This window comes from Paenibacillus sp. P13VS (assembly GCF_015143645.1).
In the GTDB taxonomy this organism is placed as follows: Bacteria; Bacillota; Bacilli; order Paenibacillales; family Paenibacillaceae; genus Paenibacillus; species Paenibacillus xylanilyticus_A.
Window position 1 is genome coordinate 229,573 of sequence record NZ_WYEV01000007.1, and the last position, 115,343, is coordinate 344,915.

Sequence of the window (115,343 nt, forward strand, 5' to 3'; positions counted from 1 at the left end):
TCCTGTGATCACCGACATCTCCATGACTTGTATTCAGATGGGATGCATGTTTGTCTGTATATTCTGCCATTCGTATTCTCCTTCACTCTCAATCTGCTCGGCCGCTACAAAACCGCTTATCTGTCATTCCTTACGGGGTAGTATGTTCAGAACAGGGCAAACTTAACAACAACATCTCCAGGTTTGTCCCTGAAACTAGAAATCGGTCTCAAAATTCGATACAATAGGGATATCAAACTACCTTTGAACCTGAGGGTATAGAACAGAATAGGAAGGTGAATAATTTGCCTCAACAATCCAAGCCTGTCAGCTACGGGGGGCAAGCTGTCATTGAAGGCGTAATGTTTGGCGGTAAACATGTCAACGTTACAGCTGTTCGAAGAAAAGACGGCGAAATTACGTATCTGGAAGTTCCCAAGCAAGACAAGACCTGGGTCATGAAATTGCGGCGGATTCCGTTACTGCGCGGGATTGTCAGCATTATAGATTCAAGTGTCAAAGGAAGCAAACATCTTAATTATTCTGCTGACGCTTATGCTGATGATGAACTCGAACCTGAAGAGAAGGCGAAACAAAAAGAAAAAGAAGGTTCCGGCTGGAGCCTTAGCATGATTATTGGTGTTACCGCGGTAGCCATTCTATCATTCCTTTTTGGTAAAATCGTGCTCACGCTGCTTCCTGTCGTCATTGAGAATTTTTTGTTTAAAAATGCATTCGACAATCAGTTTTTGCATAATTTACTGGAAGGCGGCATTAAGCTGATTCTGCTACTTGCCTACCTATGGCTGATCTCACAGACACCAATGATTAAACGACTATTCCAATACCACGGGGCGGAGCATAAGGTCATTAGTGCTTATGAAGCCGGTGAGGAACTTACACCTGAGAATGTTCAGAAATACAGTAGACTGCACTACCGCTGTGGAAGCAGCTTTATCATGCTGACGGTGATTATCGGTGTTTTCCTATATTCCCTTTTCACCTACGACAACCTCTGGGAACGGATGGGACAGCGCTTGCTGTTACTGCCTGTTGTCCTCGGGATTTCATTCGAACTATTGAAGCTCACCAACTCGGTGCGTGACATTCCGGTACTGCGTTATCTCGGATATCCTGGACTTTGGCTGCAATTGCTCACCACCAAAGAGCCAACCAACGAACAGGTGGAAGTGTCCATCGCTTCGTTTAACCGCATGCGTGAACTGGATGCCAAGCTTGCCAATGTATCAGCTACGTCCGAAGTACCTGTTGCAACACTCGATCCTGTGAAAGGGTGATTGATATGAACAAGCAGGCGGTCATGACTATCGTTTTTTGGGCGGCCATTGCTCTTGCAGCATTTGGAATAATAAGCACACTGGGAGACAAAGGTATTCTCGGGTTGATTATTCCTGTTGTAGTACTCGGTGGTATATTCCTGCTCTATAAGTTCCCACCGGGGCGTTGGGCACGCAAAACCAAGCCCAAGATCAAACCTTCGGCACGCACCATGGCTAAAATGAAGGCTCAATCCGGGTCCGGAGCAAGAAAAAGCAGCGGTTCCTCCAAAAAACGGAAAGATTATCCCTTTCATGTCATTCAAGGAAATAAGGGAAAAAGCGATGACGATATTCCCAAGTTTCACTAGTTCTTATATGCAAAGTAAAAAGCACTGCTTCGTAACATGAAGCAGTGCTTTTAGTTATACAGGCGTTAAAGGCGGCGTTTGAGTTTTTTTCCGCTCTTCTCTTTTTTGTTTATCCAACTGCTCACCATAGAACTTTGTGTTCCATCGACTGAAAAACTCTGTACCTGCGGCAACACCCGATAAATACAATGCCGTACTTTCCTGTACGGACAGATTAAACTGTGTCGGCTTAACGCCCAGGGTTGGTATTTTAATCGTTCGGAAACGGTTAATCTGCTCAATATATCGCTCATCATGCGCTGTGAGCATTGTCTCAACCAATGCCTGAAGCATGCTTAAAGGACCTTTGATTCTGCTGGGCTCCCCCTCTGTCTTGCCAACCAACTTGAAACCGATCGTGGGAATGATGTCTCCATCGCGTGCTGTACGTTCCCCGTCAAACAGCCATAAGGGAAAATTACTAAGCAATCCTCCGTCCACGACATACACGAACTGATCGGGAAAACGCATGCCTTTGGACATCACAGGTGACCTGCGTATAGCCACAGGATCGAAAAAATAGGGAATACTGCAGCTCATTCTTACAGCCTTGGCTACTTCGAACTTATTAGGATCAATACCGAACCGCCGTATATCATCTGGAAGTATCAGTATAGTCCCATTGGAGATATCCGATGCAGTAATCAGAAGTTTACCTGGTGGCAAGTCTGCGAATGTTCGGATTCCTTTTTGCTTGAGCATGTTCCCAATCCATGATTCAAGTGCCTCACCCGAATATAAACCCTTTTTTAAAAACAGTCTTGCCGCTGGTCCAATCCAGCGTATATCAAATATAGGTGAACGCCGCAGCAATGAGGCAAATGGCGTATTCTCAATGATGGATTTCATCTCTTCCGCTCGATATCCTGCAGCAATCAATGAAGCTACAATCGATCCGGAGGACGTCCCTGCAACACGATTGAACTGGACTCCATAGTCCTGTGCACTCTGCACGGCACCTGCAAGCGAAATCCCCTTTACGCCTCCGCCTTCAAACACCCCATTGATTAACATATTAAAAAACCCCCGTTCTCCAGGCAGTCCATTCCTACTGCCACTCTATGAGAACGAGGGTTGGTCATATTACGCTAAAATGAACTAAAGTCCATAATATGCTTTTAATTTCGCAATCAAGCCCAGCGGATTCTTCGTCAAATACTGCGAGCTAAAGTAAATATCGCCTTTGATTGTATCGTATTTCTCATTGTACACGAGCTGATCAATAATTTCCTGGGAGGTCTGCCAGCCAACTTCAGGCGTGCCCAGCTTATAAGGCGAGTGCCCAATATACAGTTTAACGTCCGTATTAGCGACTTCGTTTGCCCACCAGTCCACCACCTTGTCATAGCGTGCTGCACTTAACGTCATACTCCAGTATACTTGCGGTGCGACATAGTCAATCCACTCCTGTTTGATCCATGTACGCACGTCCGCATTCATGCTGTCGTAGGCAGTTACTCCCGCTTTGGTATCGGAACCTGTGATATCGACAGCTTTATTGCGCCATACACCAAAAGGGCTGATTCCATACTCTACGCCAGCTTTTACTTGGTGGATGCTCTCACCCAGCTCTTTAACAAACTGGTTGATGTTATCCCGTCTCCACTCGGCACGGTCTTTGGTATTCAATGTGTTATAGGCCTTAAAGGCAGCGTCATCGTTAAACGTTACGTTAGAAGGATAAAAGTAATCGTCGAGGTGAACACCATCAATATCATATTGGTTTACCACTTCCATAATGCTGTCGATGATATGCTGTCTGGCTTCCGGAATTCCTGGATTAATATAAAGTTTACCAGATGCATTCACGATCCAGTCCGGATGCAGTTTGGAAACATGATTGGCTGCGAGTCCGGTTGTGCTCGCCGAGTTGGTTGCCCGGAAGGGGTTAAACCAGGCATGGAATTCCAGCCCCCGTTTATGAGCCTCCTCAATCATGAAGGCAAGTGGGTCGTATCCTGGATCCTTGCCCTGAGTCCCTGTTAGCACACTATTCCATGGTACAAGACCTGAAGGATAGATGGCGTCTGCATTGGCCCGAACCTGAACAAATACGGCATTGATTCCCATGTCTTTGAGCGTATCCAGCTGTTGAGTATACTCCAGCTTTTGCTTTTCCACATTGCCTTTGGCACTGGAGGAAGGCCAATCACCGTTCACAGTTGAGATCCATGCACCACGCATATCATCCGTGCTTGGCGTACTGCCTGTTCCTCCTGGATTTGCCGGGGTAGCCGGGTCTGGCGTAGGAGCGTCTCCTGTCGTCAAACGAATCGTCTGTTCTGCCTGATTCCAATTCACTGTAATTCCAAGGTTTTCACTAACGAATCGAATCGGAACCATAACACGGCCCTTCTTCAGTTCAACCGATGCATCCAAAGCGACTGCGATACCATCTACCGTCGCTTGCTGGCGTCCACTGGTCATGGTGATGACCGATTCAGATTTCTTGATCGTTACGGTTCTCGAAGCTTGTGACCAAAGGACGGACGCTCCCAATCCTTCACTAATTACACGCAGCGGAACCATCGTCACATTCACCTTGGGCAAAATGTAGGGCGATACATCGGATTCCAAACGTTGACCATCCAGATAAATATCAATCTCTTTTTGTGAAGCAGCCTGCGCACTCAATCCAGCTGTTTGTAAACCCAGCACGAAAATGAGCAGCAGGATCAAACCATTACGAAACTTCATCAGTACAATCCTCCATCATCATTAAAATTCTCGGCAAATTCTGCTAGTTTAATAGACGCTTGAAAGGATTGGTTAGTTGCGATATTTCACCAAATTATGGACAACAAAAAAAACAGAGGGTGTCTCTCTGCCATTTACAACGACAAAGATACACCCTCTGCTTTTTTGAAAATTTAAGCTCTTAAGAACCCTGTGAATGGCCCTGTGCTGACTCAGGATTCGGTATTGCTCATGAGTTCCTGAATATTTTGCAGATCACGCAATCGGCTCTCGTCCTGACGGAAATATTCTACCAGAGACTCGATGCAGGTAATGGAGTCCCAACTTAGATGATGTTCGATTCCTTCCACATCCTTGTAGATATTCTCTTCCTGAACACCGATCGTCGTTAAAAATTGTTCAAGCAGATGATGGCGTTCCATTAAACGTTTCCCCATCTTTTTCCCTTTTGGAGTAAGCACCAACCCACGGTACTTTTCGTAAATCAGGTACTCGTCTTTGTCCAGCTTTTGGATCATCTTGGTCACCGATGAAGGATGCACTTCCAATCCTTCAGCTATATCTGACACACGAGCATAGCCCTTTTCATCAATCAGTTTGTATATACGCTCCAAATAATCTTCCATACTGGGCGTTGGCATCTGCTTCCCTCTCTTCTCTCTGACCGGCAATATTCTTGCCTGATCCCTATCTTATAATGATACATGTTATCAATACGCATTGGCAAGTCTTGTACGAATCAAACGCTATGTCGTTTGAAACACATGGGCGCTTCTGATTCGGTACGCAAGTATTGGCAAGGGTGACTTCTGCCCATGTGAGGCAAACTAAGCAAGTTCCTATTGAAAGGAGTGATTCCGTGAGTACAAGTGTAGCGCAGCCTCCGGTTCGCAAAGCAAAAGGTACTAAACCCTTTATTCCCGATTTGGTCTATTTTGAACCCGGTGCGCTGGAATATGAGAAAGGCAAACGGATTATGGAATGGGTCACTTCCAAAGAAATTCCATATCAGATGACGACTTCCCATAACCGGATCACCAATCTGCCTGGCGAAACAGAGCAGGAAAAATACCGGATGGCAAAACGAACCCTGGTCGTAGGTGTGCGCAAAACACTCAAATTTGATCAGTCCAAACCTTCCGCTGAATATGCGATCCCCATCTCCACGGGATGTATGGGCCATTGTCATTATTGTTACCTTCAAACCACGCTTGGAGCCAAGCCTTACGTCAGGGTGTATGTAAATACCGAAGAGATCATTCAGGCGGCCAAAGGCTATATCGATGAGCGGGCACCTGAAATTACCCGATTTGAAGCAGCCTGTACTTCAGATCCGGTAGGACTCGAGCACATTACCGAAAATTTGAGTGATCTAATCCGTTTTATGGCGGACGAGGAATACGGACGTTTGCGGTTTGTGACGAAATATCATCACGTGGACCCATTATTAAATATCAAACATAACGGTCATACCCGGATCCGGTTCAGTGTCAATTCGGATTATGTCATCAAGAACTTCGAGCCTGCTACCTCAAGGTTTGAAGAACGTATTGAAGCCGCAGGCAAAATAGCGCACGCGGGGTACCCGTTAGGGTTTATCATCGCCCCCATCATGTGGTATGACGGATGGCAGGAAGGATATGCGGAGCTTTTACAGAAGCTTGCCGATACGCTCCCGGAAGATGCCACGAAGGATCTAACGTTTGAAATGATTCAGCATCGATTCACCAAAACGGCAAAAGCCACCATTGAGAAACGCTACCCCAAAACCAAACTCGAAATGGACATCGAGAAAAGAAAAATGAAATGGGGCCGCTGGGGGCAGTATAAATACGTGTACAAGGATGACCAACAGGACGCACTGCGTGAGTTCATCACAGAGCAAATTTTTGAACACTTCCCGTTAGCAAACATTGATTACTTCACTTAAGTATTGACATCTTATCCACGATAGTGGCGATCAAAAAAGCAGGTTACATGGGACAGAATGTGCTCTGGCCTTCATGTAGCCTGCTTTGCTTATTTTCATACATTAAATAGATCAATGGCCTTAACTGATACTTTGCTCAGATAATCATCCAATCGGGTGTAATCTGCTGCAGCCAAATGGTGATTTTGGTCATTTGATCCGTGAATAGCAGCACACCCAAAAACAGCATCAGCGCTCCACCCGCTTTCATCATCACATTCGAATATCGCAAGATCCAGCGTGTTGAACCGATGAAAAAGGCAAGGATGAAGAAAGGTAATGCGAATCCTGCCGTATAGCCGGTGATCAAGGCCAGCCAGGTTGTCGGTTCACTCGCAGCCATCGCAATGATTGCTGTCAGAATAGGACCGATGCACGGCGACCAGCCTGCCGAGAAACCAATCCCGAAAATAAAAGAGCCCAGGTACCCTGCTGGCTTCCATTTCAAGTCCATCTTACGCTCTCTCATCAGAAATTGCGGTTTGAATACCCCTAGCAGGAATAAACCCATGAGCATGATTAAAATAGCAGATAACTGACGGATCAAATCACGGTTATCATTGAAAAATTGTCCAAACAATCCTGCTCCAAGTCCAAGCGAGTAAAAAACAGCCGAGAATCCTAAAATAAACGCCAGCGTGTGTGTTAACGTTTTAAACCGAACTTCACGCTGATTGCGATCGTCTTTTAACCTTTGTACTGTCATACCCGTGATGTAGGATAAATACGAAGGGTACAGTGGAAGACAGCACGGTGATATAAATGAAGCCAATCCTGCGATAAAAGCCAGCCACACATTAACATCAGGCATGAAGCGGTGGTCTCCCTTCCCTGGGGCTCACTTGCACGCGTATTTCTTCAGGCTCGGAACCCTTTTTTTCCAATCATCGTAAGAATGAGCATCATGATAAGCAATAATACAATCGTTGCTCCTGGAGCCAAATTCCAAATTCCCGCTACCACCAGACCAATGACTACTGCAATCTCCCCGATAACAACCGAGAGAATAATGGCTGACTTGAAACTACGAGCCATAAGCAAACTTACGGCTACAGGAATGGTCAATAGTGCCGACACCAGCAGTGCCCCCACGATCTTAATCGCAGTACTAATCACCAGAGCCGTCATCACAGTTATCAGCATGTTAAGCAATTTTACAGGCAGACCTGTAACTGCCGCAGCGTCTTCCTCAAAACTGAGCAGGAAAAACTCCTTATGTAGCAGCGCAACAACGATAACTACAATCAGCGTTACCACTCCAACCAACTTCAAGTCGGTCGAGTCCAGTGTATAAATGCTGCCGAACAAGTAACTCATTACATCCGTATTGTACCCTTTGCCCAGTGTAAAGAACAACGAAGCAAGCGCGACGCCACCTGACATGATTATAGCAATGGATAACTCGGCATAAGTCTTATATGCCTTGCGCAGCTTCTCTATAGCAAAGGATGCGAGCACAGCAAAGACAAGTCCCACCGCAATCGGATAAACCTCAATCAAAAAGCCGAGGGCAACCCCGGCAATCGTAACGTGAGATAGCGTATCCCCGATCATGGACAAACGCCGCAGCACCAGAAACAGTCCGATCAGTGGAGCTGTAATGCCGATCAGCAATCCCCCTGCCAGTGCACGCTGAAAAAAATCACTCATTAAAATCTCCAAAACACACGACTCCTTCAGCCTTGTCTAATCTAGTTGTACAATATCATTATCGTACCAGGGCAGTAGTATGCTGCAAATTGGTCTCGGCACAATCCTCCACCTCATGCGAATGACGAACATGAAAGTTGATTTTTCCGTTGGTTGCAGCCGCTTCTGAACCAAGATAGTTCTCCATTCGGTCCATATCATGTGAAACCATCAGGAACGTCATCCGGTGGTGTTCATGCATATGGGTAATGAGCTCAAAGAAACTTGCTTGAGACTCGGCGTCAATCCCGACTGTAGGTTCGTCCAAAATCAACAAATCCGGATGATTAATAAGCGCACGTGCCAAAAACACACGCTGCTGCTGTCCTCCGGACAATTGTCCAATCCGTTTGTTTGCCAGATCCTCGATACGCATAACCTCCAGTGCATCCGTGCACTGCTGCTGTGATTTGCGCGTCATCCGGCGGAACATATTCTTATTGTTGTACAAACCAGACATGACCACTTCCCGCACGGTTGCAGGGAACAATGGGTTAAATGCATTTTTTTGCGGGACATAGCCGATCCGTTCCCAATCCTTGAATCTGCGAATCGACTGTCCGAACAATTTGATATCCCCCTGCGCTGGAGGCAGCAGTCCCACCAACATGCGCAGCAGTGTCGTTTTTCCCGCTCCGTTTGAACCGATAATACCGACAAAATCCCGTTCCTTGACCATAAAATCAAGATTTTCGATCACTCGCTGGTCACCGTAAGAGAAAGATAACTTCTCAATCTCAATGATTGGATCATGACATAGTGGCATGATTTGCTGCATGGCAAAGCCACCCTTCATTATATATAAGGATTGCAAAGAATCCTTCAGTCTATCTTATTTTAATGCGATCAGCAGATTTTGCAAATTTTTCTCCATCAGGGTGAAATAATCATCCCCATTGGCTGCCTGTTCCTTGGTAAGTCCTTCAACCGGATTCAACACCATCGTTTCCACACCAGCTTCGCCAGCGAGTGTTTTGGCCAATTTGTCGGAGACCAGCTCTTCGAAGAAAATGTACTTGATGCCCTCTTCCTTCACAAGCTTGGACAGATTCACAATATCCTGACCTGTTGGTTCGGCATCCGGGGATAGCCCCATGATGGCATGCTGTGTCAAACCATAATCACGTGCAAGATATCCAAATGCTTGATGGGACACAACAATTTCTTTATTGGAGACTTTGGATAATTCGTCCGTAAAGCGCTGATCGAGCGCTTCGAGTTTGGTACGAAGTTCCTCATAACGCTGTTCGTACCCATCCTGATGATCAGGATCTACTTCAACCAAACTATTTTTGATATTTTCAGCCATGACGATAGCCGACTTGGGACTTACCCATGTGTGAGGGTCCACGTGATGGTCTGCAACGTCCTCTGTGCCTGCTTCTTCCGCGTGTTCGTCTTCATGCTCTTCTCCATGGTTATGCCCATCATCACCTTCAGCCGTCAGCAAGCTCACTCCATCACTTACAGCCACAGACTTCACTTGGGTATCGCTGTTAAGGGATTTGAGAAAGTTAGGTACCCATCCTTCAAGGCCTGCACCGTTGTATAAGAACAATTGGGCTTTGGAGGTGTTTACAATGTCCTGGCTCTTTGGCGTCCAGTCATGGGGTTCAACACCAGTTGGCAGCAAATTAATAACGTTTGCGTCTTCACCGCCGATAGCTGTTGTAAATGCATATACAGGATAAAAACTCGTGATCACATTCACTTTGCCTTCCTCGATCTTGGCACCTTCCGAATTACTTTGTCCGCACGCTGACAACATGAGCAAACTGAGAATAAGCAAGCTGCTCCATAACCATTTCGTTCTGGTTTGGCCACGTTTGCTTGTATGCTGTATCCGGGTATTCCTGGTTTGTGTTGTTTCATTATACCATTTCACTATTGCTTCACTCCGCATCTCTTAATCGTAAACATTACTGAAAGAATTATAGGTAACCTGAACGTGGTTGTCAAGCGGTCGGGTCCTATTTATTCTCCCCTGGAGCGCAGAGTTCATAACAGTATATGCTTGTTTTCCTACGTTATTAGCGGGGCAATCAAGAGAAAAGAAAAAAAGCGACCCGATAGCATCGGGTCACCTTCATTCTTCATATAATCAAGCATCTGACTACATGTTCAGCAAAATTTATTTTACTTGAGCACCATTAGGCATATTGTCCGGTACCGTAGCCAGTGTTAATTGGTCACCATGAGATGCCGCCAAAATCATCCCTTGGGACAGCTCACCGCGCAATTTTACCGGTTTGAGATTCGTTACACAAATGACCTTGCGTCCAACCATCTCTTCCGGGGAATAGAACTTGGCAATCCCTGATACGACCTGACGCTGCTCATAACCGAGATCCAGCTGCAATTTCAGCAGCTTATCGGCTTTTTTGACTGGTTCACAGGCGATAACCTGTGCTACACGCAGTTCCACTTTGGCAAAATCGTCGATGCCGATTTCTTCCTTGCCCTCAGGTGCAGTCACGGGTTCGGATGCTTGCGCAGAATCGCCAGCATTACCTTGTGTGCCATCCGCTTGCGGTTCCGCTTTTTTGCCTCCAGTCATGGCTTCAGCAATATACGCAACCTCCTGCTCTGAATCGAGACGAGGGAAGATTGGGTCTCCCTTTTGCAGAGCATTACCCGCTGGAATTACACCCCATTGCTTAGACGTATCCCAAGCTGTAAGTTCGCCCTCCTGAATACCGAGCTGTTCCCAAATTTTATGCGGAGCACGAGTCAGGAACGGCTGCAGCAAGATGGAAGCAATACGCAAACTTTCGATCAAGTGAGACATAACGGATGCGAGCTCATCCCGTTTCGCTTCATCGCGTGCCAGAGCCCAAGGCTGTGTCTCGTCAATATATTTATTACTCCGGCTAACAAATTGGCTGATCGCAGTCAGTGCAACGGAAAATTGCAGATTTTCCATCGCCTGCTCCACTTTATCCACCGCTGCAAGGCCAGCTTCTTCCAGTGAAGCATCGAATTCCGTTACGCCTGAAGTAAATGCAGGTGCCTTGCCTTCAAAATATTTATCCACCATCGCAACGGTACGATTGAGCAGGTTCCCCAGATCGTTGGCCAGATCCGAGTTCACGCGCTCTACAAAGCTCTCTGGAGTGAACGTACCATCCGAACCAAATGGAACTTCACGCAGCAGATAATAACGCAGTGCATCCAGGCCGTAACGGTCAATCAGCGTCACTGGATCAACGACATTGCCCTTCGATTTGGACATTTTGCCGTCCTTCATTAATAACCAGCCATGCGCAAATACTTTTTTCGGCAAAGGCAGGTCAAGCGCCATCAGCATGATTGGCCAGTAGATGGTATGGAAACGAACGATTTCCTTACCTACCAGATGAACATCTGCAGGCCAGAATTGGTCATACAGTGATGAATCCGATGATCCGTAACCGAGAGCCGTAATATAGTTGGACAATGCATCAATCCAGACATATACGACGTGCTTTGGATCGCCTTTGACTTTCACGCCCCATTCAAACGTCGTACGGGAAACAGCCAAATCTTCCAGACCGGGCTTGATAAAGTTGTTGATCATCTCGTTCTTGCGGGATTCCGGCTGAATAAAACCAGGATTCTCTTCATAATATTTCAGCAAACGATCTGCATATTTGCTCATGCGGAAGAAATAGGATTCTTCTTTGACAAGTTCTACCGGGTGTCCACTATCCGGACTTTTGGCAGCGACAATTTCACCCTTCTCATTCTTCTCCACATCCACCAGTTGGGTTTCCGTGTAGTAGGTTTCATCTGGAATGCTGTACCAGCCCTCGTACTCACCCTTATAGATATCTCCCTGTTTAAGCAAACGATCAAAAATATCCTGTACAACTGTTTTGTGACGTTCTTCCGTTGTACGAATGAAATCGTCATTGGAGATATCCAGCTTGTTCCACAGCTCTTTGATGCCTACAACGATGTCGTCTACAAATGCCTGTGGTGTCTGCTCCTTCTCCTGAGCCTTGCGTTCAATTTTCTGTCCGTGCTCATCGGTTCCTGTCAGGTAACGCACTGCATAACCGCGCAGACGTTTGTAACGAGCCATTGCATCTCCAGCTACCGTTGTGTACGCATGCCCAATATGCAATTTGTCACTCGGATAATAAATCGGCGTCGTCAGATAAAATGTTTTTTGATCAGTCATGAAAGACTTCTCCTCCTTCATATGTCATGCTTGCTTTTGCGTTCTTAGCTAAAAAAGAACACAAAAAACTCCCGCCCCTATGGGACGAGAGTAGATCTCACGTGTTACCACCCAAATTCCCCGTGCTTTTTGCAAAACACAGGCTCTGCCGGTCCTTCGACCGCCCATTAACGCTGGATCACGCCTCAGCCTTACGACAGCGTCTACATACACGTCTGCACGCTCGAAAGAGGTTCCTCCGGGACCATATTCCATCCTCCTCCCAGACCGGTTCTCAGCTTATCCGGCTCTCTGCACTGGGGGTGTGTCTGTACTTATCCCTTCACTGGAAATCATTATACGAAAAATATACTGAACTGCTGCCCTCTTTGTCAAGTCGGCAGCAGTACAACTACGACCTTGTCATCCGATCAGGCCGTTCATGACTCCACCTTCATCCCTCATCATGTACCATAATCGTTTTTTCTGTCTTTGGCGGAACCAGATCAACACCACCGGGATGAAACGGATGGCATTTTGCGATACGCTTGGCAGCCAGCAGCGAGCCTTTAATTGCGCCATGAACCTCGATCGCTTCCATTGCGTATGCGGAACAAGTCGGATAGAAGCGACATGTAGGTGGTTTCAAGGGAGAAATATAATTTCGATATACCCGAATCGGCGCCTGTGCCACTCTGCGGGATAGCTTCATGGTTAGTGTTTCCCGTGATTGTGTGAATGCCCAGTGGACACTTTCGCCGGAGCGTACTCCGCACAATCTTTGCAGTATCCGAACACTTCGAATTTATGATCCACAACCTGAAACTGTTCTGGAGCATCTGCCAGCTGCATCGGACAAAAAACGATCGGATAGGTCTTCTGACATTTCAGACAGATCATGTGATGGTGATGGTGGTCTTCGCTGCAATGCGCTCTGAATTTTACACCGTCTTCAAAAATGACCTGCTCCAGCACACCCAAATCCTGCATGACGCGCAGGTTTCGGTACACCGTGTCAAAGCTCAGTCCGCTGTAAGTCTTACCCATATATTCATAGACGTCCTTGGGTGTAAGATACCCAGGAGATTCGGCAAATAACCGGGCCAGTGTCTTCCGCTGATCCGTAATGCGAAGTCCCTGTGAGGACATAGTATTAATTATCTGTTCTGTCGACAGCATGACTTCAAGCACCTCCTGTCATACAAGCATTATGCATACATCCTGAGAGCAAATCCAAATTAGCAAAAAGCCAGATTACTAAGGTTTGTTCGTCCAGATGTTACCCATTGACTTCATGGGAATTACAATGATGCAACGCTGATACCATGCTTGTTATTATAATTCTAATAATGCCTCAAATTCGGATTAGAGTCAACGAAACGACTGGCGCACACTGTTCACGTCAGATCATTAAAAAGGACCCCATTCACATGGAGTCCTTCTCTGACGGTTCAGAAGATCATTTCTTCGGGCGACTTTTGGGGTGATCGGGTATATGACATATAAGCTTTCACTCCAAACCGTCCGTTCCTTGTTGCCTGGTCAAGATTACTTCTCAGCCGGAAGCGGGGTGAACAACAGATTTACAGGAAGATTGCTTCCTGGTGCCGCTGAAAACAGAATGGTAACACTCTCACCATATGAGCCTGTGCGATAGAGTACACTTTGCTCGTTAGGAGCACTCAAGGATTTACCCTCGGAAATTTGTACAACCTGTCCGTTAACCAGTGCCACACCTGAATATTTACCACCACGAGGGTTGAACGAGATCAGCGTACGCGGTGCTACGTTATTCAGTGTAATTTTATAAAGCACACCAAAGTTACCGGCGTTGGAAGCATCTGTGTAAGCCATCGGGTCTGTTCCGACCAGGTTTGGATCACTTGCATTGTCACCAAGCGGAAGACGGGAAGGCTTCGAACCTACTTCTTGATCATACGTGATGACACGTGTTGCATTCGGGTAAGTTCCCCGGTTGTGAACACCGTCACGATCCAGTACTGGCAGCGTAGACCATACTTCCAGCGGATCCTTGTTTTCTTCAATCATAATAATGTTGTAATCCAGTCTGTAATCGCTGAATACATCGGAGTACAGGGAGATTACTTGGCCCTTCTTCATCGGCAGAGCACTAAGTTCCGTAAGAACCAGTTTGCTCTCTCCTGGCTGCAGGACAACGTCCTTTTTGCCAGTGCCTTCCTGCATGGATTTGAACCAGCGGTCAATCGATAGCTTCCCAGCTACAGTAGCAAACGGAGATGGACCTGCGAAGCCCATGTTTTGCTGCTCCAATGTTGCCGGATACATATTGTTGTTGGTAGCCACAACGTACATTTTTACGTTTTTGCCTGTATTATTCACGTGGTGAATCATAAAACGTGTTTGTCCAATCGAAGATTCCTTATAGACAATTCCTTCGCTGTTGACCGTTTCCGGACTGTTACTGCGAATCAGAATGCTTTGCTCATCATAGTAAGTGTATGGAACTTTCTCCATGGCAGGGACTTCTCCACCATTGAAGGTAAACTTCCCGCCAACCGGTGTGAACAATTGATTGAAATCAGAGAGAGTATACAGCGTTTCGCCCGTGATATTAATAATTTTGGAATAGCTGTCACTCAGACCGTGTTTGTCTGTAACTGTAATCGTGATGGTCTTCGGTCCTGGAACAAAGAATGCCAGTGCGTTGTTGTCCCACTCTGTTGTCTCAATCGCATTTTCGTCGTCTGTGCTTTGATCAATGTAGGTGATCTTTTCACCCATTTTGTACTCTTCCTTGTCTGTAGTGAACATCGCTACAGGAGGAAGATTCGGTTTTTGGACCTGGATTGTGACCGAGTAAGGATCACTCCATTGACCGCTTGAATCCTGGACAGCATACGTTACCGTATATGTACCTGGTTGGTCGAACGAATCCTGACGGCCAGTCCAGCGCTCATCCACAATGTCCAGTCCTTTCGGAGAACTGTATTTCGTTGTGTATGTTACGTTGTCACCGGCAAAAACTTCTTTGGGTACCGTGAAACTGGCTACCGGTTTGGTACTCAGTTTCAATACCACCGTTTTGGCGGATTGGTTCACTGTATAAGTAATATTGAGTGCCTGTGTAATTGAAGTCAGCGGCACCATAAACGTATTCTTTTGTTGGTAAGCAGCGCCCTTCATCGTTCTTGCTTCACCATTAACGGTATAGATTTTGCTGTTGGTCTTGAAACGCAGCTCATCTTCCCCGCTAATAATAATCGTTTCCTTGGTCGAGTTGTCGTATTTCACATCATAGCCAACTCGGTCAACCAGCGCGCGGATCGCTACATAGGATACACCATTTTTGACAGCCATCGGCTGTCCAGCAAGGTATGTCTTGCCATCTTGCACCATTTTATTGCTGTTCATGTACAGCGTCAGGTCTCCACCGGCAGTGCCGGACTGACTACTAGTGGAAGGCTGCTCAACCTCTACAGGTGTAGGTGCTGGCGCTTCTTCCTCTGTACCTTCTGCATCTTCAGACTCAGCAGGAGCTGCAGGGTCAACTGGAGTAACGTCCGTACCTGATGAATCCGTGGATCCAGGATTCGTCTCCTCCGTTGTATCGTTATCGGATGTCTGTGTACCTGATTGATCTTTTACTTCGGATTCCGCTATGGTTTGTTCTTTCTTAATAACCTCAACGGATTTAACTTTGGCTGTATTCACTGGTGTCGAATCGCTCTGATCAGCTGCCTGTGCATTCGCAGGGATGGCTGCAAACGCCTGAAAAACAGCTAAAGCGGTAAGTATAGACAATTTCCTCTTCAAATTCATTCTTTTTCTTTGGCTCCTTCTGCTCCCATTTTATTAATATCCCCCTCAAAAAGTCATACTATTAGACGCTTGTCACCGGGAAAAGTTGCTAAAAATAATAGATTAGAAATGTAAAGTTTTAATAGAGCGAAAACACTATGAAAATAGTTAGTTATCATTTCATCATCATTCAAAGATTCAATTGGTGATTCAATAAAGAAAACCTTACCATTATATGGATGAATATCACCACATAATAGTAAGGCTGTCTTTATCCCTTTAAAGTTAACTTAATCGGACGGGCAAGCTTCCACTCGGATTCAGTTCACCCGTAATTAACAAGGAAAGTGCACGTACCACGGCAGGTGTATTTTCATAAGTACATACGTATGCTCCTGGCCTTGGTATTTCCAGCAGATCATAGGGATTACGCAAAGCTACGACAATTAATGAATGGTTTACACTCAGCCGTTCAATCAAGTAACGCTGACCTTTGGGAAGAACCCCGGCTGAAGTGTACGTGCATACAATGACTTGTTCACCCTCCATTACACTTTTTGCAATTCGTTCTGCTTCTTCATATGACGGCTGTGTTGTTATCTTATGCTCACGAACATGATTTTTGATTTGCCCAAGCACCATCCCAAGTGAATCCGAATGGGACCAGGGTTCATCTACCTCTGTTCGCTGGACAACCTCAGGCCATACAACCAACACATTTTGTTCCGGCTTTAATGGCAGTACACCGTCATTATGCACTACGGTAATGCTTTTGCATGCAATTTCATCTAACAGCATATTCTCCGGAACGGATGAAAACGAATATGGCACACTTAATTGTTCACTTGATTGATCATTTGATTGTTGACTTGATTGGCTATCGCAGCGTTTTTGCTTCCATTCCACGACACGCTCGAGCGCCAGGTCAATGATCTGCTCTTCGATGTCTCCATGGCGGACCGCATCCACCACTGCATCTATAGCTGCAATTTGCTCCTCCAGGGTATGACTGACCAGAATCAAATCTGCTCCCGCCTTAACTGCACGAACAGCTGCATTCGCAACCCCATATGGTTTGGATATTGCATGCATCTCCAGACAATCTGTAATAATAATCCCTTTAAACCCCATTTGTTCGCGCAGCAATTCATGTAATACGTTACGGGACAACGTTGCAGGAATAGGCTCAGGTTCAATGGCCGGGAAAATCACATGTGCTGTCATGATGGCATCCACACCTGCCTCAATGGCCCGGCGAAAAGGCCGCAGCTCCACCTGCTCCAGCCTTTCCCATTCATGCGGAACCGTTACCATGCCAAGATGTGAATCTACGGCCGTATCGCCATGCCCCGGAAAATGCTTCGCTGTCGCAGCTATGCCGCTGGACTGATATCCAGCAATGGCTGCCGCACCATGGACGGCGACGTTCTCCGCATTTTCTCCATAGGATCGCACGCCTATCACCGGATTAAGAACGTTATTGTTCACGTCAACAACCGGTGCAAGGTTCATATCGATCCCAATCTGCTTAAGCTCGGTCCCAAGAATCCGTGCACATTGATACGTGTAGTCCGGATGACCTGTTGCGCCAAGAGCCATGCTTCCCGGCACTCGGGTAATCCCGTCCTTATCAATTCTCGCAACCATACCGCCTTCCTGATCTACCGAGATCATAAGCGGCAGCTCACTGCTTTTTGCAGCCAAGCTCTGCAGCTCGGCAGACAAACGGGTCAATTGTTCCACACTTTCCACGTTGCGCCTGAAGTAAATAACACCCCCAACATGGTAGTCCTGTATCAACCGCGTAATCTGTTCGTCCACTTGCTGTCCATGAAAGCCGCACATAAACAGCTGACCCACCTTTTGCTCCAATGTGAAATGTCCCCATGAGCTCATGTCTGCATTTCCTCCTCCAATGAAGTCGCTATTCTATGGCTTTGCCTGTATTCGGACGGCTTCATATGAAAATGTTTATGAAATACTTTGGAGAAATAACGCCTCTCTTTATAACCCGTGGCTTCGCCAATCGACGTAATGCTCCATTCCGTTGTACTCAATAACATCGCTGCTGTTTCCATTCGTTTCTGGGTCATATATTCAACAAAGGTAACCCCGACATGGCTTTTGAACAGCTGACAAAAATAACTTGAACTAATTCCCAGCCAATCCGCTACTTCATCTATGCCAAGATCATGATCCAGATGTGTATCCATATACTCACATGCGGACTTGATCCATTCCGAAACCGAAGGACGCGAGGCGCTTTGTTTCTGACAGTGCCGGTATCGCTCAATAATCTGGTGGTCCAGACATACGGGCGTATCGTCAAGAATAATCCTTGCCTTCATTGCTGAGTCAACAGCAAAGATGGCATTAAGCCTCTTTTGAATACGCTGAGCAAGTTGATCTGCTCTGCTCTCCCATCCAAGGGAAGCCTTGAGCAATATCCCCCATTCTCCCTTACGGACGTGAGTTATGATGCTTCCTTCTATTATTTCGGTTAGATCTTTAAGATTGGTATGAACTTCATCATGCCACTGCTGATGCTGGTCAGCAGTCCAGCCGATGGAATGGCGGAAATAACCTTCTGCATCAACAAGAATCAGGACATAGCGATCAGCAGAGGGCAACGTTTCCGAGGATTGCACGGGGAAGCATGCCAGGTTTTCCTTTTCACCCCGCAGCAAGTCTGTCACATGTTTGTGTCTGATCCAGTTTTCCATTTCTATACTTCGATGGCGTTCAGACTCACTTGTTACTCGCTTCTGAATAATTTGTTCAGTTAACTCACGTAATTTGTTCTCCAGATCCGAATAATCAATGGGTTTGCATATGTATTCATGTACATTGTAACGGATGGCCGTTCGGGCATATTCGAACTGCTGATATCCGGTCAGCAAAATAATTTCACATGACTCCCCCCGCTCGCGCAGGATTCGAATAAGTTCCAAACCATCCATGGTAGGCATACGGATATCGCACAGCATAATGTCAGGATGGCAATCAGCCACCTTATCCAGTGCTTCTATTCCACTTCTGGCCGTGCCCGTAATTTCAATCCCCATGTCCTCCCAGGGCAGGATCAGTCTCAAATTTTCCAAAATCGGCAGCTCATCATCAACAATCATTGCCGTCAGATTCATCTAGGCATCCCCCTGCTCATATCGTGGAATTATGCATTGAATCACTGTCCCATGTCCTGGAGCAGAACATATGAATATGCCATATCCCGCCCCGTATCGAATTCGTATCCGATCCGCCACACTTCGTAAGCCGAGTCCCCGGCGTTCAGCCATGGAGGATAGGGAAAGCTCCCCTTCTTTTGCATGTGAATGTTCCGGAGGATCTTCTGCCATATATTCGAATCTCCCCATTATTTCCTGGGGAATGCCAAGTCCGTTATCCTGCACTTGCAGTATCAGATTATGATGCAGCTCAAACGCACTGATTCGAAGTACTCCCTTGTACTCAATACCCTCGAAGCCATGCTGAATACTATTTTCTACTAAAGGCTGCAAGGTCAGTTTAAGTACGGAGGATGCATATAAATGAGTAGGAATATGCACTTCGTACGTAAACAATTCGCTGAATCTGTATTGCTGAATTTCAAGATAACTCTGGAGATGCCTTACTTCCTCGCCCAGTGGAATTTCTTCCTGATCCTGAATACTGATCCGAAGAATATTACCAAGACGGTTTACCATTTCGCTGACTTTCCGTCCCTCTCCTCGCATCGCCAGCCCGTTGATGGATTCCAATGTATTGAACAGGAAGTGTGGCTTGATCTGAGCCTGCAGCACACGTAGTTCAGCCTTGGCCTTTTGCTGCTGCTCTGCCCGCACACGGCGAAACAGACTTCCAATCCTGTCCAGCAGTTCATTGAATCCATGGGCTAGAAGCTGCATCTCATCGAATCCCTTACCCTCAACTCGTGCGTTGAAGTCACCATCTTCGACTCGCCGCATGAAACGGACCAGTACCGCAATATTGCCGGTTATCCGATTCATGAAAAACAGGTTGAAGACCATCGCAGCAAGAAGACAGAGCAGAATAATAATCACCGACCAGCCTGCAAACACATTGGTTTCGGCCGACAACGCTTCCCACGAGGTTACACTGATTAAACTCCAACCGTAGTTTTTCAGATGATAATGGGACAGGATACTCTCCGTGCCATCAAATATGGTTCGGATGCTGCTGAAGCCGGGTCCATAACTGGCCGCGTTTACGCCGAGGTTCTCCATCTTCTCCCCACTGTACCGCCCGGATGGGTCATAGACGACCAAACCTTCTTCATTAATTAATAAAAAGGACGTATTTTGAGCGGAATCACTGATCTGCAAATGCCGGAAGATGCGATCAATCTCCCCCTTTTTGATTTGTACCACCAGAATTCCGATATTTTGAAAATAACTGAGTTCCTTCACTAACCTGATCTGCGTAAAGACAGGATCGTTGCCGGTAAGTTCGGGATATTCAAGCGGGGCAAGCCATTTGGGCACGCCATTAAGCTGATGGATTTCCTGAAATAAAGGGTGTACCTTGAATTGCTGAAAAGGAAGCGTTTCAAAATTTTCCTTGGTAAATATGGAGACAATCTGATTGTTCTGGGACGAACGCAGATCATATAAGAAAGCATAGCTAATAAACGGATAGTTATATAGAAGAGATCGGAAATTGCGCTGGCTGGCATTGAGCGATAATTGATTACCGGTCCCGAGATCCTGCTTGGTCGGGTCTTTGGCGTTGAGTGCCATTTGAAATACCGACGTGGCGATCCCGTTATCCGTGACATTGTTTATCTGCTGAAAAACATTTTCGATATTGTAACTAATGGCCTGGAGGGCATATTCGGCTTGTTGGTTGTATTTCTTCTCAATCGTATGTGAGGTAACCAGGAACATCCCGATACCCAGTGCACACATCGGTACAATAATTAACAGCAGAAATGCCAAGGCCAGCTTCATGCGCAAGTTCATATCCGTTCTCCCCAATAACCGCGTAGGCCATCAACCCTTGACGCCGCCTGCGGTTACACCTTCAATGATTTTCTCCTGTAGTATGGCGTAAATAACAATGACAGGCACAACACTATATACAATTCCTGCGGACATCTGGGCATAGTTCATCTGGTACTGATCACGAAACTGGACCATGCCTACAGGCAGGGTGCGCAGCTTATCTGTAGATAGGAAATAATTGGCGAGCAAAAATTCGTTCCAGTTGCCGAGGAAATTCACGATAAATACCGTAACGATGGCTGGAACTGTAAGAGGTATCACTATTTTAGCAAAGATCCCTGGGGCCCTCAAGCCATCCATTACCGCTGCTTCCTCGATCTCTCCGGGAAGTGATCTCATAAAAGCAGCCAGTATGATAATCGTAAAAGGAATTGCATTCGCTACATAGGGAACAATCAGAGCCAGATGCGTGTCCAATATGCCCAGCTTGCGGACGAGCAAATAAATGGGCAGCATCAGCGCATTGTTCGGAATAAGCATGCCGGCCAGTATAAGACTATAGAGAAACAGGCTCCACCTGCGGTGTCTCATCCGGGTTACAGCAAAAGCAAACATGGCGCCCAGAATAATGGTACCTGCCGAAGAGAGCATGGAAATGTACATGCTGTTCCAGAAATACGTACCAATCTTGGCGTTGACCCAGGCTTCCACGTAATTGCTGAACACCCAGTTCGTTGGCAGACCAAACGGATGAAGAGCAATCTCATTGTTATCCTGTTTGAATGAAGAGAAGATAACGAATAAAAAGGGAAATAAAATAGCCAATAAATATAACATCAACAATACATGAGGAATACTGGCTCGTATATTCTTTACCATCAATACTCCACCCTTTCGTTGTGCCTTGCCACGAGCAGTTGGTACACAGCCGTCAGCACAAGTGTCAGAGCAAAGATCAGAACCGCTACCGTATTGCCGTACCCATATTTAAAATTGGTAATCGCATATTTGATCATATACGTAGCAAGCACCTCGGTGGAGCCGGCCGGTCCGCCTTTGGTCATTACAAGCACAATGTCTGCCGCCTTCATCGCTCCGGCAATGGACAGCATGATGACAACCGAAATAATGGGCCTGATGAGTGGCAGGGTGATTCGAGTGGCCCGCTGCACTGCCGTCGCACCATCGATGGCTGCTGCTTCATCCAGGTCACGGGGAATGGCGAGAATGGCCGCCAGTACCATAACAATGTAAAATCCGGTCCACTGCCAGGCATTGGTCACAAGAATCGACAGCATCGCGAAACGATTATCCGAAAGCCAGTACACCGGCGGAATGCCAAACGTATTGAGCAGTTGATTCAACAGCCCGATGTTGGGCTCATAGATAAATCCCCACAAAATACCGATGACTGCCGTCGACATAATGGAAGGTAAAAAAACAGCCGTTTTGTAGACTCCCTTTAATCGTTTGACATTGGCAATAAGCAATGAGAATAATACAATCAGTGGGACCTGAATCAATACGGAAAATCCGATAAAAAAGCCATTATTGCGTGTGGATATCCAAAACCGTTCATCGGTTAAAGCCTTGGCATAGTTCGACAAACCCACAAATCGTGGGTCTGTCGAAACGCCATTCCAGCTGGTCAAGCTATAGTACAGTGAGCTGCCAATCGGATACAGGAAAAACATGACAAACAAAATCAATGCCGGTAATACAAACAGCGTGTAGATGAGTGGGCTGCGGAGTGAAGTATTCATTTTCAGCCTCCTTCAGTAACTTCAGTTGCAGCTTTGGATAGAGTTGATTCATTATTCCACGGAAGCGTTGGCTTCCTCCTGAACTTGCTGCAGCTCCTCCGCCATCTTCTCTGGTGTGGTCTGTCCGCCAATTAGTTTTTGAATCTGCAGATTGCTGATCTCCGTGGTTACATCCGCCTGTACCAGCGCATCAAAGGCTGGGAATGACGTCTGGGATGCATTCAGGACAGCGACGATTTCCTTCATCAGCTCGTCGGTAATGCTGTCCGTTAATACCTTCTCATCCAGCTTCATGGCAGGAAGGACTCCATCTTCCACAAGGCCACGCACCTGCATATCTTCATTATAGAAATTTTTGATAAACGCTTTAACCGCTTCCAGCTTCTGAGGATCTTCCGCTACAGATGCCGAGAAGCCATATCCATTATTGACATCACGCATGAGGGAAGTCTGATCTCCCACGCCATTCTCTACCGGCGGCATATTGAAGAATCCAACCTTACCGATCAATGATTCCCCGCTCTGTCCTTCCTTAAATACAGATGATTTCCATGTTCCGTCATACATCAATACCGCTTCACCACTTGTGAATTGAGTCGTATACTCTGCGTATTCGAAGCCGAGCTCGCCTTTTTTGAAGTACCCTTTATCGACCCATTCCTTATGTTTCGCAAAACCTTGAATCACACCCGGATCGGTCCACTTGGCTTCACCAGTTGCAAACTTCGCAGTAATCTCGGGACCGGCATAGCGTGACCACAGATGGTTCGTCAACATCAGCGGGACCCAGCCGGCCTTGGAAGCAGAGGCAAGCGGCACTTTCCCATCCGCTTTGATCTCGGCCAGCATGTTATCAAGCTCAGCCATGGTCGTTGGTGCTTGCCAGCCCTTTTTTGCAAAATATTCTTTGTTATAGAAGAAACCTTCGCCTGAACCACCAATCGGCAGTCCATACACTTTGCCTTCATACGTGAATGGTTCAAGGGATGTAAACTGATCCTGAATGCCCAGCTCTTGCAAAATCGGTGTCAGATCCAGCAGCATGCCTTCCTTGGCATACACTTTGGAGTCCGGGCTGCCGAACAGTTCGAAAATATCCGGTGGATTGCCTGCCGCCATTTCCCCGCGAAGCTTCTCCTTCCGGTTCACATCCGATTCAACCCCGTCCAGCGTAAAGGTCAGATTAGGGACCTCACTTTCCACTTTGTCGACGACGTCCTGCAGAATGGCCAGCCTTTTTTGTTTATCCGCCCCTACTTGGGTGTGACGCAGCAGCATTTCCACCGGTTCCTTGCTCGTTTCCGGTTCGGAGCCTGAGGCTCCCTGCGGATTTTCGTTCCCTGAGCCCGAACATGCAGCCAGCGTCCAGGACGTTACCAGCAGCAGTGAGAGCAGCATTATCATTCTTTTTTTCATCGTCGTTGACCCTCCTCGGATATTGCGCATTTGGTTTTACACTCTGATTATAAAAAGCCGGAGCTACCATCGTAAGGATGACAATTCATCAATGAGGGGATAAAATCCTTCACTGAACAAGCCCTTTCGTAATCCTCATGTAAAATGAAACAAAAAACAGCCCTTGCGACGTCTGTCGCAAAGACTGTTTGAAGAGTGGGTCCATTTTATGGAATGTTCATTTTCTATCGGACCCGTGGATATGGATCATTTTGCCCGAGCAAGTGTGTCTGTCGTTTCTTTCCGCCCCTGTTCAATCAAACGATAAGCCCGTTCCACTTCCTCTTCGGTAGGAGATGGAACGCCGTCAAGCGGATATACTTTTCCGAGTGCCTGCCATTTGTATATGCCCATCTGGTGATACGGTAAAATCTCAAACTTCTCCACACCATTCAATGTTCCGATATAACGCCCCAGGTTAAGCAGATCTTGCTCATCATCATGAATGCCTGGCACGTATACGTGCCGAATCCACATTTTCCGTCCATGATCCGATAGCCAGCGAGCCATCCGAAGTGTTCTCTCATTGGATTTCCCGGTAAGCTTGATATGCTTTTCATCATCGATATGTTTCAGATCCAGCATGACCAGATCCGTATGATCCAACAAGTCAAGAATACGATCAGGTTCATTGTAGCCGTTGCTGTCCAGCGTGGTGTGCAGTCCCCAGCGCCGCTTCACTTCTTTGAAGACCTGGCCGACGAAATGAGCCTGCAGCGTCGGTTCGCCTCCCGATACCGTAAGTCCGCCTCTCGAACTGCGATAATAGGTCAAGTATGGCTCGATCTCTGCGAGAACTTCCTCCACGCTCATATCCCGGCCTCCATCAAGCGCCCATGTATCCGGGTTGTGACAATATTGGCATTTCAGGTGACATCCCTGCATAAAAAGCACGAAGCGGATGCCTGGGCCGTCAACCGTCCCGAAAGTTTCGAGTGAATGAATATGTCCGTTAACCATGCTGCCTCTTCCTTTCTGTATCCGCATCCGCTGTGCGTTTATGATGGTGATCTTCTCCTGTTTACCGTGTTATTACATCGAACCGTGGAAGGTCCGGTTAATGACATCCAGCTGCTGCTCACGCGTCAGTTTGATGAAGTTTACGGCATAGCCGGATACCCTTACGGTCAATTGTGGATAGTTTTCCGGATGCTCCATGGCGTCAATCAACTGCTGACGATCGAACACGTTCACGTTCAGATGGTGAGCACCTTGACCGAAATAACCGTCCATCATGGCAACCAGATTGGATTTGCGAGTATCGGACTCTTTACCGAGCGCTTTAGGCACAATCGAGAATGTGTTGGAGATACCGTCCAGGCTGTGTTCGTAAGGCAATTTGGCTACAGAACCCAGGGATGCCAGAGCTCCTTTTTTGTCACGTCCATGCATCGGGTTGGCACCTGGAGCAAACGGTTCGCCTGCTTTACGTCCATCCGGTGTAGTACCGGTTTTTTTGCCGTAGACCACATTGGATGTGATGGTCAGTACGGATTGGGTTGGAATGGCATTGCGGTACGCTTTATGTTTGCGGATCATGCCCATGAAGCTCTCTACCAGTTCAACCGCGATGCTGTCGACGCTGTCTTCATTGTTACCGTAACAAGGGAAATCTCCTTCAATTTCAAAATCAACGGCGATTCCTTGCTCGTTACGAATCGGTTTCACTTTTGCATATTTAATTGCACTCAGGGAGTCGGCTGCAACGGACAGGCCGGCAATACCACAGGCCATGGTACGTACGATATCACGGTCATGCAGAGCCATCTCGATCCGTTCATAACTGTATTTGTCATGCATGTAGTGGATTACGTTAAGGGTATTCATGTACAGTTTAGCCAGCCATTCCATCATCGGTTTGAACCGTTTCATGACCTCATTGTAGTCCAATACTTCGCTTGTAATGGCTGGATATTCCGGTCCGACCTGTGCTCCGGATTTCTCGTCGCGTCCACCATTAATCGCGTACAGCAGTGCTTTCGCCAGGTTGGCACGAGCGCCGAAGAACTGCATTTGTTTACCGATCTTCATGGCCGATACACAGCAGGCAATCCCGTAATCGTCTCCGTAGATTGGACGCATCAGATCATCATTCTCATATTGGATAGAGCTCGTTTCAATGGACACTTTGCTGCAATACTCTTTGAATGCTTCCGGAAGTTTGGTAGACCAGAGTACGGTCAGGTTTGGTTCCGGTGCAGGTCCCAGATTGTGCAGTGTGTGCAGGAAACGGAAGCTGTTTTTCGTTACGCGTGTTTCCCCGTTCACGGACATCCCGCCGATAGACTCGGTTACCCATGTCGGGTCACCGCTGAAAAGCTCGTTGTAATCCGGTGTACGCAGGAATTTGACGATCCGCAATTTCATGACAAAATGGTCAACCAGTTCCTGAGCCTGTTCTTCAGTCAGGAGGCCTTCCTGCAGATCACGTTCAATGTAGATATCCAGGAATGAAGATACACGTCCAAGGGACATCGCAGCACCGTTTTGCTCTTTAATCGCAGCAAGGTAACCGAAGTACAGCCATTGGAACGCTTCTTTTGCCGTGGTAGCCGGCAGGGAAATATCGAAGCCATGCATTTCGCCCAGCTGCTTCAATTCCTGCAGAGCCCGGATTTGTTCGGATAACTCTTCACGCAGACGGATGACATCTTCATCAATGACATCCACTTCAAGAGCGTTCAGTTCTCCTTTTTTGGCGCGGATCAGGAAGTCCACCCCGTACAGAGCAACCCGGCGGTAATCGCCAATGATGCGGCCGCGGCCGTAAGCATCAGGCAGACCCGTAATGATGCCAGCTTTACGCGCTGCGCGCATCTCGGATGTATATGCATCGAATACACCCTGATTATGTGTTTTGCGAATATTAGTAAATATATCAATGACTTCTTGAGGCATTTCGAAGCCGTAAGCCTGACATGCATCAATCATCATGCGGATTCCGCCTGTTGGCTGAATGGAACGTTTGAATGGAGCATCAGTTTGCACACCGACGATCTGTTCTTTCGTTTGATCCAGATACCCTGGTTGGTGAGACACGATCGTTCCCGGAGTGTTTACGTCCACATCCAGTACACCGCCGTTATCGCGTTCTTTTTTGGTCAGATCAGATACGATGTCCCACAGGTCTTTGGTGTTCTGTGTTGCCCCTGCGAGAAATGCTTCATCCCCGTAATACGGAGACAGGTTGTGTGCCAGAAAATCATTCACATCCACGGATTTAGTCCATGTGCCTTTCGTAAAGTTTCTCCAGCCTGTTTGTTGTTTTACGTCTTTTTCGATCACCGACATAGTAATCCCTCCACAAATTTGGATTTCCGGACACATGACAGGGTGCAAGCAAAATCGTCTCATCTGTGCCCAGAGCCGCGATTAATGTGAACTTTTTCACATATCAGCCGGAACACGTTCTCTCTACATGGGAACCGGAACCGCGGGATGGATGTTTTTCTTACATTTTCAGTATACGTCTTGCGCGTTTCACCATCTGTGATTTTTATCACAAAGTTAGTGAACTTCCTCACTCCACCATTGCTGGATCAGGGTGAACCCCATAATTCACACTTAAACACTGCGCAGGCCAGAACAACTTCCGATCGCTGTTATCACTGGATTTTTTTCATTCCTTATTCTAATTGGGAAAATCCATTGATAAAGGCGAGCGCTTCGCTTCTTCAGTTTTTTCTGCCCTCTCCGTTATTGTGTGAATACCAAACCGTTCAACGGATCCACAAAGGATTCCGTCATCGACAAAAAACGGCAATCGGGGCTCCCCTCCCGGGGAACCCTGAACCTATTGCCTAAACCCTGCTGTTGCTATAGTTGTTTATTCAAACCGACCGTAGAAGGCATTGCGGTAAACGTCTGCCAGTTCAGTCACCAGCGGCAGTTTCGGATTGGCGGTTGTACATTGATCTTCGAAAGCACGATCGGCCAAGTAATCCACATGAGCTTCAAAGTCCTTGGCATCAAATCCGATTTCCTGGAACGATTCCTCAATACCGAGTGTTTTGTTCAGTTTGCGAATTGCATTGATGAGGCTGTTCACCCCTTCTTCTGTAGTACGTGCAGGCAATCCCAGAATTCGGGCAATTTCAGCATACCGCTCATCTGCTACAAAGTGCGAATATTTCGGGAAAGATGCAAATTTGGTCGGTTTTTTCGCGTTATAACGAATGACGTGCGGCATCAGAATTGCATTGGTACGTCCATGTGCGGTGTGATACTGTCCGCCCCATTTGTGTGCCAAGCTGTGGTTAATGCCCAGGAACGCGTTAGCAAAAGCCATACCGGCAATCGTCGAAGCATTATGCATTTTCTCACGTGCCAGTTTATCCCCTTGCAGCGCCGATTGCTCCAGGTATTGGAATACCAGCTGGATCGCTTTGATCGCCAGACCATCCGTGTAATCATTGGCCATAACCGATACATACGCTTCGATAGCATGAGTCAGTACGTCCATACCTGTATCTGCAACGGCTGTTTTTGGCAGTGAATAGACGAATTCAGGGTCTACGATGGCTACATCCGGTGTAAGCTCATAGTCTGCCAGTGGATATTTGGTGTTGCCCAGATTTTTATCTGTGATTACGGCAAATGATGTTACTTCCGATCCTGTACCCGATGTTGTCGGAATCGCTACGAATTTTGCTTTTGATCCGAGGCGTGGGTATTTGTAGATCCGTTTACGAATATCCATGAATTTTTGCTTCAGATCGTTGAAGTCCGTGTCTGGATATTCATAGAACAACCACATGGCTTTGGCAGCGTCCATTGGTGATCCACCACCAAGAGCGATAATGCAGTCAGGCTGGAAGCGGCGCATCATTTCTGTACCACGGTCTACCGTTGTGGTTGATGGATCAGGCTCTACATCCGAGAATACTTCGATTGCTACCGGCATTTGGCGTTGACGCAGATAATGCTCCACTTTTTCCACATAGCCCAGTTTGACCATCATGGCATCCGTAACGATGGCTACGCGAGTAATATCAGGCATTTTGGCCAGATACTGCGTTGCTCCTTTTTCGAAGTACACTTTGTTCGGCACTTTGAACCATTGCATATTCACGGTACGGCGAGCCACCCTTTTCACGTTGATTAAGTTGACGGCAGTGACATTCGATGAGGTCGAGTTACGGCCATATGAACCGCATCCCAGGGTCAATGACGGCATGTTGGTGTTGTAGATGTCCCCAATGGCGCCGTGTGTGGATGGCGAATTCACGATAATCCGTCCCGTTTGCAGACGATCCGCAAATTTGTTTATCACTTCTTCGTTATTCGAGTGAATAACGGAGGAGTGACCCATGCCGCCAAAGGCAACCACTTCCGCAGCACGCTCAATCCCTTCAGCTGCCGTTTTTACTTTGTAACAAGCCAGTACCGGACTTAATTTCTCTGCAGACAGCGGGAACTTGGTGCCGACGCCTTCAATCTCTGCTACAAGAATTTTGGTGCCAGCCGGAACCTCGATACCACACATTTGCGCAATGGTTACTGCCGATTGACCGACAATTGCCGGGTTAACCGCACATTTCTCCGCATTGATGGCCCCTGCTGTCAATTTGGCAGCTTCATCCTTGTTGACAAAATAACAACCGTTCGCAATCATTTTCTTTTTCACCTGATCGAAGATCGGTTCTTCGATGATGACCGCTTGCTCGGAGGCGCAGATCATACCGTTGTCGAATGATTTGGACAAGATCAGATCTGTTACAGCCTGATTGATATCTGCCGTTTTCTCGATAAAGCAAGGTACGTTCCCTGGTCCCACGCCGAGTGCCGGTTTACCACAGCTGTACGCTGCGCGTACCATTGCTGATCCACCTGTCGCCAGAATGAGCGCCACATCGTTGTGATCCATCAGTGCATTCGTACGGTCCATGGAAGGATCATCAATCCACTGGATACAGTCGGCCGGAGCACCATGCTTCACCGCGGCTTCAAGCAAAATTTTGGCGGCTTCGCGGCTGCAGTTCTGAGCTGAAGGGTGGAAACCAAAGATGATTGGGTTACGTGTTTTGATGGAAATCAACGCTTTGAACATCGTGGTGGATGTCGGATTGGTCACCGGGGTAATACCCATGATAATGCCGACAGGCTCCGCTATTTTCTGGAAGCTCTCATACTCGTTATCTTCGATCACGCCTACGGTTTTGTCATATTTGATGCTGTGGTACACATATTCTGTTGCAAAGATATTTTTGGTGATTTTATCTTCATACACTCCGCGGCCGGTTTCTTCCACCGCCATTTTGGCAAGCATCATGTGTTTGTCCAGACCTGCCAGTGCCATGGCTTGCACGATGCGGTCAATCTGTTGTTGATCCATGGACATGAATGCTGCGTGTGCTTTATTCGCTTTGTCAATTAACGTTTGAATATACTGACCTGCTGTCGGTTCTTTTACTGGGGCGACTTCGTTCTTTACAGCCATCTCCCTCATCCTCCTAAAGGTTCGTATTGTTTTTTTGGTTTGTCTCTCTTCTTTACGTACACATCGTAACATGTCGAAAAGGGTAATTATGTGATTTTTTTCACAAAGTATAACAAATTTAATTTAAGTTTTTGGAGTTCTTTCTACAGGGCATTTTCACTTCCTATTTAAATTATATAGCTGTCAAATGCAGCCTTCCCTCATCAAAGTGAATTTAATCACAATGTTTGAAATTTCGCCATTTTTGCCCCCTTTCCATGCCCCTCAAACGGTAAGATTAGGTATATACTGAACTTAAAAATTGAACCACCGCAATTTGTACCGTCCTCCCCGGCGGAGATGACCCTAGTCAGGACGGTAACGGTTGCGGCGAACCACGGAGCGCGGAGTGCAGCATGATTGTAATCCCCCTCCGGTGGATACAAAGGGGAGATAGACTTATGAGAGAACAACTGAGTGTCATGGAAAAACGCGGCAATACCAACTGTTTCTCGGAAGTGAACTTCAATCATCTGCTCGTAACCATGAAAGACCGTACCTATCCTGAAGGGACCCACCTGTATTGGGAAGGTGATGTGTCCGACAAGCTTTATTATATGAAAAGGGGTCGTGCCCAGATCACCAAATCAACGGATGAAGGCAAAGAGCTTATCATGTACATGTACCAGTCCGGTGATATGATTGGTCAGGCAGATCCATTCTTCGGTTCCAAGCATACGTTCTCGGCCGAAGTGCTGGAAGACAGTGAAATCGGTGTATTGGAGCACAAAGACCTGGAGATGCTGATCTGTCAGCATTGTGACTTCGCCATTGATTTTATGAAATGGATGGGCATACATCACCGCTTAACTCAAACCAAATTCCGTGACCTGATGTTATACGGCAAACCTGGTGCGCTCTGTTCCACCTTGATCCGGTTGTCCAATTCCTATGGCGAGCCTCACGGCGATCACGTGATTATTCATAAAAAAATTACCCACACGGATCTGTCCAACATGATTGGAGCTACCCGTGAAAGTGTGAACCGCATGCTTAGCGATCTGCGCAAAAAAGATGCTATTGAATATGATAACGGCATGATTGTTATCAAGGACCTGAAAATGCTCCAAGGCATCTGCCATTGTGAATTATGTCCCAATGAGATCTGCCGCATCTAAGCATTAAGTTCTTAAAGTCATCACCTTTCGGTTATGAGCTTAATCTATAAGTGACATGAAAAAAGCCCGTCCTCCTGCAGAGGTCCGGGCTTTTATAATTATGTTTAAGATGCCGTTAACTGTAATTTAACCGCATCCCGTGGATTCAACTTCATATCCAAACCGTTTTCCATCAGTTCCTTGTCATTCACCATGATCACCCAACGCTGATTCATGCGTGGAACAACATTTTCAACCGAAACGACGTATTTGTTATTTTCCGACATTCGGACGATGCCGCTGGACTTAAGTACATCCCGAACCGTGCACTCCTGGATATAGACACCCGCATATTGACGATTAAGGTCTGGCATAATATTGCCGCCGCTGATCTTGAGCAGGGTTGTCTGATATGCAACACCTTCTCCTTTACTGTCGGCGGCTTTTACGTAAATGATCACTTCATCCTTGGCATGAAGCTCCATGCCCCAATTTTCCGGATCAATATCCTTGCCGTTTAGCTTAACTGCCCAGCTTAGCGAGGAATCAAGTGAAACTTCCCCTACGGATTGAATCCGCTTGCCGTCGGCCGTAAAATCAACCAGACCACTGTTCAATAGCGCCTTCTTAAGCGTGAGTCCTTCACTAAAATCCCTCTTGATTGACTTCGTTGCATCAGGCAAAAAAGTGCTTCCATCGACAGCAACGGTAATGGTATTGGAAGTATCGGTCTCCTTGACCACCGGCTGTTCAGAAGGCTGTGTCTCTGTACATCCGGCTAGAATTGCCATGATAAGCAAACATAAACCGATGTAACCGGGGAACTTCTTCATCATGTCGGTAACACCACCCTGCGTAAAATCTTCACCCTGTTGTCCATAACCTCTATTATGGCACAATATTCATCCAAAAAAAGTGTCAATGCCGTTACTTTTCTTCCAGATTCCTTCCTGCAGCACAAAGAGCCCGCATGCGGGCTCCTTCGTTCGGATCGTTCGACCCTTATATTTAACTACCCTCTATTGAACACAAGCCTGCATATAAGTCCGGCCCCCGTCCCCATTTTTCAGGTACGGATTAAGCCCATGGAACTGTTCCTCGGACACATATACACCTGTCAAAAGTCGCCCTTCGAGCAGCTCTCCATCCATCTGTACACAGAATGTAGGAGCTGTTACGTATTCCTGATACAGCGGGATCTGACTGTACGGATGGTGAATCTTGAAGAGCTTGCCCTGTTCATGCAGGGGACGTTCTGAGAAGTATGTCGGTACAATGTAGCGGGCGATGACATCCAGCTCTTCTGTGGTATAAAAAGCTTCATCACCAAGCCAGGGTGCCAGCAGCCTGATTTTTTCATATTGAGACCATACAATGGCTTGAATTAGCATTTCAGGTTTCACATATTTTCGTTTCCCGGCAGCTCCAATAAGCTGACCGCGTTCAAAATCATCATCCAGCTTATCCTGCACAGACCCTGGGTATCTTATTTCACAACCAATGCATTTCCAGCCTGACGATGTCTGAATCCACTTTTGCAGGACGACCGGGGCCAGTTCCTGCCCAGTGCTGTTTCCGAGTGGAACTGCTTCCCCTGGGTCCTGGTGGTTACCCGTGCGGGGATTAACATAATATTTAAACAGTTCCGCAGCTTTTTTGTAAATCAGATGAACCTGAATGGATGCGCTCTCAAGTTCCGCAATATCATGTTTGCCGTAGCGTACTTCACGGGATAAGCTTTCTTCTCTCATGACAAGTGGCCTCCTCGCTCCGGCCGCCTGCGGCCATTTTTCTTAAATTATACTATAACTTCTGTCAATATGTGCAAGGCCTGCAGGAAAAAGGTGGTTTCTTTCTACTTTCCTGTATATTGAACAGACAAGCCATGTTGACTAAGTAAGCCTATAAGACAAAAAACTCCTGATTTCAGCGAAATCAAGAGCTCTCTGTTGTCAGGTCACATCATTGAGCCTGGACATATGAATCGTTTAATCTACCCATTGCTCTGCCCAATCCTGAATTTGGTTCATGACAGGCTGCAAAGCTTTCCCTTTTTCTGTTAGCTCGTATTCAATACGAACCGGCGTCTCGGGATAAACATGACGAATCAGAATACCTTCACTCTCCAGATCCTTCATCCGCTCAGATAACATCTTGTCACTCATTGACGGAATCAGGTTGGAAATATCCTTGAATCGCTTAGACCCACTCATCAACGTTTGAATAATCAGACCGTTCCAGCGTTTGCCCAAAAACGAGAATGCCGTCTCAAAACGCGGACACATCCGTAAATCTTGGCCTTCCACATTAATCACCTCTTTAGAGATCACTGAACTTACATTTAGTTAGTATATTTCATAATAACACATTTACGTCACAAAGAAAACGTCTGCCGTAAAAAAGTTAAAATTAAATAGGCATTTTTGCACTTTGACTATACAACAAGTATACCTCAGGACGATTCGATGAACCATGGCAAATATCGTATAACGCCCATGTACCTATCTTACCCAAAAAGAACCCAACTGCCACAGTCATACTTGACTCGGAGAAGGGTTCTTAGGTATACCGTTTCATTTGCCCATCAGATACTACTTTTTGCGGCCTAGACCAGCACGCCACCAAATGGTCTTACAGGTTCGCTCTTGCCAAATTGCGGCTTGAAGCTGCGGGCAGGATACGCCCATTTTACTGCATTGCTGATCACTCTCAGAATTTCCGGCTTGTAATACGTCGGATAGGTTTCATGACCTGGACGGAAGTAGAAGATTTTGCCTTCGCCCCGACGGAACGTACAGCCGCTTCGGAATACTTCCCCACCCTGGAAGTTGCTTACGAACACGAGCTCATCGGGTACCGGAATATCGAAGAATTCACCGTACATTTCTTCCTTTTCAAGTACAATCTTGCCTTCAATCCCATCCGCAATCGGATGAGAAGGATTGACACACCATACGATCTCCTGTTCGTCAGCTACACGCCATTTCAGATCACAACTGGTGCCCATCAAGGCCTTGAACGGTTTGGAGAAATGCCCGGAATGCAGAACAATCAGTCCCATGCCGTTCAGTACTCGCTGTGCAACTTTCTGTGAGACCTCGTCGCTTACACGATCATGTGCCATATGTCCCCACCATATCAACACATCTGTGGAATTCAGCACCTCATCACTTAAGCCGTGTTCAGGCTGATCCAGTGTAGCTGTCCGAATCGCAAATCCTTCGCCGCCGAGTCCGTCTGCCAGCGCCCGGTGCAATCCGTCTGGATAGACTTCCCTTACTTCATCGTGAATTTTCTCATGGACAAACTCATTCCAAATGGTGACGTTAATCATATTCAATTTCCCCCTAGTATAGCTCTAAACCCACCACATATCGCCCAGCGGTTCCTCAATCAATACTTGCTGGAGATTTTGTACAGCTTTAGAGAATCCTTCTTCAACCGACATCAGACCGTCTTCGTGTTCAATACTTACAACATAATCGTAGCCTACGAGACGCAGGGCACTGATAATATCTGCCCAAGTCTTGTTATCATGACCATAACCTACCGAGCGGAACTGCCAAGCGCGGTCAAGCATGTTTGTGTAATCCTGCATATCTGTCAAACCATATTTGTTTACGTTTACCGGATCGATCGTTGTATCTTTAGCATGGAAGTGATGGATCGCGCCTTCACGTCCCAGAATGTGAATCGCTTGCACCGGATCAATTCCTTGCCACCACATGTGACTTGGATCCAGGTTCGCACCAATAACTTCCCCTGCAGCTTCACGAAGTCTTAACAATGTAGCTGGAGTATGCACTGAGAATCCACCGTGCAGTTCCAATCCTACTTTCACATTGTGATCTGCTGCATACTTGCCCCACTCTGTCCAGTACGGAATCACTTTGTTCTCCCATTGCCATTTCAACACTTCCTGGAAATCATTCGGCCACGGTGCAACAGGCCAGTTCGGATACTTCGCATCTTCATGGTCTCCCGGACATCCGGAGAATGTGTTCACTACAGGAACTTCCAGCTTTTGTGCCAATTGAACTGTTTTCACGAAATCATCGTGGAAACCTTTGGCGATATCCTTTTGCGGATGAAGCGGGTTACCGTGACAGCTCAGTGCGCTGATGGTCAGACCGCGTGATTCCACTGCATTTTTAAAGTTGTTCAGTGCTGCTTCATTGTTCAAAAGCTCCTCCGGGTTGCAATGTGCATTGCCTGGATGACCTCCAGTTCCGATCTCTACTGCTTTCAAACCCTTGGATGCTACGTAATCAAGTGCATCCTCCAATTTACGTCCTCCGAATAGTACCAAAAATACGCCGAGTTTCAAGTGCGATTCCTCCCTGGATTAAATATCGAATAATTGCTGATTAAATGAACCAAGAACTGCATAAATGTACCGTTCAGATCACAAGTTTGTTTTAATAGTGTGGAAAATCTAGAGCATTTCTATCCTGAAATTAAACGTAACAATACTGGTTATTCCAGATGGAAAAACCATCTTCCTGTGGTGCTTGAACTTCAACTTAAATCAGTTGAATAACCTTAATTCGATTGCACAATTTCTGTCTGATCCTCATTTGCTTTGGTCGCTGCATTTGGATCGTAAGTACTCTCAAGCATAACGTGCTTACCCTCCAGAGAAGAGCGCTGGAATGCATGCATCGCTTCTAGCACGTGATATGCGAGCTTGCCGCTGGCTTTGTGTTCCCGTCCGGCACGAATGGATTCGACCATCTCGGTAACACCAATTCCGCGTTCATTCTGACTGCTCTCGAAGACAGGGGTTACCGTCTCCCATGTATCCTGACCGAATCTGCGCAGTTTCACTTCCCCATTGAAATAGTTAGGATCCGGTACACTCAGCGTGCCTTCGGTTCCATAGATCTCAATACGAGGCAAGTCCGAAGCTCCACGAATATCGAAGCTGGTAATCATCGTTGCAATAGCTCCGTCGGTAAAATCGATGGTACCTGCCAGATGCGTCGGAGTTTGTACCCGGAGAGGCGTTCCTTCCTTCGGTCCCGAGCCAATAACACGATCGGTGATCTGAATGCCTGCAGAAGAGCTGATTCTCCGAATAGGTCCCAGCAATGTAACCAGCGCTGTCAGATAGTATGGTCCCATGTCAAACATAGGTCCTCCTCCTGCAATGTAGAAGAACTCGGGATCGGGATGCCATGCTTCAGGTCCACCACCCATGAAGAAAGAAGTCGCCGCAATCGGTTTCCCGATCAGACCGTCTACAATAGCCTGACGTGCCGTCTGAATGCCTGATCCTAGGAAGGTATCCGGTGCGGAACCAACATACAATCCTTTTTCTTCCGCAAGTTCAATGACTTTGCGGCCGTCTTCAAGCGAAATGGCCAGTGGCTTCTCGGCATAGACATGCTTGCCTGATTCGAGCACAGCCAGATCGGTCATGGCATGACTGCCAGGCACCGTCAGGTTCAGCACAAGCTCGATTTCCTTATTTTGCAGCAACTCATCTACATTGTAAACGTTTGCGATATTAAATTCATCTGCCCGTTCCTGAGCACGTTCACGGATCAAGTCCGCTACGGCTACAATTTCAATGAGCGGGCTATTTTTCAGATTCTCCAGATAGATGGCGCTGATGTTACCGCACCCGATGATGCCTGCTTTTAATTTCTCCAATGTGACGTTCATCTCCTTACGCATGGTGAGAAGCTGTGATGAATGTTTAGTGCCTTGAATTTAATACTATGGTATTCCGTTTTGGGTTCAATTAAAATGAATAATATGATCGAAACATGAACTATCTGGTCATAATTTTCAAATTGCAAGGAGTATGCCAATGCCGACCGATTATTCCTGCCAGGTTCTTACAGCAGGCTTCTCATTTCATCGCAAACCTTATGCGGGTATTCATCCCGACGGGGTTAAGAACTACCTTCTGAGGCTGCAGACCGACGGTCGCTGCCGGGCACGAATAGACGGTGAGATGTCACTCGTCGATGCGGGCGATCTGCTTCTTTTCAGTCCGGACGAGCCTTATGAACTCAAAATAGACAATGAACGTAATCCGATGGGAGAACGACTCGTAGAGAGCGGTGACTACCATATCTTTTTTAATGGTTCCTGGGTGGATGAATGGTGGGAACGCCACAAAAGGCCAAACCGGATTAAGGTCGAATTGACCGAAAGCCTGCTGACCCTGTTCCGTCAACTCGTGCTGGAGCAGCGTCGAATTTCCAATCCATATCCAGAGATATCCAGCTACTACATGCGTATCTTATGTCTGGAAGTGGATCGTCTTCTCTCTGAACATCCGACGATCACCAACACCAACTATGTGGCGTATGAAATAAAAAATTATATCGAGGAGAATGCTTCCTCCCTGTTCAAACTTGAAGATGTAGCAACCCATGTGGGCATCAGTGTGTCACGCGGTGTTCATCTGTTCAAAGAAGCGTTTGGCAAAAGTATCATGCAGTATACCCTGGACGTACGGCTGAACATGGCCAGAGAACGGATCATCTTCAGTCCAATGACGCTGGAGCATGTCGCCGAATCGTCGGGGTTTAACAATTACACGTATTTCCACCGCGTATTCCGCTCCCGGTTCGGCATGTCGCCCAAGGAATTCCGGCTCATTCACCGGGAACAGATGTAAGGTATTATACGTACATTCTGCTTATTTGCGCGCGGCGATTGCCTCCGATACCACCATGGCCAAGTCTTCGTTGCCAAACATGGACAACACACCCAGTACCGTATCATCCGGAATCTCTCCGGCTTCTTCCTTCGGCACGACCAGCTGCAGCACTTGCTGCAGCCGTTCATTGCTCTGCTGATCCGGGTAAGCTTGCCGATACATTTCTTCGGGGTCCAGTCCATGATTGGCACACCACTGGGCGAATACCAAAATCATCATTTCTTCTTCCTGTTTATAGGTCTCTACGACCGCTTCCTCGATCTGTTTTCTGCGTTCCTTTTCATATTCGTCCATTGTGCCATTCCTCCATATGAGTTATGTCTTATCCCTTTTGCAACAAAAATCACTTACGAACCAGCTGCTCTGCGAGCTCATGGCTATCCATTACGTGACTGGAGCTAATGATGCAATCGTCCGGCGTGTCCAGGGTAGCCAAGAAATGATCTACGGCTCCGCTAAATCCTCTGCGCGTTAATATAGAGTCCCAGCTGCCGAAAGTTTCCTTGCGTTCAAGCTCTCCGCGCTCGGTATATCTGGCCTCTTCCATATTCACAACTTCTACTGATCTGCCTCCGCCGTGGAGTTCGATCTTCTCCAGGTCAGCCCCCGCCTCGCGCACCATATCGAATCTGCCGATGGCCTTTCTTCCAAGCTTGGCTGATCCGGCAGCATGAAGAAGCTGGTCCAACTCATTCGTGCGGACCCATTGATGAACCAGCTCCACATGATGATCCGAATACCATAACATCAGATCCAGCATATGAATCAGATCATCATAGATCGTTTTTGCTGCAGGAAGATGCTGAACGCCTGTCCGATGCTTCGTTAACATCAGGGATTCAAACCCCTGCCCCCCTTGCATCCACGCTTTCGCTTTCTGGTACATCGGTGCAAATCTTCGGTTAAAACCTACCGCAAGGAGCAGCCCCTGCGCCTCGGCAAAAGCAGTCATTTCTTCGGATTCCCGCAAGGTGTAGGACAGCGGTTTGTCCACATATACAGCCAGTCCCCGTTCCAAACATTGCATGACAATATCAAAATGTGCTTCCGTTGCTGTATGTACAAAAACGGCATCCAGATCCCAGGACAATAGTTCTTTCAGATCCGTCGTTCCGTTATTTAATCTATAAGCATGCTGAGCAGCCGTTACCGGCTCTGGAGAACGGTTCATAATGCCGGCAATTTCCACATCAGGATGCGCGGTTAACAGGGGCAAGTATACTTTGTGAGCAATACCCCCAAGTCCGATGATCCCAGCTCGGGTTCGCTTCGTTGTTTCCATGATAAGCATTCCACCTTCAGATGAGTTCTAAGTTCCACGACCTATAGTGTAACCCTTCAGCCAGCAACATGCCAGTTGATCAGCGCAAGAAGGGTTGAATTATCCGGTTCCCGGTCGAACGTGGTACACTTGGGTAGATAGGCATATAGGATCAGGAGATTAGAGTAGTGCCCTGACCTGAAAGGAGCGTTTGGGGATTTGCGGAAATGGTTATGGCTCCTCTTGTATGTTTTGCTCGCCGGAGTCACGTTTATTTACAGATATGAACTGCTGGCATGGACCGATCAGAATCAGTCCATCCCCCTTCTCATTATCATAGCAATGCTTTTTGCGTTGGTACCTGTGATTCCCTACAAGTTTGTAATCGCAGCTTTGGGGTACAGTTACGGCACCACAACAGCAGCCTGGGTATGCTGGGTGGGGACCACCCTCGCAGCACTGCTCGTTTATGCGGGAGCGAGATATGCTTTTCGTAATCAGGCCAGAGCTTACCTGGATCGCATCCGTGGATTGAGTCGTTTTACCACCTGGATGGAGGCGCATCCCTTTATGGGCATTATGACGCTTCGCCTGCTTCCCGTTGTGCCTCAAACTGCGGTCAATATCTATGCCGGCATTACCTACACACCTTTTTGGGTGTTCATGGTGGCTACGGCCATTGGCAAAATGCCTGCCATTTTAATTTTTGCCTATGCGGGCGCGCAAGCGGAAACTTCCATCTGGACGAGTCTGGTCATTTTTGTGGGTTACTTTGCCATTATGGCCCTCGTCTTACTGCTGTTTCGTGTTCGCTCGCGAAAAAAGACCTGATGATTATTCATTAACATGACTAACGAGCTTCATCGTCCCTGTCCGGCTTGGTTGGCTTGCCAATTCAGGATATAATAGAAGTGTAAGCCAAATTCATTAATCTTCATCAGAAATGGAGTGACTATAGCATGGAACAACATTCAAGCGAAAAAGCAACATTTGCAGGCGGATGCTTCTGGTGTATGGTATCCCCCTTTGAGGAACTGCCCGGAATCCACAAGATCGTATCGGGTTATACAGGAGGACATACCGAGAATCCCACATATGAGGAAGTCTGTTCGGAAACGACAGGACATGTAGAGGCCGTTCAAATTACGTTTGATCCTTCCATCTTCCCTTATGAGAAGCTCGTCGAGTTATTCTGGCAGCAGATCGATCCGACGGATACGGGTGGACAATTCCATGACCGGGGATCTTCATATCAGACGGCTATCTTCTACCACAACGAAGAACAGCGTCAGATTGCAGAAGCCTCCAAGGCAGCTCTGGAGCAGAGCGGACGATTTGATAAACCGATCTTCACACCTATTTTGCCTGCCAAACCATTCTATGAGGCGGAAGAACATCATCAGGACTACCACCACAAAAATCCGGCTCACTACAAGCGGTATCGCAAAGGCTCCGGACGTGAAGACTTTATCGAGCGCAACTGGTCCGGCAATGTGGATAAAAGCAATCTGAAAGAGCGTCTGACTCCACTTCAATACGAAGTGACCCAGAATAATGCAACAGAACCAGCGTTCCACAACGAGTTCTGGGATCACCACGGTGACGGAATCTATGTGGATATCGTTTCTGGCGAGCCTCTCTTCAGTTCAACAGACAAGTACGATTCCGGCTGCGGCTGGCCAAGCTTCACGCGTCCATTGCGTGATTACAACGTGAAGGAAAAAACAGATCTCAGCCATTTCATGATTCGTACGGAAGTCAGAAGCCGTGAAGGAGATTCCCATCTGGGGCACCTGTTTAACGACGGTCCTGTCGAGGCGGGTGGTATGCGTTACTGCATTAACTCCGCCGCTCTTCGCTTTGTACCAAAGGAAGACTTGCAAAAAGAGGGATACGGCGAGTATGCAGTCCTCTTCAAATAAATTAAATACGACTGCCTGACCGTGGAACCAAAACACGGTCCAAAAAAGCAGGAGCAGCGGGTTATCACCGTTACTCCTGCTTTTTTCATGTTCCTATTTGAATCAGATAAGACATGTAAAGAGTTCTTGACACCTACACTTTTTTCCTTTTACAATACAGCTGTAAAGAGTTCTTTACAACCTAGGGGCAAGAAAAGAGGTTGATTCATGCAAAACCGCATTAAGCTGCTGCGTGAAGAGCTGGGCATATCCCAGGGCAAACTCGCCGAGTTGTGCGACGTCAGCAGACAAACCATTAACGCCATAGAGAATGACAAATACGACCCCAGCCTTCCGCTCGCCTTTGCCATTTCCGAGGCGCTTGAGGTCACCATCGAGCAGTTATTTCAGTACGAAAGGAAGAATTCAGAATGAAAATAAAGCATTGGAAAATGACACTTACAGGTGCTGCTGCATTTATTGTGCTAGCTACCGTTATTTATCGTACTGCAACAGGAAGGGACATTGGATTAAATGATATTGCTTCACTTGGTGCAGTTACGATCCTTTTCCTGTCAGCCCTGACTTGGGGGACCAAAGAGGATCGGGATGGGGTGCGTGAGGATGAGGAACTGGGCAGACGCATTACGGAGCAGAGCTCGAAGGTGGGATATTTTATACTGACCCTGTTCATTCTGGTGGCCGTTGGCATAGATCAATGGATTCATGAAAAGCCAAGCATCCTGCTATTATCGTTGCTCGGACTTTCCATGGTTACGCTGCCTTTTATCGAATGGGTTCACATGCGCAAATACAGGACAACAGAGGATTAACGTGTTCTGCGCAGCATCACTCCCCTGATGTCCTGTTCCATTTACTTCTTCACATCCAGCTGACGACCCAGCCGATCCAGTATGCAAATGGAATGAGCAGCAGCTGGGCCACAAGCGTGCCGAATAAACGGGATACCAGCATGCAGCCATAGATCTGATTCATTCGGTCCAAACGGATTTCGCCTCGCAGGGATTTGTCACTGAGCAGGGAAATTCGCGGATCGATCAGGATCGTCAGCAAAATGGTCGCAATTCCGTTAATCAGCCCTGTCGATTGGGAGGCAGCCACGGCCTGCCCTGGATACAGGTAAGCTGCGTACAAACTCGATAATACACCCGTCGTATAAATGGCTGTCACCGCTACATTAAGCGTCATCAAACGTCTCGGCATTCCATGCTGCACTAGCCGCTTAGCCATTTTCCAGGAAGGCGGCGTAATATAGTAGGCTGCGTTTCTGATTTTGGTGCCGTTCAGCAACCCGCGTACCATCCCCGGAATGGACCCCGCTGCTTCAAAATGCACAACCATTCTGGACGCAAGCTTCACCATCGTTGGAAAACACAATATGGCCATGGCAGTCCCTGCTGTTGCCGCCCCCATCAGCCAGTGCAGCTGCACGGCAAAATGTGAGTTCCCTCCATTTGTTGCGTTATCCACCAAATTCCCTACCATCGGTCCCTGGGCCATGTTGGATGTACGTGATACCAGCAGCAGAATCCCCGACAAGGAAAGGGCCAGCGCAATTCTGCGAGTTCTTAGCCCGCCAAGACGAAGCGCATAAGACAGGCTGTCTGCGGCATGAATAAGCATGGTAAACAGCATCGGAATAGCCAGACTTAGACTGAACATTAGATTGTACTCCTTTTATTTTCCTGTATTGGACTTTTTGTACATGTGACAGCATTATACCCCTCCAGCTTGCAAAAGTATAGGAATGCCATCTCGGTATGACAAATCATTACCCCTTCACAGCCAGTCCATTTTGTCGTTTATCCCTTCTCCCACAGGGTAATATACAACTAACCAAGATTACTCTCTAGGAGGGATTCAGACATGCCTTGGAATAAGAATGATTATCCGGTATCCATGAAAAATCTGGAGCCCCGTATCCGAAATAAGGCGATTGAAATCGCCAATGCCCTGCTGGATGACGGGTATGAGGAAGGACGCGCAATAGCAATAGCCACTGCCAAAGCCGAAGAATGGGATGAGAACCACCCTGCATCGGGTTCAACGGATTCGGGCCGGTCATCGGATGATAGCGGTTCTGCTTCCAAACGTCGCCATTCAGAACCTGTCTCCTCTTCCAAAAGCCATGACAATATTCACGTCGTACCTACGGAATCGGGCTGGGCCATTAAGGAAGAGGGTCAATCCCAATATGTATCCACGTTTGACACCAAATCTGAAGCGGTGGATGCCGCCAAGGAAATCAGCGGAGAGCAGAACATTCGGGCTATTATTCACAACCAGGATGGACAGATTGCTTCTTCCATTAAACCCTGACAGGTTTGTGCATCACTCTGATAGTGAACCATATGAAAACAGCTTCTCCGTGTAAAAAGCAACAAAAAAAGTCCTTTTCACTGCCGCTCAGGCAGTCAAAAGGACTTTTTGGTACCTTTCATTTATTGTGTTACTCCTCTCGCCACTGAAGTCCGTGGTGCAGGGGAAGTCACCGCCTTGGCTGCGGAAGGTATGGATACCTTCACAGCTGAGGTCGTAACGGTCCGGCGTACCGGAACACTGACCACGTACGTAATGACTTTGCTGGCAATCCACACGGCCAGAATGGTATATAAAGTTTCTTTTACCGGAAGAAAGAAAAGGGATAAGCCCAGCACAAACGCATCGCTGACAAAGAAGACGGTTCCCAGCTTCCATCCCTTCCAGCGGCTAACGAGCACGGCAAGGATATCATCTCCGCCTGTCGCTCCGCCGAATCGGAGCACGATCCCTGCGCCTACCCCCGTCAATATGCCGGATAGGACTGCAGGAATCCACAGGTTTCCGTTGAATGACATCTGCAATGTCGAGTATCGCTCAAAGCCGTCATAGAACAGGGAGAATGCGCCGACGCCAATCAGCGCCTGAATCATGAACTTCCAGCCTTTGATGAACCAGGCCAGGATCATGACCGGAATGTCGAGTAACAGCATGCCAATGGCAGGCGATAACCCCGTCGCGTATTTTCCGAGCAGGGCCAGACCGACAAATCCGCCCTCCGATAAATGATTCTGAAAATTAATGTGATAGTAAGCAAATGCCAAAATAAAAGTACCGAGCAGCATGATGGCGAGTTTTCCCGCCTCAGCCTTAATGTGTTGTTTGGTTAACGATGTTCTCTTCATTCAGGTTCCCTCGCAGTTTGTAGGTTGGTTTTTAGACCGACCGTACCCTGCAAAAGGCAAGCCTGGAAGAAATCATCGTATTTGTCCTTCGAATATTCATTCCAATCCCCTCTTTCGCAGAGTCAGCCGTTTTTGTGAATACGGTTGGTTTACTCTACAAGGGGCGCTAAGTGTATGAGAGATCGTAACGTTTCCAGATCGTCCTTGGGGAGATTGTCCTTCGGGAACTCATGGTATCCTGATCCTTTCTGTCTGTTTGTGGTTAGCTCTTTCAATTAAACTGGCGAACATCACACGTTTGACTCATGAAATTTACACTTAACCACTACGATTGCAGTACCCTCTTCCGATCGCTGTTATCCCCGGAATTTTTTTGATTCCCTTCTCCTAAGGGAAAAATTCGGTGATAAACGCGAGTGCTTCGCTTCTCCAGATGGGTTCTGCACTCTTCGTTCCGTGTAAATGACCGTCTGATAAAAAACATGTAATTTCTCTATCCAGTTTAAACTTCTATAGCTAACTTGCTTGTTCTTCTATTATATAACACCGACGTGGACGGGTCTAAACAGCAGACCCTTCAAAAATGCGCATAAAGCATGCTCTGGGCGGCTCCAGCAGGCAAACAGCCACACCAGGACAATCAATGCTTACTAATGGTGCAACCTGCTCCTTCATTCTATGACCGATGATGGCGAATATAACTGTCAGTCACCCAAACGTGACAAATTGGGGCTATTTTTTATTTTTGTGCGAATTTCGAAGGAATCCTCGGGAGCTTTCACATACACTATAGCAAACGAAAATCGGCTCATTCTTGACCAGCGCGGACGTTTTCCAGACTTACTCTGCTTTTTATGGTATAATATAACAATTGATTCCCACTACCGTTTAAGCGAGGCGGATTGATGAAAACGTTGAAGCCAAGAGTCTTTATTGGCTGCTCGCTGGAAGCGAAGCCGATTGCAGCCGCAGTACACGAAAATTTGCGTTTCTCAGCCGAAGTTACTCCTTGGTACTCCGGTGTTTTCAATCCAAGCAGCTATACGATGGACGATCTGGAAACAGAGGTGCGCACGACGGACTTTGCCATTTTTATTTTTCATCCGGATGATATATCCAAAATTCGCGGGAAGTACTATGCATCTGTCAGGGATAATACAATGCTGGAAATGGGTTTGTTTATGGGCCGTTTGGGACGAAAGCGTATTTTTTTCATTCTTCCGGAGGATATTACAGACATCAAGGATGCTGCAAAAATCGAGGGCTTGCGTATGCCTACTGATCTTCTTGGCTTGAATCCACTGGTCTATGAGATTCGTTCTGATGGCAAGTGGGCGCCAGCCGTGTCGGTTGCATGCTCCAAAATTGCTGACAGTATAGAAGAACAAGGACGATGGGTAGATCCAGAATTGGAGAAAATCATCAATCAGCATAAAGTGACTGAAGGAGAAGCACGGCTGCAATTGCTAAAGCTTCTGAGGTTCTTCAGAGAGTTGCTGCGGGTTCGCAAAGCGGATGCCGTCATGCTCGACCGAATGAGTGATGCCCTTCGTACGGCATTTGTGTCCCATCCTCCATTCGCAGTACGTGGTACAGCCATATACCGTACAGATGACAGTGGTTATATCGAGCAATTATGTGGTAATGTAGGGGAACCGGGGAGAAAATATGAGTTGTCTGCCAATGACGACAAAGAGCCAGATGACCCAAAGCGCATTCTGGTCATTGATTCTTACCGTGAAAATAAAATCAAGATTAACCTGTATGACGATTACCTTGAGAAAGAATATCTGCTATGCTATCCTGTAGCCAAGAGGTATGTGATTACGGTTCATATTATTGGACATATAGAAGCGGATGAGGCGGTATTTCAACAGATTGACCTACAGAATCGTCAACTGTTCAACGCCATCAACGATTTGTTAGGAGGCGAACCGGAATGAAACCGGAAATGAAAAAAATAAGCAAGCGCTGGGGCAGCGAAAAAAAGGTACGCCTCAGCTCTGCGCCCGAATCATCACGACCGGTTCCGGAACCTAAGGAAGAAGATCGTTTCCACAAACCGGCCGTCCCGCTAATCACGATCGGCCCCTCGCTTAAGGGGAAGGAACGACCTTATAAGGTCATCCTGGAAAAAGAAGCTCTGTACGAGAAACCTCAATATTTAGCTTAACTTTCTATGCATTGTTCTTCATCCTGCCGCTGAAATCGGCAGTACGTTCAGGCCCCGCCGCCCAAGGCAGGGGCTTTTTTGTTGACCATTCTCCCGCAATTAAACCAACCAACCGGAAATGAACACCTCTCCCCACTAACCTCGGAAAGCTTAAGAATCCAGTGCTGCAATTGCATTAGGCCATTTCTTACGCTCTTAGGTTTCCTGCATAACCCAGAAATTATACCTAAAATTTGGAGTATGCTTGTCCTGATCAATCATGCCCATCATGAATGTACATGGCCTGCTGAAAGCCCAGTCCCATTTTTTTCTTGTTGTATTCCGTATCATCATTGCATATATTGATTATAATATAAGAACACATGTTCTGTAAATATATATGTTCGAATTCAAGGTTAAGGAAGTGAATGTATGTCATCCTCCCCTTCCGCCCCATCTCCTACGGATGAAGACCATCGATTGGTTAAAAGCCTTGTCGTGCATACCCTGCTGCTGGATGTGCTTGAACGGGATATTCACACCCTGGATTCACTTCTGCTGAAAATGTCCGAGGTGTACGTTCTATCCCTGACCCGCATTCAAAATCAGGTACTACAAGAAATGCTGGCAGTTCGGCAGCAGATGCGGAAACGCGGTGTCAAAATTCTTGAGGAAAAACGTGAACAGGATGGCATCGAAACCGTCTACCTGTGCAGGGGATATTGGCAGCGGTTCTACATGCTCTGGACGTTCGCACGTAATGAAGTCAAGCAAGAACTCAGCCGACATCTGCATATTGATCTGACGCAGCGCATGTAGCTTGAACCGGAATACAGGTTGACCCGAAGCGGCCGGGTTCATTAAGATGGAATGGAACGTTATCGTTATCAACGATGAACCTATATTAGACGTGGAATGAATTCTTTCTAAAACAAAAAAAGCCTGTCGTCTATACTAAGGCGAATAGACTCTATGATTAGAAAATTTCCTCAGACGTCTCATTACTCAAGGAGTTGTACTTCATGAATTTGAATACGGGTAACCAACCATCCACCAGATATACAGGCATTGCCGCAGATGTCACGGAGTTGATCGGACAGACGCCTGCTGTAAAACTGAACAGGCTCACAGGCAGCGACTCTGCTGACGTATATGTCAAACTGGAATATTTCAATCCAAGCGGCAGTGTCAAGGACCGTGCCGCTTACAATCTGATCGTTCAGGCTGAACGGGCAGGGCTGCTGCTTCCCGGCGCAACCATCATCGAACCTACCAGCGGCAATACCGGCATCGGTCTCGCCATGAATGCTGCAGCCAAAGGATATAAGGCCATTCTGGTCATGCCTGACAATATGTCCAAGGAGCGCATCAACATTCTGAAAGCCTATGGCGCAGATGTCGTGCTCACTCCTGCGGCTGAACGGATGCCCGGGGCTATCCGCAAAGCGAAAGAGCTTCACGCTGACATTCCGGGCAGCTTCATTCCGCAGCAATTCGAGAATCAGGCTAATCCGGACATTCACCGGGTTACGACTGCTCCCGAGATTATGCAGCAGATGGAGGGCAAGCTGGATGCCTTCATTGCAACCGCGGGCACAGGGGGCACCATTACCGGTACCGGTGAAGAGCTGCGCAAGCAGCTGCCGGATATCCGGATCTATGCGGTGGAGCCCAAAGGTTCACCCGTGCTCTCCGGCGGCGAGCCCGGTCCCCACAAGCTCGTCGGTACAAGTCCGGGGTTCATACCGGACATTCTGAATACCGACGTGTGGGACTCCATTATCCAGGTGTCCGATGAGGATGCACTGGATACCATGCGGCAGCTTGCTGCCCGGGAAGGGCTGCTGCTCGGCCCTTCATCTGGTGCTTCGGCCTGGGCCGCACTGCGCATTGCGCGAGAATTGGGGCCAGGTCACCGAGTGCTCTGTATTGCGCCGGATACCGGGGAACGGTATTTGAGCATGGGTATTTTTTAACACAACATAATCTGTACTCCCAAAAAAGGCTGTCCCTTAAGTCATTATGTTGACTGAGGACAGCCTATTTGCGTTCACTTCCTCCAAGAACCTGATACACGTTTAGCAAAGAATAAGAAGGGAAACTCCACTTCAGGCACCCTCAATATCATATCAAAATAAAAAATAAGCTCTTGCTCACCTACAGATGATTCATCTGCAGAGAACAAGAACTTATTTCGATAAGGAAGCATTTTAAGAACATGCAACTAAACCAATCAGTGTGTCAACGTGGTCCATTCCACACCTTTGGGAAGCAGGGCTGCAATGCGGTCTTTGGCTTCCTTTTTGGTATACAGCGATTCATCGAGAATAACCGCAGAACCCGAGTCACTGCTTGTGCGAATCAAACGTCCCAGACCTTGCTTCACGCGCAGCAGCATGTATGGAAGATCAATCTCTTCGTACGGCGCCGTCGATGCACTGCGTTTAGCATTGAATACAGGATCCTGCGGAGGATACGGGAGCGACCAGATCATGACATTGGATAATGAAGGGCCCGGAACGTCCAGCCCCTCCCACAGATTGACGGAGCACAGCACACTCTCCTCATCCTGCTGGAACGCTGCAATCAGATCACTGATCTCCCGGTCGCCTTCGTACATGAATCGCAGTCCCTGCGCTTCCGGAACATGAACGATGTCCTGTTTAAACGTTAACAGCTCTTCCATGGTACGGAACAGAATAAGCGCACGGCCGCCACTTTCCTGAAGCATCGACACAGCCTCTCGCATCCGATTTTCGTTCTCCGGGTGACCGGGTACGGCTTGATCTGTAATCTTCATCTGCATTTTATCCGCATAGTCATATGGAGAAGCAACCGAGAATGATACAAAATCATCAATCCCCAGACTGTCTGCCACATAACGGAAGGAATTGTCCACAGACAAGGTTGCCGATGAGAATACAATGGGAATCCCGGTATTGAACACGCGCTCGTTCAGGATTTCTTTTACCGTGCGAGGCATGATGGACAGTGTCGTCTCGTCCTCATTCTCTTCAGCCCAGCAGATGTAGCCATCTTCCTTGCGGAACAGGGACAATGCTGTCTGAATCATATCCAGATGTTCTTCCACTACTCGCATCTGATACCCATCCAGCGAGAACAATCCGCTCTCGAATACCAGCTCTTCCCCAATCGCATCCAGCACACTGGTCAGACGTTCAATTTCACGCAGCAGTGGCGCTTCTACACGAACTTCCTTCCGTTCTGAGCCTGGAATTGCCACCGTATACGTATCCAGCAGTCTAAACAGTCGCTCACTGCTCTCAATCGCTTCGTCCACACGCTCTGCAAGGGATTCACGAATCTCCCCCTCCAAAAGCCGGGTAACCAGTTCCTCGAAGATGCGGTGTTTCAGTTTGTAGCTGAGTGCGTTCAGCGCTGCCTCTTCCAGCAGATGTCCTTCATCAAAGACAACCGAGCTGTGATCAGGCAGCAGCGGCAGCTGTCCTTCGCGTTTGCGGGCCTCATAGGTCCACACATGCTCCATGTAGTAGTCGTGGGAACAGATGATGATGTCCTTGGAGCGGCGATAGTGATCACGTGATAACGTCAGTCCGCAGCGCTGTCTTTTTGGACAAACAAAGCAATCCTGGAATGGGTCCCAGTTGATCTTGTTCCACTGGCGATCGTTCAAATGCGGATACTGTTTGCGGTCACCATAGGGATGGAAAGCCTGAAGCGTTCCAGGTGTATTCACGAAATCCGGCAGGCTCTCATGCACTTCTTCAATGACAGGCGCATCCTCGTCCGCGAATCTTACCGCACTTAATTTGTTCAAACAAACGTATTGATCTGGTGATTTACCTAGACGAGCGTCCACCTGAAGATCCAGATGTTCGGCCAGCTTCGCAATATCTCCGCCCGGCTTCACCAATTGTTCAATCAATGACTCATCGGCGCAGGCAATCACTGCCGGTTTGCCCGTATAACGTGCATAACATACCGCATAGAGCAGGTAGACTAACGTCTTGCCTGTCCCTACACCGGCCTCAGCCATGATGGTCTTTTTATCTCCATAGGCCCGTTCGAGCTGGTACGCCATAAAAATCTGTTCATCCCGTACCTCGAAGCCGGACTCTGGCAAAATATCGTAGAAAACATCGGCCACCCACTCTCCCAAACGGGATACAAAGGGCTCTGCCGGGTCATATGCAAAAGGATAACGTTGTGTAGACAATCCTTGGTCAGCCTCCATTCTTATACAAGCAGCCCTTTACATTTTTCGTTCAAAAAAAGGCCGCTGGGCAAAAGTTAATTATCTCACGCCATGAGGTAAGTGACAAGCTTTTTTTACTACAAGGAATGTATAGAACAAGGATCCAGGGAAAATATATATTCGAATCCATCAAAAGGAAAGGCGGTGCTCCATGAATCATCATTCTTCACAATCAGAGCATTCCCCAGACAAGTCACCAGAGACTTTAACGGATCGTCAGGGCCATCCCATCACGGATAATCAGAATGTCCGAACCGTCGGCAGCCGGGGACCGACTACGCTGGAGAATTATCATTTTCTCGAAAAGATTACGCATTTTGACCGTGAACGTATTCCTGAGCGGGTGGTACATGCACGTGGTGCTGGTGCTCATGGCATATTCGAAGCGTACGGAACAGCCGGTGATGAGCCTGTATCCAAATATACGCGAGCTCGTCTGTTTCAGGAGAAAGGCAAACAAACCCCTGTGTTTGTCCGGTTTTCCACGGTAATCCATGGTGGGCATTCACCAGAGACGCTCCGTGACCCGCGTGGCTTCGCTGTGAAATTTTATACCGATGACGGCAACTGGGATCTTGTTGGCAACAACCTGAAAATCTTTTTCATTCGTGACCCGCTGAAATTCCCGGATATGGTACATGCCTTCAAACCGGATCCGTTGACCAACGCACAGGACATGGAGCGGTTTTTCGACTTCGTTTCGCTTAGTCCTGAAGCTACCCATATGATTACGTTCCTCTTCTCTCCATGGGGAATACCGGCCAATTATCGTCAAATGCAGGGATCGGGCGTCAATACATACAAATGGGTAAACCAAGAAGGCACGGGCGTGCTCATTAAATATCACTGGGAACCCCTGAAGCAAGGCATACGGAACCTGCTGCAAAAAGACGCGAGCGAGATTCAGGGACAGGAATTCAACCATGCCACCCTGGATCTGTATCATGCGATTGAACAGGGCGATTACCCGGAATGGGAACTGTGTGTTCAGATCATGGAAGACGGCGAACATCCGGAGCTGGACTTCGACCCACTCGATCCGACCAAGCTGTGGCCGCCAGAGCAATTTCCGTTTTTGCCTGTTGGAAAAATGACCTTGAACCGCAATCCTGAGGATTACTTTAACGAAGTGGAACAAGCTGCTTTTGGCACAGGAGTTCTCGTGGATGGGCTCGATTTCTCGGATGACAAATTGCTGCAAGGGCGTACCTTCTCCTACTCGGATACCCAACGTCACCGGGTTGGTGCGAACTATCTTCAGCTGCCTGTGAATGCTCCCAAAAATCGCGTAGCTACCAACCAAAGCGGTGGTCAGATGCAGTACAAGGTTGATCGTGCGCCAGGACAGAACCCGCATGTGAACTACGAGCCTTCTTCTCTGGGTGGTTTGTCCGAGGCAGCTCCACGCGGCAAGGAGCATGAACCTCTTGTTGAAGGTCGACTGGTTCGGGAGAAAATTCCGCGTCCTAACGACTTTGGTCAAGCCGGTGATACATACCGGGCGTTCGAAGATTGGGAGCGAGAGGAACTGGTCAGCAACCTGGTAGGTGCACTCTCCAAATGTAAACCGGACATTCGTGAACGCATGATCTCACACTTCACTCAGGCCGATGCCGACTACGGTCGTCGTGTAGCTGAAGGACTGGCGTCTGTGCCGACCGATGACAGTGCCACGGTTCAGCCGAAACATGAACCAGGCGCGGAAGAAGCATCCCGTCGCAGTCATGAAGCTGATCCTTACTAAAAGTCGAAACAAGGACAGCTGGTGACAGAAGAGATTAACACGTAGTACCGTACCCGAGATTTAACTTCGATCTTGACGTGATATGGCCAGTGCCCCAATAGTCCATCTGCCTAAAGCAGCTGCTATCGGGGCTTTTTGAGTTATACCCATGGACAAATACTTTTCCAATCAAGTCTGACCTTTCCAAGTTTAATGTAGTCGAGGTTCATTTCGGTCGATCAACCTTGTTTTCATGCCATTTTGTCATCCTGGTGCCCCCTTCCCCGCGTTCATTTCAGACGATTGCTCGTTAAATGAAGGCGATCAGCCAATGTAAGGATTATGCATCACTTTTTAAATAGCAGCACTTGTGACCTCGACATCTGACATACCGGCTTGTATAGGTGACCCAATGAAATGATTATTGTTGATAACGCTTACACGTTTTACGATGAACCTGTGCCCTACCGAAATACACTATCCCATTAACCAAGGAGGTTTTACAATGAAATGGTTCCCTTCTGTTTCTACTTATCCATCCGTATGCTCTGAACGTTCATGGAAATCAAAAATGGCTTATCTGTGTTTGAGTACCGCTTTTCCTCTAATGCTATTAGGTGGTGGATTAGCTGGTGCGATGGAACTTACGGAAAGTGGTGTGCAAAATTCGTCGGAACAGTCAGCCGCAACAACTCCTGCTGCACTCGCTGCTGGTGATTTATATGTCGCTCCTAACGGATCAGCAAACAATCCGGGAACGCTGGCCAGCCCGACTACACTTGCGAATGCACTGACCCAGATCGCTCCGGGCAAAACCATATTTTTGCGCGGCGGAACCTATAATTTCTCGGAAACTGTTACGATTGAGCGAGGCAACAGCGGCACGTCTGGACAGCGCAAAAATCTGGTCGCTTACGGTACGGAAAAGCCTGTCTTCGATTTCTCCGCCCAAGCTTTCTCATCCACCAATCGGGGTTTGCAGATGTTCGGGGATTATTGGTTGGTTAAAGGGCTAGAAGTGAAAGGCGCGGGCGATAACGGAATTTTCATCGGTGGTAGCTACAATCGCCTGGAACAGATTGAAGCTCACCATAATCGCGATACGGGCATCCAGCTGGGACGATATGCCTCCACTGCTGCCAAGAGTGAATGGCCAGCCTACAATGAGATTATTCGCTCCTATTCCCATAACAACTACGATCCGGATGATGGAGAGGATGCAGACGGTTTTGCCGCCAAATTAACGGTGGGCCCAGGCAACCTGTTCGACGCATGTATCGCTGCCTATAATGTGGACGATGGCTGGGATCTCTACAGCAAAACGGATACGGGGGCTATTGGCGCCGTAACGATCCGTAACAGCATAGCATATGCCAACGGCGCAACATCAGATGGTACATCCACCTCCAACAGTGATGGCAACGGCTTCAAGTTGGGCGGCGAGAAAATTGCCGTGAATCATATTGTGGAAAACAGCATTGCCTTTAATAATAAAAAACATGGCTTCACATACAACAGTAATCCCGGTTCCATTCAGATGAAAAACAACACGTCCTGGAACAACGGCCAGAGCAATTTTGCCTTCGATGTCGGCACCCATCTTTTCACCAACAACCTGTCCTTCCAGGGCGGCGCCAGTGACAAAACAAGCGGAACGGACGTCAGCAGCACCAACGTCTGGTGGAAAAACAAAAAGAGCGTAAATGACAAAGGCCTGCTCGCGAGTGCAGACGACTTTGTCTCCCTAGTACCATCTGTAACTCGCAGCAGCGATGGGACGCCAGTACTGGGTAATTTCCTGAAGCTTGCTGCAGGCAGTGATCTGATTGGCTCGGGTACGCCATCCGGTACAAATATTGGGGCGAGGTAGTTGGTATGTCGTTTTGAGTTAGATTAAAATCTGTATATTGAGTGCACATGTGGAGTAAAATGTAACCGTCTAAAGAAGAACCCCTTTCACGATACCAGCCAAATTAGCTGGTTTTGGTGAAGGGGGCTTTTGAGCTGCTTTGCAGATCCTGCTGACTTATGAATTTTCGCTATTTCTCCTGTGGATATATAAATACATAATTACTCTCATCCGACTTCTCTTCGGAGAAAACAAAATCTAACCGATCAAAGCTTCTAATCTCCTGCACATCTGTAATCTTACGCTCAGCCATATACCGCACCATCTCACCTCTGGCCATTTTGGCGCGGGTTGCCTTTTCAACCAACTTTCCATTAACCATTTGTCCAAATACACAATTGATAAATCGGGTTTCCTCGCTCAGAAAAGGAATGATATTTTTGCTGTACTCTTTGGAAGCCAAATTCAGAATACAATTGCTTTCTGACTGAAGCTGATCTGCAAGCTTGCTGCCCCAGAATTGATAAAGCGAGCTGAAACCCGGACCTTGCAGTTTGCCCTGCATCTCCAACCGATAAGGTGTAACCCCGTCCAAAGGCCGCAACATGCCATAAAAACCGGATAATATGCGCAAATGCTGCTCCAGATACGCCAGTTCTTCCTGCTGAAAAACACCCGCTGCCATATACTGATACTGAATGCCCTCATAGGCATAGATGGCTGGCGTAAGATTGGCTTTTAGATTCATTTTTTGAATACGTTCCATGTTCTGTTCGGCGATTGCATCATTACACTTCCATAACGCTTTGAGCTCGTCATAGGATAACTTTTGAAGCACACTCAACAGCTGTTCTGACTCGTTTATAAAACGCGGCATCTGCGCGCTGGTCATCAGATCGGTATCGATCTTCATCTTTTTGGCAGGTGATATGATAATTCTCATCGTGCTGATCCATCCTTAATCTACCGTTGTTTTTATCGTTATTCATTGTACAGGATTGGACAGGCGAATCCAATGGTGAAGCATATTTTCCTCTCATGTCTATGTAGAATAACTTGGAACAAAAAGAATGGAGTATAGGTTACCATTTCAAAATGAACAATCGATCGAACCCACATTGTCTGGCATAGGCCCTTGCTACTAGACCAAAGCAAGAACTTATCAATATGCTATTAGCTGAAGTTGGGCCCATATTCTCATGGTCACCATGAGCTGTTTTGTTATGATTATATACGATGTATTTGAATTGCTATTTTTCAAAGAGAAAGGGTGCCGCTTTTTATGTTTGTTTTTCATTTACTGCTCGCTCTCGCACTTTTGGGCGGTTCAGGCAGCTCCAATGACGTCACATCTACACCACTGGAAATCACTCCGTTACAGCCTCATCCTGCTGATTCTGAGCTTGTCTTGGAATCCGGTTTACAGCCTTTCCGGGCCGAACTAACATACAAAGGACTTAAGCCAGATTATAATCCATTCGAGCAAGCTGCCAGTGACCTTCAGGATAAGCTTTTTGAAAGTGAACCATCACCGCTTCTGTCCGAACCTGGAGATACAGGTACATTTGATTACGGCGGACAACTTCAATTGTTAAAAGCTGTGCCTCTGAAGCAAAGTATTGAATTCGGGCCATTAACGATTCATATTATGGATGTTCAATTATTAGAGGCTCTTGAGATTCCTGAGGAATCCCGAAAAAACATTTCTATTCTGAATCAAGAAGATATCGGTCCTGATATGACTTATATCAAAATCGTCTACAGTGTAGAAAATACCACGGATCAAAATATCGGATTTTACGGGTTGAATTCCATTCATCCCAATACGGGTAAACCCATCTCAGCAGATCGTAATTTCATGAGGAAGCCTTATGTTTATCATCAATATGACGGCGTAGTCGTGGATAATATGGGCTATGGTTTCGTATATACAGATGACCCTGACAAGCTGGAATCCATTGAATTGGTTTTCAACAGAATCTATGACTATGACACCGGAGAGACCATCGTAGAGCCTACTTCATTGAATATTCCTATCACGGTCCAACAGTAATAATAAATTTATAAGCTTATATTTGCTTCCATACTAAGATATCATTTGTCCGCGATAACATCATTGTTAAACCCCAGCCACGTGCCTGCAGAAGAGCAGAGTACACAGCTGGGATTCTTTGTTTTTATTAAGAAAATGTATTTGCTCTAGCTACTGCCTCAACCTGTCTCATCTCGTAAAATCGTGCTGCCCAATCGTCAGGAGAGTCGGCCTGCTTTTGCTCCATAGCGAAGTTGCAATCTTCGGATTGTAATAATAGAGCGCACCATTCGTCGGATCAGCACCATTCAAAGCTTTACGCGCTGCCTTATAAGAAGTAGCCGTCGGCTTTGTATTGAACTGACCATCATCAATTGCAGTGAACTGCCCTTTCTGGAAAATCACCTGCGGGATGGATGACGGGAATGCACTGGATTGCACCCGATTCAAGACGACCGCCCCTACAGCAACCTGTCCTTCAAAGGATTCCCCACGCGCCTCCCCGTGAATTAGCTTCGCCAACTGGCGCAGCGTCTCACCTTCGGCTTTGGCCTTTTTGTTCAGTCTATTCAGTGTCGCCGGGCCTGCAATTCCATCCGCGCTCAGGCCCTGAGCCTGCTGAAATTTGCGTACAGCGCTTTTGGTAATGGAACCGTAATATCCGGTCAATCCGGCTTTGAAGTAACCCAGATCCCGCAATTGCTCCTGCAATTGCAGCACATGCTCACTTTGAACGCCCTTCTCCAGCTTCTGGGCTCCCGCAGATGGAGCTGCCATCGTGAGACCAAGAGCAATCGCAAAGGCACTGAGAAGTAAACTGACTCGTCCTGCTCTTTTGCCAGCCTTTTTCCCCCTCCGATGAGTTACTGCCCGACTCACCGTGATCGGTTCCATGTTGCCAGCAATTTTGCTTAATTCTAACCTATAGGCCCTGATCAGTTCATTGGCACTTTTCGTTCCACTCACCTTATGCTTTTTAGCCATTGTATTCGTTTGATCCATTTTAATACTATTTTTCATGATTCGATTAACCTCCATTATTCTGAGTCCAGACCCCACTTTTCCCCCTGAACCCTCCCTTATGGACATCCCGAGTGTCATTATAGGATATCGCCAAAGTGCCGTCTATCGGACCGATGGAGCATGAAAAACAGGGCCTTGAACATAACAAAAAGAGGCATGAGCCCATGGTCATGTCAGGGCTATGCCTCTTCTTATATCAACCTTATGCCGCTTGTCCAGCCTCCATTTCCGTAGGCAGGCAGACCCGCACAAAAGTTGCGCTTGTATTTATTTACATCTACTCCGCCAGTTCCTGACCCTTCGTTTCCCGGCCGAGGAAGAGTACAGCCGCTGCGCCAACCAGGATCGTCACGAAGAAAATCGTGAAAATCAGGCTGATGGCCACCTCGCGCTGAACCAGCATGCCAACCATTAATGGAGCAAGTACGCCCCCGATGCGGCCCACCGATGTAGCAAGGCCCACACCTGTCGAACGAACCGAATCTGGATATAGTTCCGGACTATACGCGTACAGACCACCCCATGCTCCCAGATTGAAGAAAGAAAGACAGATGCCTGCGGTGAGAATGGCCGCTTCGGTTGTTGCCAAACCAAAAGCAATCGCACTCACTGCCGTCAGTGTAAGATAAACGACCAGGACAAATTTACGTCCGTACCGTTCGATAAAATACGCCGCTGTAAAGTAACCTGGCAGCTGTGCCAGTGTCATAATCAGCACGTACTGGAAGCTTTTGACCAGCGTGAAGCCTTTGGCCATCACGACGGAAGGCAGCCACAGGAACATGCCATAGTAGGAGAAAATGACCGTAAACCACAAGATCCAGAGCATGATGGTTGTCCGGCGATGCGGTGCAGACCAGACTGCAGCCACTTTCTCCCGGAATGTCGTCTTCCGGATGGTCTTGTTTTGCTTGTAACGCGGCGGGTCCTGAATGACACGGCGCAGATACAGCGCGTAGAATGCCGGAACGGCACCAATGGCAAATGCAATTCTCCAGCCGTATTCCGGGATGACAAAGTTGGCGATGAGTGCCGATACAATCCAGCCTCCAGCCCAGAAACTCTCCAGCAGCACGACGGCACGGCCGCGTTCTGCCGTCGGCATGGACTCTGATACCAGTGTGGAGGCTACAGGCAGCTCACCACCAAGCCCAATTCCAGCAATCAGGCGCAGTACGCACAGTACGGCAAAGCCGGTCGCCAGTGCAGACAAACCGCTCGCAATGGTGAAGATTAACAGGGTCCACATCAAAATGGCCTTACGGCCAAAACGGTCAGCGAGTGCACCTGCAAGCAATGCACCGAGCGCCATACCGATGGAGTTGATACTGGTCAGCACACCGACTTGTCCGGGACTGAGGCTCCATTCCTTGGCAAGAGCTGCCACGATGAAGGAAATCATGCCGACTTCCATTGCATCAAACAGCCAGCTCATCCCGGCACTGAATAGCAGCTTGCGCTGCTTGGGATTCCGCAACACTTCCAGTTTAGTCATAACGATAGCTCCTTGATCTCTATGTAGTCATTCTGACACTAAACCATTATTATGCAGAATGATACAGAAATCAATGAAAAATACGCTCTCCTCCACGTCACCATCCAATACCTCACCTTTTGAGTGAACCCGCTGTCAGACCTGCAACAAAATAACGCTGGAGCAAAATGAACAGCACAATCATCGGAATGGCCGTCACCAGTACCCCTGTCAGCATCATCGGATAGTTCGTCACATACTCTCCGCGGAACTGCATAAGTGCCAGCGGTAACGTCAATTTGGACTTGCTGCTGAGCATGAGCATCGGAATGAGCAGATCATTCCAAACCATGACCAGCAGGAACGTAGCTGTAGCCGCAAGGGAAGGCGCAGCCAGCGGCAGAGCAATCCGTGTATAGAGGCGCCACTCGCTTGCCCCATCCATGCTGCCCGCCTCCAGGACCTCGGCATTCAGCATGCGCATGAAACCCGTCAGCATGAATACGGAGACAGGCATCAGCATGGCGGCCGATACAACGATCAGCCCCGTTAGGCTGTCCGACCAGCCCAGCGTGCGTGTAAGAGAGTAGATCGGCAGCATGCTGACCTGGGAAGGAACAATAAGCCCAGCCACGAACAGCCCAAACACAATTTTCCCTACGCTTCCGCCCCAGCGAACAATGGCATAGGCAATCATGCTGCTCAGCAGCAGCTCAATCACCACCGTACCCAGTGTCACGACAAGACTGTTGCCGAAATATTGCCACATCGGCTGATTGCGAAACATGCCCGTAACGTTATCCCAGGTAAACGGATCAGGCCAGCTGAATGGACTCGTGAAGAAGTTGCTGCTTGTTTTGAATGAGGATACAAATACGAAGTACAGCGGTACGATAATCAGCAGCGCGTACACCAACAAAATCAGGCGATTGAACCATTTTAGAAACATGTGAACTCCCTTCTGCCTCTTGTGCGAGCACGTTCCGGCATCAATAGCTTACCCGGTCGGCACGCAGTGCCTTGAACTGCACAAACGTCAGCAAGGCCAGCAGAACCAGGAAGATCATCGAACCCGCAGAAGCGAGGCCAAATGAATAGCTGCCAAAGGCGGTATGATAAATATACGTCGTCAAAATTTCAGTCGCGTAGTTCGGACCTCCGTCCGTCATGGTGAAAATAAGATCGAATGCCTTGAACGATTGGATCGTTGTATAGGCAACGACAATGGTAGCCGAAGGGGCAAGCAGCGGCCAGGTCACCGTACGGAATACCTGCCATTTGCTGCCGCCGTCCATTCGCGCGGCCTCATACAGTTCAGCCGGAATGCCTTGCAGTCCTGCGATAAACACAATCATCATTTGCCCGGCATGAGCCCAGACCTGCACGGCCGCAATGGAGTAGATTGCAATTTTGGGATCACCGATCCAGTTGCGTGCAAGACTCTCCATACCTGCCCCGTTTAACCCATAGTTGATCAATCCAATGGATGGATCATACATGAAAGCCCAGATCAGTCCAACCGATACGGAGGACAAAATGGCCGGGAGAAAATACAGGGCGCGAAGCACAATCCGCGTTTTGGTATTTCGGACGAGCAGTAAGGCCAACACCAGTGAAATAAAGGTTTGGGCAATAACCACCGTGAGCATGAATTCAACGTTATTGCCAAAGGCCTTGCGAAAGACGATGCTGCTGAGACTGTCCTTATAATTATCCAGCCCTACAAACGCATACGACGGGGATACCCCGTCCCAATCCGTAAAGGAGTAGAACAGCCCCGTCAATGTAGGAAAAACGAACAGTCCCACGTACAGCAGCAACCCGGGTAACAGAAACAGGGATAGCTGAATACGATTCTTCATGACTTATTTCCCGATATGCTGATCGATAATCGCTTGTGCCTGCTGTGCGGCTTCTTCTGGGGAAGTCCCGCTAAGCACGGCCTGAATGGAGTTGGTGACTGCCTTCTGATTATCTCCGTTCAGAATGGTGAACCGTGGCTGGAACACGGTCTTCTTGTTTGCCCACTCCCCTGCAACCTGGAGTTCGGCGGAATCATACTTCACGTCATTTACCGTTACGTTCTGACCCGTCTGGTTGGCATAAGCTCCAGCCACTTCGGGTTTGCTCAGAAACTCGATAAATTTCTTCGCCTCTTCCGGATGCTTGGACTTGCTGTTTAATGCAAGCATAAACGTCGTGGTATGAACCCCTTCATACTTTGCCTGATCTGCGTTTACTGTTATAGGTGCAAGCAGCTTTTGCTCCAAATTCGGATTTTGCAGCTTGTTCTGAGCGAGCTGATAGGAACCACTTGCAAGCATGGCTGCCTTCTCCTGAATGAACAGTGCTCCTGCCGCCGGGTCCTTGGTACCCAGTGCATCCTGCTGGAAATAGCCTTTATCGTTCAGCTCCTTAATCTGCGTGAGTGTTTTCACCCAGAACTCATCTGTCAGTTTCGCCTCTCCTGCTTCCACTTTGGTAAAAATGTCGTCACTTGGTGCGTTATTCATAACCATGGTGTTCATGAACTGCCCTGGACCAATGTCCGCTCCGGCAAAGGCAATCGGGATAATTCCGTTGTCTTTCAGTGTCTGACAGAGCGCCAGGAAACTGTCCCAGTCCTTCGGAGGTGTCAGACCGTATTTTTCAAACAGCTTCACATTATAAATGGGATCGTTGTATACGAGCTGATACGGGATCGCATATTGCTTGCCATCCAGCTGGCATGCCTCGATCAGCTTGGAGTTATAGGCAGAGAGAAAAGATGATCCAGTCAGGTCCGTGAACAATCCGGCTTTGGTAAAAGCATTGAACTGTGCACCAGGGAAGGAGGCAAATACATCCCCCACTGAGCCATCACTGATTTTGGATTGAACTGTGGATTGATACTGGTCTGAAGGGAGCGTCTGCATCTCCACATGAATGTTCGGATTTTCCTTTTCAAAAGCATCAATGGTCTTGTTCAGCGCTTCAGCATCTTCACCACGCCAGTGCATAAAGCTGATGGTAACTTTGCCTGAACCGGAGGAGCCGTTCTCGCCTGCTGCAGAGTTATCCCCGCCCCCACAAGCGGACAGCAGCAAGGACATGACCAGCATACTGACCAGGGGAAGGATGAATTTTTTATTTTTTCTCATGAAAGACGACCTCCTGAGTAATGTTGAATTAGGTAATATTTGTTGATTATTAGATGATAGTTGAATTAATTGCTGCTAAGCTGATGCTTCACATTTCTCGTACTCCACTTGCTGCGAATGATCGGCATTACTTTCTCGCCAAATATTTCGGCTTCTTCCAGATGCGGATAGCCTGACAATATAAATGTGGTCACGCCGAGATCCGCGTATTCCATCAGACGCTCTGCTACTTGTTCCGCCGTGCCCACGATGAGGATTGCCCCGCCTGAACGAACAACGGACAAACCGGTCCACAAGTTGGGCCCTACCACGAACTGCTGTTTCTCGGACAATTCACGGAGCTCATTCTGTCTGCGCTGGTTGGTGGCGTCTGTCTCAGCAAAAGCCGCTTTTGCTTTCTCGATGGCTTCAGGTGGAACTTTGCTAATGATCTCCCACGCTGCTGCCCAAGCTTCTTCTCCGGTATCTCGAATGAGCACCTGTGCCCGCATCCCGTAACGCAGCTGGCGATCCTGTCCTGTTTCTTGTTTTACCTGCTCGCGGATCACTTCAATTTCGTCAATTTGCTCCTGGATCCAGTCGTGCGGTTCACCCCACATAAGGAACGTATCGGCATGCTCTACAGCCACTCGTTTGGCAATAGGTGAACTTCCACCCAGATAAAATGGCGGGTAAGGCTTCTGTACTGTTTCCGGCATGCCTACCGGGCCTTTAAAGCTGTAATATTGACCATTAAATTCCTGATTCTCATTACTGGATGCTTCCGCATTCGATTTGGAACCACTGCCAGCAAACTCGGTCAGATTGAGTCCGGTCGATTGTGTCCACGAACGCTTCATCACTTCCATATACTCGCTCGCCCGTACATAACGTTCGTCATGGGCATGTGCCAGCGGATCTCCCAGTTCCTCCAGATCTCGGACCGAGCTGCCCGTCACGACATTAATCATGGCACGTCCGCCAGAGAGCTGATCGAGTGCGGCTCCCATCCGTGCGGCAAGCACCGGTGTAACCAGGCCTGGCCGAATGGCCACGAGAGGACGAAGTGTTTGCGTATGACTCATCACTGCTGAACCGACGACCCAAGCATCCAAACATGCCCCACCGGTCGGGATCAATACGAATTCAAATCCTGCCGTTTCGGCCGTTTGTGCTACCTGTATCAAATAATCCAGACTCGGTTCCCGTTCCGGGGCGACCCCAACATATTTTCCGTCTCCAGCCGTTGGCAAAAACCATCCGAATTTCAGTTCTTCGTGTTCACTCATACAAGTCATTCCTCTCTGTTGATAAATTGGACTACTGAATTGTTACTCTCCCACTACGGTTATAGAAAACCTTTCGATCACTCTTATCCCCAGATTTCTTTGGAATTCCCTTTCCAAGGGAAAATCCGGTGATAAAGGCGCACGCTTCGCTTCTCCAGGCCTTTTCTGTCCCCTCCGTTATCGTTTCATTCTTACATTTATAAAACACAAAACCGATTAATTAACTTGGTTTAATAGGTATGGACATCATATCAATTGGTTTGTCTGTGATCAATGTCATTTTACGACATCTTAATTTTGTCATTTTGTGGTCTTCTTACAGGAATAAGTCATCCTGTTCTTGAATATGTACAAAACCCACCTGTATAATAGGGTATATGAAGAACTCGCAGATATTGAAATCAAACTTATGTTAAAGAGGTGTTCCTGATGACGGAGAGCATGAAGGAGGACCACCACGAGTTTTTGGATATTATTTTTTTTACTCCGTCCGAATTCGAGAAAGCTGGTGGAGCCTGGCCCATACGAATTGGACGCAATATCGCCAAGAACAATTATCATATCGGTCCTCGTACAACACCTTATCATTACCTGCTGTTTGTCCTCGAGGGAGAGGGTACATTTATACAGAACGGCCAGCAGTATCCCCTCAGAGCCCGGGATGCATTCTGTCTGTTTCCGCATGTGACCCATGAGTATTGGACAGATCCCAAGGAGCCGCTCCAGAAGATCTTTATCGCTTTCGATGGTACCCATGCAACCGAACTTCTCTCACGGGTTGGACTTACGCGAGATGCTCCTCACCGTTCAGGTATACTGACTCCGGAGACGGCAAGTGGAATGCGTGCTTTTATGGAGGAAGTTCGCAGACCTCAGGGGGGAGCAAGTGACCTGGGACGCCTCACCCGGTTTCTCGGTCTGTTTGATCGCGTTTCCCGTTCCTCTGCCGCCAAGGGACTGCAGCCGGATGCGGCTATCCCCTGGCTGCAAAAAGGGAAGGAATACATGGATATCCATTTTGCCGGAGGAATCACGGTAGAAGGCGTGTCTGCTCATGCAGGGGTGGACCGAACCCATTTTGCCAAACAATTTCGCAAAGCGTACGGGTTGTCTCCGGTGCAATACATCCAGCAGCTCAAAATGGACCAGGCCAAGCGCCTGCTCGTGCAGACTCCTTTGACCTTGACGGAAGTAGCTCATTCGGTCGGTTATCCGGATTTATTTTCCTTCTCCAAAGCGTTCAAAAAACAGGTTGGTCTGCCGCCCAATCGGTACCGGACAAGCGAAAACCGCAAAAGCTGATTGCCAGGTTCAGCTCGGCAAAAAGCGAATGGCATAAGAAAAAGGCAAGTCTCCATTAACCGGAAACTTGCCTTTTTGCTGCCCTGCTTTTTCATGCTGTCCGTTACTTCTCCTCATCACTTTTGCGAGCCAGGGGAAGTCCGTTTTCCTTTGCGTACCACGCTTCATAATGATGCACAGCGACTCCAGCAAAGGAGGAATGAGATCCCGCGAGGTCAAACACCTTGGCGATCTCTTCATCCATATTGCTTATCGATTTCCGGAAAAAGGTCAGATGCTCGCCCTCATGTGTATCGGCCAGCTCCGCTCCGATCCATACGTCCTTGTGCAGCTCATCCGCTTCATCCAGTTCTTCCTTCGACAGGTCGTACATCTGCTGACCGCTATCCCGATAAGCCATGATTGCAACGGCATCAAACTGGGAAATGACCCACCTGCTGAACGTTCCTTCGCCTTCGGATGCCTGACGGGCATCCAGCCAGAATGGTATGGCTGCACTCATATAGAGTCCAGCATCTTTACCAGCTTTCGTCCAGGTCTTCATATTCTCGCTCCACTCTGCAATGACGCTGTCCTGCTCATCCTCCCAGCGCTGCAGTTGGTAGGGCTCCACATCTAACTGAATGCCTTCAAAACGCTCATTTTTGGCCGAAGCGGCATTATACGCACGAATGCGCTCGATGAAAGCGAGTCCCTCTTCCTGTTTGTCCCTGTAGGCCCAGTCCGCATGACCATTCAGGGCATGTACCTGGATCTCTGCCTGCCGGGCAGACGCAATGAATTTGCGATACGTATCATCCGATACCTCATCCTGCATCTGCAGGAAAATGACATCTACACCCTGCTCCTTGGAGAAGGAGATGATATCCTGGGTCTGTTCTGCGATGATGGAAGCATCCCACAGCCATGTCGCTTTTTTCTCCTCTGCCGAAAACCATTTGAACAGCCAGGGCAGCAGCAGCAAACAAAAGGTCAGCGCGAGCAGTACCCATTTTGTCCTCACCGACATCCTGCCCCAGCGAATCATGTGGTTTCTCAGACGAGCAACGCTTCACTTGGTTCCAGCACAGGATGCTGAACCGAGTGTCCAATTTTGTAGATGTGCGGCTGTGTGTAAGTCCGGAACGCATTGCGTGTATCCAGAATTGGCACACCCAAATCGGCAATATCGCTGTATGGCAGATCTCTGTGGTTGGTAATCAGCACGATGCAGTCATATTTCTTGAACTGCTCCAGGTTGAATGCTTCGCTGTACACCGTATCGTCATGCTTGTCACGGAAGGAATCGGCATATGGATCGAAGTAGCTGACATTTGCTCCGCTTTCCTTGAACAGTTCATATACTTCGAGTCCCGGTGACTCACGCAGGTCAGCAATATTCGGCTTGTACGACATGCCGAGCAGCAGGATGTTGGAGTTCCGAACAGATTTTGCGTATTCGTTCAAAATCGTTGATGTTTTGTTCAGAACATAGTACGGCATGTTGTCATTGGTCGATTGTGCCAGCTCGATAAATTTACTGTAGAAGCGGAACCCTTTCGCTTTCCAGGACAGATACATTGGGTCAAGCGGAATGCAGTGACCACCGATGCCTGGGCCTGGGTAGAACGGCATGAATCCGAAAGGCTTCGTCGCCGCTGCATCAATGACTTCCCAGATGTCGATGCCCATGCGGTCACACATCATCGCCATTTCATTGACAAACGCAATGTTTACGCTGCGGAACGTATTTTCCAGCAGTTTGGACATCTCCGCCACTTTTGGTGAAGATACCGGTACAACCGTTTGTACATACTTGCTGTACAGCGCCGTTCCGAGTTTCAGGCAAGCTTCCGTTGTCCCGCCGATCACTTTCGGCGTATTGTACGTGGTGAAACGTCCGTTGGACGGATCCACCCGTTCAGGCGAGAAGCAGAGGAAATAATCCTTGCCGGCTTCATGGCCGATTTTGTCCAGCTTTTGCTGAATCAGTTCTTCCGTTGTACCCGGGTAGGTTGTGCTCTCCAGTGTAATCAGCATGCCCGGTTTCATGTGCAGCTTGATCTGATCCACCACAGTCTCGATGTAGGAAGTATCCGGATCCTGATTCTCACTGAGCGGTGTTGGCACGCAAATGCTCAATGCATCAATGACGCGCAGCATGCTGTAATCCGTTGTAGGCTGGAAACGGCCTGTTTGCATCACTTTTTTCAATTCCTCGGACGAGATATCGTGAATATAGGAATCCCCATTATAGATACTGTCGACCTTGGATGCATCCAGGTCGATACCGATTACCGTAAAGCCTTGATTCACCATTTCCACGGCTAGCGGAAGTCCTACGTAACCGAGCCCGACCACGCCAAGCACCGCTTCTTTGTTTTCAATGGCATTCAGTAATGTATGGAATTGTTGATTCTCCATGATTTTCCCTCCAGGTTAATGTATTTGTAGTGTTCCGTAAATCCGTTCGGTTGATCATCTTATTAGTGCAGGCAGCGACGAATACGAGCATCCAGCTCCACAGGGGAGAAAGGTTTGGTCATATAATCATCCACACCGCTGCGGAAGCATTGGCTGATCGTCTGTTCAACACGCTGCTCGGTCAGCACAACAATCTTCGGCGGCTGCTCGACCTCCAGGTTCTGTATATGGTGAATGAACGGTAGGCCGTCAATCCCATACAGATTCAGTTCGGTCAGCACCAGGTCAGGTGACACCTTCTCAATCAATTCAAGTGCAGCCAGTCCATCTACTGCTTCATACGTCTCATAGCCTTGCATTTTCAGACGCAGCTGCAAAAACTCACGAACCGTCGGATCGTTATCCACGATCAAAATTCTGCCCGGCTCGTGCGCTGTCTTGTCCAGCGTATAGATATGAATCTCCGACGGGTCAACCAGCTTCGCGGATTCAGCCATATGTTGAATCGTCGCCTGAGAAGGACGCTCACTATCCTTGAAGCTCGCAAGTGTAATCTGCGGCTCGGCTCCAGGGACCGTCTCCTGCAGCTCATGCTTGATTCGAAGCCCTTCATAGTGAACTTCGTTCAGCGTCAAACCAGGCAGCAGGACCGCTAGTGTCTGAGTTGCCCCATCCTTCCACAGCTGGAAGGCAAACTCGCTCGTTTGCTCCAGATAATTCCGGACCTGCTGCTCAGGCTGGGCCTGTACGCCTCCACAATGGATGAACATTAAGCCGCAAGTTCCGGCACCCGTATCCTTCAATCCCTGTTCTACACTTCGGTACACATTAACGGCAGCTTCACGCTGCAATGTTGCCGTATTAGGCATGTTCTCTTCCACCCTTCTCCATTGGTTATCTATTCTGTTGCTGCTGTATTGCCATTCGTCCCATTCGATCTTGCCCAATGACCTGCACCGCTCGATGCAGTTACAAATCAGGCAGCTTCGCTTCCCTTTTGTTCCTCGGACCAGCTCTGACGTGTCATGGTTCCCCATGAATTGTTGTTTTGCAGGAACTGAATGTGTCCCTGCAATCTCCACAGAACGCCAAGCTGGTGATAGCCCACAAATTTCAGAGCAGAGTAAACCAGCATTTTGACCAGGTCAGACAGCTTGTTGTATCTACGGAACGCAATTTCTTCCAGAATCAGTGCCCCTACGCTCAGCAGATATCCACTCACGAAGTTCAGCAATCCGAACAGAACAAGAATCGGCCACTGCGTCATATCGAGCAGCACATAACCAGCAAGAGCGATCAGACCGGTAATCCGGAAATAAGGGTTGAGCGCTTCAAAAATGACGTTGTACGGCATGGTCAGCATGCCCATCACCTTATATTTTGGATTGAACAGCATGCCGCGGTTCTCCAGCATGTTCTTCAGATTACCGCGTCCCCAGCGCTTGCGCTGACTGGACAAGATGCGGTAGGAATCCGGTGCCTGTGTCCAGCAAACGGCTTCAGGACAGAAGGCTACGCGGTATTTCAATTTGTTTTCCAGCATATAGCGATGAAGCTTGATGATAATGTTCATGTCTTCCCCCGGATAACCATCCCGGTACCCGCCAACGGCTATAACAGCATCCTTGCGGAACATGCCGAAGGCACCCGACACGATGATAAGTCCATTCATATGGCTCCAGCCAATCCGTCCGCCCAGAAAGGCTTTGAGATACTCAATGGATTGGAACATCGGCCACATTTTGCGCGGCAGGGAGACATCCTGTACAGCTCCGTTTTCGATTTTGCATCCATTCGCTATGCGAACATCTCCGCCAATCGCCACGGTCTCTTCGGGATTCTCCATATACATGCGAGCCATGCGAATCAGAGCATCCTTTTCCAGCAAAGAGTCAGCATCAATGGAAGAAATCAGCGGATAGTGGGACAGGTTAATTCCCGCATTCAGCGAGTCTGCCTTTCCGCCATTTTCCTTATCGATCACGTACAGATCCGGGAATTCCGGATTATGGTATATCCCGCGAATGGTTTGACAAGGAATTTTGCCGCGCATCTTGGTATCCGTTACGGGTTTCAGACGAAATTCCTTCAGCAGCACGTTCAAAGTACTGTCACTGGAACCGTCATTCACCACGATGACTTCGTACGTTGGGTAATTCAGCGTCATCAGACAGTTCACATTTTCAATAATCGTCAATTCTTCATTGTAAGCAGGTACCAGCAGGGATACGGAAGGCACCAGCTCCGATCCTGACAATGTGTTGTATTTGGAATAATGGGACCGTCTGAAAATGGTCCAGATGTTACGGAATGATAGCGCCAGAATTGAAAAATACAGCGCATTTACAGCAACGACATAGTAGATGGCTACCATGCCATAAATCAATAACAAATCCCTAAGCAGTGTAATCCCCTCCTACCGCAGCCACTCCGGTGCGTCTCTTCGTTGTTCGGTTACCCGGTACAGGGGCAAAATATTGGTCATAAAGCAGTCTTCTCTTGTTATGCACAATCATCTGATCTACCGCTTTGTGATCGGCTCCGGATTGCTTCATCGTGCTCTCAATTTGCTGCATGGCAATCTCGCGCTCAACACCGGTACCTTGTACCGCTGCCTGACACAACGCTTCGAATCCGGGTTCGCCCAGCATGCTCAAGCTCTCGGCACTGTTATAGCGCACTCGCCAGTCTTCATCACGCAGCGCTTTGCGCAGCAGTGGAATGCTGCCTGCCGCATGCTTCGAACCAAGCGCCTGAACAACCTCTGCCCGCACTTCCGGGTCAGCATCCTTCATCAGCTTCAGAATCGTCTCATCCTGAAGTGCCGGACTTGCGCTTAGGTACAGCTTCACCGCTTCCGCCCGTACATCCTGATGCTCTGCACCGACCAACCGGTCGAGTGCCGGCATGACTTCCGGTACGGCTTGTCCCCACATGGCGACAAGTCCAACCTTCACAAAATCCGGGTTGCGGTCTTCCAGCAGCTCAATCAGAAGTCTGCTCGTATCCAGACTGGTTTCAAGCAAAATGTCCGCAGCCAGATGATGAATCGACTTCCCTTTGGTCAATAACACTTCAAGCATGTCCTTCAATTCACCCTGACGGGTGGTGCTTCTCGCAATGGAACGTCCAATCACGAATGCCATCGGGCCAGGCTTCTCATCCTTGAGCAATTCCATTAAACCTGGAACGGCTTCGGGACAGCGCATGCTGCCCAATCGGTAAGCTGCATCGATCTGCCGACCATAACGCAGCCGGCCCAGTTCCTTCAGATCATGCTCTACGAATCCTGCCTCGCGGCAGAGTGCAATCAATTTCTCGCGGTACTCGCCTTTGAATTGATCAATCCACTCAATGAGCTTGCTCTGAATCACCTGTCGTTCAATCGGAGCAAGCTTGCCAGGAGGCAACCGCAGCGGACGACCTTCAGTCAGTGCCGTTTGCAGATACGTGAAGTAATCCCGCTGCTTCTGTTTGTAGAATTCAATTTTACGCCGTTTGCCGTTATGGGACACTTTCATGGCAAACAGCAGGATCACACCCAGAGCGACGAGCGCTATACAGATGTATAAAAATAGATAGGCCAAAGCCAAACTCGAAAACATGTGAAAAGGTCCTCCTTTATACTCATTTAATTCATCTGAGAACTAGGAATTTGTTCAAAGACTTTCTTCATTTCTTCGTAACTCAGCTTCAGTCGTTCACTGTATTTCACCTGTTCCCAAGGCTGCCAGCTATACACAGGCAGGGTTTTCAAATCCAGCGTGGTCTGATCACCTGCAGGCCAGGCTACGCTGCCCGTCGATCGGTCCATTAACCATGGAACCAGCGTTATGCCTTCGGTCTTCACCGTTTTAAACGCCCGTCCTTCCTGCAGGGGTCCATAATCGATCACTTGCAGTGAACTTGGATCACCAAACCCAAGCAGCATCCAGGGAATTCGCATCTCCACTTGATTGCCGTCATACTGCCAGGTCGTCAATGAATCCGTGTCAGATTGTCCAGGAGCTGTCGTTCCCCGCTTGAGGATACCCACCTTCTCATTCATAAACGGATGAGCAGACCGGGTATCCGGCGGCGTCATCCTCAGGCTGACTGCCAAATTCCATGGATGGAAGGGATCAGCTGCATTCCCTTGCTTGTCCGGCAGCATATCGTATCCTTCCTTGCCGTACAGACGCTGGTTAAAATCATAATCCTTGGCGATCTCTACCTGGGATTCATCATCCTGTCCCAGCGTGATGACCGTTTCGAGACCGTCACTTAGCGTTCGTTCCGGAAGCCGCTTGCCAGGCTGATTGCCACCTGCCAGTGTATCCGTGCCTATGCGGAGCACCGTTTTATCTGGATCAAACGGCTGGTCCAGCGTCATTCCAATGTACAGGTAGGCCTCGTCGTGGGTCAGCTTCATTTCCTGAATGCCTTCCACTTTTCCCTGCCATACCGTAACTTCTTCTTCGTTCAGTGCAGCCCAGTCATCCAGTTTCCCGTCGATGGTCAACTGCTCCTGCTTGCCCGGGTCCATGGCGAGCAGACCGAACATTTTTTCGTTGGTCAGCACGTTTAGCCAGTAGGCCCGCCGATCAGCAGGAATTTCGAAAGGCATCGTGTTCCAGGTTTTCTTGAACCATTCATCCTGCCACATGAACAGAATTGCTCCCGCATACCCTTCGTCATAGATATCCTGAGTCAGTGAAGCGTCAATGGCTCCTTGTTCGGCCTCGTTATGTCCACCCTGATCCCTTCCTCCCACTCCTAGATGAGAGATCCCCAAGGAAGAAGGTACACCGTACTCGGTAACCATTACAGGCATATCGGAATACTCTGCTTTAAGCTTGCGTAAATAGCTTTTGTACGTGTTGTACTCGCCATTTGCATCCTTGATCGTTTGAAGGGTCTTGTCCGTGTGGAATAAATCCGGATAGTAGGGATACACATGGTATGCTGCAAAATATCCTCCCTGCCATTCCTCCGGCTGAATATGTCGGGCATCCACGCTGACGAGGTCCTCCTCGTACAAGGGTTCGCCTGGATGTTCCAGCACATCGGTTGTCACCCAATTGGTGAACGTCATCGGATGTTCCCATCCATACTTCTTCTCCAGAACGGCTGTGTAGTCCAGCAGCTCCGCTAACCAGTTCTCGAAAGGCGAAGCATCTGCTGTCCCGGAAAAATGAACGCCCTTGTACTGCGGAACATCGGGATGTTTTTCATTCGTGTTGTCTACCATCGTGGGATCCCACTCGGTGCCAACATGCCAGGCCATTAGATATTTCCCAGCATTCTTCTTGTACTTGCCGCTGGAAGCTCCGGCCTTTTCGGGAATATCTGCATCCCCATATACCGCGGTTACCGCTTTTTCAATCTCCTGCTTGAACGTCTGTTCAATGTGATCAGCATAAGCGTCCTGCTTCTCAATCAACTCTTCTTCCGGCGACCATATACCCTGTATAAAATATAACGGCTGCTCCCGGCCACGGTTATAATCGACCAATGCCGAGTAAAAAATCGGTTCGTGGACCGTATACACCCGTATGACATTGGCCCCCATCTCCTGAATCTGCTGGAACCACCTTAGGTAATCCTCTTCGGTCAGGGGAAATTCTCCCGGATAATATCCCGGCGAAGTTGCACCCAGGTTGACGCCCTTAACGAACATCTCCCTCCATGTTCCATCGGGCCCGTATTCCATGAACCGGTCTCCCTCGGTCTTGAATTTCATCTCCGTGCCATTCTCGGCTGTGTAGGTAACGAGCTGGGGCTGCATGTAGTGCCAGCCGGCCAATATTCCACCGGTCAGTACAACCGCACCTGTCAACATCGTTAACATCCAGCGCTTTCTTCTTCGTCTGCTCATGGCTCCTGATTGCTCACCTCTCTATTTTGCATCCTGCCTGTTTTGGTCTGAATCTGAAATTAAAGCTAACAGATATGCAGCCATTCATCTGCTTGGATGTCCGCTCCGGGTAGAGATGCCAGCGGTGTGTTCTCACTATATCGCCAATACTCTGCATTTGTAACTAGGCTGATGGAAGCAAACGTGGAATGCAACATTCTGCCCATAATTCGTAAAAATGGCCATGAACTTGCTTTAAAAGCCTGTCCGACTTCTCTGCTTCATGGATACCATTTGAGATGGCTAAAACCTAATTGTAAACGCCTTGACCTGTTGCAGTTCTCTACCCGTTAAAGATATATGCAACGCGGTATGCAGCAGTTGTTTCGGCTTGAACACTTACCCCTTTAAACGCAAGTAATATGTTAAAGTTGCGGACGTTTTTACAGTATTAACCATAAAGATTACAAAATTGATACTATAGTCCGATAACGCATCAGTGAAAACCCGCGGCCTGACAAGGTTTTCTGAAAAGTGCAGAAAAGCAAAAAAGGACATCAGTCCCCCCTTATAGGACTGTGCCCATTTATATTACTTTTACAAAAAGCGAAATGAACACCGGGTCATCACCCTGAAGTCACGAATCTCTTACATCAAATGTAAAAAAGTACATCTTATTTCCTAAATTCCGACTCTATTATTCGGATTCCATAATTGTGTCCAATTTGCAAAAAAATTCCGGTTGCCGCTTTAGACCATTCGGGATATGCTTATAAAACAGGAACACATGTTCCAAACTGTAAATGAAATGTAAAAAATACGGCTGAATAGCTCTGTCTGTACGTGAACAGCCGAATCATGGAATAAAGGAGATACCCGTTATGTCCCGCAAAGATGGACGCGTCATTATGCTCGCAGACTGCCAGTCATTTTATGCCAGTGTGGAGAAATCGGCACATCCCGAATACAAAGACCGTCCCCTCGTCGTAGCGGGAGATCCAGCGCGCCGTTCCGGCATCATCCTTGCGGCCTGCCCTATTGCCAAATCTTATGGAATTACGACGGCTGAGCGACTCGGTGAAGCCCTTGCCAAATGCCCGGACGCTGTCGTCGTTCGCCCCCGGATGGCAGAATACATTCGCGTGTCACTGCACATCACCCGGATTCTTCAGTCCTACACTGACCTTGTTGAGCCCTACAGTATTGATGAGCAGTTTCTCGATGTCACCGGAAGCCTGGAGCTGTTCGGCAGCCCGGAGACGATTGCTCGCAGCATTCAATCCCGGGTCATGGAGGAGACGGGCGTATATATTCGGATTGGTATCAGTGATACCAAAGTGGTGAGCAAAATGGCCTGTGACTTATATGCCAAAAAAGTCCCCGAAGGCATCTGTGTACTGAATCGTGAGGACATGGAGAAAACAATCTGGACCAAACCTGTCCGGGAAATGTTCATGGTCGGTTCACGGATGGGGAAACATCTCTCTAACATGGGCATTCGTACATTAGGTGATCTGGCACAGACACCTCTGTCCAGACTGAGGGAACGCTGGGGAGTTAATGGTGAAGTCATATGGCGCATTGCCCGCGGCATGGACGATTCACCCGTGAAACCCGGCACATACACGCATCAGCAGCAGGGCATCGGACATCAGATGACGCTTCCTAGAGATTATGCGTCTTGGGAAGAGATCAAGGTTGTCCTGCTTGAGCTGGCAGAGCTCGTCTGCCGACGTTCACGAGATAAATCACTAATGGGCAACGTTGTCTCGGTGGGATGCCGCGGGCAGGATTACGACCGTCCAACTGGCTTTTCGCGCCAGATGAAGGTGAACGAGCCAACCAACATTACAGATGAAGTCTACGATGCCGCTGCGGCGCTCTTCCTTCGTCATTGGGACGGATTACCCATCCGCCGCATCAGCATCTCACTGACCGGGCTGGTGCCTGATTCCGAAGTACAGCTGTCCTGGTTCGATGATCGTGAACGCAAAAGAGAACTGGAACGTGCCACAGATGACATCAAGCGCAAGTTCGGAGACACCGCCATCATGCGGGCTTCCTCGCTCTGCTCGTCTGCACAGGCACAGGACCGTTCCCATAAAATCGGAGGTCATTACAAATGAGTAAAAAACTGCAGCAAAACGGACTCTTTGAGTCTTCACGTATGATGCTTCCCGAGCACCGGGAAGCTTACATTCTTCATCAGGAACAGCTTGCTCCCCGGACCCGTCCATCACTGGATGCTCAGGCAGCGGAAGAAATGTCACGTTTGCTCAGCAATTCAATGATGCTTGGAGATGTGGTGACCATAACCCTGTTCGATGAACATGACGATATCCGGTTTACTGGACAGGTGCTGAAGCTAGATCCTGCTGTACGTACGCTAAGGCTGCGGACATCAAACGGGACCCGGGACGTTCAGATGAATCTGATTACCAATGTGACACTGGCAAATGAATGACGCAGCAAAAAGCAAGTTCCAACGTTCAAACTGATATCGGCAATAGGAACTATCACTTTACCAACTCTCATTAGCGAATATTCCGCGATAGATGCAGCCAAAATTATGCATGCAGGACCGTTTTCCTACACTTCAATATGGCCCTCTATGGCATCCAAACACCCATTCTCGCCGAAGCTGCCTTCGGCCCAAAGAAGCAAAATGACCGATAAGTGATTCATCGGCCATTTTAGTGGGTATATGGGGAAATCTTCAGAAAAGACTCCAGTCAAATTCCTTGGAAAGGCGCTCCAGCAAATGCACGCCCGCAATGCTGTTCCCTTTTCGATTCAGTGCCGGTCCTACAAGACCAATGCCAAATTGACCAGGAACAAGGGTGATAATCCCGCCGGATACACCGCTTTTGGCTGGCAGTCCGACTTCAATGGCAAATTCACCCGATGCGTTATACATACCGCAGGTCGTCATGAAGGTTTTGGCAATCTGTACATAACGACGGGGAATGAGCTCATTTTCCGTGATCGGATCTGTACCATCATGAGCAAGCACCAGAGCCATGCGGGCCAGATCCGCACAAGTCACCTCGATTGAACAGTGGCGGAAATAGACACAGAGCACATCTTCCACATCTTCCTTGATTACACCATTATGCTTCAAAAAGTAAGCCAGCGAACGGTTCAAGTGACCTGTCTCCGATTCGGACCGGAATACCTCTTCGTTATAGTCCAGCCGATCATTGTTCGCGAGCTTGCGGAAAAACTCCAGAATTCGCCGTGACTTCTCTTCCTTGCAGTCTCCCGCGACCAGGGAGGAGACCGTTATGGCTCCTGCATTGATCAGCGGATTAAACGGGATACCCGGTTCAACCAGTTCAAGCTTGATCATCGAATTGTAATCGTCACCCGTAGGTTCTTTTCCTACATTAAAGAAAACAGCTTCTTCCCCATGATCCATCAAAGCGAGAATTAGTGTGAACACTTTCGAGATGCTCTGCATCGTAAAGGGTACACCGCAATCTCCGGCAGACACATGATTGCCTTCGGCGTCCATAATATGTATGCCCAGCTCATCCTGTGAAGCCTTAACCAGCTCCGGGATATAGGAAGCAACCTTTCCCTGCCCTGTATGCAGACGACTGGTCTCCAGCCATTCCGGCAGCAATTCGTTCAGACGCTCCATTACCGTATTGCTCATCTCCATCCCCTCCATATCTCTGTGCAGCATCCTGCATCATTTCCGGCCGGGCATGAGCTCCATTGCCAGGTATAAGCAGAATGTGTATCTATTATTACCCTTCTGGCATGATCGGTTACCCACGTACCCTAAGGTTTAATTCCAGAATCTCGCCGGGGAGTCCTTCCATATCGCCTGTCCACGTCGATACAAAGTTCTGTCTGGTTAATATTCGGCGGGATGCCACGTTGGATGGGTCAATGATCGCATAGAGCACATCTATTCCCGCCGCCTGTGCTTTTAGAATGAGACGTGACGCAATGGACGTGCCATGACCTTGGCCCCAGTATTCAGGCATAACCATATAGCCCATCTCTGCTCGGGACGAATCGGATTCATCCGGAATGAGTTTGGCGTAAGCCAGCCCAGCTCCATCTGCATTTGATACCCGGTAATATCCGCAGCTGGATCCCAGATTATAATCAAGCATGGACCGGAATTGGTTCTTCGCCTCATCCTCCGGGAGCGTACGTTCCGTAATTTGTTTCATGACTTCCATATTGGAAACCAGAGCATAATAGTCTGCAAAATCAGGTTCAGCATATTTAACGAAGTTCATTGAAATCCTCCTCCAGCTCCGAACAGATGTTGTTGTCCGTTAATTCACCTAGAGTATAGCAGAAGCACAGGATACAATGCACGCTGCCTCCAAGCGATCTCCTACCAACCAGTAGTGTACCCCTAACCCTATTGAAAAAAGCGGCCTCCGTAGAGACCGCCATTCACTTATTTAATATAGAACATTACATTATAATGAACGATATTCAAAATTCGAATTCACTCAGCTTGCCCGGGATGAAGGTTTGAGACTCATGTGACCTTCATGCTGACGTGTACGACGATTTTGACCCGGAGGTGTAATCATCAAGGCAAGCAGCAGGGAAACAGCACAGAGGATGGCAATAACGATAAACGTCAGATGGAATCCGCCCAGCAGGGCACTGATAAAGGATCCAGCCAAGGCTCCAATTCCAAATCCCTGATAGATGACGCCATAGTTTTTGCTCTGATTTTTCAGTCCGAAGTAATCCGCGACAATCGCCGGAAATACGGTAATGTTACCACCGAAACAGAACGCAACTGCAGCCACGCAGGCGAAGAACACGCCATAGGTCAGCGGAACGAGGCTTAGTATCATCACCGCGACTGCTGTAACCAGCAGTGCCCCGGCAATCACTTTCATCCGGCCTACTTTGTCCGACAAGGCCCCCAGAATGATACGCCCTGCCGTATTGAAGATCGCAACCATTGCTACAGCATTCGCAGCGGTAGCCACGTCAAGACCTGCCAGCTGTACGCCGATGTCTTTGACAATACCGATCAGATACAAGCCGCTCATACAAGCCGTGAAGAAAATAACGAACAGCATATACGCTTCTTTGGTACGAAGCATTTCTTTTACCGTGTACTGATGACGAATAACTTCTTCCTGCTTCGCCCCTTCAGTCTTGCTAACAGGAGCCTGTTCACGAACAACGGCTTCACGAATCAGGAAAGATCCGGCCACAATCAGGACCAGGACGATGATACCCCAATACATAAATGCCTGGGCAGGTCCTACAGCACCAATCAATGCCGAGTTCACATATTTAAACAACAGACTGCCTGTACCAAAAGCACCAACGGAAATACCCGAGATGAGACCTTTTCGTTCCGGGAACCATTTGATCAAGTTGGATAACGACGTGATGTATGCGGTCCCGTCTGCGAACCCAACCACGAATCCCGCCAAAATGTAGAGCAGTGTTAATGAAGTAACCTGAGAACTGAGCACCAGTCCCAGACCAAGAACAATCCCTGCAACACGGATCAGGCGCTGAAGTCCCCATCGTTCCTGCAATCGGCCTGCAAACAGCGTAGCAAATGCGAGTGCAAAACTCGTGATCGAAAAAGTTATCGCGACCGAGCTGACGTCCCATCCGAAACGGTCAGACAGCGGTTGATTAAATAAACTCCAGGTGTAGATGGTTCCAAGGCCCATTTGTACAATAATGGTTCCCAGTACAATAAGCCAACGATTCATTTTGATGGATGTCGATGCTGAGTTAGGTGCTGATGAAATAGCTGCTTTCATCGTGATCTCCCCTTTGCCGATGTCATGTCTGAGCACACTGTCCATCATTTGGTGAATGACAATGCTGCTTTGAATGCGTTCACAAGCTAATCATACATGAAAGGGGATTCATATCACCGATTTAAGCATGAGTTGCATCAGAGACGGAATGAAATGCCTCTATATGCGCATGAGCTGCCTGAATTCCTTGACCTTCCCCCGGCTAACCGGCACTTCCGCTTCCAGATCGCGCAGACGGAGCAGATAGGTATTGTTAAACCAGGGTACAATTTCACGAACTTGAGACAGATTAACCAGATAAGAACGGTGACAGCGGAAAAAGGACTCCTGAGGCAGTCGACCATGAAAATCCGAAATGCTCACTGGCATCGTAAACTCACCATTTTTGGTATACACCTTCGTTACTTTCTCTTGTGCTTCCGCATAATAAATGTCGGCTGTATCCGTTACGATAATGTTATCGTTTCGCAGCAAATTAATTCGTATTCCACTTCCAGCGACAGATGCTTTGGGCGATGATCCTTGTACGGACGTGTCATCCATCACTTGAGCCTGCCCATTTTCAACCAATCCCTCTCCCGCATGATCGCGTTTGAAGGCATTCTCCAGCTTAAGCAGCATGGCTGCGATTCGTTTCTCATCATATGGCTTCAGAATGTAGTCAAAGGCTTCCAGCTCGAATGCTTCTGCTGCATGCTCCTTATACGCTGTCGTAAAGACGATGTAAGGCTTACTGGCGAACTTCCCAATATGATGGGCCAGCATCATGCCGTCCAGGGATGGAATGTTAATATCGAGAAAAATAACGTCGACTTCCTGCTCCTGCAGAAATTTTAGGACATCCAGTCCATCTTCCAGGCAGGCAACCACTTCAATCTCACTATGTTCCTGGATCAAATAATTCAATTCTTCACTTGCAGGAATTTCATCTTCCACGATAAGGGCTCTCATAGACCAATCACCTTGTCACGACATCTCCTTTGGGTACATCAAAAATAATATCCGTTCCTTGCTCCAGCCGCGTAATGGTTACACCTTGCCCATAAATGAGCTTCACCCGCCGATGAACGTTATATAGACCAATTTGATTCCCCGGCATCCGGTCATGATAGACCTTCTCAATGATATCGGGGTTAATTCCAGCACCGGTGTCACTGACTCCTATCCGTACAAAATCAGGGTAATCCTGTACCCGAATTCGTACTGTTCCAGGACCTTTGACCTTGAGGACACCATGAATGATGGCATTTTCAACAAGTGGCTGAATGACCAGACTTGGAATATGCACAGCTACTTCATCAATCTCATAGATCACGTTAAGCCTGCTGCCATAACGGGCTTTCTCAATTTCCACATAATTGCGGACCTGCTCCAGCTCCTTATGGATATCGATCAGCTCATCCGACAGCTCCAGATTGTAGCGCATATAACCCGACAAATTCACAATCAGCTCCCGTGCCCGGTCAGGCTTCGTTCGAATCGAAGAAGCAATCGCGTTCAGCGCATTGAAGAGAAAATGAGGATGAATGGTCGTCTGCAACGCCCGCAGTTCCGCTTTGTTGGCGGCTGCCTTAATCTCTTCGACCCGGGATACTTCCATCTGAGTCGAGATAATCTGGGATAGTCCCACAGCCATCGTTTGCAGGGGATACGTAATTTTATAAGCCTTACGGTAATAAATCTTCAGGGCTCCCGTGACCTCGCTCCGCTCCTTGAGCGGAATAATCAGCAGGGAATGGATATCCGGTGTCTTCTCATCTGTCACATCATTACTGATCGTAATCTCTCCGCTCGAGATCGTCTGTTTCGTCATCTCGCTAATAATCTCATTGCCGATATGATATCGTTCTTCCCCGAACCCGACATAGGCGAGTACATTGCGAGTATCCGTAATGGCAACAGCGTCAGCCTGGATATCCTCCTGAATAATGCGACAGATGGTCCGCAGGGAATCCTCATCGATGGAGCGGAAGTAGGGCAGTGTTTTGTTCGCTATTTCCAAGGCCAGTTTGGCCTGGCGTGCTGCGATCATTTCCTTTTCCCCTTCCACACTCTGCACCAGCAGTACGATCAGTCCAATATTGACCTCACCCAGAATCATGGGCAATGCAATCTTGGATACGATGTCCGCACCGAGCGGGTCCGGATAGGAATATAACAGAATCAGCAGCATCGTAAGTGCCTCACAGATCATCCCGGCCGCAATACCAACCATCCACCGCTTCGACTTGGGAGTGTATTTGTGAATGTAACCCGACACCAGACCAGCAATGATACTCGTTATGAGACACGGAACGGCTGTAATCCCATCCATATCAATCAAATACCGGTGCACTCCCGATACGATCCCCGTAATAATGCCTACAGGTGCTCCAAACAAAATACCACCTGACAAAATGGCGATAATCCGCACATTCACCAGTGAACCTTCCACATTGATCCCGGTATAGGTGCCAAAGATCGCAAAAGCACAGAATAACAGCGTCACCGCTGCATACTCCTGCGGCCTTAGTTTCCCCTTCTGTAAAATCTGTCTAAAACGAGGTACCCTCGATAAAAAGAATAAAAAGATAATTAGCAGCGCCGCCCGCTCAAATAAACCCAGCAGCATCGTAAACATTTCCATGAAGCCCGCTTCCTCCAAATCCATCAAAAATCAGCCTTATGCCTTATACCTTATACCTTATACCTTATACCTTATACCTTATACCTTATACCTTATACCTTAATATTGCGTCTCCGGCTTTCGTTCCATTTTACTTGATCCTATGAATGCTCATTTTGCGTTCATCCCTTTTTTGCTCGTATGCACCAGTTTACCGCTCTGCCAAGGAGAAAGCAAAGTCATCCGCTGGAAATGAGAAGTAAAAGGATGCACTGGGGAGTTGTTTGCTCCATTCAGACAGACTTTAAGGAATCCGTTGCACTTTATTACGAGAATTAATATGGATTGAAAACTTTAACGAACCTATGCCACGCTATATAAGAAAAAACTACAATCACCCTCGCGAAATGATGGAATAACAGCTCTACAATTCGTTACGACACCGAACCTGATAAATATACCCGGATAGCGTGCGTTCAGTTCGCTACAACTCTTTTAGCTTTTCGTGAAACCTGTCCTTATCATGCATCACGGACGCTTGTCTGATGTCTAACATCAAAAAAGGCAGCCCATAAGTCATTTTCCTGACTTATGAACTGCCCCGCTCTTTAACCAACCTACACCCCGGTGTAGGTTGAGTTTTTATAAAATGAATATTGAATAACACAGTAGCGGAGAGTGCAGAACCAATCTGGAGAAGCGAAGCGCTCGCCTTTATTCCCGGATTTCCCCATTCAAAAAGGGCGTACAAAAAAATCCGGGAATAACAGCGATCGGAAGATGGTACTGCAATCGTAGCGGCCTCGTAGTGCTCATTGTGAATGGCAGTTCATTTTATTATCCTCAACCTACAGCGACCTCACCGAAACATCCCCCACAGCTTAATCAAATGAAACGTATTGTTGGGATCAATCTTCTGGGCGATGACGAAGGCAACGAACTGCTCCTCCTGAGCTGACGAGAAATTTTCATTCAAGATGACAGCAGATGACTTGACCAATCTTCTAACCTTGGCCCGATCCTGAAGGTCGGACTTCGTAATTCCGTCAATCAGCTTTTTGATGCGATCTTTGACAGCAGGATTCTTCATCTTTAATTTGATCCGCTCCACCAGCTGCGGACTGATTCCATATTGTTGATAACCCAAAACGTACAGCACCTCCCAAAAATGAACTCACTTTTTATTCATATGACGGGAGGGCTTGTTCACTTGACCTTTTTCGCACGAAATGCAGGAAAGCCATGCATCCAGGCCACAATCAATCGATCAGATCACCCTGGAATACCTGCTGCTGCTGTAAATACTCTCGCAAAGCTGTATAGTCCACAGATGTCCAGAAATTTGGATCGCCGATCAAACTGGACACATCATCCCTCGCTTGCTCCAATACGGCAAAGTCTGCAACCATATCCGCCAGGCGGAATTCCGGTAATCCACTCTGTTTGGTCCCGAAGAAATCCCCCGGTCCCCGCAGATCGAGGTCACGGCGGGAAACTTCAAAGCCATCCTCCGTTTCGGTCATGACCTTCATGCGCTCCTGCCCAACCTCTGTTTTGGGATCGGCGATGAGTACACAATAGGACGCGTGGGCACCCCGGCCCACACGGCCGCGAAGCTGATGCAGCTGGGACAGGCCAAAACGGTCCGCATCCATGATAACCATTAACGTAGCATTCGGTACATCGACGCCGACTTCCACTACCGTGGTGGAGACGAGAAGCTGAATATCATTGCTGTAGAACGCACGCATCATCTCTTCTTTCTCCCCAGCGGTCATGCGTCCATGCAGCAGGCCAACACGATAATTCGGAAAATTCTGCTGCATCTGCACATGCAGATCAATTGCATTTTGGACATCCAGCTTCTCGGATTCCTCAATTAGAGGGCATATGAGATAAGCCTGACGGCCCTGATCCACTTCACGGGAAATGAATCCGAGTACACGCTCCATCATGTCATGTTTAACCCAATAGGTGGAGATCGGAATTCGTCCCTTCGGCCGTTCCGAGATCGTAGATACTTCAATATCCCCAAATGCCGTAATCGCCAGTGTCCGCGGAATGGGAGTTGCCGTCATCGTTAACACATCGGGATTATATCCTTTTCGCCGCAAAATGCTGCGCTGGTTCACCCCGAAGCGATGCTGCTCGTCCGTCACGACAAGACCAAGATCACGGAAAAATACATCTTCCTGAATCAATGCGTGGGTACCTACCACGATATCAATCATCCCCATTTGCAATGAAGCGATCAGATCCTTGCGTTTTCGTCCATTTACGCTGCCCGTTAGAAGGCCCACCGTTACGCCAAAAGGTTCAAACAGCTTTTGCAATGATCGCATATGCTGCTCGGCCAGGATCTCGGTAGGAACCATTAAAGCTCCCTGGAAACCGGAACGAACGGTGGTATACAGGGCTATGGCTGCAATCACCGTTTTACCCGAACCCACGTCGCCTTGCAGCAAGCGGTTCATGGAATAAGGTGAACGCATATCATGGAGGATTTCCAGTTCCACCTTCTTCTGAGCATCTGTCAGTTCAAACGGTAGACTGCGCACAAACTCGCGAATGGTGGCATTATCCGTTGTATGCACAACCCCATCCATCCGGTTTCGGTTTAATGCACGATAAGCCTGCATCTTCAGCTGGAACAAAAACAATTCTTCATAGACCATGCGCTGTCTGGCCTGCTGGCCTTCCCGATTATCCTGCGGACGGTGAATCCCCGCGATCGCCTGTTTACGAGGCATCAGCCCGTATTTCTTCATAAGAGATGGAGGTAAAATCTCCGGAATCATGTCTCCAAATTGAATTAACCCCTGATTAATCGTCTTGCGCATCCAGGATTGTGTCAGCTTTCCCGTTACCGAGTAGACCGGCTGCAGCGTACCAGAACGGCCATCTCCCTTATCCGGAAACTCCGAATCCGAGACGGTCATCTGCATGCGCTTTTGCTCCCACTTCCCGGTAAGCACAATTTCGCGGTTCGGCGTAAGCTGGTCTTTTAGAAAATGCCGATTAAACCAGGTTGCCGTAATCATCCACTCTTCGGTCATCACCTTGCAGGTGAGACGGGACTTTTTACCATAGCGCTGCAACACCGGAATACCCATGATCTTACCCTGGACCGTAATCTTGTCCCCGTCTTTCACTTCACTAAGAGAGCGCAGACGATAATCCTCATAACGAAACGGATAGTATTCAAGCAGGTCTTTAACACTAGAGATGCCAAAGGCGTGAAGCTCTCCCTCTTTGAGAGCACTCACGCCGTTAATTTGCTTAACCGATATTTCTTCCAATTTCATGTCTAATCCCTCATTCCGGAACAGGCCACATAAAGATGGCAATAACGCCAGGCCCAACATGGCTGCCAATAACGGCTCCAATATTGGTGTACACCACTTCATTCAGTGTAAAATGCCCACGCAGCTGCTCTGCACAAGCAATCGCTGATCCGGGATCTGCGGTATGGCCTACGGCCACATTCACACGCTTACCCGCAAGGTCCTGCTGAAACAGCTCAATGATGCGTGCCATTGCTTTTTTGTGTCCTCTGACTTTTTCAACAGCGTATATGACACCTTCCTCATCAATGGACAAGATGGGCTTAATATTCAGTAAGGTGCCCAGGATAGCCGCTGCCTTCCCGATCCGCCCGCCTTTTTGCAGGTACTCCAGTGTATCCACCAGGAAAAACAGCTTGCGGCTCTTCTGCATAGCTTCCACAGCTGCAGCAATCTCGGCTGCAGACTTGCCCTGACTCGCCAGTTCAGCTGCCTGAACAACCATCAGACCATATCCATAAGATGCCGACTTGGAGTCCAGCACCGTAATGTCGCCATCGCGCTCCAGCAGGGATTTGCCCAATAGTGCCGATTGATAGGTTCCACTCATGCCTGATGACAGGTGAATCGAGACAATCGGACGTTCCGGGTCTTCATCCAGCAGAGTCTGGTAGATGTTCATGAATTCGGTTGGCGAAGGCTGTGACGTTGTAGGTAACGCCGAAGCCTTCTCCAATTTGGCATAAAACTGTTCCGAAGTCAGATCCACGCCGTCTGCATAACTTTCTTCACCAAACAGCACGCGCAGTGGAACCACATGAATTCCGTATTTACGGACAAGCTCTTCCGGTATATCTGCGGTACTGTCTGTTACTATCGCAATCTTATGGCTCAAGCGAGATTCCTCCTTGCGTGAGTGTACTATCAGGACTCCACAGAGAACAAATAATAATAAACGGGCTGTCCTCCGGAATGTACCTCCACCTCAGCATCAGGATATAGTGACTCCAACCATGCCGCAAGTGCAGCAGTAACCTCAGAGTCAGCTTCTTCCCCTTCGAGGATGGTAACCACTTCATCTCCACTCTCCATCATCTGCTGCAGCAATCCTTCACACGCACGCAGCATGCTTTCATCTGTCGCAACGATTTTGGAATTGTGGATACCAATGTAATGGCCTGCCTTGATATCCAGCTCATCGTACTGAGTGTCTCTTACGGCATGAGTAACCTGACCCGACTGCACGCGGCCAATGGCTTCCAGCATCTGATCACGGTTGGTATCAGCAGACTCATCCTCTTGGAAGGCAAACGCAGCTGCCATTCCTTGCGGAATGGTTTTGCTCGGGATCACCGTGATCCGGCGTTCGTCTTCAAGCAGTTCTCGTGCCTGTTCGGCAGCAAGAACAATATTGGAATTGTTCGGCAAAATAAATACCTGTTCCGCAGCGATCGAGCGAACTGCATTCACAAAGTCCTCGGTACTTGGATTCATCGTCTGTCCGCCGGAGAGAACAACGTCCACTCCGAGGCTTTGGAAGATTTCCGCAATACCCTCGCCTGAAGATACAGCGATAAAACCATACGGAGCCATCTCATCTGCCGGAGGTACTGCCTCTTCATGACTGCGCGTCGTTTCAGGCGGAATCTCTGCAAACAATTCAGGAGAAGGCGCAATGTCCATGCCCGCCGTCAGCAAGTCTCTATGCTGTTCACGCATGTTCAAAATATGAATCTGAGTAATTTCGCCGTAACGAAGTGCCAGATTCAGTACATCACCAGGTGTCTTGGAGTGCACATGCACTTTGATCACTTCGTCGTCAGCAATAATGATGATGGAATCTCCATTAACTGACAACGCTTTCCGGAATGCCTCATCATCGAATGCCACGCCTGCATTATCTCCAAGCTGGCGGTTAATGAAGAATTCCATATCATACAGGAATTCGATATCTTCCGTTTCCAGTCTAGCCTGTGCAGACAACGGCATCTCTGGAGCAATGACCTGCTGTGCAGGCTTCGTAGGCACTTCTTCTGCCGGTACAGCCGGTTTCAATGCGGACGATGCCACAGATGGTTGTACTTCTTTTTGCAGGGATGCACGGCTAACACCGTCAGTCTGCAGCAGTACTTCCATAAAACCTTCGTAAATATATACAAGCCCCTGTCCACCCGAATCCACGACGCCAACCTGTTTTAGTACAGGCAGCAATTCCGGAGTCGTTGCCAGTGCCTCTTTTGCTTTTAACAATACTTCATTCATTAATTCGGTAATATCATTCGTCCGTCTTGCATAGTAGCTGGCATGTTTCGCTGCTTCCTTAGCCACGGTAAGAATGGTTCCTTCGACAGGCTTCACGACAGCTTTATACGCTGCGTCCACGCCGTTTTGGAGGGCTGCTGCAAATTGGAGCGTATTCAGTTCCTCATAAGGAGCAGCTGAACGACTGAACCCACGGAACAACTGCGATAAAATAACGCCAGAATTCCCCCGGGCACCCATAAGCAGGCCTTTCGATAAAATACCGGCAGCTTCTCCGATGGAGGCAGAACTCTTGCGTTTAATCTCTGCAACTCCCGCACTCATTGTCAAATTCATGTTCGTTCCCGTGTCGCCATCCGGCACAGGGAAAACATTCAGGGAATTGACGTGCTCTGCATGCTGTCCAAGTTGTTCCGCGCCGGCAAGTACCATTGCGGTGAAATCTGTTCCATTTAAAGAACGTATACTCAAGTGAGAATTCCCCTTCCTAGCTTGATACACGAACATCTTGCACCAAGATGTTAACTGGTCTGTTCATGCGTTGACGCTTCTGCGTCATTCTTCGTCCACACCTTGTCCGGCAAAGGCATACAATTCAACATGTCATCCGGATCTACGGTCTGGGCGGCCGAGCCACCGATATCTTGCAACCGCTGAAGCCCTAGTTCGGGGCATACGGATATGCACCGGTATCGAGAGCCGGCATGAATGCCGCATGGAGACTGGTGCCAGTGATGGAAATGTCACAGCGCACAGCGTTGCCAAATTGCAGACCACCGACCTCTTGGGACGGTCAAATCTCCGGCTTTCTCGCGGCAACAGCCTGTTCACCGCTGTATTATGGACTATTCAACATTGTACTATATTAGGCAGGAGAAATAAATAAAGTTTTTGGATCAGTTGACGAAGCTTTTTTGGGTATGATATTATATTCAAGTATTGTTTTATGCAGGTTAAGTAATGGAAATGATCCGGCCATGCCGGCTTGAACAACGCCATTAGCTACTGGAGCCTGGCCATTATGGTCAGGAAGAACAATTTAGCCTTTAAGGAATGACTTTCGTCTCTCCGAAGGCAACTGGTTATTTTAGGATAGGAGGTGTAATCTATGTCTCGCAAATGTTATGTGACAGGTAAGAAACCGGGCACCGGTAACCACGTATCCCACGCTAACAACCGTAACCGTCGTTCTTGGGGCGTAAACGTTCAGAAGGTCCGCATTCTCGTGAACGGTAAACCAAAACGTGTATACGTAAGCACCCGTGCACTGAAAGCCGGTAAAGTGACTCGCGTATAATCACGCAAAGCTACTATAAATCGGATAAGCAAAAAGCACCTTGTTCCTTGCAGGTGCTTTTTTGGTATTCAAAAAAGTACATAAATACCTGCACAAGCATGTGAATGCCCGCCGCATGGCACTTCTCAGGTCGGATTCCCCATTCGTCCTGAAGCCATAGCGGCGGTATTCGCCTTTTGAGCCTGCCCTTGATCTTATCAGTTCTTTTGAAACGTATTAAGGATCGCCTTTACAAACCCTCCCAAAAACTTCGGCAGTTTGAATGTGTAAAATTTCATACTTCACCCTCCCCATCATGCTCATGCATCCGCCGTATCCTATGCTTCAGGGCCTTCTTCACCTTAAACACGACAAAAAAGGCTACATGAGAAACCTGCTCATGTAACCATATTTATGCGGAACCACCTGTCCCTATTCCAACATGACGAGCCCGAAGAACAGCTCATTTACGTTTGGGCAGGAACAAATTGATAGACAGCGATCATGAATACGCTCAGCAAGTAATACAGTATGCTGAATATGACGAAGGTAACACGCGATCGTGTACGATCAAACTTTCGAAAATACATAATGACAACGCCCACGCCAATCAGTGAGGTAAGCGCATTGTATGGGGATTGAATGACGGCAAATAACGCAAGCACTAATCCCGTTACAAGGCTCGCAGCCATTGTCCACAGCGTCTCCTTAAGGCCCATAGATCAGCCTCCGTAGCTGCTACGGATTTCGGCAATAGCGGCTGCACGGTCCTCACGTCCGAATACCGCACTACCTGCGACAAGTACATCCGCTCCTGCTTCAACAACGAGTGGTGCTGTATCGGCTGCAATTCCCCCGTCCACCTCGATGTGTACGTCATGGCGTCCTTTTTCATTCAGCCAGCTGCGAATCTGTCTGATCTTGTTCATGGTTCCCGAGATGAATGCTTGTCCGCCAAACCCAGGATTCACGGTCATGACCAGAACCATGTCCACGTCATCCAGCACTTCCTGAATGGCACTGGCAGGTGTTCCTGGATTCAGGGCAACTCCCGCCTTGACTCCCTGTTCCTTAATCAGATGAATCACACGGTGCAAATGTACACATGCCTCGGCATGAACGGTAATAACAGCCGCTCCTGCTTTGGCAAATTCCTCAACATACCGTTCCGGATTCTCAATCATTAGATGTACATCCAGTGGCAGGTTGGTATGTGGTGCAATAGCTTTCACAATGGCAGGGCCCAGCGTAATATTCGGAACGAAATGACCGTCCATGACATCAACGTGAATCCAGTCGCCTCCAGCAGCTTGCGCCTCAGCTACCTCAGCACCAAGACGTGCAAAATCTGCAGATAAGATGGATGGAGCAATTTTAATCATAATTAGTACCTCCGCTTCTTGTCTTTCATTTCTGTAAGGAACTGCTCATAATGCCGGTAACGGCTTTCGGAGATTAGACCTTCCTCCTTGGCAGCAAGTACTCGGCACTGGGGCTCATGTGTATGGGTACAGCCGCGGAATTTGCACTGATCCGCATACTGGGCAAATTCACGGAAACAGGTGGATAATTCCTCCACACCAATTTCGAGAAAGTCCAGTTGGCTGAATCCGGGAGTATCTGCTACAAATCCGCCGTTATCCAGCGGGATCAATTCAACGTGCCTGGTCGTATGTCTGCCGCGGCCAAGACGCATACTGATTTCACTTGTTTCGAGTGTCAGCCCTGGCATCAGGGCATTAAGCATGGATGACTTACCTACACCGGACTGACCCGAGAACACACTGATCTTGCCTGCAAGACGCTCTTTGAGTAGTTCATTGCCCTCACCGGTTCGCGAACTGGTCGAGATGACTTCATACCCAATCTGTTCATAGAGAGCCTTAACCTCAGCTACAGTGTCCCTGGTGTCCTTCTCAGGATCTACGAGGTCCTGCTTCGTTAATACAATTAGAGCATCCAGTCCCGCCTGCTCGATATGTACGAGAAATTTGTCCAGCAGATTGAGGTTCATGTCCGGTTCTTTAACGGAGAACAGAAGAACAGCCAGACTGACGTTCGCAACAGGCGGACGAATTAACTCCGTCTCCCGTTCCCGAATCTCATCTACTGTTCCTTCGCCATTCTCTGTCAGCATATAGCTGACGCGATCACCGACAAGCGGAGATACGCCTCTCTTTTTGAATATGCCTCTCGCTCGGCATTGAACGGCGGAGCCTTCAACCGAAGGCACCCCGTTTTCTAACAGTGGCATGACATAATAGTAACCGCTTAGCGCTTTTACGATGATACCTTCAGGCATAGCTCCGTCGCCCTCCTTTGATTTGCGGTGCATTCCAACCTAACGTCAGCAATAAGCCGTCCTTACGGACGGCTTGTTGCGTTTACGACCTCACTCTTCTTATCTTTTCCATGACCTTTATCTTTACCTTTACCATTATTCATGGCAGACGTATCTTCACTTTCATTATCTTCTTCACCGTCAGCAGGAGTCGAATCAGGTTCACCTTCCTGGTTGCCGTCCACGCTGCCTTCGTCACCGCCGCCGCCTTCTTCAGGCTCATTCGCTGGTGGTGGCTGATTACTGATCTCTGGCTCAATGGATGGCACGACTACGGTGCCATTTTTGGCTTCAGCGTAGGTAACCACGTACGTATCCAGAAATTGACCATCCCGATATACAGATACAGCACCATTTTCATTCGGAGCCAGAACAAGCGGAATGGTTAGGGCCTGATAGGACTTGTTAATGGTACGCGTTCCCCATTCCTGGTTCTTGCCTCGGGCATCCTCAAATGTAATCCGGATTTTGCTGTTCTTGCCCTCTTCTTTTGGCGAAACATTGATATTGAAGGAATACTCCAATGCCTCAGGCGGATATCCGGTGCTGACGAAAATGGTAATTTTGTCACCAGGTTTCACATCGGTTCCAGCTTCCACAGGCCATTGTTGGGTGACCTTCCCTTTATCAACCGTATAGCTCGGCTCTTCCTGAACCTGAGCCAGAACCAGTCCGGCAGACTTGATCATCTGCTCTGCTTCGTTGCGGGTGCGATTTTTCAAATCTGGCATCTTCACAGTTTCCGCGCCTCTACTGACGGTTAAGACAATTTCGGTCTGTTCCGGATCAAATTCTTGATCGGCCCCAGGGGTCTGGGAAATAACCAAGCCTGATGCAACGTCATTAGAATATTCATCTTTACGTTTGATCCGATCCTCACTGATTCCCAGATTCGTCAGATCCTTGACCGCATCCTCGTAGGAATCACCTTCGACGCTGATCATTTTGGTCAGTTCCTTTTCAGCTCCAACACTAAGTTGAATTTCCGATCCTGCCTTGACCACATCACCTTCGTTTCGGCTTTGTTCGAATACGATACCGGGATCGACACCTTCCTTATACTGCCGGATGACATCATCGCTCACAACCAAACCTTCATCCTGTAACATCTGGCGTGCCTTTTCTTCAGTCTGGTTTACGACATTTGGCACTTTCACTTCAGGCACAACGAGCATGCCTTTGACGTACCACACAACACCAACCATGGCAATTAGAATTAAGACAGTCAATGAGATCAATAGTGTTGGTTTTTTCCAGTTTTTCGTCTTGGGCTTGCCTTTATGGTTCTCCTCGTCCGATTCCATGACCGGAGCCGCGCCCGTAGAAGTAATTCCACGTGGTTCCGGTTTGATGGCAGGCATGACACGGGTCTGATCCACATCATCCTCATCCGGGAAATCGATCTTGTTTTCATTGCGACGCTCTGGCATCAAACAGGTTTCCAGATCGTTCTGCATTTCCTTGGCCGACTGATATCGCTCCTGCGGATTTTTTCGCATGGATTTCAATATCACATTTTCCACACTTTGCGGAATCAGCGGGTTGAATTTGCGAGGTTCATCAAATTCTTCCTGCAGATGCTTCAAAGCAACACTGATCGGACTCTCGCCGAGGAACGGAAGCTGCCCAGTCAGCATTTGATAGAGTACGATACCGAGAGAATATAAATCCGACTTCTCGCCAGTAACAATTCCTTTGGCATGCTCTGGTGAAAAATAGTGCACCGATCCGACTACGGAACCAGTCTGTGTAATCGTTGTGGAGGTAACCGCTCGGGCAATCCCGAAATCGGTAACCTTCACACGGCCATTTCGGCCAATCAATATATTATGCGGTTTGATATCCCGATGAATGATCTGATTATGATGTGCATGATCCAGGGCGTCTGCAATTTGGGAAGCAATTCGAACAGCCTCATCCACCTGCAGCGGAGCCCGCTCTTTAATAATCTCATTCAGGTTTTTGCCTTCTACATACTCCATGACAATATAATGAACGTCATCTTCCTGGCCTACATCATAGATGCTGACGACGTTGGGGTGAGATAAGGATGCAGCTGACTGCGCTTCGCGACGGAAACGTCGGATGAATTCCTCATCATGTACAAATTGCTGTCTCAGCACCTTGATCGCCACATTCCGGTTCAGAAGCAGATCCTGAGCCTTGTACACAAGTGCCATGCCGCCACCGCCAACACGCTCGATGACTTCATAGCGTCCGCCTAGCTGGTGCCCTATCATGACTCACACCCCGTTTCCGTCACCACGGAACCTTCCTGCTGCACTTCAAACAGCGCAACCGTGATATTATCATCTCCGCCAGCCAGCAGAGCCAGCTGAAGCAGACGATCCGCACGCTCTTCAAGCGGTAGCTCCTGATTTCCTGCCACTTGAACGAGCTGTTCATTGCTGACCAGATTGCTTAGTCCGTCACTGCACAACAGCAGAACTTCACCTGTTTCCAGCTTGATCGGATCCAGATCCACTTTGACTTCTGCATCTGTTCCAAGAGCACGGGTCAGCACGTTGCGACGCGGATGATGAGATACGTCTTCCTTGCTGATCTGACCATTTTTAAACAATTCATTCACCAGGGTATGGTCTTCCGTTAACTGGATCACTTGTTTGTTTGCAATTTTGTAAGCTCGGCTGTCCCCGATATGACCGATAACACCCTCTGCATCATTCAACAAGGCAGCAACCACGGTCGTACCCATGTTATGGTATTTGTCGTCTCCGGATGCAGTCCGATATATCACTTCGTTGGCATGCAAAATAGCATCGCTGAGGGCAGCAGACAAGGATGCATGTGACAGCCCCGGTTCCAATGTTCCCAGGTCATGCACCAATGTCTCAACTGCCAGACGGCTGGCGGTATCTCCAGCGAGATGCCCGCCCATGCCATCAGCGACAATACCCAGTATATACCCTGTCTCCAGATTGCGGATCCAGGCTGAATCTTCATTAACCGAACGCACACGTCCGATATGGCTCACATGAACTGTTTTGATCAAAACGTTCTCACCTCAACTCCATATGCTTTGCACGAAGCTGGCCGCAAGCGGCAGCAATATCATGTCCCTGTTCACGACGAATGGTTACATTAACACCCTGCTCCGAAAGAATCTTCTGGAAATTGAAAATGTCGCTTCTCGATGTTCTCACATACTTGCGTTCAGGTACGTGATTGACTGGAATCAGGTTCACGTGGCAGAGCATGTTTTTGAGCACACTTGCGAGTTCCGCAGCATGTTCCGGCTGATCGTTCACGCCACCGATAAGTGCATATTCAAATGTGATTCTCCGGCCCGTTTTAGCGAGGTAATACCGAAGGGATTCCATCACATCGTCAAAAGGAAAACGACGGTTTACCGGCATCAATTTGGAACGCAGCGCATCATTCGGTGCATGGATGGAAATCGCCAGGTTAATCTGTGTATCTTCGTCCGCAAACTTGTAGATGTTTGGTACAATTCCGCTTGTGGACACCGTGATGTGGCGCTGACCGATATTCAGGCCCTTTTCGTGAATCATGATGCGCAGGAAAGTCATGGTTGCTTCATAGTTCTCAAACGGTTCGCCCGAACCCATGATGACAATACTGCTTACACGTTCGCCGCGCTCATCCAGAATCTTCTGAGCCTGTACGACCTGAGCAACAATCTCGCCTGCTGTCAGGTTACGCTTCAGTCCGCCCAGTGTGGATGCACAGAATGTACAACCGATCCGGCAGCCTACCTGTGTCGTTACACAGATGCTGTTACCATAGTTATGTTTCATGATAACTGTTTCGATGGCATGATCATCATGAAGACCGAACAGGAACTTCACCGTTCCATCCTTGGATTCAAACTTCGTAATTTCGGTAAGGGTTACAAATTCAAATTGCTCTGCCAGCTTCTCGCGCAATGCTTTGGACAGGTTCGTCATCTCACTGAAATCATTTACTCGTTTCACATAAATCCAGTCGAAAATCTGACCACCCCGAAAAGCGGGTTCCCCATTCTCAACAGCCCATTGCTGCAGCTCTTCCAGGGAAAAATCATATATAAAAGGTTTCATTTTGTTGTCAACACCTATTCCTTCTTTTCTTTTCATTCTTCCTATTCTATCACAAAGACCACTTTACATCCATGTATGCCCTAGAGTCCTGCACTTCATGCATTATAACACCTCGGCGCACAAGCCGCACCCCATTACAAAAGAAATCCGCCGAAGTTCCCCCCGGCGGCCTTCCTTGCTTGCTATGGATTTACTCATCGGCTGCACGAGTCAGCCTTGCAATGAAAAAGCCGTCACTGTGTGCATACTGGGGTAGAATCTGCACGCCCCCGTTCACCGGATTCCACTTTTCCATCTCGGTTCCGGTCCAGGCAGAATCCACGGCCCTGTATTCAGGATGGCGCTTCAGGAAGTCAGCGACCATAAGTTCGTTCTCTGCCGGCTCAATCGTACATGTGCTGTATACCAGAACACCGCCCGGCTTCAGCAGCGGTGCAACCCGGTCCAGCAATTCTCGCTGCAGCCCCGAGATATCTTCGATATCTTCAGGCGATTTGGTCCATTTGACATCCGGCTTCCGGCGAATGACACCGAGACCTGAGCAAGGTGCATCCAGAAGGATCCGGTCGAACGAAGCATGAGGATAACGTTCATCCAGGTCCAGTGCATCTCCGGTTACTGCGTCGATACAGCTCAACCCCAACCGGTCTGCCTGATCCATGATAAGCTGACGCTTATGTGCATGCACGTCATTGGCAATAATCCGTCCACGGTCCTGCATTTTTTCGGCCACATGAGCTGTCTTGCCGCCGGGAGCTGCACAGCAATCCAGCACGGTTTGACCTTCTTCAGGTGCGACCGCTTCTGCCACCAGCATGGAACTTTCGTCCTGTACTGAGAACAATCCATCCCGGTACCATGACGTTAGTGCCATATTTCCACCGCTGCGTACAAGAATGCCGTCAGGACTTATCCGGGAAGGCTCCACCACTGCACCCGCGCTCTCCATCTCGTGCATTAGTTTCTCACGTGTGGTCATTGTCGTATTTACCCGGACACTCACTGCCGGTGGTTCATTATTGGCCTTGCAGATCGCTTCTGCTGTCTCTTCACCGTATTGACTGATCCAGCGCTTGACCATCCACAGTGGATGGGAGTGTTCCAGTGCGATGCGCTCAGCAGCTGGGAGATCATCCGGAATCCGCAATTCATCCCGGTTACGGATCATGTTGCGCAGAACGCCATTGACCATACCCGAGATTCCCTGGTGACCCAGTTTCTTCGCCAGATTGACGGCTTCACTGACAACAGCATGTTCCGGAATCCGATCCAGGTACAGCATCTGGTAGACGCTGATCCGAAGGAGACTTCGTACCCATGGCTGGAGCTTGGCCATTCCTTTGGCTACAAAACGTTCCAAGAAATAATCAAGCGTGTTTAGTCTTGCAATGGTTCCGTATACCAGCTCGGTTGCGAGCCCCGCATCAGCAGGACTAAGCTCCGCCTCTTTCAGACGACGATTGAGCTCCAGATTACTGTAGGCTCCGTCCTGTTCCACTGCACTTAGCACTTTCACTGCAAGTGCCCGTGGAGAAGTTTTGGGCCGCTGGGCGCGCGAAGCTTCTCCCGAGGTTCGGGAGCCCCCAGCGGTTCTGGAACCACCCGGTTTCCCTGGATTCGGGCGTTGGTTCTGTTTAGCGTTACCTCTGCTCGGACTGTCTACGGATCGGCCGGATCTATTCTCACTCATCGTAACACCGTGCCCGGTTTCAGCGTACCGCCGCGGCCAAAGTCAGCCGCCTTCATCGCTTTTTTGCCGGCGGGCTGAACTTCTGTCAGCCAGAGTGAACCGTTGCCCGTCTGTACCTCGATACCGGATGCATTCAGCTGCAGCACTGTACCAGGTTCAGCTTGTCCTTTGGCTCCAGTCTCTGAAGCTTCCATCTGATTGGGATTAGCAGCAGCCCATACTTTAAACACCTGCTCGTCCCACATTGTAAATGCACCAGAGAACGGAACAAGACCACGGATCTGGTTATAGATTTCACGGGATGTTCGATTCCAGTCTATTTTCTCGTCTTCTCTAGTCAGATTGCGGGCATACGAAGCTTCGGCTTCATCCTGAGGGACAGCCGTGGTTTCCCCCGCAATAAGACGGGGCATTTCTGCTTGCAGCAGCTTGGAGCCTGCATCGCTGAGCTTCACAAACATGGTGCCGGAGGTGTCCTCATCGGTAATTGGAACTTCCACACGAGAGATCATGTCCCCGGTATCCAAACCTTCTGCCATATACATCAAGGTAACTCCTGTTACGGACTCCCCGTTAATAATGGAGCGCTGAATAGGAGCACCACCACGATATTTAGGCAAAAGAGAACCATGCACATTCACACAGCCTCGCACAGGTATATCCAATACGGCCTTCGGTAAAATCTGCCCAAATGCTGCAGTCACAATCAAATCAGGCTTCCATTCAGCCAATCTGGCCACGGATTCAGGATCACGCAGCTTCACCGGTTGAAATACGGGCAGGCCATGGCGCTCAGCCGCAGCCTTAACAGGCGTTGGCGTGAGCACTTTTTTGCGGCCTTGCGGTTTATCGGGCTGGGTGACTACCCCCACCACGTTATAACCCTCAGCGATGAGCATATCCAGAGAAGGGACAGCAAATTCCGGGGTACCCATAAAAACAATATTCAAATCCATCACTCCTTAATTACGTCGCGGTCCAGTCTGATCGGCTGCAATTTCGTACACCTTCTCAGCGATATCCGTGAAGAGTACACCATCCAGGTGATCAATCTCGTGCTGGAATGCCCGGGACAACAGACCGCTGCCCGTAATGATCAGTTCATTGCCTTCACGGTCCAAGCCTTTAACGGTAACTGTCTCAAAACGGCGAACGTCGCCGTTAATACCAGGAATACTCAGACAGCCTTCCGGTCCAAACTGTTCGCCTTCGCTTGCGATGATTTCAGGATTGATCATTTTGATGAGGCCTTGTTCATCCCCAGCATCAATGACAATCAGGCGTTTCAAAATGCCTACTTGAGGGGCAGCAAGACCTACACCTTCAGCGTCATACATGGTATCTGCCATATCATCCAGCAGTTTTTGTACATTGGGTGTTACTTTTGTAACTTCCTTGGCTCTTTTGTGAAGCACCTCATCTGGTTCTTTAACAATAATACGAATCGACATGTTGTAAGCACCTTCCTAACCCAAACTCATGTTGGGTATCATTCTTTTGATTAACATTTGCTTTGTTTTTAATCTATGTTTATACCGCTTGTTCACATCCACATTTTGCTCTAATCATTTTCCCAATTTTTATCACACGAAGTGTCCATGGAAAACGATGCATCATGCTTACATTAACATTTGCGGGTCTACATCCAAACTAATGAGAAGTTTTTGCGCCTGAACATCATCGTCCATGCGCCGAGCTGTTTCCAGGGCGATTCCGATAGCGTCTACATCCCCCCGCCATTTTATCATACATTGGAATCGGTATCTATTCTTGATCCGGGGAATGGGCGAGGCTACAGGCCCCAGCACGTCGAAGGCATCGTTGCTGAAACGGTCAAGGCTTCCCAGCCAGCCCGCTGCATTGGCACGTTCTTTCAACAGACGTGTGTAATTTTCGGCCAGCCGGATCAGTACAGGCAATTGCTCATGCGAAAAGGTCACCAGAATCAGGCGGCAATACGGCGGGTATTGCAGATTGCGGCGGTGAAGCAGTTCCTCACGCACAAAAGAAACATAATCATGCTGGCTTGCATGCCCAATGGAATAGTGCTCCGGTGTATAGGACTGCACAAAGACCTCACCAGGCAACTGATGGCGCCCGGCACGGCCCGCTACCTGGGTCAACAGCTGGAAGGTCTTCTCGGCAGCCCGGAAATCGGGCAGGTTCAGTGCCGAGTCTGCCGTGATGACACCAACCAGGGTGACATCCGGAAAATCCAATCCTTTGGCAACCATCTGGGTACCCAGCAGCACATCCGCTTTTTTCTCCCGGAACTGCTTCAGAAGTTTCTCATGCGACCCCTTCTCCGTCGTTGTGTCCACATCCATGCGGATTACACGAATTCCCGGGAACAACTTGGCCAATTCTTCCTCCACTCGCTGCGTACCTGTACCAAAGTAACGGATATGTTCGCTGCCACATTCAGGGCATACCTCCGGAGCAGCTTCTGCATACCCGCAATAGTGACAACGAAGATTGTTCGAACGCTGGTGATACGTCAGTGAAATATCACACTCGGGACAGCCGGCCACATAACCGCAGCTGCGGCACATGACAAAAGTGGAATAGCCTCGGCGGTTCAACAGCAAAACGGTCTGCTCCCCGCGCTCCAACCGTTCCTCCAGTCCCTTGTGCAGAGCCCGGCTGAACATCGAACGGTTGCCATCCTTCAACTCTTCCCGCATATCAATGATTCGCACATCCGGCAGATTGTTGCCAAGCGCCCGAGTAGGCATTTCCAGCAGCAGCGGGGCAAAATCATCATTGCTCTGCGAACGTGCGGCATAATAACTTTCCAGCGAAGGCGTCGCGGAGCCCAGGACCACAACAGCCTGATGCTGCTGTGCTCTTTTTACAGCTACATCACGGGCATGGTATTTCGGCGTTTCTTCCTGTTTGTAAGAAGTCTCATGTTCCTCATCCATAATAATTAGACCCAGTCGGTCAAATGGAGCAAAGACAGCGGAACGCGCGCCAATGGCTACCTTTACTTGGCCTTCCCGGATTTTGCGCCATTCATCATAACGCTCTCCGCCCGAAAGACGGCTGTGCATAACGGCAACCTGGTCTCCGAATCGTCCTTTAAACCGCTCAACCATTTGTGGTGTGAGGGCAATCTCAGGCACAAGCACAATCGCCTGCCGATCCTGCTCAATACATTGCTGGATCGTCTGTAGATACACTTCGGTTTTACCGCTGCCTGTTACACCGTGTAACAAAAAGACGCCATGGCGCCTTTCCTGTAATCGGCGATTAATTTTATCGTACACGTTCTGCTGCTCTGCAGTAAGAGCAAGCGGTTCAGTGGCCCGAAATTTTCTGCCCTGATAAGGGTCACGAAAGACTTCCACGTCTTCCGTTACAAGCAGCCCTTTCTCCTCAAGCCCTTTGACGGTAGCCGCAGACACTTGAAGCGTGGCCAGCAATTCTTTCATCGGCATCGGCAGCAGTTCCTTCATTTCCAGCAGAAAAGCAAGAACCTCCTTCTGCCGCTGTGCCTTTGCCGGGAAAGATGCAAGTGCCTCTTGTGCAGCAGCCGCATCTACCGCCAAATCCACTGCCTTCATCGTTTTTTTGTTCAGCTTGTCCTTGATTGCCTGGCTCTCCAGCAATATACCGCCAAGCAGAAGCTTTTTGATCAACGCGGCATGATTGGGGTATTTCCGGCTCAATTGCTGCAAAGGCACCTGTCCCCGGCTTTTAACAAACCGTATAATGTCCTGCTGCACCTTCTCCGAGGTGGACTCCTCTCCCCACACGAAGAGGACATCTTCATCCGCCTTTGCTCCGGTCTGCTGTCCATCCAGTGCATCCCCAATGGAGATATATCGTTCCGCTTTACCTTTCAGCGCAGTCGGCACCATGACCTGCAGCGACAAAATGCGGTTGCTGGCATATCGCTCACTCATCCACTCGGCGAGCTGCACCAGATCTTCTGATAAGGGAGGAACGATGTCCAACAGTTCCTGAATGGGCTTCAACTTGAAGGATTCTGTTCCGGTACGCGGTACAAGATCAACAACAAAGCCCTGAACGGTTCGATGTCCAAACGGCACACCTACCCGACTGCCAATCTCAATCCAATCACGCATCGATTCCGGCACCAGATAATCAAAGGGCCGATCGGTCTGTTTCACCGGAACATCGACAATAACCTTGGCGATCTCCATATTTAATTCCTCCCGGCAATGCGCTCCGCCGCAATCGCAAGCAATCGGTGAGCTATGTCCTCCTTAGACATCACCTGAAGCTCTTCCACCAACCCTTCACGGTCATAAATATGAACCGCATTGGTATCTGCTCCAAATCCGATACCCGGCTGGGCAACGTCATTGGCTACGATCAGATCACAGTTTTTCCGCTCCAGCTTCTCCCTTGCGTACATCTCTACAGAATGGGTTTCTGCGGCAAAACCAATTAGAAATTGATGACTCTTTTGCTTCCCTAATGTTTCAAGAATATCTATATTTTTAACAAGCTCCAGCGATAGCGTATCGCCTTTCTTTTTGATTTTCTCCTCATGTACTTCCTTGGGACGGTAATCGGCAACTGCCGCAGCCTTAACAACGATATCAGCATGATCCCAGTGACTCGAGACCGCTTCGTACATATCCTGGGCAGACTGCACTCGAATTACTTCCACATTCGTTGGCGGCTGAACTTGTGTACTGCCCATAACAAGCGTAACCTCTGCCCCCAAATCACGTGCTGCTGCAGCGATGGCAAATCCCATTTTGCCGGAAGAGTCATTAGTAATATATCTGACAGGATCAATACGCTCAATCGTACCGCCCGCCGTCACGATCACTTTTTTGCCTTTTAACAAGGCGGACTGTTGTTTCAAGCCTGGTTTAGCTGCTGCCTGATCTTCAAAAAAACGTTCAACCACCTCAACAATCGTCTCCGGCTCTTCTAAACGCCCTTTACCTACGTATCCACATGCGAGCTGTCCTTCACTTGGTTCAATCATCAGTGTTCCTCGCTCGGAAAGCAGACGCATATTGTGCTGTACTGCAGGGTGATCATACATATGAACATTCATGGCAGGTGCGATCATTACCGGAGCGGTCGTTGCCAGTAGTGTTGTGGAGAGCATGTCATCGGCCATGCCATGTGCCATTTTGGCAATAACGTTGGCTGTTGCCGGGGCAACCAGAACCAGATCGGCCATATCGGCCAAATGAATATGTGATACAACTGATGGCTCACGCTCATCAAATGTATCACTGTAGACTACATTTCGGGTCAACGTTTGCAGCGTTAATTCGGTAATAAACTGTTTGGCAGAGTCCGTCATAATGACGTGAACGTCCGCCCCTTTTTGCACCAGTCTACTGCATAATGTAGCCGCCTTGTATGCGGCTATGCCGCCAGTCACGCCAAGTACGATTTTTTTACCGTTCAACATGGTTATTTCCCCCGATATATACGACGTATAAACGATGAATAGAGAAAAAAATAACAACCTCGCGGTTGTCAAATAAGTCCGGCTTGCGCCGTATGCAGTTGAAGAGCAGCCGCAGGCGGCTTACTCTTCTTCCTCTTCGTCCTGTCCTTTGATGACAACGAGATGATCACCATAAATTTCTTCGAGTGCAACGCCAACCTGTTTATGGGATCTTGCATTTCTCAGATCCGTTTTTTCGCCTTCACGAAGCTGTCTGGCCCGGCGGGAAGCAGCAACAACAAGAGAATACTTGCTGTCGACTTTGTTCATCATTTCATCAATAGAAGGATACAGCATGTTTACAAAACACCTCTTTGCATTAGTATAATCCCTTTGACCCGCCTAACAGAATGCAACTATTCCGTCGTTCACATGAACCGAACCTCGCCCGACTATCTATAGATATATGTCAGCAGTTCTCCGAATAATTGCATCCTGCGGCAGCCAAAAAAATTATTTATTGATCTTACAATGTTCGGCGATAATAATGCTTTCTATTCGTTTACACGCCAAATCAATCTCGTCATTAACGACAGCGTAATCGTACTGCTCCAGCAGACTAATCTCATCTACGGCTACGGACATCCGGTGATCAATAGTTGCCTGACTCTCCGTACCGCGTCCCTGGATGCGATCTTTGAGCTCGTCCAATGAAGGAGGCAGCAGAAATACAAAAATCCCTTCCGGGAACTTCTCTTTCACTTTTAACGCGCCTTGAACTTCAATCTCAAGAATGATGTCGCGGCCTTCGTTAATGGTTTTCTCGACAAAGTCACGTGGTGTTCCGTAATAGTTACCTACATATTCTGCATGCTCCAGCAGCTGGTCTTCAGCAATCATGTTCAGGAACTCTTCATGACTTCGGAAGAAGTAGTTCACACCATGCTCTTCACCCAGACGAGGCTGGCGAGTCGTTGCAGACACAGAATAGATCAACTCCGGCACACGTTTGCGCAAAGCGCTGCATACTGTACCCTTCCCGACCCCAGATGGGCCGGACAACACTATCAGTAATCCCTTAGACATATTACACTCCATTTTATTCGTCGTTGTCATCATCTTTCGAAGAAAGACGATGGGCGACCGTCTCAGGCTGAACCGCAGACAGAATGACATGATCGCTATCCGTAATAATCACGGCACGAGTACGTCTTCCGTACGTTGCGTCTATCAGCATATGACGATCTCTTGCCTCTTGTATAATTCTCTTGATCGGCGCCGATTCCGGACTTACGATGGATATAATCCGGTTCGCCGATACGATGTTACCGAATCCAATGTTAATGAGTTTGATTGCCATAATCAGGTTCTTCCCCCTATACATGCGACTCTCTTGCCGAAATATGGCCGTTCATTCGATATTCGCCGCCTGCTCGCGAATTTTCTCCAGCTCCGCCTTCATCTCGACAACACGGTTCACCAGAGCCAAATGGTTGGCTTTTGATCCAATCGTATTGACTTCCCGATTCATCTCTTGAATAAGAAAGTCCAACTTGCGGCCTACCGGCTCTTCACTCTTCAGCAGTTCCCTGCTCTGTCCGAAGTGGCTGAGTAGACGCGTAAGCTCCTCCTCTATGTTAGAACGATCGGCAAACACAGCAATTTCCATACCCAATTTATGCTCGTCAAAAGGGAAAGAGCCTTCCTCCTGCATTTCCGTAAGCCTTTGTCTTAACTTGTTGCGGTAATCTGATACCACAGTAGGTGCAAGAGCAAGCATCTCGGTATGCAGCGACTCCAGACGACTAATCCGCCGTTCCAGATCACTGGCCAGATGAAGACCCTCACGCGCGCGCATTTGCTCCAGACTGGTCAAGGCCTCTTCCAAGCTCTGCTGCAGCACACGCTCCCATTCGTCCTGCTCTTCCTCCGGAATTGAACTTGTTCCATCGGAATGAACCATGACATCCGGCAATGAAAGCATGTCCATAATGCTCGGTTTGCCCTGCATCCCAAAGCGGGATTCCAGCTGTTCTGCTGCCTGCAGATAGGCCCTGACTGCCTGCTCATTAAGCACGGCAGGAAGAGCCTGATTTTCATCTTTTTCTTTCATTACATAAACATCAATCCGCCCGCGCTTCAGCCGGCTCTGTACTCTTTTCCTCAATCCGTCTTCATAACATGTCCATTCTTTCGGCATGCGCATCATCACTTCACAGTAACGATGATTGACGGATTTGATCTCCAATTGTACCTTGTAGCCTCCAAAATGAAAGGCGGATTGACCGTATCCGGTCATACTGAATGACATCGGCATCACATCCGTTACACTATTGTAATTGATTATTAGGGTTGAAACAAGTAGGACATTGGTGCTCGGACTTCTCCCATACATATTGGGTCAGTTCGGCAGTCATGCCGTAGAACATAAACGGAGTCATCAGGTAGATCCCCTTGAAATGGGCTGTTGCCACATCCAACAGCTCTTTGGCAATTTTTACGCCCATGGCCCGTCCTTCTTCTCCTTCGAGACCAGCCATGCGAGAACGTACCTCATCCGACAGCTGAATGCCTGGAACTTCATTGTGCAGGTATTCTGCATTTCGTCCACTTGCCAGCGGCATTACACCAACGAAAATAGGCACTTCCAAATGTTTGGTAGCCTCATGCATAGCTACGATTAATTGCGGGTCATAGACAGGCTGCGTCATAATGTAATCTGCACCGGAGGCAATCTTTTTCTCCAGTCTCTGAACTGCCTTATCCAGATGTTTCACATTCGGGTTAAACGCTGCTCCGATGACAAAACCAGCCTTCTGTTTAAGCGGTTTGCCGGAGAAAGCTACACCGTCGTTCAATTGCTTGATCATACGTATAATTTCAAATGAAGTCAGATCGTATACGGAACTGGATCCGGGAAGATCACCGAAACGCGCTGGATCCCCTGTAACCGCAAGCACGTGGTTGATACCGAGAGCGTCAAAACCCATCATGTGTGATTGGGTCCCAATCAGATTTCGGTCACGGCAAGCAATATGTACAAGCGGACGTAAGCCTGTACGATCCTGAACGAGATGTCCCAGAGCCATATTACTCATGCGGGTTACCGCCAAAGAGTTGTCAGCCAGTGTCAGCGCATCCGCACCAGCGGCTTTCAGCGTTTCGGCACCTTTCATGAATTTGGCAATATCCAGGTCACGAGGCGGGTCGAGTTCAACGATAACCGTGTGGCGCTGTTTGACCAGATCCACAATGGTCGGCTGTCCACCACGGCCGGACCGTTCATCCACATTTTCATGCAGTACGATACGCGGTTTGGCTTCTGTTGGGTCAGGCAAGACAATGGGTGCTGCAGTATATTCGGAAAGAGCCTGTGCGATTGCCCCAATATGATCCGGCGTCGTACCGCAGCATCCACCGATAATACGGGCGCCCAGATCGGCGAATTGCACCGCGGTCTGCCCAAAATATTCCGGTGTGGCACCATAACGGAACTGGCCATCGACATAGTCTGCCGCCCCCGCATTAGGGTAAACAGACATCGGAACTCCGATTCGCCCGGATACGGTTTCCATTGCACGCATAATTCCGTTTGGACCGGAGCGGCAGTTAAACCCAATCACGTCCGCACCCTGCTCACGCATGATTCGGAACGCTTCCGGCATCGTGTATCCATCCAGCGTATGTCCAATATCCTCAACTGCAAACTGCCCAATCACCGGCAGATCACTCAGCTTGCGAGCCTGCAGCAGCGCAATATCCATCTCTTCGATATCATAGAAGGTTTCAAGCAGAATCCCGTCAACCCCTTCTTCAAGCAGGGCAAAAATCTGCTGTTCGTAAAAACGCTTCAGTTCGCTTGTCGATACATTAGTCCGTTTGCCTCCACGAATGGAACCCACAGCCCCTAGAACGTATCCGTTTGAACCGGCGACTTCCTTGGCAATGCGTGCCCCCGCACGATTGACTTCCGTCACCTTCGATTCCAGTCCGAACTTAGACAATTTATCATAGTTGGCAGAGTACGTATTGGTCTCAAATATTTCAGTACCCGCTTCCAAATAACGACGATGCACATCTGCTACCACTTCAGGTGAGACCAAATTTAATTCTTCATATGAAATTCCAACCGGGAAACCCATTTGGTACAGATATGTTCCCATCGCCCCATCTCCAATGAGAACTCGTTCTTGCAAGACACTCCGCAAATCCGCCTTCATCCCTTTTCCCCCCGCCTAGCTGATCATTTCATACTAATGTAACACAAAAGCCGATCAATAACGTAGAAAAACACAGGATTTCCACGAAATTCAGTCAAAAAAAGAGGCCCGAAGGCCTCTTGGCTTAATCTGTCATCTTATGAGGTGACTCCCTTGAAAACAACCTCTGCCGGTCCGGTCATATACACATGATTGTCGGCTTCGTTCCACTCAATATGCAGGTCTCCACCTTTGAGGCTAATAACTGCCGTACGATCCGTGTGTCCGTTCAATACGGAGGATACAAGCGTTGCACAAGCTCCGGTCCCACAAGCCAGGGTAGGACCCGCACCGCGTTCCCATACACGCATATCGACGAATCCGCGATCACGCACAGTGGCAAACTCAACATTAATCTTTTTCGGGAACATGGGATGAACTTCCAGCACCGGCCCCCAAGTCGAGAGATCAAAGTTCACTGCATCATCTACATAAATGACAGCGTGGGGATTCCCCATTGAAACTGCCGTGAATTTGAACTCTTGTCCATTCGCTTCAATCGTATGATCAACCACAGGATTGGCATCCACTGTTGTCGGAACCTGAAGCCCGTCCAAAATAGGCTCTCCCATATCTACACGAACAGTTGCCACCTTGCCGTCAAGTACATTAAGGGTTACCGGCTGCACACCAGCGCCGATGGTTTCAATTGTTATGTGCTCCGATGTCACATGACCATGGTCATAAACATACTTCGCTACACAACGAATCGCGTTCCCGCATTGTTCCGCTTCCGAACCATCAGAGTTCATGATACGCATCTGAAAATCCGCCTTCTCTGAAGGCAGTATATAAACGAGTCCATCCGCACCGATGCCGAAGAAACGGTTGCACCATTTCACAGCAAGCTCTGCTGCATCAGCCGGAAGCTGTTTTTCTCCAAATACAACGATAAAGTCGTTGCCAAGTCCGTGCATTTTTGTAAATTCCATATCCTTGCCCACTCCTTTTGGCAGTCTGCTGCCAAAGCGTTATTCTTGCCTGTTTACACAAAAAAGCTATCCTGCAAAATGTCCAAGGCTTTTGCCCCGAATCATTTTGAGGATAGCATAACGAAAACGATAAGGAAATGCTATTGATTTTATGCCGAAAACTTTGTACTTTTCGGTACGAAGCTTCCAGGGCCCATCCGGCGACGGTTACGACGGCCACCCCAGACACTGCCTGCTCCCATCAGGAACGTTGGGATACCTGCAGCAACGATGGAAATGGCCCATTCACGCATGCCGAGCGGCACGGTTTTGAAGATCGGCTGCAGCGGCTCCACGTACATCACAACCAGCATCAGCACGACGGACGAGATCACCGCAAGAACCAGATATTTGTTCTGGAGCGGATTCCGGTGGAAGATGGAGCGCGAACTCCGGCAGTCAAACACATGAATAAGCTGAGCCAGAACAAGTGTCGCAAAAGCGACAGACTGTGCTTTAATAAGCTGACCCGGTTGATCCGGAGCGGCTTGAAGGGTAAGCCAGAACGCACCTAATGTACATAATCCGATCAATACACCGCGGCTGATGATTTTCCAGCCCAGTCTCCGGGCAAAAATGTTTTCCTTGGCGCCGCGTGGCTTGTGCTCCATCAGGTCTTTCTCCGGCTGATCCACACCCAGCGCCATGGCCGGCAGGCCATCTGTCACGAGGTTCACCCATAGAATCTGGATGGGCACGAGCGGCAGCGGCAGTCCCATCATCATCGCGAAGAACATCGTCAAAATCTCGCCAACGTTGGAAGCAAGCAAGTACCGAATAAACTTCCGAATATTCTCATATATATTACGCCCTTCTTCAATCGCCGCTACAATAGTAGAAAAGTTATCATCACTGAGAATCAAGGCCGATGCCTCTTTCGTTACATCCGTTCCTGTAATTCCCATCGCAATCCCGATGTCCGCCGCTTTGATTGCTGGTGCGTCGTTGACACCGTCCCCTGTCATAGCTACGACATGGCCTTTGCGCTGCAGGGATTTTACAATCCGGAGCTTGTGCTCAGGGGACACCCGGGAGAAGACATAGATCCCTTCGACCTGCTTATCCAGCTCATCGTCCGTCAATCCGGCCAGCTGCTGTCCGCTTAACGAACCTCCGCCCCGTGGAAGAATGCCCAGCTGCTGGGCTATCGCCTCAGCAGTAGTCCCGTGGTCACCCGTGATCATGACCGTCCGGATACCCGCTCTGCGGCAAGTTGCAATTGCATCTCGGACTTCTCTCCGAGGAGGATCGATCATGCCAGCAAGTCCAACGAACACAAGCTGATTTTCGGCAGCATGTTCGTCATCTACTTTTTCCTCAGGGCGTACTTCACGATAAGCCATCCCCAAGACACGCAGAGCTGCTCCGGCCATCTTCTCGTTTGCAGCCATCACTTTCTGTCTCAACGTTCCGGTGAAGGGTACCACTTTGCCCTCCCATAAAATATAGCTGCATTGTCCGATCAACACATCAGGAGCACCCTTGGTGTAGACCATGCGGCCACCCTGATGCTGAATGAGGACAGACATTCGTTTGCGGTCCGAATCGAACGGAAACTCCTGTTGACGTGCGTATAACTCTTTGAGGCTGGCAGGAGTAAGACCCATTTTGGAGGCCAGAGTGACGAGCGCGCCTTCGGTTGGATCGCCTTTCAGCTCCCATACCACGCCATCCTCCTTGATTGCCTCCTTCTTGCCATCCTTACCCTTTTTCTTATTGCGCTCTTCCGAGAAGCTTTCCACAATACTCGCATTGTTACATAACGCACTGATCTGAAGCAGTCTTCGCAGCGTTTGATCACTCTTCAGCTCCACCGTCCGGCCGTCTTCCAGCATCTGTCCTTCCGGTGCATACCCGTCCCCGGTGACTTGGATGCTGCGACCTTCCAGCCATACATCGGTCACGGTCATCTTGTTCTGGGTTAATGTCCCCGTCTTGTCCGAGCAGATCACGGAGGCACAACCAAGTGTCTCGACTGAAGGTAATTTTCGTACAATGGCTTTGCGCTTAATCATTCGCTGCACACCCAGCGCAAGTGCAATCGTGACAATCGCCGGCAAACCTTCAGGTATGGCAGCCACCGCCAGACTGACACCAGCAAGGAACATGCCAATCGCCGGTTGTCCATGCAAAATACCAGCCACAACAACCATCACGGTAAGTCCCAATGCAACAAAAATGAGTATTTTGCCCAACTGCTCCAAACGATGCTGAAGCGGTGTTTCCTGTTCCTCGGTATTTTGGATTAGATCGGCAATTTTACCCATCTCGGTATCCATGCCTGTCCGAATGACAACGCCCTTGGCCGTCCCGCGGGTAACCATGGTGCCCATAAATCCAATGTTTTTCTGATCGCCGAGCGGTACGGCATCATCTGCAATGGGGTTGCAATGCTTGCTTACTGGGACCGATTCTCCAGTGAGTGCCGATTCCTCCACATCCAGACTGTTCGTTTCCAGCCATCTTACATCCGCCGGGATGCGATCTCCGCTCTCGACAAGGATGATATCCCCTGGCACCAGCTGTTTGGCAGCAAGCTGCACTTCCTGACCGGCCCGAAGAACTTTGGCAAGAGGTGCGGACAGCTGCTTCAATGCGCGGAGGGAACGCTCAGCCCGAAATTCCTGTACGAAGCCCAGAATGGCATTTAACACAATAATCGCCACAATAGTAACGGCATCCAAATATTCTCCGAGCAATCCGGACACCAGTGTCGCCCCCATCAAAACGAGCACCATAAAGTCCTTAAATTGGTTAAGCAGCAGTGTAATTGGGGATATACGTTTTCCTTCACTCAGCTCATTTGAACCGGCGACCTTCCTCTTCTGCGCAACAGCTTCATCCGTCAATCCTTCCTCCAGACTGACGCTTAGCGTGCTGCGAAGCTCTTCTACGCTTAGTTGATGCCACTTGGTCTGTTCCATGCTTCAAGGTTCCCCTCCCAGTCTATATTTCCTGTAAAAGACGTTCATACAGCTGCTCGTGATCGCTAACCAGCAGCTGTATGTCACGCCGGACAAACTACCTGCTCTATATGTATTCGGACAGGACCCCAATTAGCACCCGGATGGTGAATCCTTTCCCTGATGGACAGAATAGGCTAAAATAAAAGTCTGCGGTCATAACGCAGTAGAAGCCGAGTTATCTTATGCAAGAAGGCAAGTGACGAACGAACTGCAACCGGTTCTGATTTTTACATATTCCAGTTGTGTGTTTCAGTTATAGATAGAGAGGAAGTTGAAAAATATGGCATTGGACGGCATTGTTACACGAGCCATCGTACACGAACTGCAGGGCTGCAAAGGCGGCCGCATTAGCAAAATTCATCAGCCTAACGGCCATGATGTCGTACTCACCCTTCGTGCACAACGCGGGAACAGCAAATTGCTGATATCGGCCAGTCCGACGTATCCCCGCGTGCATTTTACGGAAAAGACATTCTTAAACCCTACAGAAGCACCGATGTTCTGCATGCTGCTGCGCAAGCACTGCGAGGGAGCCATTATAGAGGAGATTCGTCAGATCGGCATGGAACGGATCATCCACATCGACGTTCGTCAACGCGACGAACTCGGTGATGTATCCGTAAAACGAATCATTATTGAGCTCATGGGGCGTCACAGCAATATCGTATTGCTCGACCCGGTCACGGGAACGATTTTGGACGGTATACATCACGTTACCCCTTCCATCAGCAGCTATCGGGTCATCATGCCCGGCTTTTCATACACAGCTCCGCCAGAACAGCACAAAGTCAATCCGCTGGAAGTGAACAGCGCTGAATTCCTCAAGGGTTACTCTGAAACGGAAGAAGAGGCAGCCCGCTGGCTTGTGAATTCATTCAGCGGCCTGAGTCCGCTGATCGCAGGCGAGATTGCTGCTCGTACCGCTAATCGTGACAATGGAGACGCATCGGCCGAGGCGAGCGCCCTCTGGAATGCCTTTGATTCTGTGATGGGACCTGTGAGAGAGAATAACTACACCCCTGTCACAGGACTGAATGCCAAAGGGAAAATGATCTTCTCTGCTGTCCGCCTTCAGAGTATTCAGGATGCCGAGAAGACCTACGACACGATGAGCAAATGCATGGAGGATTATTACGGGGATAAAGCCGAGCGGGATACGGTAAAGCAAAAGGTAAGTGATCTGCTGCGTTTTCTGCAAAATGAACGAAGCAAAAACGTCAAAAAACTCGACAATCTGAACAAGGATCTGCTCGAAGCCGATGACGCGGAAAAATACAGATTATGGGGCGAATTGTTATTTGCTTCTCTTCACCAGATTAGCAAGGGAGACAAAAGTGTGGAGCTTGTAAACTTCTATGATGAAGATCAGGCAACCATTACCATCGCACTCGATCCCCTGCTTACACCATCAGACAATGCGCAGCGTTACTTCAAGCGGTACAACAAATATAAGAACAGTCTGGCGGTCATTCATGAGCAGCTCGGCAAAACCAAGGACGAGATCGTCTACCTGGACAACCTGCTGCAGCAGCTGTCCATTGCCTCCATGAACGATATTGAGGAGATCCGTGAAGAACTGGTTCAACAGGGATATCTTCGTGACCGCAACAAAAAAGGCAAGAAGAAAAAGAAAAACGACCGTCCAACCGTACATCAGTTTACCTCGACTGAGGGGATTGATATTCTGGTGGGCAAAAACAACTTGCAGAATGAATATGTCACTAACCGTCTGGCGTCGGCCAATGATACATGGCTGCACACCAAAGACATCCCGGGTTCACACGTTGTCATTCGCAGCACGGACTTCGGGGAAGCTACACTGGAGGAAGCAGCACAGCTCGCAGCTTATTTCAGTCAGGCCAAGGAATCAAGCAGTGTTCCTGTGGACTATACCTATATTCGTCACGTACGGAAACCAAGCGGTGCCAAGCCCGGTTTCGTCATCTACGATCATCAAAAAACACTGTTTGTGACGCCCAATGAAGAGTTGGTCAAAAGCTTGCCATCCTCCATCAAAAACGGATAGGCGGCAGGTGCCACCACAAACAAAAAGACACAAAAAGCCCCAGAACAGAGAATATCGTGTTCTGGGGCTTCTCAATTTAAGTTATGATTCGCGGCTTGCCGCTGCACGTAGTTGTTTAAGCACATCCAATGTTACCGTCTTGCTCCCCAGATCCCCGTGAAAAACAACCCCCTGTCTCACACCGTGGTAATCGGAGCCACCTGTCACAATTAAATTAAATTCATGTGCCAATGTGGCATACCTGTGTTCCTCTTCAGGGCCATGGTCGGAATGAAATACTTCAATTCCGTCCGGACGGAACTGCTCAATGATCCGGCGAACCAGTTCATCATCTCCATAAAGACCTGGATGTGCAATGACTGCGGCTCCCCCTGCCTCTCGAATCCACTGACAGGCATCTTCAGGAGCAACACGTGGAACCGACACGAAGCCTGGCTTACCTTCGGCCAGATAACGATCAAAGGCATCCCGCATATCGACCGCATAGCCTTTGCTGACCAGGACATCGGCCATGTGTGGTCTGCCAATGCTCTCATCCGGCTCCAGAGGACGTCCCAGCCCCTCAACAACTTCCTCCCAGCTGATATCAAGGCCAAGCTCCTGCAGTTTGGCAATAATGCGATGATTTCGTTCCTCACGTGCATCACGAAGTCCATGCAGCCGCTCCAGAAAGAGTTCATCCTTTATATTCATATAATAACCCAGCACATGGATGTCTTTGCCTCCGGCGCGGGTACTGATCTCAACACCGGCTACAACCTCGATACCACATTCCAGACCTGTCTGCTGTGCCTCTGCCACACCGGCGACCGTATCATGATCCGTGATTGCAACGGCTGACAGTCCCTTTTGTTTGGCCAGCCTTACATTTTCAGCAGGTGACTGCATGCCATCCGAAGCCTGACTATGCGTATGAAGATCACAGCGTCCGTTAGGTTGATCCATTAACAACATCTCCTTGCTACATGGTTGTGTTCACGATTCCTTACTTCCTTTATCCATCATTTCTTCCGCTCCAGCGTGCTCCTGCTGTCTCAGGTAGTTTAAGAATGCTACTGCGGATAGAGGGAGCAGGGAAGACTTCAAATGAATGGCATAGAATTGTCGTTTGAATTCAAGTCCGCGGATCTCAACAATATGCACGAGACCAAGTGCTAATTCATGCTGAACGGATGAAGGAGACAGCATAGTAATACCCACACCAGCTTCAACCGCCGATTTTACTGCACCCGTACTTCCAAGCTCCATCACAACATTCATGTCCTGAGGGTCAATGTTTTTCTTTTGCAGTTGGTCTTCCATGACCTGTCTTGTACCGGAGCCCTTCTCCCGCAGTACAAACGGATAAGCCATAACCTCTTCCAGCTCCACTTCCCCGCGATCGGCGAGCGCGTGACCTGCCGGAACAATCAGCTTCAATTCGTCCTGCATCACCGGTTCCACAATCATGTCGGGATGATGGATCGGGGCTTCGATCAGGCCAAAGTTCAACTGGTGTTTCAAAATATCATCCATAATTTGCGTTGTATTCATCACTTTCATTACGATCGAGATATCGGGATATTGCCTTGCAAAGGGACCCAGCATTCTCGGTAAAACATATTCGCCTATGGTCAAGCTGGCACCGAGCTGTAATCTTCCCTGAAGCATCTGTGTAAATGCCGACATGGCTTCATCGGTCTGCCTGACCAGTTCCACGCTCCGCTTGGCATGCGGCAGCAGGGTGCGCCCAGCTTCGGATAATTCTATCTTCTTGGTTGAACGGTGCAGCAGCTTGGTGCCAAAATAGTCCTCCAGTGATTGAATCTGCATCGTCACCGCAGGCTGAGTCATATGTAAGGCTTGCGCAGCTGCTGAAAAACTTCCCTTTTCCGCCACGGTGTAAAAAATATGCAACTGATGAAAATTCATATCTTCGCCCCTCTTCTGTACACTTACCTCATTGTAGCCGATTTCTTGAATTCCAACAAAAAAAGCATGCAGCTTGTCTGCATGCGATGTAGCTTGAATATATCATTGCAATGATCTTGACTGTTTCCTGTAAATTACCTGTGCTTCCGACTGTTCTTCACCAGAGTCATTCGTCTGGAATGCCTCAACCAGGAGTAATATGATTTCAGGTCACGAAGCTCAATGGTCTCTGACATTCGCCCCAAAAAGGTAACTACAATCATCTTGTGAAGAGGATTGCCGGCGATGTCATATTCACCTTCCAGCTCGGAAAATTCCGCAACCACTACCACATCCTCGTCGATGAGGTAGACGTCCTGCTCATTACGGTAGTATGGCGTAATACGGTCCTGCTTCAGACACTCCCATAACCAAGCCGCAATATGGTCATCATCATTACGCGTGGGCTCAATACGGTCTGCATACCGCATTTTGGCATGATGGGTAATGACGATGTCAGCCACTTTTTTGTCTCCAAGAGCTACGAAAAACGGCTCGTAGGTGCTCCAACGTTGCATCACCTTATCACGCATGGGAATCACTCTCCACCAGATAGGACTTTCTATCTATTTATTACCAAATATATTACAACATAAGTCCCGCAAGCTCAAGGCGTAAGTTCAGATTTTTTCACAAAATCCGTTTTGTGCCTAATTCTTAATAAAAGTGAGCAAAAACCTATGATAACCAATAACCTTCTCTCTATATTAATCTCTTTTTAAAAGAAAAGGAACCCGCGATATGGCGGATTCCGCATAAGGTATTCCGTTTCTCACACCTATAACACATGTCTTCCTGCGCCAAGCTCGACATCCATCGTTCTCAGCAGCTCATGTGACGTATCGCATTTGTATTCCCAGAACATCAATCCCGCGAGATCCTGTTCCAGGATATATCGGCATTTGGCCGTTACTGATTCCGGATCGTCGTATGAAATGAGCGTGTTTCCATTAAACAAATAAGGTGCCTTCGCTTCCTCATCCCAATACCGGATATATCCGTTAAGGTCAATATACTTCTCTCTTAGCTCTGTATATTCCGGACCGTAGCCTCCGGTCGTCTCAGCCATCTGATGCAATCCGTTGTTACGGTCAGGCACACCCTTCCACATTCGGGAGTAAAATGCCGCACCAATGACGATTTTATTCCGGGGTACACCCGCATTTAAAAACATGCGTACGGACGCATCCGTGCTAATCCGGTATAAATCACCTGTCGCCGTATAGAGGTTGGTATGGTGTCCAGTCAGCACCTGAAAACCTCCACGCATGTCATATGTCATCAGCTGCACATAATCAAGATACTGCTGTACCTGATCCATTTCCGTGCCGTCAATG

At 48.5% G+C, this 115,343-nt stretch carries 102 protein-coding genes (2 of these 102 only partly in view); 23 read left to right on the forward strand and 79 right to left on the reverse strand.

The features are described 5' to 3' along the window. Positions 1-70, reverse strand: the start of a protein-coding gene (locus GUA98_RS19290) for a YqhR family membrane protein (RefSeq protein ID WP_193724129.1). 509 nt of this gene lie to the left of the window's left edge; the window shows 70 of its 579 coding nt (coding positions 1-70); it begins with the start codon at positions 68-70; its stop codon lies beyond the left edge, outside the window. Positions 71-284: 214 nt separating this feature from the next. Between GUA98_RS19290 and GUA98_RS19295 the strand changes: the two genes are divergently transcribed. Both GUA98_RS19295 and GUA98_RS19300 read left to right on the forward strand, forming a co-directional pair. Continuing rightward, the gene (locus GUA98_RS19295; protein ID WP_153979294.1) at positions 285-1,277 is read left to right on the forward strand and encodes a DUF1385 domain-containing protein; all 993 of its coding nucleotides are present in this window, start codon (positions 285-287) and stop codon (positions 1,275-1,277) included. Positions 1,278-1,282: 5 nt separating this feature from the next. Then, a complete protein-coding gene (locus GUA98_RS19300; RefSeq protein WP_193724130.1) occupies positions 1,283-1,627 on the forward strand; it encodes a hypothetical protein in 345 nt (114 codons plus the stop codon). Positions 1,628-1,681: 54 nt separating this feature from the next. On the opposite strand, the gene GUA98_RS19305 is transcribed toward GUA98_RS19300, so the two are convergent. From GUA98_RS19305 to mntR, 3 genes are all read right to left on the reverse strand, one after another. Further along, entirely contained in the window at positions 1,682-2,680 is a 999-nt protein-coding gene (locus GUA98_RS19305; protein ID WP_193724131.1) for a patatin-like phospholipase family protein, read from the reverse strand. Between the two features lie 84 nt (positions 2,681-2,764). Beyond that, the gene (locus GUA98_RS19310; RefSeq protein ID WP_153979297.1) at positions 2,765-4,363 is read right to left on the reverse strand and encodes a family 10 glycosylhydrolase; all 1,599 of its coding nucleotides are present in this window, start codon (positions 4,361-4,363) and stop codon (positions 2,765-2,767) included. 212 nt (positions 4,364-4,575) lie between these two features. Further along, complete coding sequence (gene mntR, locus GUA98_RS19315; RefSeq protein WP_095290400.1) at positions 4,576-5,004, reverse strand: transcriptional regulator MntR; 429 nt, start codon at positions 5,002-5,004, stop codon at positions 4,576-4,578. A 218-nt stretch (positions 5,005-5,222) separates the two neighbouring features. Here mntR and splB point away from each other — a divergent pair, with 218 nt between their 5' ends. Further along, positions 5,223-6,293 carry a spore photoproduct lyase gene (gene splB, locus GUA98_RS19320; RefSeq protein ID WP_095290398.1) on the forward strand — a complete coding sequence of 357 codons (1,071 nt, stop codon included), beginning with the start codon at positions 5,223-5,225 and terminating at the stop codon, positions 6,291-6,293. Between the two features lie 136 nt (positions 6,294-6,429). Here the strand turns inward: splB and GUA98_RS19325 are convergent, their stop codons facing one another. The 17 genes from GUA98_RS19325 to adhE form a co-directional block, all read right to left on the reverse strand. Further along, on the reverse strand, positions 6,430-7,143 hold the full coding sequence (locus tag GUA98_RS19325; RefSeq protein ID WP_153979298.1) for a cytochrome c biogenesis CcdA family protein: 714 nt from the start codon (positions 7,141-7,143) through the stop codon (positions 6,430-6,432). Positions 7,144-7,190: 47 nt separating this feature from the next. Next, entirely contained in the window at positions 7,191-7,994 is an 804-nt protein-coding gene (locus GUA98_RS19330; RefSeq protein ID WP_095290395.1) for a metal ABC transporter permease, read from the reverse strand. A gap of 46 nt (positions 7,995-8,040) precedes the next feature. Then, positions 8,041-8,799, reverse strand: coding sequence for a metal ABC transporter ATP-binding protein (locus GUA98_RS19335; protein WP_095290554.1), 759 nt, complete (start codon positions 8,797-8,799; stop codon positions 8,041-8,043). A gap of 54 nt (positions 8,800-8,853) precedes the next feature. Next, positions 8,854-9,789 (reverse strand): metal ABC transporter solute-binding protein, Zn/Mn family, encoded by a 936-nt coding sequence (locus tag GUA98_RS19340; RefSeq protein ID WP_227779866.1) that lies wholly within the window; start codon positions 9,787-9,789, stop codon positions 8,854-8,856. 363 nt (positions 9,790-10,152) lie between these two features. Beyond that, on the reverse strand, positions 10,153-12,183 hold the full coding sequence (gene metG, locus GUA98_RS19345) for a methionine--tRNA ligase (RefSeq protein WP_193724133.1): 2,031 nt from the start codon (positions 12,181-12,183) through the stop codon (positions 10,153-10,155). 433 nt (positions 12,184-12,616) lie between these two features. Continuing rightward, positions 12,617-12,874, reverse strand: coding sequence for a membrane protein insertion efficiency factor YidD (gene yidD / locus GUA98_RS19350; RefSeq protein ID WP_095290389.1), 258 nt, complete (start codon positions 12,872-12,874; stop codon positions 12,617-12,619). Positions 12,875-12,876: 2 nt separating this feature from the next. Next, positions 12,877-13,341 (reverse strand): Fur family transcriptional regulator, encoded by a 465-nt coding sequence (locus GUA98_RS19355; RefSeq protein WP_095290387.1) that lies wholly within the window; start codon positions 13,339-13,341, stop codon positions 12,877-12,879. 369 nt (positions 13,342-13,710) lie between these two features. Then, a complete protein-coding gene (locus GUA98_RS19360; protein WP_193724134.1) occupies positions 13,711-15,963 on the reverse strand; it encodes a stalk domain-containing protein in 2,253 nt (750 codons plus the stop codon). Between the two features lie 264 nt (positions 15,964-16,227). Beyond that, on the reverse strand, positions 16,228-17,838 hold the full coding sequence (gene nagZ / locus GUA98_RS19365; RefSeq protein ID WP_193724135.1) for a beta-N-acetylhexosaminidase: 1,611 nt from the start codon (positions 17,836-17,838) through the stop codon (positions 16,228-16,230). Then, a complete protein-coding gene (locus GUA98_RS19370; RefSeq protein WP_193724136.1) occupies positions 17,835-19,085 on the reverse strand; it encodes a response regulator in 1,251 nt (416 codons plus the stop codon). Before GUA98_RS19370 ends, nagZ begins: the two co-directional genes overlap by 4 nt. Further along, on the reverse strand, positions 19,086-20,921 hold the full coding sequence (locus GUA98_RS19375) for a sensor histidine kinase (protein ID WP_193724137.1): 1,836 nt from the start codon (positions 20,919-20,921) through the stop codon (positions 19,086-19,088). It lies immediately after the preceding gene. A 30-nt stretch (positions 20,922-20,951) separates the two neighbouring features. Next, on the reverse strand, positions 20,952-21,782 hold the full coding sequence (locus GUA98_RS19380; RefSeq protein ID WP_193724138.1) for a carbohydrate ABC transporter permease: 831 nt from the start codon (positions 21,780-21,782) through the stop codon (positions 20,952-20,954). Next, a complete protein-coding gene (locus tag GUA98_RS19385) occupies positions 21,782-22,666 on the reverse strand; it encodes a carbohydrate ABC transporter permease (protein WP_095359303.1) in 885 nt (294 codons plus the stop codon). The genes GUA98_RS19380 and GUA98_RS19385 overlap by 1 nt, the downstream gene beginning before the upstream one ends. A 51-nt stretch (positions 22,667-22,717) precedes the next feature. After that, a complete protein-coding gene (locus tag GUA98_RS19390; RefSeq protein WP_095290372.1) occupies positions 22,718-24,082 on the reverse strand; it encodes an ABC transporter substrate-binding protein in 1,365 nt (454 codons plus the stop codon). A gap of 246 nt (positions 24,083-24,328) precedes the next feature. After that, a complete protein-coding gene (gene pflA / locus GUA98_RS19395; protein WP_193724139.1) occupies positions 24,329-25,081 on the reverse strand; it encodes a pyruvate formate-lyase-activating protein in 753 nt (250 codons plus the stop codon). 72 nt (positions 25,082-25,153) lie between these two features. Further along, positions 25,154-27,412, reverse strand: a complete 2,259-nt coding sequence (gene pflB / locus GUA98_RS19400; protein ID WP_193724140.1) for a formate C-acetyltransferase — start codon at positions 27,410-27,412, stop codon at positions 25,154-25,156. Between the two features lie 535 nt (positions 27,413-27,947). Further along, entirely contained in the window at positions 27,948-30,560 is a 2,613-nt protein-coding gene (gene adhE, locus GUA98_RS19405; protein WP_193724141.1) for a bifunctional acetaldehyde-CoA/alcohol dehydrogenase, read from the reverse strand. Between the two features lie 440 nt (positions 30,561-31,000). Between adhE and GUA98_RS19410 the strand changes: the two genes are divergently transcribed. Then, positions 31,001-31,717: a Crp/Fnr family transcriptional regulator gene (locus tag GUA98_RS19410; RefSeq protein WP_095290364.1), complete on the forward strand. Its 717-nt coding sequence runs from the start codon at positions 31,001-31,003 to the stop codon at positions 31,715-31,717. A 104-nt stretch (positions 31,718-31,821) separates the two neighbouring features. Here GUA98_RS19410 and GUA98_RS19415 read toward each other — a convergent pair whose 3' ends face one another. The 6 genes from GUA98_RS19415 to GUA98_RS19440 form a co-directional block, all read right to left on the reverse strand. After that, positions 31,822-32,532, reverse strand: coding sequence for a hypothetical protein (locus tag GUA98_RS19415; RefSeq protein ID WP_095290362.1), 711 nt, complete (start codon positions 32,530-32,532; stop codon positions 31,822-31,824). Between the two features lie 183 nt (positions 32,533-32,715). After that, entirely contained in the window at positions 32,716-33,447 is a 732-nt protein-coding gene (locus GUA98_RS19420) for a hypothetical protein (RefSeq protein WP_193724142.1), read from the reverse strand. A 237-nt stretch (positions 33,448-33,684) separates the two neighbouring features. Next, positions 33,685-33,981, reverse strand: coding sequence for a winged helix-turn-helix transcriptional regulator (locus tag GUA98_RS19425; RefSeq protein WP_148565210.1), 297 nt, complete (start codon positions 33,979-33,981; stop codon positions 33,685-33,687). A gap of 320 nt (positions 33,982-34,301) precedes the next feature. Beyond that, on the reverse strand, positions 34,302-35,030 hold the full coding sequence (locus GUA98_RS19430; protein ID WP_127537906.1) for a ThuA domain-containing protein: 729 nt from the start codon (positions 35,028-35,030) through the stop codon (positions 34,302-34,304). 24 nt (positions 35,031-35,054) lie between these two features. Further along, complete coding sequence (locus tag GUA98_RS19435) at positions 35,055-36,023, reverse strand: sugar phosphate isomerase/epimerase family protein (protein ID WP_193724143.1); 969 nt, start codon at positions 36,021-36,023, stop codon at positions 35,055-35,057. Between the two features lie 215 nt (positions 36,024-36,238). Further along, positions 36,239-37,351 (reverse strand): Gfo/Idh/MocA family protein, encoded by a 1,113-nt coding sequence (locus GUA98_RS19440; RefSeq protein WP_193724144.1) that lies wholly within the window; start codon positions 37,349-37,351, stop codon positions 36,239-36,241. 160 nt (positions 37,352-37,511) lie between these two features. On the opposite strand from GUA98_RS19440, the gene GUA98_RS19445 reads away from it, so the two are divergent. Then, positions 37,512-38,330, forward strand: a complete 819-nt coding sequence (locus GUA98_RS19445; RefSeq protein WP_095290352.1) for a helix-turn-helix domain-containing protein — start codon at positions 37,512-37,514, stop codon at positions 38,328-38,330. Positions 38,331-38,351: 21 nt separating this feature from the next. On the opposite strand, the gene GUA98_RS19450 is transcribed toward GUA98_RS19445, so the two are convergent. Both GUA98_RS19450 and GUA98_RS19455 read right to left on the reverse strand, forming a co-directional pair. Continuing rightward, positions 38,352-38,666: a hypothetical protein gene (locus tag GUA98_RS19450; RefSeq protein ID WP_095290350.1), complete on the reverse strand. Its 315-nt coding sequence runs from the start codon at positions 38,664-38,666 to the stop codon at positions 38,352-38,354. Between the two features lie 49 nt (positions 38,667-38,715). Beyond that, complete coding sequence (locus GUA98_RS19455; RefSeq protein WP_193724145.1) at positions 38,716-39,654, reverse strand: Gfo/Idh/MocA family protein; 939 nt, start codon at positions 39,652-39,654, stop codon at positions 38,716-38,718. A gap of 198 nt (positions 39,655-39,852) precedes the next feature. Between GUA98_RS19455 and GUA98_RS19460 the strand changes: the two genes are divergently transcribed. From GUA98_RS19460 to GUA98_RS19475, 4 genes are all read left to right on the forward strand, one after another. After that, entirely contained in the window at positions 39,853-40,464 is a 612-nt protein-coding gene (locus tag GUA98_RS19460) for a TVP38/TMEM64 family protein (RefSeq protein ID WP_193724146.1), read from the forward strand. 128 nt (positions 40,465-40,592) lie between these two features. Next, a complete protein-coding gene (gene msrA, locus GUA98_RS19465; protein ID WP_095290345.1) occupies positions 40,593-41,555 on the forward strand; it encodes a peptide-methionine (S)-S-oxide reductase MsrA in 963 nt (320 codons plus the stop codon). Positions 41,556-41,762: 207 nt separating this feature from the next. Next, complete coding sequence (locus tag GUA98_RS19470) at positions 41,763-41,969, forward strand: helix-turn-helix transcriptional regulator (RefSeq protein ID WP_095290343.1); 207 nt, start codon at positions 41,763-41,765, stop codon at positions 41,967-41,969. After that, complete coding sequence (locus GUA98_RS19475) at positions 41,966-42,367, forward strand: hypothetical protein (protein WP_193724147.1); 402 nt, start codon at positions 41,966-41,968, stop codon at positions 42,365-42,367. Before GUA98_RS19470 ends, GUA98_RS19475 begins: the two co-directional genes overlap by 4 nt. A 49-nt stretch (positions 42,368-42,416) precedes the next feature. Here GUA98_RS19475 and GUA98_RS19480 read toward each other — a convergent pair whose 3' ends face one another. Then, on the reverse strand, positions 42,417-43,217 hold the full coding sequence (locus GUA98_RS19480) for a lipid II flippase family protein (protein WP_193724148.1): 801 nt from the start codon (positions 43,215-43,217) through the stop codon (positions 42,417-42,419). A 204-nt stretch (positions 43,218-43,421) separates the two neighbouring features. On the opposite strand from GUA98_RS19480, the gene GUA98_RS19485 reads away from it, so the two are divergent. Then, positions 43,422-43,874, forward strand: coding sequence for a DUF2188 domain-containing protein (locus GUA98_RS19485; protein WP_153979317.1), 453 nt, complete (start codon positions 43,422-43,424; stop codon positions 43,872-43,874). Between the two features lie 122 nt (positions 43,875-43,996). On the opposite strand, the gene GUA98_RS19490 is transcribed toward GUA98_RS19485, so the two are convergent. Continuing rightward, complete coding sequence (locus GUA98_RS19490) at positions 43,997-44,719, reverse strand: YitT family protein (protein WP_153979318.1); 723 nt, start codon at positions 44,717-44,719, stop codon at positions 43,997-43,999. 905 nt (positions 44,720-45,624) lie between these two features. Between GUA98_RS19490 and GUA98_RS19495 the strand changes: the two genes are divergently transcribed. From GUA98_RS19495 to cysK, 4 genes are all read left to right on the forward strand, one after another. After that, positions 45,625-46,662 (forward strand): nucleotide-binding protein, encoded by a 1,038-nt coding sequence (locus tag GUA98_RS19495; protein WP_095290334.1) that lies wholly within the window; start codon positions 45,625-45,627, stop codon positions 46,660-46,662. Further along, a complete protein-coding gene (locus GUA98_RS19500) occupies positions 46,659-46,892 on the forward strand; it encodes a hypothetical protein (protein ID WP_095290332.1) in 234 nt (77 codons plus the stop codon). Before GUA98_RS19495 ends, GUA98_RS19500 begins: the two co-directional genes overlap by 4 nt. Before the next feature lie 411 nt (positions 46,893-47,303). Next, positions 47,304-47,690 carry a hypothetical protein gene (locus tag GUA98_RS19505; RefSeq protein ID WP_193724149.1) on the forward strand — a complete coding sequence of 129 codons (387 nt, stop codon included), beginning with the start codon at positions 47,304-47,306 and terminating at the stop codon, positions 47,688-47,690. Between the two features lie 203 nt (positions 47,691-47,893). Beyond that, positions 47,894-48,847, forward strand: coding sequence for a cysteine synthase A (cysK, locus tag GUA98_RS19510; RefSeq protein WP_193724150.1), 954 nt, complete (start codon positions 47,894-47,896; stop codon positions 48,845-48,847). 257 nt (positions 48,848-49,104) lie between these two features. On the opposite strand, the gene GUA98_RS19515 is transcribed toward cysK, so the two are convergent. Beyond that, positions 49,105-51,069 (reverse strand): ATP-dependent DNA helicase, encoded by a 1,965-nt coding sequence (locus GUA98_RS19515; RefSeq protein WP_227779825.1) that lies wholly within the window; start codon positions 51,067-51,069, stop codon positions 49,105-49,107. A gap of 190 nt (positions 51,070-51,259) precedes the next feature. On the opposite strand from GUA98_RS19515, the gene GUA98_RS19520 reads away from it, so the two are divergent. Both GUA98_RS19520 and GUA98_RS19525 read left to right on the forward strand, forming a co-directional pair. Further along, positions 51,260-52,852 (forward strand): catalase, encoded by a 1,593-nt coding sequence (locus tag GUA98_RS19520; RefSeq protein ID WP_193724152.1) that lies wholly within the window; start codon positions 51,260-51,262, stop codon positions 52,850-52,852. Between the two features lie 616 nt (positions 52,853-53,468). Continuing rightward, on the forward strand, positions 53,469-54,701 hold the full coding sequence (locus GUA98_RS19525) for a right-handed parallel beta-helix repeat-containing protein (protein WP_227779868.1): 1,233 nt from the start codon (positions 53,469-53,471) through the stop codon (positions 54,699-54,701). Between the two features lie 169 nt (positions 54,702-54,870). On the opposite strand, the gene yaaA is transcribed toward GUA98_RS19525, so the two are convergent. Beyond that, a complete protein-coding gene (gene yaaA, locus GUA98_RS19530; protein WP_193724153.1) occupies positions 54,871-55,623 on the reverse strand; it encodes a peroxide stress protein YaaA in 753 nt (250 codons plus the stop codon). Positions 55,624-55,962: 339 nt separating this feature from the next. Here yaaA and GUA98_RS19535 point away from each other — a divergent pair, with 339 nt between their 5' ends. Then, positions 55,963-56,733: a hypothetical protein gene (locus GUA98_RS19535; RefSeq protein ID WP_153979324.1), complete on the forward strand. Its 771-nt coding sequence runs from the start codon at positions 55,963-55,965 to the stop codon at positions 56,731-56,733. Positions 56,734-56,901: 168 nt separating this feature from the next. Here the strand turns inward: GUA98_RS19535 and GUA98_RS19540 are convergent, their stop codons facing one another. The 6 genes from GUA98_RS19540 to GUA98_RS19565 all read right to left on the reverse strand — a co-directional run bounded on the left by GUA98_RS19540 (position 56,902) and on the right by GUA98_RS19565 (position 63,617). Then, on the reverse strand, positions 56,902-57,732 hold the full coding sequence (locus GUA98_RS19540; protein ID WP_227779827.1) for a cell wall hydrolase: 831 nt from the start codon (positions 57,730-57,732) through the stop codon (positions 56,902-56,904). A 280-nt stretch (positions 57,733-58,012) separates the two neighbouring features. Then, on the reverse strand, positions 58,013-59,230 hold the full coding sequence (locus GUA98_RS19545) for an MFS transporter (protein WP_193724154.1): 1,218 nt from the start codon (positions 59,228-59,230) through the stop codon (positions 58,013-58,015). Between the two features lie 112 nt (positions 59,231-59,342). Beyond that, entirely contained in the window at positions 59,343-60,158 is an 816-nt protein-coding gene (locus tag GUA98_RS19550) for a carbohydrate ABC transporter permease (protein ID WP_193724155.1), read from the reverse strand. Positions 60,159-60,198: 40 nt separating this feature from the next. Further along, positions 60,199-61,071 carry a carbohydrate ABC transporter permease gene (locus GUA98_RS19555; RefSeq protein WP_174818694.1) on the reverse strand — a complete coding sequence of 291 codons (873 nt, stop codon included), beginning with the start codon at positions 61,069-61,071 and terminating at the stop codon, positions 60,199-60,201. Positions 61,072-61,074: 3 nt separating this feature from the next. After that, a complete protein-coding gene (locus tag GUA98_RS19560) occupies positions 61,075-62,349 on the reverse strand; it encodes an ABC transporter substrate-binding protein (protein WP_193724156.1) in 1,275 nt (424 codons plus the stop codon). Positions 62,350-62,414: 65 nt separating this feature from the next. Further along, positions 62,415-63,617, reverse strand: a complete 1,203-nt coding sequence (locus GUA98_RS19565; RefSeq protein ID WP_193724157.1) for an LLM class flavin-dependent oxidoreductase — start codon at positions 63,615-63,617, stop codon at positions 62,415-62,417. Positions 63,618-64,046: 429 nt separating this feature from the next. Between GUA98_RS19565 and GUA98_RS19570 the strand changes: the two genes are divergently transcribed. Then, positions 64,047-64,919, forward strand: coding sequence for a helix-turn-helix transcriptional regulator (locus GUA98_RS19570; protein WP_153979329.1), 873 nt, complete (start codon positions 64,047-64,049; stop codon positions 64,917-64,919). Between the two features lie 103 nt (positions 64,920-65,022). Here the strand turns inward: GUA98_RS19570 and GUA98_RS19575 are convergent, their stop codons facing one another. From GUA98_RS19575 to GUA98_RS29710, 7 genes are all read right to left on the reverse strand, one after another. Beyond that, positions 65,023-65,928, reverse strand: a complete 906-nt coding sequence (locus GUA98_RS19575) for a hypothetical protein (protein ID WP_227779870.1) — start codon at positions 65,926-65,928, stop codon at positions 65,023-65,025. 26 nt (positions 65,929-65,954) lie between these two features. Then, complete coding sequence (locus GUA98_RS19580) at positions 65,955-67,322, reverse strand: nucleotide sugar dehydrogenase (protein WP_127537886.1); 1,368 nt, start codon at positions 67,320-67,322, stop codon at positions 65,955-65,957. A 62-nt stretch (positions 67,323-67,384) separates the two neighbouring features. Continuing rightward, positions 67,385-68,191 carry a response regulator gene (locus tag GUA98_RS19585; RefSeq protein ID WP_193724159.1) on the reverse strand — a complete coding sequence of 269 codons (807 nt, stop codon included), beginning with the start codon at positions 68,189-68,191 and terminating at the stop codon, positions 67,385-67,387. Between the two features lie 107 nt (positions 68,192-68,298). After that, positions 68,299-69,696, reverse strand: coding sequence for a glycosyltransferase family 2 protein (locus GUA98_RS19590; protein WP_193724197.1), 1,398 nt, complete (start codon positions 69,694-69,696; stop codon positions 68,299-68,301). Between the two features lie 22 nt (positions 69,697-69,718). Further along, positions 69,719-70,927, reverse strand: coding sequence for a HEAT repeat domain-containing protein (locus tag GUA98_RS19595; protein ID WP_193724160.1), 1,209 nt, complete (start codon positions 70,925-70,927; stop codon positions 69,719-69,721). A 26-nt stretch (positions 70,928-70,953) separates the two neighbouring features. Next, entirely contained in the window at positions 70,954-73,179 is a 2,226-nt protein-coding gene (locus GUA98_RS19600) for a hypothetical protein (protein WP_193724161.1), read from the reverse strand. 65 nt (positions 73,180-73,244) lie between these two features. Then, positions 73,245-73,385, reverse strand: coding sequence for a hypothetical protein (locus GUA98_RS29710; protein WP_221805344.1), 141 nt, complete (start codon positions 73,383-73,385; stop codon positions 73,245-73,247). A gap of 654 nt (positions 73,386-74,039) precedes the next feature. Here GUA98_RS29710 and GUA98_RS19605 point away from each other — a divergent pair. Both GUA98_RS19605 and GUA98_RS19610 read left to right on the forward strand, forming a co-directional pair. Beyond that, positions 74,040-75,284, forward strand: coding sequence for a DNA polymerase IV (locus GUA98_RS19605; RefSeq protein WP_193724162.1), 1,245 nt, complete (start codon positions 74,040-74,042; stop codon positions 75,282-75,284). Next, complete coding sequence (locus GUA98_RS19610) at positions 75,281-75,622, forward strand: YolD-like family protein (protein ID WP_193724163.1); 342 nt, start codon at positions 75,281-75,283, stop codon at positions 75,620-75,622. Before GUA98_RS19605 ends, GUA98_RS19610 begins: the two co-directional genes overlap by 4 nt. 252 nt (positions 75,623-75,874) lie before the next feature. On the opposite strand, the gene glsA is transcribed toward GUA98_RS19610, so the two are convergent. The 10 genes from glsA to GUA98_RS30025 form a co-directional block, all read right to left on the reverse strand. Continuing rightward, entirely contained in the window at positions 75,875-76,816 is a 942-nt protein-coding gene (glsA, locus tag GUA98_RS19615; protein WP_193724164.1) for a glutaminase A, read from the reverse strand. A gap of 115 nt (positions 76,817-76,931) precedes the next feature. Then, on the reverse strand, positions 76,932-77,414 hold the full coding sequence (locus GUA98_RS19620; RefSeq protein ID WP_153979336.1) for a GNAT family N-acetyltransferase: 483 nt from the start codon (positions 77,412-77,414) through the stop codon (positions 76,932-76,934). 222 nt (positions 77,415-77,636) lie between these two features. Then, complete coding sequence (locus GUA98_RS19625) at positions 77,637-78,929, reverse strand: OFA family MFS transporter (RefSeq protein ID WP_193724165.1); 1,293 nt, start codon at positions 78,927-78,929, stop codon at positions 77,637-77,639. Positions 78,930-79,088: 159 nt separating this feature from the next. Next, on the reverse strand, positions 79,089-79,880 hold the full coding sequence (locus tag GUA98_RS19630; protein ID WP_193724166.1) for a LytR/AlgR family response regulator transcription factor: 792 nt from the start codon (positions 79,878-79,880) through the stop codon (positions 79,089-79,091). Between the two features lie 7 nt (positions 79,881-79,887). Then, positions 79,888-81,555, reverse strand: a complete 1,668-nt coding sequence (locus tag GUA98_RS19635) for a sensor histidine kinase (RefSeq protein WP_193724167.1) — start codon at positions 81,553-81,555, stop codon at positions 79,888-79,890. An 838-nt stretch (positions 81,556-82,393) separates the two neighbouring features. Beyond that, positions 82,394-82,681, reverse strand: a complete 288-nt coding sequence (locus tag GUA98_RS19640; protein ID WP_095359342.1) for a stage VI sporulation protein F — start codon at positions 82,679-82,681, stop codon at positions 82,394-82,396. Positions 82,682-82,793: 112 nt separating this feature from the next. Continuing rightward, a complete protein-coding gene (gene recG / locus GUA98_RS19645) occupies positions 82,794-84,839 on the reverse strand; it encodes an ATP-dependent DNA helicase RecG (RefSeq protein WP_153979338.1) in 2,046 nt (681 codons plus the stop codon). Positions 84,840-84,849: 10 nt separating this feature from the next. Beyond that, complete coding sequence (locus tag GUA98_RS19650; RefSeq protein WP_153979339.1) at positions 84,850-85,713, reverse strand: DegV family protein; 864 nt, start codon at positions 85,711-85,713, stop codon at positions 84,850-84,852. 29 nt (positions 85,714-85,742) lie between these two features. Beyond that, a complete protein-coding gene (locus GUA98_RS19655) occupies positions 85,743-87,551 on the reverse strand; it encodes a DAK2 domain-containing protein (RefSeq protein ID WP_153979340.1) in 1,809 nt (602 codons plus the stop codon). Positions 87,552-87,601: 50 nt separating this feature from the next. Then, positions 87,602-87,730 carry a hypothetical protein gene (locus GUA98_RS30025; protein WP_258377678.1) on the reverse strand — a complete coding sequence of 43 codons (129 nt, stop codon included), beginning with the start codon at positions 87,728-87,730 and terminating at the stop codon, positions 87,602-87,604. 54 nt (positions 87,731-87,784) lie between these two features. Between GUA98_RS30025 and GUA98_RS29715 the strand changes: the two genes are divergently transcribed. Both GUA98_RS29715 and rpmB read left to right on the forward strand, forming a co-directional pair. Continuing rightward, positions 87,785-87,949 (forward strand): hypothetical protein, encoded by a 165-nt coding sequence (locus GUA98_RS29715; RefSeq protein WP_227779831.1) that lies wholly within the window; start codon positions 87,785-87,787, stop codon positions 87,947-87,949. 239 nt (positions 87,950-88,188) lie between these two features. Continuing rightward, complete coding sequence (gene rpmB / locus GUA98_RS19660; protein WP_024631107.1) at positions 88,189-88,377, forward strand: 50S ribosomal protein L28; 189 nt, start codon at positions 88,189-88,191, stop codon at positions 88,375-88,377. 197 nt (positions 88,378-88,574) lie between these two features. Here the strand turns inward: rpmB and spoVM are convergent, their stop codons facing one another. The 19 genes from spoVM to GUA98_RS19755 form a co-directional block, all read right to left on the reverse strand. Beyond that, a complete protein-coding gene (gene spoVM, locus GUA98_RS19665) occupies positions 88,575-88,655 on the reverse strand; it encodes a stage V sporulation protein SpoVM (RefSeq protein ID WP_019424875.1) in 81 nt (26 codons plus the stop codon). Positions 88,656-88,823: 168 nt separating this feature from the next. Beyond that, on the reverse strand, positions 88,824-89,075 hold the full coding sequence (locus GUA98_RS19670) for a hypothetical protein (RefSeq protein WP_095359346.1): 252 nt from the start codon (positions 89,073-89,075) through the stop codon (positions 88,824-88,826). A gap of 3 nt (positions 89,076-89,078) precedes the next feature. Further along, the gene (gene rpe / locus GUA98_RS19675; protein WP_095290279.1) at positions 89,079-89,738 is read right to left on the reverse strand and encodes a ribulose-phosphate 3-epimerase; all 660 of its coding nucleotides are present in this window, start codon (positions 89,736-89,738) and stop codon (positions 89,079-89,081) included. A gap of 2 nt (positions 89,739-89,740) precedes the next feature. Next, positions 89,741-90,658 carry a ribosome small subunit-dependent GTPase A gene (rsgA, locus tag GUA98_RS19680; RefSeq protein ID WP_153979341.1) on the reverse strand — a complete coding sequence of 306 codons (918 nt, stop codon included), beginning with the start codon at positions 90,656-90,658 and terminating at the stop codon, positions 89,741-89,743. A 62-nt stretch (positions 90,659-90,720) separates the two neighbouring features. After that, complete coding sequence (gene pknB, locus GUA98_RS19685) at positions 90,721-92,937, reverse strand: Stk1 family PASTA domain-containing Ser/Thr kinase (RefSeq protein ID WP_153979342.1); 2,217 nt, start codon at positions 92,935-92,937, stop codon at positions 90,721-90,723. Then, positions 92,934-93,710 carry a Stp1/IreP family PP2C-type Ser/Thr phosphatase gene (locus GUA98_RS19690; RefSeq protein ID WP_127537872.1) on the reverse strand — a complete coding sequence of 259 codons (777 nt, stop codon included), beginning with the start codon at positions 93,708-93,710 and terminating at the stop codon, positions 92,934-92,936. Before GUA98_RS19690 ends, pknB begins: the two co-directional genes overlap by 4 nt. A gap of 7 nt (positions 93,711-93,717) precedes the next feature. Next, complete coding sequence (gene rlmN / locus GUA98_RS19695; protein WP_095290542.1) at positions 93,718-94,758, reverse strand: 23S rRNA (adenine(2503)-C(2))-methyltransferase RlmN; 1,041 nt, start codon at positions 94,756-94,758, stop codon at positions 93,718-93,720. A gap of 190 nt (positions 94,759-94,948) precedes the next feature. After that, positions 94,949-96,448: a 16S rRNA (cytosine(967)-C(5))-methyltransferase RsmB gene (gene rsmB / locus GUA98_RS19700; protein ID WP_193724168.1), complete on the reverse strand. Its 1,500-nt coding sequence runs from the start codon at positions 96,446-96,448 to the stop codon at positions 94,949-94,951. Beyond that, positions 96,445-97,404: a methionyl-tRNA formyltransferase gene (fmt, locus tag GUA98_RS19705; protein ID WP_193724169.1), complete on the reverse strand. Its 960-nt coding sequence runs from the start codon at positions 97,402-97,404 to the stop codon at positions 96,445-96,447. Before fmt ends, rsmB begins: the two co-directional genes overlap by 4 nt. A gap of 6 nt (positions 97,405-97,410) precedes the next feature. Beyond that, positions 97,411-97,899: a peptide deformylase gene (gene def / locus GUA98_RS19710; RefSeq protein WP_095290270.1), complete on the reverse strand. Its 489-nt coding sequence runs from the start codon at positions 97,897-97,899 to the stop codon at positions 97,411-97,413. A gap of 168 nt (positions 97,900-98,067) precedes the next feature. Beyond that, the gene (gene priA / locus GUA98_RS19715; RefSeq protein WP_193724170.1) at positions 98,068-100,617 is read right to left on the reverse strand and encodes a primosomal protein N'; all 2,550 of its coding nucleotides are present in this window, start codon (positions 100,615-100,617) and stop codon (positions 98,068-98,070) included. Between the two features lie 2 nt (positions 100,618-100,619). Beyond that, positions 100,620-101,855 (reverse strand): bifunctional phosphopantothenoylcysteine decarboxylase/phosphopantothenate--cysteine ligase CoaBC, encoded by a 1,236-nt coding sequence (gene coaBC / locus GUA98_RS19720; RefSeq protein ID WP_193724171.1) that lies wholly within the window; start codon positions 101,853-101,855, stop codon positions 100,620-100,622. 120 nt (positions 101,856-101,975) lie between these two features. Next, positions 101,976-102,191, reverse strand: coding sequence for a DNA-directed RNA polymerase subunit omega (gene rpoZ / locus GUA98_RS19725; RefSeq protein WP_095290265.1), 216 nt, complete (start codon positions 102,189-102,191; stop codon positions 101,976-101,978). A gap of 156 nt (positions 102,192-102,347) precedes the next feature. Continuing rightward, positions 102,348-102,920, reverse strand: coding sequence for a guanylate kinase (gmk, locus tag GUA98_RS19730; protein ID WP_090901057.1), 573 nt, complete (start codon positions 102,918-102,920; stop codon positions 102,348-102,350). Positions 102,921-102,933: 13 nt separating this feature from the next. Beyond that, complete coding sequence (gene remA / locus GUA98_RS19735) at positions 102,934-103,194, reverse strand: extracellular matrix/biofilm regulator RemA (RefSeq protein WP_006209218.1); 261 nt, start codon at positions 103,192-103,194, stop codon at positions 102,934-102,936. A gap of 51 nt (positions 103,195-103,245) precedes the next feature. Next, on the reverse strand, positions 103,246-104,145 hold the full coding sequence (locus GUA98_RS19740; protein WP_193724172.1) for a YicC/YloC family endoribonuclease: 900 nt from the start codon (positions 104,143-104,145) through the stop codon (positions 103,246-103,248). Positions 104,146-104,164: 19 nt separating this feature from the next. Then, a complete protein-coding gene (locus GUA98_RS19745; RefSeq protein ID WP_153979348.1) occupies positions 104,165-106,054 on the reverse strand; it encodes a bifunctional homocysteine S-methyltransferase/methylenetetrahydrofolate reductase in 1,890 nt (629 codons plus the stop codon). A 137-nt stretch (positions 106,055-106,191) separates the two neighbouring features. Continuing rightward, positions 106,192-107,025 carry a diaminopimelate epimerase gene (gene dapF / locus GUA98_RS19750; RefSeq protein ID WP_127537865.1) on the reverse strand — a complete coding sequence of 278 codons (834 nt, stop codon included), beginning with the start codon at positions 107,023-107,025 and terminating at the stop codon, positions 106,192-106,194. Positions 107,026-107,174: 149 nt separating this feature from the next. After that, complete coding sequence (locus GUA98_RS19755) at positions 107,175-109,988, reverse strand: calcium-translocating P-type ATPase, SERCA-type (protein WP_193724173.1); 2,814 nt, start codon at positions 109,986-109,988, stop codon at positions 107,175-107,177. Between the two features lie 322 nt (positions 109,989-110,310). On the opposite strand from GUA98_RS19755, the gene GUA98_RS19760 reads away from it, so the two are divergent. Next, positions 110,311-112,056 (forward strand): NFACT family protein, encoded by a 1,746-nt coding sequence (locus tag GUA98_RS19760; RefSeq protein ID WP_193724174.1) that lies wholly within the window; start codon positions 110,311-110,313, stop codon positions 112,054-112,056. 81 nt (positions 112,057-112,137) lie between these two features. Here GUA98_RS19760 and GUA98_RS19765 read toward each other — a convergent pair whose 3' ends face one another. The 4 genes from GUA98_RS19765 to GUA98_RS19780 form a co-directional block, all read right to left on the reverse strand. Further along, positions 112,138-113,001 carry a PHP domain-containing protein gene (locus GUA98_RS19765; RefSeq protein WP_193724175.1) on the reverse strand — a complete coding sequence of 288 codons (864 nt, stop codon included), beginning with the start codon at positions 112,999-113,001 and terminating at the stop codon, positions 112,138-112,140. A gap of 30 nt (positions 113,002-113,031) precedes the next feature. After that, the gene (locus GUA98_RS19770; protein ID WP_153979353.1) at positions 113,032-113,967 is read right to left on the reverse strand and encodes a selenium metabolism-associated LysR family transcriptional regulator; all 936 of its coding nucleotides are present in this window, start codon (positions 113,965-113,967) and stop codon (positions 113,032-113,034) included. Between the two features lie 134 nt (positions 113,968-114,101). Beyond that, a complete protein-coding gene (locus GUA98_RS19775) occupies positions 114,102-114,539 on the reverse strand; it encodes a hypothetical protein (protein ID WP_095290252.1) in 438 nt (145 codons plus the stop codon). 245 nt (positions 114,540-114,784) lie between these two features. Beyond that, positions 114,785-115,343: the 3' portion of a glycoside hydrolase family 18 protein gene (locus tag GUA98_RS19780; RefSeq protein WP_193724176.1), read on the reverse strand. Its footprint extends 488 nt past the window's final position; the window shows 559 of its 1,047 coding nt (coding positions 489-1,047); its start codon lies beyond the right edge, outside the window; the stop codon is at positions 114,785-114,787.

Bases quoted from the DNA above. Each gene is read 5' to 3' on its own strand.
- GUA98_RS19300 (WP_193724130.1), top strand. From the start codon at position 1,283: ATGAACAAGCAGGCGGTCATGACTATCGTTTTTTGGGCGGCCATTGCT.
- GUA98_RS19305 (WP_193724131.1), bottom strand. From the start codon at position 2,680: ATGTTAATCAATGGGGTGTTTGAAGGCGGAGGCGTAAAGGGGATTTCG.
- GUA98_RS19310 (WP_153979297.1), bottom strand. From the start codon at position 4,363: ATGAAGTTTCGTAATGGTTTGATCCTGCTGCTCATTTTCGTGCTGGGT.
- mntR (WP_095290400.1), bottom strand. From the start codon at position 5,004: ATGCCAACGCCCAGTATGGAAGATTATTTGGAGCGTATATACAAACTG.
- GUA98_RS19325 (WP_153979298.1), bottom strand. From the start codon at position 7,143: ATGCCTGATGTTAATGTGTGGCTGGCTTTTATCGCAGGATTGGCTTCA.
- GUA98_RS19335 (WP_095290554.1), bottom strand. From the start codon at position 8,799: ATGCAGCAAATCATGCCACTATGTCATGATCCAATCATTGAGATTGAG.
- GUA98_RS19340 (WP_227779866.1), bottom strand. From the start codon at position 9,789: ATGTTGTCAGCGTGCGGACAAAGTAATTCGGAAGGTGCCAAGATCGAG.
- metG (WP_193724133.1), bottom strand. From the start codon at position 12,183: ATGACTGATCAAAAAACATTTTATCTGACGACGCCGATTTATTATCCG.
- yidD (WP_095290389.1), bottom strand. From the start codon at position 12,874: ATGAAGCTATCCCGCAGAGTGGCACAGGCGCCGATTCGGGTATATCGA.
- GUA98_RS19355 (WP_095290387.1), bottom strand. From the start codon at position 13,341: ATGCTGTCGACAGAACAGATAATTAATACTATGTCCTCACAGGGACTT.
- GUA98_RS19360 (WP_193724134.1), bottom strand. From the start codon at position 15,963: ATGAATTTGAAGAGGAAATTGTCTATACTTACCGCTTTAGCTGTTTTT.
- nagZ (WP_193724135.1), bottom strand. From the start codon at position 17,838: ATGAGCTCATGGGGACATTTCACATTGGAGCAAAAGGTGGGTCAGCTG.
- GUA98_RS19370 (WP_193724136.1), bottom strand. From the start codon at position 19,085: ATGAATCTGACGGCAATGATTGTTGATGATGAGCTGCCGATTTTGGAA.
- GUA98_RS19375 (WP_193724137.1), bottom strand. From the start codon at position 20,921: ATGAACTTGCGCATGAAGCTGGCCTTGGCATTTCTGCTGTTAATTATT.
- GUA98_RS19380 (WP_193724138.1), bottom strand. From the start codon at position 21,782: ATGGTAAAGAATATACGAGCCAGTATTCCTCATGTATTGTTGATGTTA.
- GUA98_RS19385 (WP_095359303.1), bottom strand. From the start codon at position 22,666: ATGAATACTTCACTCCGCAGCCCACTCATCTACACGCTGTTTGTATTA.
- GUA98_RS19390 (WP_095290372.1), bottom strand. From the start codon at position 24,082: ATGAAAAAAAGAATGATAATGCTGCTCTCACTGCTGCTGGTAACGTCC.
- pflA (WP_193724139.1), bottom strand. From the start codon at position 25,081: ATGGTTAACGGACATATTCATTCACTCGAAACTTTCGGGACGGTTGAC.
- pflB (WP_193724140.1), bottom strand. From the start codon at position 27,412: ATGTCGGTGATCGAAAAAGACGTAAAACAACAAACAGGCTGGAGAAAC.
- adhE (WP_193724141.1), bottom strand. From the start codon at position 30,560: ATGGCTGTAAAGAACGAAGTCGCCCCAGTAAAAGAACCGACAGCAGGT.
- GUA98_RS19410 (WP_095290364.1), top strand. From the start codon at position 31,001: ATGAGAGAACAACTGAGTGTCATGGAAAAACGCGGCAATACCAACTGT.
- GUA98_RS19415 (WP_095290362.1), bottom strand. From the start codon at position 32,532: ATGATGAAGAAGTTCCCCGGTTACATCGGTTTATGTTTGCTTATCATG.
- GUA98_RS19420 (WP_193724142.1), bottom strand. From the start codon at position 33,447: ATGAGAGAAGAAAGCTTATCCCGTGAAGTACGCTACGGCAAACATGAT.
- GUA98_RS19425 (WP_148565210.1), bottom strand. From the start codon at position 33,981: ATGTGTCCGCGTTTTGAGACGGCATTCTCGTTTTTGGGCAAACGCTGG.
- GUA98_RS19430 (WP_127537906.1), bottom strand. From the start codon at position 35,030: ATGATTAACGTCACCATTTGGAATGAGTTTGTCCATGAGAAAATTCAC.
- GUA98_RS19445 (WP_095290352.1), top strand. From the start codon at position 37,512: ATGCCGACCGATTATTCCTGCCAGGTTCTTACAGCAGGCTTCTCATTT.
- GUA98_RS19450 (WP_095290350.1), bottom strand. From the start codon at position 38,666: ATGGACGAATATGAAAAGGAACGCAGAAAACAGATCGAGGAAGCGGTC.
- GUA98_RS19455 (WP_193724145.1), bottom strand. From the start codon at position 39,654: ATGGAAACAACGAAGCGAACCCGAGCTGGGATCATCGGACTTGGGGGT.
- msrA (WP_095290345.1), top strand. From the start codon at position 40,593: ATGGAACAACATTCAAGCGAAAAAGCAACATTTGCAGGCGGATGCTTC.
- GUA98_RS19470 (WP_095290343.1), top strand. From the start codon at position 41,763: ATGCAAAACCGCATTAAGCTGCTGCGTGAAGAGCTGGGCATATCCCAG.
- GUA98_RS19475 (WP_193724147.1), top strand. From the start codon at position 41,966: ATGAAAATAAAGCATTGGAAAATGACACTTACAGGTGCTGCTGCATTT.
- GUA98_RS19480 (WP_193724148.1), bottom strand. From the start codon at position 43,217: ATGTTCAGTCTAAGTCTGGCTATTCCGATGCTGTTTACCATGCTTATT.
- GUA98_RS19485 (WP_153979317.1), top strand. From the start codon at position 43,422: ATGCCTTGGAATAAGAATGATTATCCGGTATCCATGAAAAATCTGGAG.
- GUA98_RS19490 (WP_153979318.1), bottom strand. From the start codon at position 44,719: ATGAAGAGAACATCGTTAACCAAACAACACATTAAGGCTGAGGCGGGA.
- GUA98_RS19495 (WP_095290334.1), top strand. From the start codon at position 45,625: ATGAAAACGTTGAAGCCAAGAGTCTTTATTGGCTGCTCGCTGGAAGCG.
- GUA98_RS19500 (WP_095290332.1), top strand. From the start codon at position 46,659: ATGAAACCGGAAATGAAAAAAATAAGCAAGCGCTGGGGCAGCGAAAAA.
- GUA98_RS19505 (WP_193724149.1), top strand. From the start codon at position 47,304: ATGTCATCCTCCCCTTCCGCCCCATCTCCTACGGATGAAGACCATCGA.
- cysK (WP_193724150.1), top strand. From the start codon at position 47,894: ATGAATTTGAATACGGGTAACCAACCATCCACCAGATATACAGGCATT.
- GUA98_RS19520 (WP_193724152.1), top strand. From the start codon at position 51,260: ATGAATCATCATTCTTCACAATCAGAGCATTCCCCAGACAAGTCACCA.
- GUA98_RS19525 (WP_227779868.1), top strand. From the start codon at position 53,469: ATGGAACTTACGGAAAGTGGTGTGCAAAATTCGTCGGAACAGTCAGCC.
- yaaA (WP_193724153.1), bottom strand. From the start codon at position 55,623: ATGAGAATTATCATATCACCTGCCAAAAAGATGAAGATCGATACCGAT.
- GUA98_RS19535 (WP_153979324.1), top strand. From the start codon at position 55,963: ATGTTTGTTTTTCATTTACTGCTCGCTCTCGCACTTTTGGGCGGTTCA.
- GUA98_RS19540 (WP_227779827.1), bottom strand. From the start codon at position 57,732: ATGAAAAATAGTATTAAAATGGATCAAACGAATACAATGGCTAAAAAG.
- GUA98_RS19545 (WP_193724154.1), bottom strand. From the start codon at position 59,230: ATGACTAAACTGGAAGTGTTGCGGAATCCCAAGCAGCGCAAGCTGCTA.
- GUA98_RS19550 (WP_193724155.1), bottom strand. From the start codon at position 60,158: ATGTTTCTAAAATGGTTCAATCGCCTGATTTTGTTGGTGTACGCGCTG.
- GUA98_RS19555 (WP_174818694.1), bottom strand. From the start codon at position 61,071: ATGAAGAATCGTATTCAGCTATCCCTGTTTCTGTTACCCGGGTTGCTG.
- GUA98_RS19560 (WP_193724156.1), bottom strand. From the start codon at position 62,349: ATGAGAAAAAATAAAAAATTCATCCTTCCCCTGGTCAGTATGCTGGTC.
- GUA98_RS19565 (WP_193724157.1), bottom strand. From the start codon at position 63,617: ATGAGTGAACACGAAGAACTGAAATTCGGATGGTTTTTGCCAACGGCT.
- GUA98_RS19570 (WP_153979329.1), top strand. From the start codon at position 64,047: ATGACGGAGAGCATGAAGGAGGACCACCACGAGTTTTTGGATATTATT.
- GUA98_RS19575 (WP_227779870.1), bottom strand. From the start codon at position 65,928: ATGTCGGTGAGGACAAAATGGGTACTGCTCGCGCTGACCTTTTGTTTG.
- GUA98_RS19580 (WP_127537886.1), bottom strand. From the start codon at position 67,322: ATGGAGAATCAACAATTCCATACATTACTGAATGCCATTGAAAACAAA.
- GUA98_RS19585 (WP_193724159.1), bottom strand. From the start codon at position 68,191: ATGCCTAATACGGCAACATTGCAGCGTGAAGCTGCCGTTAATGTGTAC.
- GUA98_RS19590 (WP_193724197.1), bottom strand. From the start codon at position 69,696: ATGGTAGCCATCTACTATGTCGTTGCTGTAAATGCGCTGTATTTTTCA.
- GUA98_RS19595 (WP_193724160.1), bottom strand. From the start codon at position 70,927: ATGTTTTCGAGTTTGGCTTTGGCCTATCTATTTTTATACATCTGTATA.
- GUA98_RS19600 (WP_193724161.1), bottom strand. From the start codon at position 73,179: ATGAGCAGACGAAGAAGAAAGCGCTGGATGTTAACGATGTTGACAGGT.
- GUA98_RS29710 (WP_221805344.1), bottom strand. From the start codon at position 73,385: ATGGGCAGAATGTTGCATTCCACGTTTGCTTCCATCAGCCTAGTTACA.
- GUA98_RS19605 (WP_193724162.1), top strand. From the start codon at position 74,040: ATGTCCCGCAAAGATGGACGCGTCATTATGCTCGCAGACTGCCAGTCA.
- GUA98_RS19610 (WP_193724163.1), top strand. From the start codon at position 75,281: ATGAGTAAAAAACTGCAGCAAAACGGACTCTTTGAGTCTTCACGTATG.
- glsA (WP_193724164.1), bottom strand. From the start codon at position 76,816: ATGAGCAATACGGTAATGGAGCGTCTGAACGAATTGCTGCCGGAATGG.
- GUA98_RS19620 (WP_153979336.1), bottom strand. From the start codon at position 77,414: ATGAACTTCGTTAAATATGCTGAACCTGATTTTGCAGACTATTATGCT.
- GUA98_RS19625 (WP_193724165.1), bottom strand. From the start codon at position 78,929: ATGAAAGCAGCTATTTCATCAGCACCTAACTCAGCATCGACATCCATC.
- GUA98_RS19630 (WP_193724166.1), bottom strand. From the start codon at position 79,880: ATGAGAGCCCTTATCGTGGAAGATGAAATTCCTGCAAGTGAAGAATTG.
- GUA98_RS19635 (WP_193724167.1), bottom strand. From the start codon at position 81,555: ATGGAAATGTTTACGATGCTGCTGGGTTTATTTGAGCGGGCGGCGCTG.
- recG (WP_153979338.1), bottom strand. From the start codon at position 84,839: ATGAAATTGGAAGAAATATCGGTTAAGCAAATTAACGGCGTGAGTGCT.
- GUA98_RS29715 (WP_227779831.1), top strand. From the start codon at position 87,785: ATGAATGCCGCATGGAGACTGGTGCCAGTGATGGAAATGTCACAGCGC.
- rpmB (WP_024631107.1), top strand. From the start codon at position 88,189: ATGTCTCGCAAATGTTATGTGACAGGTAAGAAACCGGGCACCGGTAAC.
- spoVM (WP_019424875.1), bottom strand. From the start codon at position 88,655: ATGAAATTTTACACATTCAAACTGCCGAAGTTTTTGGGAGGGTTTGTA.
- GUA98_RS19670 (WP_095359346.1), bottom strand. From the start codon at position 89,075: ATGGGCCTTAAGGAGACGCTGTGGACAATGGCTGCGAGCCTTGTAACG.
- rpe (WP_095290279.1), bottom strand. From the start codon at position 89,738: ATGATTAAAATTGCTCCATCCATCTTATCTGCAGATTTTGCACGTCTT.
- rsgA (WP_153979341.1), bottom strand. From the start codon at position 90,658: ATGCCTGAAGGTATCATCGTAAAAGCGCTAAGCGGTTACTATTATGTC.
- pknB (WP_153979342.1), bottom strand. From the start codon at position 92,937: ATGATAGGGCACCAGCTAGGCGGACGCTATGAAGTCATCGAGCGTGTT.
- rlmN (WP_095290542.1), bottom strand. From the start codon at position 94,758: ATGAAACCTTTTATATATGATTTTTCCCTGGAAGAGCTGCAGCAATGG.
- rsmB (WP_193724168.1), bottom strand. From the start codon at position 96,448: ATGAGTGAGAATAGATCCGGCCGATCCGTAGACAGTCCGAGCAGAGGT.
- fmt (WP_193724169.1), bottom strand. From the start codon at position 97,404: ATGGATTTGAATATTGTTTTTATGGGTACCCCGGAATTTGCTGTCCCT.
- def (WP_095290270.1), bottom strand. From the start codon at position 97,899: ATGTCGATTCGTATTATTGTTAAAGAACCAGATGAGGTGCTTCACAAA.
- priA (WP_193724170.1), bottom strand. From the start codon at position 100,617: ATGGAGATCGCCAAGGTTATTGTCGATGTTCCGGTGAAACAGACCGAT.
- coaBC (WP_193724171.1), bottom strand. From the start codon at position 101,855: ATGTTGAACGGTAAAAAAATCGTACTTGGCGTGACTGGCGGCATAGCC.
- rpoZ (WP_095290265.1), bottom strand. From the start codon at position 102,191: ATGCTGTATCCTTCTATTGATGAAATGATGAACAAAGTCGACAGCAAG.
- gmk (WP_090901057.1), bottom strand. From the start codon at position 102,920: ATGTCTAAGGGATTACTGATAGTGTTGTCCGGCCCATCTGGGGTCGGG.
- remA (WP_006209218.1), bottom strand. From the start codon at position 103,194: ATGGCAATCAAACTCATTAACATTGGATTCGGTAACATCGTATCGGCG.
- GUA98_RS19740 (WP_193724172.1), bottom strand. From the start codon at position 104,145: ATGTCATTCAGTATGACCGGATACGGTCAATCCGCCTTTCATTTTGGA.
- GUA98_RS19745 (WP_153979348.1), bottom strand. From the start codon at position 106,054: ATGAAGGCGGATTTGCGGAGTGTCTTGCAAGAACGAGTTCTCATTGGA.
- dapF (WP_127537865.1), bottom strand. From the start codon at position 107,025: ATGGAATTTACAAAAATGCACGGACTTGGCAACGACTTTATCGTTGTA.
- GUA98_RS19755 (WP_193724173.1), bottom strand. From the start codon at position 109,988: ATGGAACAGACCAAGTGGCATCAACTAAGCGTAGAAGAGCTTCGCAGC.
- GUA98_RS19760 (WP_193724174.1), top strand. From the start codon at position 110,311: ATGGCATTGGACGGCATTGTTACACGAGCCATCGTACACGAACTGCAG.
- GUA98_RS19765 (WP_193724175.1), bottom strand. From the start codon at position 113,001: ATGGATCAACCTAACGGACGCTGTGATCTTCATACGCATAGTCAGGCT.
- GUA98_RS19770 (WP_153979353.1), bottom strand. From the start codon at position 113,967: ATGAATTTTCATCAGTTGCATATTTTTTACACCGTGGCGGAAAAGGGA.
- GUA98_RS19775 (WP_095290252.1), bottom strand. From the start codon at position 114,539: ATGCGTGATAAGGTGATGCAACGTTGGAGCACCTACGAGCCGTTTTTC.